This is a genomic window from Janthinobacterium aestuarii (genome assembly GCF_046113285.1).
In the GTDB taxonomy this organism is placed as follows: domain Bacteria; phylum Pseudomonadota; class Gammaproteobacteria; order Burkholderiales; family Burkholderiaceae_D; genus Janthinobacterium.
The window spans coordinates 2172114-2286192 of sequence record NZ_CP142524.1; the positions used below are offsets into that span (position 1 = coordinate 2172114).

Consider the following 114079-nt stretch of genomic DNA (forward strand, 5'->3'; position numbering starts at 1 on the left):
GGACGTTCAATTGCCGCAGGCGCGCGCCCAGCGCGATGCCGCCCTGGCCGCCGCCGATGATGACGCAGTAGGGCTGGCGCGCGTAGCCCAGTTCGGCCGCTTCCTGTTCGCGGTGCTCCAGCCAGCTGCTGCGGTTGGTGCGCGCCCCGTGTTCGGCGCCCATGGCCCGCCGGCGGCCCTTGGCTTCCTCAAAACCCTTCAATTCGCTCATGGTGGTGAGCAGGGTCCAGATCTTGCCGTCGCGGATGCGGATGAAGCCCACGCCGCGCGCCACGTTCGTTTCCACCGTGATCCAGCTTTGCACCACGCCGCCCGCTTCCACCGCATGTTCGCCGTCGGCGATGCGGATGGCAACCGGCTGCACGGCGCCCAGCTGGGCGGCCAGCATGGCGGCGATCTGCCCGCGGCCTTCCAGGGTTTTCAGGTTCCAGGTAAACAGCACCAGGTCGCGCCAGTAGCCATCCTGTTCGAACAGCTGTGCGGCGCCCGTGCCGTCGCTGGCGCGAAGACAGCCTTCGAGCTGCTCCAGGATGCCGGCCACGGCCAGGTCGTGCGGGTTGATTTCGGTTTGCATCGTGTCTCCTCCAAGTCTGCTGACTTTATGATGGGATGCGGCTGTGTTGCCGCTGACGATGTTGTAACACTGGCGTTCCAGCCCCGCATTCCGCAGCGCAGCATGGCGGAATGTGAGACGGAAATCTCAGCGTGCCGTATGCCTTACTGGCGGTGCGGCGGCACGATGTGCAGCTGCTTGATGCGCCGGTACAGGGTGGCGCGCGAGACGCCCAGCATGGCGGCCGCCTGCAGCGGGCGCCACTTGGCGGCGTTCATGGCGTTGACGATGCGCGTGCGCTCGGCCAGATCCGGCGGCGTGCAGGCCGGCGCGTCCTGCGTCACGGGAGCGGCATTCTTGATGCGTACCCGCGCGCTGGCCTGGCGCAGCGGCGCGCGCACGCGCGCGTGCAGCCAGGTGCTGCCGCCGGCCAGGCGCAGCGACAGCAGATTGTGTCCCGTACGCGCATCGAACAGCCGTTCGGCGCGCACTTCCAGCACCTCGGCGACGGGGCGGGGAAGGGCGTCCAGGCCCCCGATGACGTCGCGCGCGCAGCGGTTGGCGGCGACGATGTCGCCATGCTCGTCGATGGCGAGAAGCATCTCCGGCTGCACTTCCACGAAATGGCGGTTGCGGTGCGCCAGCAGGATGCAGCAATGGCCATAGGAGGTGAGAAAAAAGCCGTCCTCGATCAGGGTCGCGCCCTGGCGCACCAGCTGTTTGACCAGGCGCTGGCTGTCGCGCGCATCGGGCGAATTCAAGGCCGAGGCATCGAGCACGCCGATCAAGTCGCCGTGCGGTGAAAAGATCGGCGCGGCGCTGCAGGTCAGGCCCGTGAAGGCGGCGCGGAAGTGGTCGGTCTTGTGCACGGTGATGGCTTCCTGGTCGAGCAGCACGGAGGCGATGCCGCACGTGCCTTCTTCCTCCTCCGACCAGCACGAGCCCGGGTACAGGCCCGCCTTCTTGAATTCCTTGCGCTGGTCCGTGTCGGCCGCGTAGTCGATCGTCACGCCGCGCGCGTTGGCGAGGATGACGCAGTAGCCCGCTTCGCGCACCATGGCGTGCAGGCGCGGCAGGCACTGGCCCGTGGAGCGCAGAAAATTTTCCTCGGACTGCTGGATGGCGCGCAGTTCGGCGCCCGTCAGGATGCGCGGCCCCGTGGTGGACGCGGGATCGAGCCGGTAGTCGTCCAGCGAGCGCCGGTACGACGACGCCAGCCTGGCCGTATCGGCGCCAGGATTGACGACGCGGCCGGCGATCAGGTCGCGCACGCGCTCGATATGGCTGGTCTGGCGGACGTAGGGCATGGCGCTCTCCGGTATCTCGGTATCTGCTTTATGGTATTTCGTTTGTAGCACGAAGCCCCGGATGGCGCATCCTGCGCTGCAGCATGGCGCGTGCGTGAGACGTTCGTCTCAGCGCCTGGCGCCGCACAGTAGGATGCTTTACAACAATAAAAAAGAGCATCTCTGATAACATCCGTTCAAATCTGAGGTCAGCTATCGCAAGGGATACCTATGACAACGCAAGCGATGTTCCCCGTGCGCAGCTCACTCGTCCTGGCCCTGCTGGGCTGGAGCGCCGCCTGCGGCGCCGCCGGCCAGCTCGATCCCGATGGCCAGAGCAGCCTGGAAAAAGAGGTAGCCCGGCGCGCCGCCGTCGAACCGGCCATGGCCGCCGGCTGGCAAATGAGGCGTTCCGTGGAAGCGGGCGTGCAGGTGGCCGGCGAGAGCAATCTGTTCTGGAAGCTGTCGAATACGCCGGCGCGCAATCCCGGCTTCGATTTCAATCCCTACTGGTACGAGTTCTATGTCAAGCCGGCGCTCGGTTTCAAGCGCAACCTGGGCGACGGCAAGCAGCTGTATGCGCGCGTGTCCGCCGTCGGCTCGGGCACCTTGCGCCACGATCCTTTCGGCGCGGGCGACACGGGCCGCATCTCGATCGAGGAATTCGTCGCCGGCATCCGCATGCCGCTCGGCGGCACGCGCGCCATGGTCGATGTGTCGGCCGGCGCGCAGAATTTCACGCTGGGTACCGGCATGCTGATCGCCAATGGCGGCTCGAACGGCTTTGACCGCGGCGCGCTGAAACTGGGGCCGCGCAAGGCCTTCCAGAATTCCGTGGTGGCCAGAATAAGCCAGGACGCGTTCAGCGCCCAGGCGTTTTATCTCGACCCGAATGAAAATCCCGACAACGATAGCGGCACGCGCGTCGTCGGCGTTGACGTCAGCTACGCGCCCGCGAACGACCGCAAGGCCGGCGTCGCGTATGGCAAGGTGCCCCGTTCGCATGCGGCGTATCCGCAGGCGGCGCCAGGCGGCATCGGCGCACCGCTGGCCGTGCCTGACGGCCGCAAGGACTTGCAGTTCGTGTATGGCTACGCGCGCGTTCCCGTGCTGCCCACCGTGCTGTCGAAAGGCTGGTTCGGCGTCGATGCCGCGCGCGAGTGGAATACGCGCGAGCCGATGCGGGCCTGGGGCTGGCGCACGGAAGGGGGCTTTTCGCTGTCCGACGTGGCGTGGACGCCGAAGTTCACGCTTGGCTACCAGAGCTTTTCCGGTGACGATCCGCGCACGGCGCGCAATGAGCGCTTCGATCCGCTGTTCTTCGAAGGCACGCCGGGCGCCTGGGCTTCGGGCAGCAAGGCGACCTGGGTCTTCGTCAATGCCAACGTGAATGCGCTGCAGGCCACCATCGAGCTGCACCCGACGCCGAAGGACACCGTGACCGCCTACCTGGCCCAGGTGCGGGCCAACCAGATGGGCAGCCCGCTGCAGTTCGGCCAGGCCACGCGCCTCGACGTGCCGGGCGGCGCGCCCGTGGTGATCGCCGGCGTGCTGCGCCCGATGCTGGCCAACGACGTCTTCGTCAAATACGTGCGCGTGGTGAACCCGAATACCTACCTGACCCTGGGCTTCAGCGCCTCGTTCGCGCAGTCGGGCGTGAACCAGCTGGTGAACGGGCAGGCCAGGACCTGGACGGGATGGCTGGCGAACGTGGTATGGGTTTATTAAATATTCTGTCTATCAAGGAGAGCATCGCATGAACGATTTTCCCAGCATGAAACGCCTGGCCCTGGCCGCCGCCTGCCTGGCGCTGGCCGCCGGCGCCCACGCGGCAGAGACGACGGTGCCGCTGTCAGCGGCCGCCAGCGATCCGGCCGCATTGAAATGGATGGTGGGCGCGCCGCCGCCGGCCGATAAAATCATCCGCTTCGACGATGGCAGCTATTTCAATTTCCCGCAGCTGCGCTGGAGCGTGTCGCACTTCCGCCAGCTGATGCCGACGGTGGACGTATCGCGCGGCTTGAAGGCACCCGTGCCCCTGAAACGCGCGCTGCGCAACGATATCGACGGCCTGCGTTTCACCCCGCTGGGGGCGCAGGAAACGATGACCTGGGAACAGTCGCTGGGTGCCAACTACACGGACGGCATCGTGGTGCTGCACCGGGGCCGCATCGTGTATGAACGTTACCTCGGCGTGCTGAAGGAAAGCGGCCAGCATGGCGCCATGTCCGTGACGAAGTCCGTCATGGGCACCCTGGGCGCGGCGCTGGTGGCCGAAGGCAAGCTCGATCCGGACAAAAAAGTGGCCGATTACGTGCCGGAACTGGCCAAGTCCGCGTTTGGCGACGCCACCGTGCGCCAGGTGCTGGACATGACCACGGGCCTGCAATTCAGCGAAGATTATGCGGACCCGAAAGCGGAAGTGTGGCAGCACGCGGCGGCCGGCAGCCCGCTGCCCAAGCCCAAGGATTACACGGGGCCGCGCAGCTATTTCGAGTACCTGCAAACGGTGCGGCACGAGGGCCGGCATGGCGAGGCGTTCGGCTACCGCACGGTCAACTCCGACGTGCTGGGCTGGATCATCGCCCGTGTCACGGGCCAGAACGTCAACGACTACCTGTCCGAGCATGTCTGGCAAAAGCTGGGCGCCGAGCAGGATGCCTACATGACGGTCGATTCGACGGGCACGCCGTTTGCCGGCGGCGGCCTGAATGCGGGCTTGCGCGACCTGGCCCGCTTCGGCGAAATGCTGCGCAACGATGGCCGCTACAACGGCCAGCAGATTCTGCCCAAGGCAGCCGTCGACGATATCCGCCGCGGCGGCGACAAGCAGCTGTTCGCCAAGGGCGGCTACGATTTGCTCAAGGGCTGGAGCTACCGCGACATGTGGTGGGTCACGCATAACGACCATGGCGCCTACATGGCGCGCGGCGTGTACGGCCAGCGCATCTATGTCGATCCGAAGGCGGAAATGGTGATCGTGCGTTTCGCCTCGACGCCGACGGCGGCCAATGCGGCCAACGACCCGACCACCACGCCGGCCTTCGAAGCGCTGGGCAAGCTGCTGCTGGCCAAGCCGAAGTAGGCTGCCAGCCGTGCGGCTGAACGGGCACAACTGCAATATACTATCCTTTCGTCATCATTTATTGCTTGAATGATAATTCATGCAGCGCACGCAAGGGGAACGCACCGTGGAAACCAGCCAGCCGGACCAACCGCGCCCCCCGTTGTGGCGGCGCTTGCTGTGGCCGGTCGCCCAGCTGGGCTCGGCCTTCAAGCTGACGGGCACGCATCTGCTGCATCACGTGATCGGCGCCAGTCTGATCGCCGCGCTGATGCTGGTGCTGGAAGGTTTTCACGTGCTCGAATGGCTCGATGCGGCCATGCTGCGCGCCAGCGCGGAACAGGGGCAACTGCTGAACCGGGGCAAGGACCCGGGCGCCGCCTACCGGCCCGGCATCATCGAAATAGACCAGCCCGCGTTCGAACAGGTGTTCGACGAGCGCGAACCGCTGGAACGCACGCGCCTGGAACAAGTGATCGCCAGCGCCGCAGCGCGCGGCAGCAAGGTGCTGGCCATCGACCTGGACCTGGCGCCGGCCGTGTATGAACAACACAAGGATGGCGAGCGGCCGCTCGACCGCCTGCTCGACCGGCTGGCCGCCGAGGGCCGGAAACTGGTGCTGATCCTGCCCGAACAATCGGATCAGAATGCGAACCTGGCGTGGATACGCGCGCGCTGCGCGGCCGGCATCCACTTCGCCAGCCCGCGGATCCGCGAGCGCATGGGCGCCGTCACGCGTATCGAACTGAAAAGTCCCGTGCTGGCGGCAGTGGCCTTCGAGCTGGCGCACGGCGCCGACGAGCAGGAGCAACAGCAGCCCATGCCGGCCGTCCTGTCAGAGCAAAAGGAAGTGGTGGCGCTGGCCGGCCGCGTGTGCCAGCTGGCGCGGCGCACGGGCAGCGAAAAGGAATTGGCGCGCTGGGCGTTCGAACCCGTCATCCACGGCGACGCCAGGGCGGCGGCGGAACAGAACGCCGTCACCGCGCCGTTTCACCCGGCCGCCGTGGCGCCGGCCTTCCTGAATTCCACGCGCACGCGCGTACAACTGATCGATGGGCAGGCCGGCGTAGCGGCGAATGCACTACGCAAGAACGTCGTGTATATCGGCAGCACCTATGACGTGCGCGACCGCTATACGACGGCCGAAGGCGAGCAGGCCGGCCTGCACCTGCACGCGGCTGCCCACACGTCGCTGGGCATCGGCACGGCCGACGTGAATAAATACGTGGTGTTCGCGGCCGACATCGTCATCGGCGTGCTGCTGGGCTGCCTGTTCGGCGGCCTGTGGACCCTGTACGGCCGCGCCGAGCTGGCCATCGACAAGCGCATGGAAGACCACGATTTCAGCCGCCTGCACCGCGTGGGCACCCTGGCGGAATTCTATGGCATCCGCCTGATGCTGGCGCTGGTGTGGGCTTCGCCGTTCGCCATCGGCGCGCTGGCCATCTACCTGTCGCGCGGCTTGCTTGAGCAGGGTTGGTGGGTCAATCCCGGGCCCCTGATCGCCGGCATGTTCCTGCACGCGATGTCGCTGCGCGACGAAGCCCACCACCCGCACGAGGAAGTGCCGGGCCTGTCCGTATGGGCCCAGCTGCGCCGCACGCATCCGGGCATCGTGCTGGTGCAGGCGCCGCTGGCGCTGCTGCTGTTGATCGTCGCCGTGATCTAGCGCAAACCGTGGCGCCGCGGCGGCGCTAAACTGGGCGCCTTTTTCATATCGCAGGAGGATGCCATGCTGACGGGAGGATGTTTGTGCGGCGAGGTCCGCTATGACACTGGCGCGGACAGCTTTCATCAAAGCGCCTGCCACTGTTCCGTGTGCCGCCGCGCGTCGGGCGCGCCGTTTGTCGCCTGGTTCAGCGTGCCACGGGCGAACTTTCGCTGGCGGCAGGGGCAAGCCATGTCGTATGCGTCCAGCGTCCATGGCACGCGCAGCTTTTGTCCCCGCTGCGGCACGCAGCTGACCTTTGAAGACAGTGCCTATCCCGATGAAGTCGACGTGACTACCTGCAGCCTGGACAATCCCGAACAGCTGCCGCCGCACAGCCATATCTATACGGGCACGCAGCTGGAGTGGGTGAAGCTCGACGATGGCTTGCCGCGCTATCGGGGCTCGCGCAGCGAGGAGGAGGAGCCTGGAGGGAAGGCGAGCAGGTCGGATTAGCCCAGCGGGCGTAATCCGACGTGTCGTTGCCGCTCAAGGACGCGGCATTCTGTCGGCAAGCGCACTGCCGCGCCATTGCCTTATTTTTGGATGATAGTGGTATTGTCGGATTACGCTACGCTAATCCGACCTACGTGAGCCATGGTTTCAGCCGATCAGCTTCAAGCCCGGCGGCAGCGCCTCGCCCAGCATGCGCCGGGTAGCTGTTTCATCCAGCTGTGTCACTTCGCTGACCATCGTTTGCCACAGGGGCGGGGCGCCCACGGCTTTCAGGCGGGCGAGGATGGTGGCCCGCAGGTCGTCGCCGATGTCGCGCGAGCGGTCGCCCGTCATGCGCGCCAGGTGGGCGGCGGCAAACGCCGCCGGTTCCACTTTTTTCCAGTCCAGCGCCAGCAGCACGTGCAGCCAGTCCGCCACGATGGCGCTGTCGACCACTTCGTGCGCGCTGCCGTGGAAGGGCTGGCGCGCGCCGACCCTGGCCAGCGCCCACAGGGTATTTGTGTCCGCCGCTTCGCCCCTTTTATCAGCCTTTTGCAGGCGCTTGATCAGCCAGGCGCCCACTTCGGCCTTGTAGGCGCCGGGGATGCGCTCGAGCGATGCGCCCAGGCGCAGCATGTCGTCGTCGCTGCCGTTCACGAGGGTGACGGGGCGGCTGCCGCGCTGGGCCGCATCGGCTTGCAGGTTGAAGGCGAAGTCGTCGAGCAGGCGCAATTGCTGCTCCGTGCTCAAGCCGCCGGCGACCCTGCGCCACAGGGTCCACCATTCGGCGCACACCTGGTTGTCATTGTGATGCTGGACGCCTGCATCGAACAGGGCCCACAGCTGCTCGATACGCCACGGGTCGAGCGCATCGCCATAACCGGGCCGCAAACAGTAGCCGGCCAGATTCAGCCACACCCGCTCATGCTCGGCGGAGCGGCGCCGGCCACGGGCGCGCAGCATCAGGGCGTCGAACAGCTGGCGCAGCAGGGGCGTATCCCAGCTTTCGCGCCCGCCCAGTCCCCGTTCCAGGTGCTGGCGCAGCTGGCGCACTTCCTTGGTCTCGACCTTTTGCGCCTTGCCGCCGAAGATGCGCTCGATCTTCTCGATGGCTTCCTTCACGCGTGGCGGCACGCTGGACGTTTCGGCCTGCGTTTCCTCCTCGCCACGCAACTGGAATTCCAGCAGCCAGCGCTGGCCCGCATCGGCTTCGGCCACGCAGTGCACTTCCAGGGTGCCCACTTCCGTCATCACGGTGGCCAGCTGCACGGTGATCTCGCGCTTGTCATTGCCGTCGCTGGCGTGCAGCACGCTGGCCAGCGGCGGCAGGCGCAAGTATTCTCCGGCGTTCAGGTCGACGATCTCGCCCAGCTTGGGCGGCGTGCCCGACTCAAAGAGGGAAGTGGCCAGGTGGAAGCGCACGGGCCGGCCCAGGCGCAGCGCGAACAGGCGCTCCGTCAGGCGGATTTCCTCGCCGCTGGCACTGCCGCGGGGCAGGATGCAGACGGCGCGATGGTCCTTGCCCGCCTCGCCCAGCACGAGGAAATAGCTGCGCGGCGAGCCGCCGCCGATGCGCGGCGCCTGGCCCCGTCGCGCCAGCGCGTAGGCGACGGCGCCACGGGCCACGGCCACGTCGGGGTTATCGTTGTGCAGGATGGTGAGGGGCTGGCCCCGCCAGTGCGCCAGGGTCTCGGCCAGGCGGCGCGCCAGCGCGTCGGCGCGGAACACGCCGCCATTGAGCAGCAGGGTGTCGGGCAGTGCCCCTTGATGCTGCTGCAAAAAGCTGGCCAGGTGGCGCGTGATGGCCGCGTCCTGCGCATACGGCAGGCCGAATGCAACGATGCCGGCACGGCCTTTTTTCGCCGTGTCGCCCAGTTCCACCTTCGGAAAGAAGCCGTCGACCACCATGGCCGCAACTTCCTCGCGCGTGACGTCGGCGGAACGGCTGCCGCCGATCAAACGCGATCCCGCGCCCAGCAGGGTCACGGTGACGCTCTCGGGCGCGTCGCTCGACAGCAGCAATTCCTTGGCGGCGCGGCAGCGCTCCATCAGTTGTGACAAGCGTGCGGCAGACAGTTTCATGCCGCCTTCGCTGCCTGCGGCCATGCGCGTTTCCACCAGGTGGGCCAGCGCCAGGTCCATATTGTCGCCGCCGAGGATCAGGTGGTTGCCCACGCTGCTGCGCGTGAGCTGCGGTGTGCCGTCGGCAAAATCCACGTCGATCAGGCTGAAATCGGTGGTGCCGCCGCCCACGTCGCACACCAGAATGCGGCGCGTATTGGACAAGTCTTCGCGCAGGGTGGCGCGCCGGCGCTGCAGGAAGTCATAAAAGGCGGCCTGCGGCTCTTCCACCAGGCGCAGCGCGGGCAAGCCCGCCATGCGCGCCGCTGCCAATGTGAGTGCGCGCGCACCCTCGTCGAACGAGGCGGGGATGGTCAGCACCAGTTCCTGCTCTTCGAGGGGAGCGTGCGGAAAGCGGTGATTCCACGCGGCGCGCACGTAGGCGAGGTAGCTGGCACTGGCCGCCACGGGCGACACCTTGGCCACGTCGGCATCGGCGCCCCATGGCAAAATCGGCGCCTGGCGGTCCACGTTTGCATGCGACAGCCAGCTCTTTGCGCTGGTGACCAGCCGGCCCGGCACCTGGGCGCCGAGCTGACGCGCCAGTACGCCCAGCACGGCATGTTCCACCTCCTGCTGGGGCCACGGCAGCGGCAAGTCGCCCGCCGCAAGTTCGCCGGCGGCGGGGTGGTAGCGCAAGGAGGGCAGCAGGGGGCGTGCGCCCACTTCGCCGGGCGCGACCAGCTGCTCGATGGCGAACAGCTCGATGTCCGCCTGCCCATCTGCCGCTTTGGCCGCATTGGCGTACGCCACCACCGTGTTGGTGGTGCCCAGGTCGATGCCGACCAGGTAGGCCGGCTTGCCCGCAGCGCTGCCCATGTTTATTGCTGCGGCGTGCCGCGCACGTCGAATTCCACCTTCCAGCGCTCGGCGCCGTCAGGGGAAACGGCCAGCAGCTCCAGGGTGCCCGCTTCCGTCACTCTGGCGTGCAGCATGACTTGCACCACGTCGCCGGCCTGACGGCCTTCGGCGGACAGCGTCGCCTGGATTTCGCTCAGCTCCTGCAATTCATCGGGACCCCAGAAGTCGAGCAAGTCGCCGATCAGGTCGTTGCGGCGCGTGGACGAGGCGAAGAAGCGGAAATGCACGGGTTCGCCCACGACGAGGCCGAATTGCTGGCCCGGCAGTTCCAGCTCGCTGCCTTCTTCCATGCCGAACGGCGCCACGCACAGGGCCTGGATAGGCGGTTCCATGCCCGGAATGGCGGGCATGGCCGATTCGATGGCCACATAAAAGGCGCTGGCCGTGCCGCCGCGGATGCGCACGCCGTGGCCGCGCCGCACGTAGCTGTAGTAGGCGGCGCCACGGGCGACGGCCAGGTCCAGGTCGGCCCCGGCCAGCATGCGCGCCGGCTCCGCGCCTTCCATGTACAGCCAGTCGTTGACGGTCGCCATGATGCGTTGGACCAGCAGGTCGGACTTGAAGACGCCGCCGTTGAACAGCACGGCCGTCGGATGCAAGAAGCTGGCGCCTTCCGCCTGGCGGCCGGCGAAACCTTCCAGTTCGCTGGTCGCCATCACTTGGCGGCCCAGAAAGGCGGCCAGGTGGCGCGTGATGGCCGCGTCCTGCGCATACGGCAAGCCCAGTTGCGTCAGGCCGGCGCGCGTGCGCACGGCGGGGCGGCTCGATGCTTCCACCTGCGGGAAGAAGCCGTCGAGAATGAAGGTCGACACTTCCGCGCGCGTCAGTTCCGTGCGGATGGAGCCGCCGATCAGCTTCGAACCGCGGCTCGGCACGACGATCGGTGCCACATCGAGGCCGCTGTCGGCCAGCAGGCTTTCCTTGGCGCTGCGGCAGCCGTAGGTCAGCGCGCGCATTTGCCAGGCATCGAGTTGGGTGCCGTTGGCGGCCAGCTTGCGCGCCACCAGATGGGCCAGGGCCAGGTCCATATTGTCGCCGCCGAGCAGGATGTGCTCGCCGACGGCCACGCGGTGCGGTTCCAGCACGCCGTCGCGCTCGAGCACGGCGATCAGCGAAAAGTCGCTGGTGCCGCCGCCCACGTCGACCACTAAAATGATGTCGCCCGGCTTGACTTCCTTGCGCCAGCGGCCTTCGCTGGTCTGTATCCAGCTGTACAGGGCCGCCTGCGGCTCTTCCAGCAGGGTCAGCGAGGTGTAGCCGGCCGCCTGCGCCGCTTCCATCGTCAGCTCGCGCGCGGCCGGGTCGAACGAGGCGGGTATCGTCACCGTGATTTCCTGCTCGGCGAACGGCGCTTGCGGGTGGGCGTTGTCCCAGGCCTGGCGCAAATGCGTCAGGTAGCGCGTGGCGGCCGTGATCGGGGAGATGCGCGCCACTTCCGCTGGCGCGTCGTTCGGCAGGATAGCTGCGCGGCGGTCCACGCCCGGGTGGCACAGCCAGCTTTTCGCGCTCGACACTAAACGGATCGGCGTGGTGGCGCCGCGGCTGCGGGCCATTTCGCCCACGACAAACGGCGCTTCGGCTTCCTCGGTGACCCAGGGCAGGGCCAGGTCGCCCGCCGCCACTTCGTCGGCGTGCGGCAGGTAAACGAAGGACGGCAGCAGCGACAATTCTTCGACGGTGCCCGGTGCCGACAGTTGCGGCACTTTCAGCACGCCGTGGCTGGATTGCTCGCCGTCGCTCTCGACCAGGTTCACATATGACAGGGCGCTGTGGGTGGTGCCCAGGTCGATGCCGATGGCGTAGCGCGGGGTGTTGTTGGCTTGATCGCTCACAGTTCCACCTCGGCCGGTGCCAGGATGGCGGCGTCGTGCTGCTCGCTCAGCTTCGGCAGGCGCACGCTCGAGGCGCGCCAGCCGCGGTGGCTCAGGGTGCCCGTGAACGGCGCGGAACCGACCACGTTGCCCGTCAGGCGCACGCTGGCCGAATCAAAGCCTTCCTGCAGCACGATGCGGCTGCCCTCGACTTCCTGGCGCACGGCGTCGATGGTGAAGTATTCACGCATGACCTTGGCGCAGCCTTCATGCACGACGCGGGCGGCCGCGCCGATGTCGGCATCGGCATGGCTGCCCAGGTTTTCCTGGGTGAAGTCGATCAAGCGCGCTTCGCGTTGCAGCAGGGCCAGCAATTGCAGGGCCGCGTCCGGCGTCGCTTCTTTCAAAATGACGGGGGCGGCTGCCGGCACGGGGGCTGGCGCCGGAGCCGGGGCCACGGGTGCCACGGGGGCGGCCTCGGGCAGGGACAGCTTTTCCACGCGGGCCGCATAGGCGGCGTCCGACAGGGTGCTGAAGAAGGCGCCGAAAGCCAGCGGGACGCGGCGCCAGAGCGATGGGTGGGACGATGGTGTGCTCATAGGAACTCGTTTCTCTGATCTGTAGGGTGGCGTCGGCGGCGGGGGCCGCTTCGCAAGGTAGTGCCATGTGCGGGGCCAACAGGGCCGGCTGCGTTTGCCCGCATGATACCAGCTACGGGGCCGGCGCCAAAGCCGCCGCCCCCGTTCCCGCCTGCCTGTGGCGTGGATTTTCTTTGTTCCTGCGCAAGGAAACGTTCGATTTCGTGCCGCTTCGACTAGAATCGCGCATTATCTTTTTGCATGACCTGGATGCCATGTCTACCGACTTTTCCCTGTATTTAGCCAGCAGCACTTACATCGACAGCGACCATCCGGCCGTGCGCGCCAAGGCGGCCGAACTGGCGGCAGGCGCTGTGGGCGACGCCGCCATCGCGGCCCGCTGCTTTGCCTTCGTGCGCGACGAAGTCGCTCACAGCTGGGACTACCAGCGCAATCCCGTCACCTGCCGCGCGTCCGACGTCTTGCAGCATGGCACGGGATATTGTTATGCGAAGAGCCATCTGCTGGCCGCGCTGCTGCGCGCCAACGGCATCCCCGCTGGCCTGTGCTACCAGCGCCTGGCTGTGGGGGAAGCGGGCCCGCCGTTTTGCCTGCATGGCTTGAACGCCGTGTATCTGCAGGATGTTGGCTGGTATCGCATCGATGCGCGCGGCAACAAGCCTGGCGTCTCGGCCGCCTTCGCGCCGCCGCAGGAGCAACTGGCCTTTCCCGTGCTGGCGCCGGAAGAGCGCGATCTGCCGGAAATCTGGCCGGCACCGCTGCCGCAGGTGATCGCATCGCTGACCGGCCATGCGACCGTGCAGGATGTGGCGGCGCACTTGCCCGATATCGAATTGTTGCCGCTGCAAAAATAATCTCAAGAAAGAAATCATGAAAAAAGTGTATCTTGGTCTGTTCGGCCTGTTGCTGCTGGCCGGTTGCGGCGGCAAGGGCGAGAGCGGCGGGCAATCGAGCGCCGCGCGTCTCGACGGCAAGGAAAAAGGCAGCGAGTTTCTTGCCTATGAACACAATGTCAGCGTCGATACGAGCGAGGCGCAAGTGCGGCCCCTGTATGAAAAAGTCGTCGCCGCCTGCAAGGCCGATACGGAAAACGGCTGTTTGCTGCTCGATTCCAGCCTCGACAGCGGCCGCTACGTGCATGCGCGCATCAGCATGCGGGCCAAGCCGGCCGGCATCAAAAAGCTCGTCGCGCTGGTCGCGGCCGAAGGCGACGTCACCAGCCAGGGCACCAAGGTGGAAGACCTGGGCCGTCCTGTGCTCGACAGCAAGAAGCGCCTGGAGATGCTGAAACAGTACCAGGCGCAGTTGCAAGACCTGGAAAAGCGCTCTGGCGCGAACGTCGACGCCCTGATCAAGGTCACCAAGGAGCTGGCCACCGTGCAAGTGGAGCTGGAGCAGGCGACGGCGGCCAATGCGCTATTAATGCAGCGCATCGACACGGACTTGCTGAACGTAATGATCAGCGCTGAAGGCAAGCAATCGTTCTGGCGCCCCGTCAAGCGTGCGCTGGGCAATTTCACGGACAACCTGTCGGAAGGCGTGGCCAACGCCATCACGGCCATGGCTTACATCCTGCCGTGGCTGATCGCTTTCGTGCTGCTGTTCCCGCTGGGCCGCAAGGGCTGGCGCCGCTTGAGAGGCTTGCCGCGCAAGGATTAAAGCCTCCGGCGCACCGTTTTACGGCAATTTGAAACCTGGCTGCACAGTCCTTGTGCAGCCAGGTTTTTTTTCGTGCGGCGAGCGCCGCGTGCACCATGGCGGACAGCTGTAGGCGCTGGCACGCATTCTGCTTTAACAACATGGCAGGCCCAGCTCGACCCCACGAACCCATCACAGGAGTCCCCATGTCACGACGCATCATCCTGAAAGCGGCCGCCGCCGGCGCATTCGCCCTGGCCACGTCCACTTATATGCAGGCAGCCCTGGCCGCCGATACGATCAAGGTCGGCATCTTGCACTCCCTGTCGGGCACCATGGCCATTTCAGAAACGTCGCTCAAGGATGTGGCCCTGATGACGATCGCCGAGATCAATGCCAAAGGCGGCGTGCTGGGCAAGAAGCTGGAAGCCGTCGTCGTTGACCCCGCGTCGAACTGGCCTTTGTTCGCGGAAAAAGCGAGACAATTGGTGGCGCAGGATAAGGTGGCCGTGGTGTTCGGCTGCTGGACGTCCGTGTCGCGCAAGTCGGTTTTGCCCGTGTTCAAGGAACTCAACAGCCTGCTGTTTTACCCGGTGCAATACGAGGGCGAGGAGCTGGAAAAGAATGTGTTTTATACGGGCGCCGCGCCCAACCAGCAGGCGATCCCCGCCGTCGAATACCTGATGAGCACAGATGGCGGCGGGGCCAAGCGCTTCGTGCTGCTGGGCACGGATTATGTATACCCGCGCACCACCAACAAGATCCTGCGCGCCTTCCTGAAAAGCAAGGGAGTCAAGGATAGCGATATCAGCGAGGTCTACACGCCGTTCGGCCACGCCGACTATCAAACCATCGTCGCCAATATCAAGAAGTTTTCCACGGGCGGCAAGACTGCCGTCATTTCCACCATCAATGGCGATTCCAACGTGCCTTTCTACAAGGAGCTGGGCAATGCGGGCTTGAAAGCGACGGACGTGCCCGTCGTCGCGTTTTCCGTGGGCGAGGAAGAGCTGCGCGGCATCGATACCAAACCCTTGCTCGGCCATCTGGCGGCGTGGAATTACTTTGAATCCGTCAAGAACCCCGTGAATACCGCTTTCATCAAGCAGTGGAAGGCGTACGCCGTGGCGCAAAAGCTGCCGAACGCGGGTTCGGTGGTGACGAACGACCCGATGGAAGCGACCTATGTTGGCATCCACATGTGGGCGCAAGCCGTGGAAAAAGCGAAATCGACGGACACGGACAAGGTGATCGCCGCCATGGCGGGCCAGAGCGTCAAGGCGCCATCGGGCTTCACCCTGACCATGGATGCAACGAACCACCACTTGCACAAGCCCGTGATGGTCGGCGAGATCAAGGCCGATGGGCAATTCAATGTCGTGTGGAAAACCAAGGAACCGATACGCGCCCAGCCGTGGAGCCCGTATATCAAGGGCAATGAGGGCAAGCAGAAGCTGTAAAAAGCTTGCGCGTCGATTCGTCGCCGCAACCCCAGGCAAAGAGCTGGGGTCAGACCCGGCGGGTCTGACCCCTGTCCTTGTCTTGGGGGAAGGATACCTATCAAGACATCGGCTTTACTACATGGAATCCATGCACATGCAGCTTCTCCCCAAACTGCTGGTCCTCGCCTGCCTGTTGCTATCCTCGCTGGCGCAGGCCGCCATCCCTCCCGACCTGCTCAAGCCGCTGGCCGGCGACGATCCCGACGCCAGGGTCGCCGCCGTGGCGCAGATCGCCGCCCTGGCCACGCCCGAGGCTGCCAAGGTGCTGCAAGCGCTGCAGGACGACGCCTTGTACGCCGCGCCCGACGGCAAGGTGTACATCGTTGACGGCGAGCAGGCGGTTGACCCGGCAATCGGACGGAACGTGCCGATGCCCGACGGCATCGACGGCGTGATGGTCAACAACCGCTTGCGCGCGGCTGTGGCAGGCGCCTTGTCGGGTTTGCAGCTGCTGGCGCCGGAGCGCAGCGCCCGCCTGGCCGCCGCGCAAGCCTTGCAAAAGGCGGTCGACCCCGCGCAGCTCCCCCTGATCCGCACCGCGCTGGCGCGGGAAAGCGACGCTGAAATTCAACAACTATTGCAAGTGCTGATCGCCAGCGCCAACCTGCATGCACCCGACGCCGCCACGCGCAAGGCCGCCGTGCAGGCGCTGGCGGGCAGCAGCGATGCGCGCCTGCTGCCGGTGCTGCAAGCCATGCTGGAGCAGGGCGGCGAACCCGACGAAGCCGTGCAGCTGGCCGCCATCGACACCATGCGCCAGATCAAGGGACGAGTGTCGCGCATGGAATTGGCCGGCAATGTGTTTTACGGCATCTCGCTGGGCAGCGTGCTGCTGCTGGCCGCGCTGGGCCTGGCCATCACCTTCGGCCTGATGGGCATCATCAACATGGCGCATGGCGAATTGCTGATGATAGGCGCGTACACGACCTATCTGTGCCAGCTGTTTTTCCGCACCTATCTGCCTGGCCTGCAGGATGCGTATCTGCTGGCCGCCTTGCCGGCCGCCTTTCTCGTCGCGGGACTGGTGGGCGTGGCACTGGAACGCACGGTGATCCGCTGGTTGTACGGGCGGCCGCTGGAAACCCTGCTGGCCACCTGGGGCATCAGCCTGATCCTCATGCAGCTGGTCCGCACGATCTTCGGCGCGCAAAACGTGGAAGTGGCCAACCCGGCCTGGATGTCGGGCGGCGTCACCGTGCTGGGCGGTCTCGTGCTGCCGTACAACCGGCTGGCCATCATTGGCTTTGCCGTCGTCGTCGTCGTGGCCGTGTGGTTGATCCTGAACAAGACGCGGCTGGGACTGTTCGTGCGGGCCGTTACGCAAAACCGCCGCATGGCCGATTGCGTGGGCGTGGCCACGGGCAAGGTCGACATGCTGACTTTCGGCCTCGGTTCCGGCATCGCCGGGCTCGGCGGCGTGGCCCTGTCGCAGCTGGGCAATGTGGGTCCGGACCTGGGCCAAAGCTACATCGTCGATTCCTTCATGGTGGTGGTGCTCGGTGGCGTGGGCCAGCTGGCCGGCACCGTGATCGCCGCGCTGGGCCTGGGCGAAGTCAACAAATTCCTCGAACCGGTGGCGGGCGCCGTGCTGGCGAAGATCGCCATCCTGGTATTCATCATCATTTTCATCCAGCGCCGGCCGCAGGGCCTGTTTGCCATGAAGGGACGCAGCGTCGAATGACTACCTCCTACCCGATCAAACAGGGCCTGTTCACGCGGCCCGTCTGGCTGGTCATCGCCGCCTGCAGCGTGCTTGCGGCGCTGCTGCCGATCTTTAATCTGATGTTTGCCGAAGGCCATGCCTTGCATGTGTCCGCCTACACGGTGGCGCTGGTGGGCAAGTTCATGTGCTACGCGCTGGCCGCGCTGGCGCTGGACCTCGTCTGGGGCTATACGGGTATCTTGTCGCTGGGACACGGCGTGTTCTTTGCCCTGGGCGCGTATGCGCACGGCATGTATCTGATGCGCGCCATCGGCGACCAGGGCCAGTATCGCAGCAGCTTGCCCGACTTCATGGTCTTTCTCGACTGGAAAACCTACCCGTGGTACTGGGCCTTCACGGAACACTTCTGGTATTGCATGGCCCTCGTCGTGCTGGTGCCGGGCGTGCTGGCCTTCGTGTTTGGTTATTTCGCCTTTCGCTCGCGCATCAAGGGCGTGTATTTTTCCATCATCACGCAAGCGATGACGTATGCCTTCATGCTCTTGTTCTTCCGCAATGACACCGGCTTTGGCGGCAACAACGGTTTCACGGATTTCAAGACGATATTGGGCCATAACATCACGGCACCCGCCACCCGGGCCGTGCTGTTCCTGCTGACCCTGGCCTTCCTGCTGGCGGCCTTGATCGGCGCGCGCGCCATCGTCCGCTCGAAACTGGGCAGGGTGCTGCAGGGCGTGCGCGACAGCGAAGCGCGGCTGATGTTCCTCGGCTACAACCCGCTGTGGTTCAAGCTGTTCGTCTGGACCTTGTCGGCCGTGCTGTGCGGCATCGCCGGCGCCCTGTACGTGCCGCAGGTGGGCATCATCAATCCGTCCGAGATGTCGCCCGCGAACTCCATCGAGATGGTCGTGTGGGTGGCGGTGGGCGGGCGCGGTACCTTGCTCGGTCCGATTGTGGGCGCTTTTACCGTGAACGGCTTGAAAAGCTGGTTCACGGCCGTCCTGCCGGAACTGTGGCTGTTCGCGCTGGGTTTGCTGTTCATCGGCGTCACCCTGTTCATGCAGCAGGGCATGCTCGGTGTGTTGAACAAGCTCAAACGTAAAAAAGTCGCCATCGTGGCAGAGGAGGCCGCATGAGCATCCGCATGTTGCCCGGCATGGCCGGCACCGAGGCTGGCCCCACGTATGCGCGCGTAAAAGGCGAGGGCGTCGATACGACGCATGGCGCGATTCTGTATCTGGAAGACATCAGCGTGTCGTTCGACGGCTTCAAGGCCATTAATAAACTGAGCCTCGATATTTCCGTGGGCGAGCTGCGCTGCATTATCGGCCCGAATGGCGCGGGCAAGACGACGATGATGGATGTCATCACCGGCAAGACGCGGCCCACGTCCGGCACGGCCTGGTTTGGCCAGACCATGAATCTGGCCACCATGACGGAAGCGCAAATCGCCCACGCGGGTATCGGCCGCAAGTTCCAGCGCCCCACCGTATTCGAGCAGCACACGGTGTTCGACAACCTGGAACTGGCGATGAAAATGGACAAGCGCGTGGCGCCCACCCTGTTTGCGCGCCAGACGTCCGAGCAGGCGGGCAGGATCGAAGCGATCTTGCGCCTGATCCGCTTGAACGGCCACGAAGCGCGGCCGGCCGGTTTGCTGTCGCATGGGCAAAAGCAATGGCTGGAAATCGGCATGCTCCTGATGCAGGAGCCGCAGCTGATTTTATTGGATGAGCCCGTGGCCGGCATGTCGGACGCGGAAACGGCGCGCACGGCGGAACTCCTCAATGAATTGCGCGGCAAGCATTCGATCATGGTGGTCGAGCACGACATGGGTTTCGTTACGGAGATCGCGCAGCAAGGCATCGTTACCGTGCTGCATGAGGGTTCCGTGCTGGCACAGGGGCGCATGGACGAAGTGCAAGCGGACGAGCGGGTCATCGAAGTCTATCTGGGAAGATAATAAGGGGGGATCGCAGGCCATGCTCGAAGTGCAACAATTAAATCAATACTATGGCTCCTCGCACACCTTGCGCGGCATCGACCTGTCGGCGCGCAAGGGCGAATGCCTGGCCTTGCTAGGGCGTAATGGCGTGGGCAAGACGACCTTGCTAAAATGCCTGATGGGCGTGCTGCCCGTGGCGCAGGGCAAGGTGGTGTTCCAGGGGCGCGATATCACGAAGCTGGCGCCGCATGCGCGCGCCAGGCTGGGCATGGCCTACGTGCCGCAGGGGCGCGACATCTTTGCGCGCCTGACGGTCGAGGAAAACTTGCTGATGGGCATGGCGGTGAAGCGGGGCAGGCTGGCCTCGCGCATTGATCCCCACGTGTATGAGCTGTTTCCCGTGCTCAAGGAGATGCTGCAGCGGCGCGGCGGCGATTTGTCCGGCGGGCAACAGCAGCAACTGGCCATCGCCCGCGCCCTGCTGGCCGAGCCGCAATTGATCATCTTTGACTAGCCGACGGAGGGTATCCAGCCCTCCGTCATCAAGGATATCGGCAGGGTCATTTCCTTGTTGAAACAGCGGGGCGACATGGCCATCGTGCTGTGCGAACAGTATTTCGATTTCGCCCGCGAACTGGCCGACGAATTCATCGTGCTGTCGCGCGGCAGCGTGGTGGCCAGCGGCAAGGCGGAACAGATGGATGGCGATGAGGTGAAGCGGCACCTGGCCGTGTAAGGTCAGACGAGCTGCAACCAGCCCAGCACGGCGCCGGCCGCCAGCAGCCACAATAAATGGATCTTCGTGCGCCAGATGATCAGGCCGGCCACGATGGACAGGCTCCACAGGGGCCAGTCGGTGCGGATGTCATGGTTGGCGCCGCCCAGGATCATGCCCGTGGAAATCAGGAGGGCGACGACGATGGGCGCCATGCCTTGCTTGAAGGCGCGCACGGGGCGCAGGTCGCGGTTGCGGTAGCCCCACTGGGCCGCCACGTAGGTGAGGGTGGTGCTGGGCAGCATGATGCCCACCATCGTGATGAACACGCCGAGATAGGCGGCCGTGTAGCTGCCCGCATTCATGCCCACGTTCCAGCCCATCAGGGCGACGAACAGCACATTGGGGCCGGGAGCGGCCTGGGCGATGGCGATCGACTCGTTGAATTGCGCCTGCGTCAGCCAGCCATGCTGTTCGACGAGGAAGCGGTGCATTTCGGAAGTGGTGGAAATGGCGCCGCCGATCGACATCAGCGACAGCATCAGGTAGTGGCCGAACAGGTTCAGCCAGTCGCCCGCGCTTAACACCAGTTGCAGGGGCGGATTCATGTGGACAGCTTTCGATAGGTGAGCAGGCAGCCGATGCCGCCCAGACCCAGCAGGATGTACAGCAGGGGCCAGCGCAGCACGGCCACCATCAGCACGCCCAGCACGGTGATGGACAAGGTCAGCCACAGGGGCAGCGGATGCCTGGCCAGCGCCGTCGCCAGCTTCACACCCGTGGCGGCGATCATGCCGGCCGAGACGGCGGCCATGCCGCGCAGTGCGCCCGCCATCTGCGGATTGTCGCCAAAGCGCGTGTACAGCACGCCCAGCACGAGCACGATGACGAGCGGGGCGGTCAGCATGCCGGCCAGCGCCGTCAGCGCGCCTTTCAAACCGAAATAGCGCCCGCCCACCATCAGCGACAGGTTGACGACATTCGGCCCGGGCATGATCTGCGCCACGGCCCAGTCCTCGAGGAATTCCTCCTGCGTCAGCCAGCGCTTGCGCTCGACCATCTCGCGCTGGATCACGGCCAGCACGCCGCCAAAGCCTTGCAGGGCCAGCCAGGTGAACGAAAAGAACAGGTCGGCAAGCGAGGCCGGTTCCGGACGGGGCTGGTCGGGTTGGGGAGTGGATGAGGCGGCGGGCATGCACGATTATGGCCGTGCCTGCTCCGCCTTGTCCATGCCTATCTCCATGCCGTCTAGCCGCCGCCCACGCCGGCGATGACCACGCCCGTGCCGCCGCACATGACGCAAGGCTGGCCATTGTCCGTGTTGCCCCTGCCCATGCAATGCGTGCAGACGTTTTCTCCCGTGCCGGGCGTGCCGGGCGGGGCGATGTCGCCAGGATGTTGCTCAGAATCCGGTGTTGTATTCATGTCGTGTCTCCTTTGCATGCAGGGCGGGAGCTGCGCGATGGCGGCCAAATCCCATGGTAGGCCGGCGCCGCGTGAGGCGTTTGACCTGCCTTAAGGTGCGCGGCCTTGCATCCCCGAAAAAAACTGCATTGCAATAGCTGGCTGGCATTGACATCGCGCGTTTTTCAGCAATACTTTCGCTGTCGCCTTCCGCGCTGGCCATGCTGGTGCCGGTCCCCGCTGCTGCATCCCGCCACCGTCGCTTTCTTCAGGAGTCATCGATCATGCCTCATTCCACAGAAACGCTGCATATGCCCGCCAAAACCGTGGTGCTGCATGCCCGCGTCGACCAGAAGATGTCCGATATCGTCAATCTGGGCATCGCCGTGCAGGCAGCCTTCAGCACCTTGTGCGCGCTGGAATACCTGAAGTCATACAATGTCGCCCCCGACCTGATCGAGCGCGTGCTGCTGCATCCGGAGCAGCGCCGCCAGACCGTGCACTGAGTATCCTCGCGGCAACTGTATTGCCGGCAGCGTTGGCCCGGTGTTGTCGGATTGATCATTACGGCTCAGTTATGCACAAATGATGGGCTAACGAAATTGGCGAAATAATTTTCTTGTGATTATGTGTGACTTTCTAAGTGTTTGATTTTAATGGATTTTATTTTTGCTGTTTGATTGAGCAGTTTATTGAAAGCCGCACGGGCTGTGGCTTTGAAGGCTGTCAATAGGCCCTTATCCACAAAGATATCCACAGTCCGTGTGGATATCTGAAAAAGCGCTTAACAATCCGCCACTTAGGAAAAAGGGGCGGGCCAGCGCCTGCTATCGGCGCGCGAGATGGGCCAAAATGGGGCATGCCACAAGCCTGTATGCCTATCCAGTGCTCTTGTTTTTATGACTGAAAGTAGCGGCCCCGTTCAGGGCGTGCCGCCGGCCGGCGCCGCTGGGGTGTCGCCGCACTGGGCCAGGGCGGCAGCCAGTTCGGCGACTTGCTGCTCCGCTTCGCGCAAGGTGGCATAGGTGCGCAGTGAGGCGATCACAGTGGTAAACAACTTGCGCGTGGTCAGGTCCGTCTTGCACCAGAAATCGTTGATGTCGTAATCGATGATGATGCGGTGTTCCAGCGCCTGGCCGGGCTGGCCCGTGCGCAGGATGATGCGCACGGCGCTGTTGTGCAGCTCTTCGCGGATCTGGCGTGCCACTTGCAGTCCGGCATCCTGAGTTTCCATGATCACATCGAGCAGCACCACGGCGATATCGGAAGTGCCGCGCAGCAAGGTGAGCGCCTCGGCGCCCGAGTACGCGTGCAAAAAGCTCAGCCTGCGGCCCTGGAAGCTGGCTTGGCTGAGGGCGAACTTGGTCACCACGTGCACGTCGACATCGTCATCGACGATCAGCACGCGCCATGGCGCCGCAGTGGCAGGCTCTGCCGCCGCGTCTGCCCGTTCCAGCGGTTCGTCGACCAGCCAGTCCGGTTCGTCCGCTCCCTTGGCGGCGTTGTCGCTATCCATGTTCATGCGTTTATCCACCGTTGATCGTGCTTGCTACTCCACACTATGCCAGTCTACGGGGTTTGTCAAAACAATGCTGTTCAAGCAAGACGGCCTGGGCCAGGGTTGCTTATGCACAGCAAAATATATTTTCATTGTGGCCGAATAACTTTGCGCAAGCGCAAATTCGTGATTGCAAGTCATTGATTTTATTGGAGTAAAAAATTGCCTGTGAAATCAGCAAATTGTTGAAACCCGCATCAATACTGGTGTTGCGGCTTGTCAAGAGGGGCTTATCAACAACTTTATCCACAGTTGCTGTGGATATCTAAAAAAGCCGTGCAAAAACCGGGGCTTAGCGCCCATTCATGCGGCAAGGTCGCAGCATTTCATGCGGCCAGTCCAAGCCCGCTCAGCTGGGCAAAGGCATGCAGGAAGCGCTGCTTGGCTTCGGCCGGGCCCATGGCTTCGATTATACCGGGCAGAGGGGCGATGCCGTCAAGGTAAGCCCAGCGTTCGGCCGAGTGCGGCATCAGGTCGCGCTTTTCCGTGGCCAGCGCGATCAGGTCGGCCCGCTTGATGGGTGCGTAATCGGAAAAGTCCAACCCATACGTGGCGGCGATGATGGCGCTGACCTTGTCTTCCAGCACGGCAAACTCGGGCAGCAACACTTTCAAGGGCTTCACCATGTCGCCCAGGTAGGCTTCGGCCGCGTCGTGCAGCAGGGCGGCCAGGCGCAAATGGGGCGGCACCAGTTCGGCGACGATCAGGCTGTGCTGGGCGACCGAGTAAAACACTTGCGTCTGTCCATTGAAGCGGCACTGGTAGGCGAGGCCGTGGGCAATGTCCTCGATGGCTACCTTGTCGATATGCGGGCGCAAGGGATAAAAACGGTTGCCTGAATAAGTGGAAACGTAGTCGGTGGTAATCATTGCCATGGCATGGTGCTCGGAACGCTCAAGATGCTTCATCGTACACCCGATGGCATGGGCTTGCCCCGGCTGCGGTGCACAGGCGTCGGGCTGCTGAGCCTATGCATCTTGGCAAAGCCTTTAATTTATTTCATATCATTCATTGTTCTTTCTCAAATACACTATAGCAATCTTGTTTGTCTGAAACTTCATTTAGGGGCAGGGCAATGACGGCGATACCTTCGGCAAGACCTTCGTATATCTATCAGGGCGGTTCGGTGATGATGCACTCGCCGCTGCAATTGAAACAGTCGGAAATGTACGGCTATTTCGTCAGGGGCGACCTGGCCAAGCTGCAGGCCACCGTGAATACCACGCTGAACCAGGTGGCCGGCAGCAAGATGACCCTGAAAGCCCTGTCGCCGTATGTGATGCTAACGTTTACACGCGTCAACCATGCGGACTCGGCCAACCCCGTCGACCAGGCCAAGGGCTGGATCACGGAAGTCGACATCGTCACCTGGATCATGGTCGGCCAGATGGATGAACGCGGCAAGCTCGCGCATATCTACTGGTATCCGTGCCACATTTTTGTGGATGACGCCATGGCCCTGATCAACGGGCGCGAACTGTTCGGCTATCCGAAATACCTGTGCGACTACGAAATTCCCGCCGCCGGCAGCGAGCCGCTGCGCTGCTCCGTCGCCGCCAAGGGCTTCCAGCATTTTTCGCCGGAAACGAAGCTGGCCCTGCACCCGCTGCTGGAAGTCAATGCCACCGTGCAGACGGGGCCGCACAAACCCGTCAACAGTTTCCTGGAACTCATCGAGCAGGCATTCGAGATTTTCCTTTCCATTCCCGATTTCTTTGACATGGACCAGGCTGGCTGGGCCGATATTTTGTCCTTGCTGCGCAACCCGCGCATCGATCAGATTTTCCTCAAGCAATTCCCCGACAGCGCGGGCGTGAAAGCCGTGTACCAGGCTCTGGTGGCCGCGCCGGCCGAAATCAACCGCCTGCACAGCGCGCGCCTGCTCGGCTATGAATACGAATGCACGGTGCACGCCTTCGACAGCTTCCCGTTGGACCAGACCCTGGGTTTGCAGCTGGGACCGCAGGCGGCGATTTTGCCCTTCAATGTGAACTTCGATTTCACGGCCATGCCGGGCGAGGAACTGGTCGACAATTCCCGCATCGCGCCGGAAAAGATCGCCATCCTCGGCGGCGGCGTGGCGGCCATGACCGCCGCGTATTATCTGACGAACCAGCCGGGCTGGCAAAACCGGCATGCCATCACCGTCTACCAGCTGGGCTGGCGCCTGGGCGGCAAGGGCGCCAGCGGGCGCAATGCGCAGGCGGGCCAGCGCATCGAGGAGCACGGCCTGCACATCTGGTTCGGCTTCTACGCGAACGCCTTCAGGATGATCAAGGAAGCCTACGCCAGCCTGGAACGCCCGCCCGGCGCGCCGCTGGCCACCTGGCGCGACGCTTTTAAACAACACGATTACGTGGCCCTGTCGGAAGACGTCAAGGGACAATGGCGCAACTGGTCCATCGTCTTTCCCACCTTGCCGGGCGAACCGGGCGAGGGCGGCGAAGACGTCACCCTGTGGCAGATGGCCATCGCCATGGTGGGCTGGATCGAGCAGTGGCTGCGCCAGATCCGTCAGGTGGCGGACGCCGACGCGCGCATCGTGCGCGCCAGCGCGCAACCAGGTGACGGCGAAGGCGAGGGCGTGTGGCCGGGCTGGCTGCGCCGCCTGGCCGACGAAGTGGTGGGGCAGGCCGATGAACTGGGGCTGGACGTGGGCCTGTCCGTGGGCGCGCTGGTGGCCCTGGTGACCGACCTGGCGCCGGACTCCACGCGCCACGACCAGGCCCGCCACCAGCTGCTGGCCAGCACCCTGAACGGCATCCGCGCCTGGCTGCGCCTGCGCTACCGGGTGCTGATCGATGGCGACGACGAGTTGCGCCGCCTGTTCACCTGCCTGGACCTGGGCATCACGGTCATGAAGGGCATGTTCGAGGATGGTGTGTTCAAGAACGGCTTTGACGTCATCAACGACATCGATTTCCGCGCCTGGCTGCGCAAGCATGGCGGCGACGAGCAGTTCAGCGTCAATTCGGCGCCCGTGCGCGGCTTTTACGACCTGGTGTTTGCCTACGAGGGCGGCGATTTTTCCAAGCCGAACATCGAGGCGGGCACCTTGCTGCGTTCGATGGCGCGCATCGGCCTGGCCTACAAGGGCGGCATCATGTTCAAGATGCAGGCCGGCATGGGCGACACGATTTTCACACCGCTGTACGAGGTGCTGCGCAAGCGCGGCGTGGAATTCAAGTTCTTCCAGCGCGTGGAAGAACTGGTGCCGGGCGCGGGCGACATCGACAGCATCCGCATCACGCAGCAGGTGCAATTGAAGGACCCGGGCGCCGGTTACGCGCCGCTGGTGGACGTGAAAGGCTTGCCGTGCTGGCCCAGCGCGCCCGATTACGCGCAGATCGAACCGGCGCAAGCGGCGCTGCTGCAGGCGCAGGAAGTCAACCTGGAATCGTACTGGAGCGACTGGCCGCAGCAGTATGCGCAGGCGTTCGGCCGCGCGCTGCCCGCCACGGTATTGAAGAAGGGCGTCGATTTCGACAAGGTGGTGTTCGGCATTTCCATCGGCTCGCTGCAAGCCCTGTGCCCGCAACTGCTGGCGCAAAGTCCGGCCCTGCAACTGGCGGCCGACAAGGTGAAAACGGTGGCCACGCAGGCTTACCAGGTGTGGCTCAACAAGGATTTGTCTCAGATGGGCTGGACCACGCAGCCGAAGGGCCAGCAACCGGTGCTGTCGGCCTTCACGGAGCCGTACGACACGTGGGCGCCGATGGATCAATTATTGGCGCACGAGGATTGGCCGGTGGGGCTGGAACCGAAAAACGTTTCGTACTTTTGCAGCGCCTTCCCCGTCGATAGCTACCCGCCCGTCACCGACACGGGCTTTCCCGCCCGCTGCGCGGCCAAGGCGAAACAGGGCGCGCTGCATCAGCTGGAACGCGAGATCGGCGCGCTGTGGCCCGAGGCGGGCGCGCCCGGCGCGTTTCCGTGGCAATGGCTGGTCGATGCGAAGGCCGGCACGGGCCCGGCGCGCTTCGACAGCCAGTACTGGCGCGCTAACGTCGATCCGTCCGAGCGCTACGTGATGTCGGTGGTGGGCAGCACGCAGTACCGGCTGGCGACCGACCAGTCGGGCTTCAGCAACCTGTTCCTCGCGGGCGACTGGATCAGGACGGGCCTGAACGCGGGCTGCGTGGAGGCGGCCGTGATGGCCGGCATGCAGACCTCGCGCGCCATGACCGGCTATCCGGCCGTGATCCAGGGCGAGACGGATTTCTAGGCATGCGAGGCCTGATGCTGCCGTGCCTTGTCCTGATCCACCTGCACGCGGGCGCCGCGCCGCCGGGCGCCATTGTGCTGTGGCCCGGCGCGCCGCCCGGCGGCGCGGCGCCGGGTCCGCAGCGCGACAGCGCCAAGGGCTCCATCACGCAAGTGGAGCAGCCTTATCTGATCGCACACCGCCCGGCGCGGCCGGACGGCACGGCGGTCCTGCTGGTCAGCGGCGGCGGCTATGCGCATATCGAGGCGGGCAAGGAAAGCGGCCCCGCCGCCGCCTGGCTGCAAGCGCAGGGCGTCACGGCGTTTGAACTCGTGTACCGTCTGCCGCAGGAAGGCGGCGGGGTGGCCGCGCCGTTGCAGGACGGCCAGCGGGCCATGCGCGTGATCCGGGCGCGTGCGGCCGAGTGGGGCATCGACCCGGCGCGCATCGGCATGCTCGGTTTTTCCGCCGGCGCGCACCTGGCCGGCATGACGGCCGTCCAGCCGGACGCCGCCCTGTATGCGTCCGTCGATGCGATCGATGGCGTCTCCGCGCGGCCCGATTTCGTCGTGCTGCTATACCCCGTGCTCACCATGCAGCCGCCGTTCGACACGACGCATGCGAAGAAAGAGCTGCTGGGAAGCCACCCCACGCAGGCGGCGCGCGATGCGCTGTCGGTGGAACGCCACGTCGATGCGTGCACGCCGCCGATGTTCATCGCGCAGGCGCTGGACGACCCGATTTCACCGCCGGAAAACAGTACATTGATGGCGGCGGCCTTGCGCCGCGCGGGCGTGCCCGTGGCACTGCAGCAGTTCCGGCACGGCGGCCATGGCTGGGGCCTGGGCAAGCGGGGCAGCGAGCCGGCCGCCTGGCCGCCACTGCTGCTGGCGTGGCTGCAATCGCGTGGCTGGATGCCTCAGCCGGCGGGCTGAGCTTCCAGGTCGCGCCGCGCCGCGTCCAGCGCCGCCCGCAGCTGCGGCAGGAACTGTTCCACATTATCGAGCTGGCCGTTCGAGGCCAGGGTTTCCATCTGGTGGCACAGGCCGTGCAGGGTGGGGCGGCTCAGGTAGCCTGCGCTGCCTTTCAATGCGTGGAAAGCGGCCGCCGCGGCGCTGGCATTGCCGTCGCGCACGGCGTGGCAAGCCAGGTCCAGGCGCCGTGGCGCTTCCGTCAGGAACGCTTGCGCGATGCGCTGCAAGTGCTGCGGCGACAGGCCTGCCAGCGGCAGAATGTGCACGGGCGCCGTCATGGGATCGGCCGGCGCCGGCGTTTGCGCCTGCGCGTCGTCAGCATGGTCCAGGCCGAACTGGCGCGCCAGGGTGTCGTCGTCGATGGGTGCGGCCTGCGGCAGCGCGTGGCCGCGCGCCAGCAGCAGGTCGATGATGGCGTCGATTTTCTCGAACAGCAGCGCTTCGTCGACGGGCTTGCTGAGGAAGTCGTCCATGCCGGCGGCCAGGTAGCGTTGCCGGTCATGTTCGCTGGCGTTGGCCGTCAGCGCGAGGATGGGAATCTGCGCGTCGGGAATGGGGAACTGGGCATTGCCGCCGTCGCGGATCAGGCGCGCGGCCTGTTCGCCATCCATTTCCGGCATGCGGCCATCCATCAGCACGCAGTCGTAGGGGCCGGATCCCAGCGCGCGCAGCGCCTGTTCGCCGTTTTCCACGATGGTCACGTCATGGCCCATGCTTTCGAGCAGGGTGCCGATGATGATCTGGTTGGTGCGCACGTCTTCGGCGCACAGGATGCGCAGGCGGCAGGCGTGGCGCGTCTGGCGCACCGGCCGGCGCGCGTCGGCCGCCGGCGCGCTGCCGTCTTCCAGCGGCAAGGTGAAGTGGAAGCGCGAACCGATGCCGACCCGGCTTTCCACGCCGATCGTGCCACCCATCAGTTCGACCAGTTCCTTGCAAATGGCCAGGCCCAGGCCCGTGCCGCCGTAGCGGCGCGTGGTGGAATGGTCGGCCTGCTCGAATTTCTGGAACAGGCGCGGCAAGGTGTCCGCGTCGATGCCGGGACCCGTATCGCTGATGATGAATTCGATCTCGCTGCGGCCATCGCGGCGCGGCGGCGTGCGGGCGCGCCGCACTTCCAGCAGCACTTCGCCATTGGCCGTGAATTTCAGCGCGTTGCCCAGCAGGTTGATGAGGATCTGCCGCAGGCGCGTGGGGTCGGCGCGCACGTAGCGCGGCAGGTCCAGCGCCAGTTCGCGGCGCAGCAGCAGGCTCTTGGCGTCGGCCTGTCCCTGCACGATGCCGGCCGCGTCGCCGATCAGCGCCAGCAGGTCGAAGTCCACCGTTTCCAGCGTCAGCTTGCCCGCGTCGATCTTGGAAAAATCGAGGATGTCATTGAGGATGGTCAGGAGCGACACGCCATTGTGCAGGCCGATGCGCAGGTATTCCTGCGTACGGCCACGCACGGACTGGTCGCGCAGGGCGAATTTCAGCATGCCGATCACGCCGGCCAGCGGCGTGCGGATGTCGTGGCTCATGGCGGACAGAAAATCGATGCGGTGGCGGCTGACCACTTCCGCATGCTCCTTGGCCTTCAGCAGGGCGTCGTTGCTGAGGGTGAGGGCCAGGGTGCGTTCCTGCACCCGCTGTTCCAGGTTGTTGCGCAGCAGGCGGATCTGGTCGGCCAGGGCAAAAGCCAGCAGCAAGCCGTCGAAGGTGCCGCCGAGCAGAGTCACCAGCTGGGCGTTGGCCACCATGGCCGGCATCAGCCCCAGGTTGGCCGGCAGGATCAGAAAGCCGGGCAGCATCAGCGCGACGAAGGCCAGCACGAAGAAGCGCGCCGGCTGGTAGCCGCGGCGCCAGACGACGATGCCGCAGATGAGCGCGAGCAGCATCCAGATACTGATGGCGATGGTGGCCAGCGTGTGCGCATACGACAGGGCGAAAAAGCAGCTGGGCAGCAGCAGCAAGGGCAATGCCAGGTTGACCTTGCTGAGCCGGTACAGCAGCAGAGAGTAGTCGCGCAGGCGCAGGAAATGCATGTAGAACAGGGTGCTGAAGACGGGCAGCAGGAAAAACGGCACGTAATGCAGCTGCAGCTGGTGCCAGTCGAACAGGTCGGCAAAGACGTGGAAGGTCATGGCCCAGGCCAGGCCATACGTCAGCACGTACAGCGCGTAATACGCCGACGCCTTTTCCAGGGTGATGGAAAAGATGAAGAAATTGAACAGGCCCAGCGCCAGCAGGGCGCCGATGGAGGCCACCATCAGGAAGTTTTCCTTGCCCACCAGCTTGCGGTAGTCGTGCTGCGTCTTCACGCCGAACAGGGGCGCGCGCGCGTAGTAGGGGCTGGAAAAGCGGATCAGGATGTCGTACGTGGCGCCCGGCGCCAGCTGCACATTCATGCCATAGTGCAGCAAATAGTCGTGCGGCCGCTGGTAGCCCGTGAGCAAGGTACGCGGCGCCGCGTGCGGCCCCGGGCCATACACGTAGACGTCGACCAGGTCGATCAGGGTGTCGTTCGGGTCGATGACCCAGGCCGCTTCGCTGCTGTCGTTGCGCACCTGCGCATGCAGCCAGTAGGCGCCGCCGAACAGGTCGACCTGGTCGGCCGGGCGCTGGCGCGCCAGCCAGGCGGGCAGGGCGGCGGCATCGGCAGGCGCGGCTTCATTTTCGGCAAGAAATAGTTGTCCGCCCTTGCCCAGGTGAGCGATGCCTTGTTTGCTCAGAGGCAAGGGCGTCGCCTGCGCCGCGCCCGCCAGACCCAGCAGGCCGAACAGCAGGCTGAGCACGAGCGGCCAGCCGCATAGCCAGGCGCTGACGCGGGAGCTGGAAGCGCGGTGGCAGGGAGGGGGCGAGTGGGCTGACATCGATGGAGTGGGTGATGGTCGCGCGGGAATTGGCGGCAACGCCGTTTGCTGTGGAGTGTCCATTTTAATCGACTCTCGGTGACACACGGGCAAATTCATGTCCTGTCCGCCTGGCGCCCGCTCCGGTATCATGGCGCTTTTGCCCGCGAGATATTCATGCTCAGTCCCGACCAGTTCCTGGCCTTCCTGGCCGCCGCCGTCTTGATCACCGCCAGTCCCGGCCCCGACAACCTGATGGTGCTGGGCGTGGGCATGTCGCGCGGGCGCCGCCAGGGCATGGCGTTCGGCCTGGGCTGCGCCCTTGGCTGCCTCACGCACACCGTGCTGGCGACCATTGGCGTGTCGGCCCTGCTGGCCGCCTCGCCCACGACCTTTACGGCGCTGAAAGTGGCCGGCGGGCTCTATCTGGTGTGGCTGGGCATCGGCGCCCTGCGCAGCCGTGGCGGCGCCAGAGTCGATGGCGCGGCCGCCTTGCCCGACGAATCCTTGCTGCGTCTGTTCGGCAAGGGACTGTTTGCCAACAGTATCAATCCGAAAGTCGTATTGTTTTTCCTGTCGTTCCTGCCGCAGTTCATCGTCGCGGGCCAGGGCAATGCCAGCTGGCAGACGGCGCAGCTGGGCCTGGTCTTCACGGCGCAGGCGTGCGTGCTGTTCGGCCTGCTCGGCTATTTTTCCGGCGCCGTCGGCCTGTGGCTGAACCGCCGCCCGCGCGCCGGCCTGTGGCTCGACCGCGTGGCCGGCACCATCTTCATCGGCCTGGGCTTGCGCCTGATCCTGGCGCGCTGACCTTTTGCCGGGCGGTGATGCGGAAGGCCAGTTCCATCTGGTCCTGCACGGCCATGGCGCCGCCCAGGATGGCGAACGGCACGATGCCGAAGTCGCTTTGTTTCAGCAGCAGGCTGCCGCTGGCCTGCAGGCTGCGCCCGTCGGTCGCTTGCTCGATCCGCACGGGCAACTGCACCGTGCGCGTCACGCCATGCAGGGTGATGTCCGCATCAAACACCTGCTGGTCGCCCGTGCGGCGCGCCTCGATGCTGACCCACGGATAGCGTTCCGCCTCGAGCACGCGCACCAGCATGTTGTGGCGCGTGCCGGCGATGGCATCGGCCGACGGCGTCGTCGTCAAGCCGGCCTCCCGCCGCAAGCTTTCTTCATCCACAGTCATCTCGTCGAGCCGGAAGCGCAACTGCGCGCGCCCCGGCGCGGGCGCCACCACGCCCTGCAGGGTATGGCTGGCCACCACGTGATCATGCCCGAGCCGCGCCAGCGCGCCGCCACGGCGCACGGTGATGGTCAGCAGGGACTCGTCGGGCGCGATGTGCAGCAGCTGCATGTCTTGCCGCTGCCACGCGGGCGCCGGCACGGCGGCAGGGGCGGCCGGCGCGGGCGGCAAGGGCGTGCAGGATAGCAGCACGGCGCAGGCGCCGGCCAGCAGCATGCGGCGGTGAACAGTGTGCATCGATGAAAACTCCTGGCTGGACATGGACAGCGCGTGCAGAGGCGCAAGGCGCGATGGGGCGATGGGGCGATAGTACGCGATCCAGCCTGCCCGGCGCTAGCCCCTTCGCAGGCGGCCGCGCAAGGACGGAGTACAGGGATAGCGTTTACCGCGCCTGTCCGTCGACAAACAGGAGGATGGCGCTGGCGACCACCTGCGGCGCCTCGCGCTGCGGGAAGTGGCCGATGCCTTCGAGCAGCACGCGCTGGTAGGCGCCGCTGAAATGGCGTTCGCGTCCGGCCGAGCTGTCCGGGTGGTTGCAGGTGTCGGCCGCGCCATGCAGCACCAGGGTCGGCACCGGCAAGACGGGCGCCGGGTGCAGCCGTGCTTCGTCGGCCGCGTACGCGGGGTCGCCCTCGGCAAACGCCCAGCGGTGACGGTAGGAATGCAGCACCACCTCGGCCCAGTCGGGACCGTCGAAAGCGCGGCTGGCCTGCGCGAAATCGGCTTCGCCATACCAGCCGGCGGGCGACCAGCTGTCCCACATCATGCGGGCAAACGCGTGGCGGTCATGCTCGACGGCATGCTGGCCCCGCGGCGTGGCCATGAACCAGTGGTACCAGTAGTTGCGCGCCTGCTGGTAAGACAGTTCTTGCCGTGGGTCATTCGTGCCATAGCCTACCGACAGCATGACGAGGCCGGATGCCGCATCGTGGCGCAAGCCGCAGGCATTGGCGACGGCGCGCGCGCCCCAGTCATGGCCCACCAGCAAGGGCCGATCCAGTTGCATCGCATCGATAAAGTCGAGCAAGTCGCGTCCCAGCGCGGCCAGCTGGCCGCTGCGCGGCGTGTCCGCATGGCGAAAGCGCGTGGGCGCGAAGCCGCGCAGGGCGGGCGCCAGCACGCGGTAGCCAGCGGCGGCCAGCGCCGCCGCCGTTTTGGCCCAGCTTTCCGGGCTGTCGGGCCAGCCGTGTACCAGCACGGCGCAGCGGCTGCCGGCGGCGTTCCATTCCAGGTAGGCCACGTCCAGCAGCGGGGTGGCGATGTAGTGATAGTCTTGCATGGCATTCCTGACGAAGGTGAGGGGAGAACGTCATGGTAGCGCCGGCAATGCATTTGATTCGTGAGCAATTCATCGATATTATGATCATATCTTGATGAATTGGAGCGTACCATGCACGCCTTGCCGGCAATGACCCTGGACATCGTCCTCCTGCGCAGCCTGCTGGAAGTGGTCGATACGGGCGGCTTCGCGCTGGCCGCGCAAAACCTGGCGCTGACGCCGTCGGCTGTCAGCGGGCATATCAAGCGCCTGGAACACAGCGCCGGCAAACAGTTGCTGGCGCGCACGACGCGCAGCCTGGAGTTGACGGCGGCCGGCGAACTGCTGTACATGTATGCGCGCAATATCGTCGACCTGGAACGCGAGGCGCGGGCCAGGCTCAGCGGTGCATCGGTGCAGGGGCGGCTGGTCCTCGGTGCGTCGGAAGATTTCGCGGGCACGTGGCTGCCGCAAGTGCTGCAGACGTTCCAGCGCTGGCATCCGCAAGCGTCGATCGAGTTGAAGGTGGGCATCACGGCCGACCTGCTGCGGCGTCAGGCGCACGAGCAGATCGATGTCATTTTCGGCAAGCAATGCAGCCGCACGGAAGGGGCGGGCGAATTGCTGTGGGCCGAACCGCTGGTATGGGCGTATGCGGCCGGCCGCCTGCCCGATCCGCAACTGCCCGTGCCGCTGGCGCTGTTTCCCTCGCCGTGCGTGTACCGCGAAGCGGCGCTGGCCGCTTTGGCGCAGGCGGGCCGTGCCTGGCGGCTGGCGTTTGACAGCGGCAGCATGGCCGGCTGCGTGGCGGCGGCGCTGGCCGGCTTTGCCGTGACGCCCGTGGCGCGCAGCCAGTTGCGCGACGGCTTGCGCATCCTGGGAGCGGAAGAGGGCTTGCCGCCATTACCCGATGCCCGTTTTTATGCCTTTCCACGCAATAATACGCCGGCCGTGCTGGCGCTGGTGGACGCCGTGCGCGGCGCGGGACAGCGGCACCAGTTTCGCGCATGATGCCGGCGGCGCTGGAAATGCCGATGAAAGCGTGAAAGTTTAGCCTGCGTCATAAGGCGGTCATATGCCGCTGTTATGATGCTTTCGTTGGCACACAGCATGCATTGCGCAGATCACTACGCTCCGGGAGCGATAGGATGCAGGCATGACTCAACAGCTTAGCCGGTGAGCTCAACCATCGGCACCAGACATGTAAAAATTGTTTTATGGCAGTATTTGCAGGGTGGGGCAGGGGAAATGCAGGAATCGGGCGGGGCTTTAATGAAGTCCTAAGCCTGCCCGAGGGAAGGACTGGCATAGTGGATACATGGCGCACGGAGACCCCGGGCGCAAGGTTGCCGGACACCTCAATGACCGGCACGATTTCCACGTTTTCATGTGTTTCCCGTTTTATCCCTGCGCTCGAAACAGCGTTTCAACCGGCTACCGCACCTTGCGAAGCCGGTTTTTTTTTGCCTGCGTTTTCATCCGTTCCCGGCGCCGCGGCGCCGGGAAAACCAATCAGCCCGCCTGTTTCGCCAGCCATGCATCGACGGCCGGCAGCCGTTCGGCGCGCAGCTTGATGCGGTACTTGATGCCGGCCACGGAACTGTCGGCGTCGCCGCGCGCGCCGGCCGGCAGGTGCGCCTGCGCGTACGCTTCCAGCTTGGCGATCATGTCCGGCTGCGCCGAACCGGCGGCCAGGCGCGGGAAGTAGCGGCTGCGCGAGCTGGCGTCGATGCGCGCATTGACTTGCTCCAGGTGCGCCAGCGCAAAGTCGAAGGCCAGTTCCGGATGCGTGCGCGACACGCGCGAGATCATGGCCGGGCTGTTGGTCACGCCCGGTTCATCCGTCAGCGCCAGTGCCAGCGCGCGCTGCGCCAGCGCGGGATCGTCGCTCGAGGCCAGCAGGTCATACAGCTGGTTTTTCACCAGCGGCGTCTTTTCCTGCTGCGCGCGGGCGTGCAGCTGCTCCCAGGTGGTGGCGTCCGCATGCTGGGCCACCACGCCCAGGATGGTGCGGCGCAGCGGTGCGGGCATGGCGGCGGGATCTTGCTCGCTGGCCGCATGGCGGCGGCGCGCCTCGGCGATCACGCCCGGTTCGCCCATGTCGCCGAGGATGGCGATCAGCTGTCCGCGCAGGGTCGCCACGCTCGACGCTTCGCCCGCGCGCGCTTCCCAGCCCGTCTGCGCCATCATCGGCGCCAGGCGCGCCACGGCAAAGCGGCCGAAGGCCTGCTGGCGCGCTTTGCTTTCCGCGCTATCGCCCGCATATTGTTCGTACAGGCTGCCCAGGGAGGCGGCCACCTTGCCCAGTACCTGCGGATCGGCCGACAGCGGCGTCGCTTTCACCAGTTCCAGGAAGTCGGCCAGGTTTTGCGCGCCGGCCAGGCCCAGCGACTGGCTGTCCGCCAGCAAGCCCAATTGGTCGATCGGCGCCAGGCGCGCGAAGCTGCGCGCCAGCGCGCGCGTGTTGGCGGGCGCGTACACGGTGCGGTAGTAGCCGCTCTGGCCCGCGTTCACCAGCAGGGCGCCGCAGCCGGGCACGTTCAAGGTCGCCTTGCCATTCCTGACCAGCACCGTGGCCAGCTTGCCGTTGCCGACCGTAGAGGCGATGACGGGCACTTTCCACGACAGCGGTTTCTTGTTCGGCTGGTCCTTGGAAAATTCCGTCTGCGTCAGGCGCACGCGCGTATTGCCGTTCCGGCACACGGCGTTGTCCACCGTGATCATCGGCACGCCCGGCTGCAACGTGAAATCATGGGCGATGGCGCTGACCGGCTTGCCGGCGGCCGCATCGACTTCGCGCCACAGGTCGTCGGACACCGTATTGCCATACGCATGCTTGCGCATGTAGCTGCGCACGGCCGTGCGCCACGTGTCGGCGCCGACATACGCTTCGAGCATGCGGATCACCGCCTCACCCTTTTGATACGTGATGCCGTCGAAGGCCTGGCTGGCCTGCTCCACGGTGGCGATGCGCTGTACCACCGGATGCGTGGTGCGCAGCGCGTCCTGGCTCATGGCCGACTCGCGCCCGCCCACGCTGGACAGGGCAGTGTTCCACTCGGGGTGCAGACGCTCCGTGGTGCGGCTTTCCATCCACGACGCAAAACCTTCGTTGAGCCACAGGTCATCCCACCAGCGCATGGTGACCAGGTCGCCGAACCACTGGTGCGCCATTTCATGCGACAGGGTGGTGTAGATGTTTTCCTTGTCGGCCTGGGTCGAGATGGCCGGGTCAAGCAGCAGGCCATATTCGAAGGTGAAGACGGCGCCCCAGTTTTCCATGGCGCCGAAGAACTGGCTGCGGCCCGGCGCGGCGATGTTGTCGAGCTTGGGCAGCGGATAGCGCACGCCGAAATAATCGTTGTATTCGCGCAGCAGGGCGCTTGACTCGTCGAGCGCGAAGCGGCTTTGCGCCAGCGCTCCTTTCTTCGTGATGACGCCGATCTCCGTACCGTCGGCCATCGTTGTCGCACGCTCGAAGTCGCCCAGGCCGAAGAACAGCAGATACGTCGACATGCGCGGCGTGGTGGCGAAGTACACGTGCTTCATGCCATTGCCCAGTTCCTCGCTGCTGGCGATCGGCATGTTGCCGACGGCCATCTGGTTGCTCGGCACGACCACGTTGAGATCGAAGGTGGCCTTGTAGTCCGGTTCATCCCACGATGGCACCATGCTGCGCGCGTCCGAATTTTCGAACTGCGTGTACAGCGCGCGCTGGCGGCCTTGCGGCGTGTCGTAGTCGAGCGAGAACAGGCCCGTGGCCTGCGTGCCGATCTTGCCGCTGTAATCGATGCGCAGCAGGTACTCGCCCTTCGCCACGGGTTCGGCGAAATGCACGGTGGCCGTCTGCTTGTCCGCGTCGAACTCGATCTTGCGCGTCACCTGTTTGCTGCCGCCCGCGCCTTCGATAGCGGCTGCCGCAAACGTCAGGTTCAAGGCATTGAAGGTGATGCTGGCGGTCGGCGCGTCGACCGCCACCTTGATGGCCACCTCGCCCTTGAAGGTAGAGGCGGCGGCGTCCGGCGTGATCGACACAATATAGTGCAGGGGCGTGACGCCGCGCGGCAGCTGCGTGGTGGTGCCGGGCGCATGGCTGGCCGAGACGTACCTGGCGGCGGGAGCGGCATTGTCCGCATGGGCTGCGGTGATGGAAGCCAGTGCCAGGACGGCGGCGGCCAGTTGGCTGCGCCGGAAGCGCGGAGTCGGTGTGCGATGCATGGTATGCCCTTGGTTCATGGATAAAACGCCCGCCAGCCGGATAGGCTGCGGGCGTTGATGACGTGTGGGGGACATCGCTGGAACTGGCGGCCAGCGTTCCCGTACAGCAATCTAAGGCGAAACGGAGGCAAAGTCAACGCGCCAGGGGCGCCGCACCATGCCGGTGCGCTGGTATGATGGGCGTCTGACTGCATTGCCACAGGCTGGTGCCGCGCCTGATTGGCCACCACCATAACGAGACGAGACCTGCACATGAAACTCACTATCAGCCCCCGCACGCCCAATCCGCGCCGCGTCACCATGTTCATCGCCGAGAAGGGCATCACCGGCATCGAAGAAGTGGCGCTCGACCTGATGGCCGGCCATCACCGCGATCCCGCCTTCCTGGCGAAAAACCCGCTGGGCCGCGTGCCCGTGCTGGAACTGGACGACGGACGCGTGCTGACCGAGACGCGCGCCATCTGCACCTACCTGGAAGGCTTGCAGCCGCAGCCGAACCTGATGGGTGAGGGATTCGAGGAGCGCGCATTTATCGAAATGGCCGACCGCCGCGTGGAACTGCACCTGTTCAGCGCCGCCGCCAACTGGGTGCGTCACGGTCATCCGGCCCTGGTGGCGCTGGAAAACCCGCAGTTTCCCGATTTCGCCACGGCGCAGGCGGGCAAGCTGCGCGAGACGGCGCAATGGCTGGACCAGGTGCTGGCCCACCAGCCCTACATCGCCGGCGAACGCTTTACGATTGCCGACATCACGGCCTTCTGCGCGCTGGAATTTGTGCGCGGGCTGATGAAGTACCGGCCGGGAGCGGAAGGGTTGCCGAACCTGCAGGCTTACCGCGACCGCATCGCCGAACGTCCCAGCGCGCAGGCGAAGTAGGCCATGCGTGCGGGCCGCTTCAACTATGTTGTCGGCTTACGCCCGTTGGGCTAAGCCGACCTACGCCGGCCTACGCCGGCCTGCGTCTACCGACAGCCCGGTAGGTCGGATTAGCGGGACGCGTCATCCGACATCACCACTTACTTCAGCTGCTCGTGCAGGAAGGTGTAGGTCAGCGCCCACATCAGCGCCTGCTGGTCGTTGTTGGCGGCGCCCGCGTGGCCGCCTTCCGTGTTTTCCCAGTACAGCACGTCGTGGCCTTGCTCTTCCATCTTCGCCACCATCTTGCGCGCATGGCCTGGGTGGACGCGGTCGTCGCGTGTCGAGGTGGTAAACAGCACGCGCGGATATTTCTTGTCCTTGAAGACGTTCTGATACGGCGAGTACTTGCTGATGTAGGCCCATTGTTCCGGCACGTCCGGATCGCCGTACTCTCCCATCCACGAAGCGCCCGCCAGCATCTTGTTATAGCGGCGCATGTCGAGCAGCGGCACCTGGCTGACGACGGCGTTGAACAAATCGGGACGCTGCACCAGCACGGCGCCCGTCAGCAGGCCGCCATTGCTGCCGCCCATGATGCCCAGGTGGCGCGGACTGGTGACCTTGCGCTTGATCAGATCCTGCGCCACCGAGATGAAATCGTCATACGCGCGCTGGCGGTTTTCCTTCAGCGCCGCCTGGTGCCAGCGGGGGCCGAATTCGCCGCCGCCGCGGATATTCGCCAGCACATACACGCCGCCCTTTTCCAGCCACGCCACGCCCGTGGTGCCGCTGTAGCTCGGTTTGAGCGACACTTCAAAGCCGCCATAGCCATACAGCACGGTGGGGTTGCTGCCGTCGAACTTCGTCTTCTTGTTCATGATGGCGAAGTAGGGCACCTTTGTGCCGTCCTTCGACGTCGATTCGAACTGCTCCACCTTGTACGGCGCCGCATCGTAGTAGGCGGGCAGCGACTTGATTTTCGTGCGCTGGTCGCTTTGCGCCGTGGCCAGATACAGGGTGGTCGGATTGAGGAAGTCGGTCACCGTCAGGAAGTACTGGTCCGAATCGACCGGGTCGAGCGCGCTGACGGCCAGAGTGCCCAGCTTCGGCGCGTCGACGGCGCGGCGCTGCCACTTGCCGTTCACGTGGCGCAGTTCCGTCAGGCGGTTCTTGACCTTGTCCAGGGTGGTGACGAGGATGGTCGATTTCGTCGCCGTGACATTGTCCAGCGACGAGGTGGCCGTGGGCGCGTACAGCAATTCCAGCTCCTGCTTGCCCTGCATGAAGGCCTTGAAGTCGGACGCCAGCAGCGAGCCTTGCACGTAGGTCTTGCCGTTCACTTTCCAGTCCGAGCGCAGGGTGATGATCAATTGATCGCGTACGGTGAAGGCCGTCGCGTCGTCCGGCTTCGGCACTTTTTTCAGATCGGCGCCTTCGCGCAGGAACATTTCGCCGCTGTAGAAATCGATTTGCCGCTCGATGAACTGGTGTTCGTGGCCGGGCGTGAAGTCCTTGTAGGCGCCCGCGCTCAAGTCGTCGGGTTTGGCTTCATACAAGGTGTGCGCCTGCGCCAGCGGCGTGCCGCGCTGCCACTCTTTGATGATGCGCGGGTAGCCCGAGCTGGTCATCGAGCCGGGGCCGAAATCGGTGGACACGAACAAGGTGTCCTGGTCGATCCAGCTGGCGCTGCCCTTCGCTTCGGGCAGGGTGAAGCCGCCGTCGACAAAGGCGCGCTTGGCCACGTCATATTCGCGCACCACCTTGGCGTCGCCGCCGCCGCGCGACAGGGAAATGAGGCAGCGTTCGCCCTTCGGATACAGGCAGGAGGCGCCGCCCCAGACCCAGTTTTCGTTCTCGCCGGCGGCCAGCTGGTCGAGGTCGATCACGGTTTCCCACGCGGGTTCGGCCAGCTGGTACTGCGCCAGGGTGGTGCGGCGCCAGATGCCGCGCACGTGCTGGGCGTCGCGCCAGAAATTGTAGTAAAACGCGCCTTCCTTGCTGACGTAGGGGATGCGCTCCTTCGAGTTGAGGATGGTTTTCAGGCGCGCCTGCAGGGCCGCGAAGCCGGGCTGCGCTTCCAGCTCTTTGGTGGTGACGGCATTGTGCTGCTTGACCCAGGCCAGCGGCTTGTCGCCGAGGACTTCTTCCAGCCACAAATTGGGATCGGTGTTGGCGGCGGCAGGGGCGGGGGCTTGCGCGTGGGCGAGGCCCGCTGCGGCCATGCCGAGCAGCATGCTGCCGGCGAGAGTGCGATATGACGACATGTAAGGTTCCTGGTTGGTCCGGTGGAGGCCGCGTTGCAGGCAAAACGGCGCAGCCATGGTGCCATGGATTGCTGTGAGGAACCAGTGTCTATGGACGCTACCTGAAAAAATAGTTACTTTTCCAATATTGTTTGCTGGAAAAGAGCAGGGCCGTAGAATCTGCGGCACTTGGTGTACCAGTCCGTGCCGTTGCCGTGCCCTGATGCGCGGCGTTCACGGCAGCTGATTGACCCACACGGGCGCCGACCAGACGATGTTGCCGTCGTCCTGCGTCAGGCGCGCGTAATAAACATGGGGGCCGGGCGCGGGCGTGACGGTGAGCTCGGCCTGGTCCGACAGTTGCGTGACGGAGCCGTTGCCGCCCGGTACGCCGTGGAAAATGGCGACGGCCGCCGCTTGCCGGCCCGCGCTGTTGCTGAAATGGGTGGATAGTTGCAAAGGCCCGTGGTTGTCGAAACGTTCGCCCATCAGCTTGCCATTGGCCGTGAACAGCAGCTGCGCGTGCTTGTCCATGGTGGCAAACACGCGGCGCGCGCGCAGCGCGTCGAGGAAGCTGTCGCGTGACACGGGCATGCCGGCGGCCGGGCTGGCCACCAGCACGGCCGTGCGGTTGCCGTACGATGCGCCCCAGTTGGCGCAGTGGTTGTCCTGGTTGCTGCTGAAGGCCACGTGGTAGCCGGCCGCCAGGGCACGGTTGCAGGCCGCCTCGTAATTGCTGCGCCGCGTTTCCGTTTCCTGGTCGTTGGTGGAAAACGCGGACGTATTCATCACTTCGCACAGCACCATGGCCGCATCGCCGTCCGGCGTGTAGCCGAGCGGCTGGCCATCGACGAGAAACTGGCCCGCATAGGCAGGGTGGTTGAACTGGCCTATCCAGCCCCGTTCGCGCATCAGCGCATACAGGGCGGCGTAGTCGTTTTTCGGCGTTTCCAGGTCGGCCAGCAATTCGCCCCGAGCATTCCTTTCCCAGCCCAGCAATTGTTCGCTATTGAAGATGTTCAGGTGGCCGCCCTTGTTGATGACGCCCCATTCCATGCCGTACAGGGCCAGGAAACCGGGGTGGGCGTTTGTATAGGCGGCCGCTTCGGCCAGCCCCGTCTGGTACAAGGCCTTCGCTTCGGCAGGCGTGGCTGCGGGATTGGTTCCGTCCGAACCGTCATACATATGGTTGTGCTCGGATGTCAGCAGGGCGTCCAGGCCGTGATCCTGCGCATATTTATAGGCGTCGATGGGGCCGAACGGCGCCGTTTGCGGCTCCTGCGCGCCATGGCAGGCGTCGAGCGCCGCGCCGCCGTCGCTGTGGCGCGTCTGGCTGTGCAGGTTGGCGTAGACGATGCGGTAGCCGGGCTCCTCATCCAGGCGGGGCAGTTGTTGCAGGCCGGCCTGGAAGGCGGGCACCCGGGGCGCCGTGCTGGCGCCCCGCTGCACCGCGATTTGCCATTGCTGTTCCACCTGCGCTTCGCGCGGCGAGCCGGCATCGGCCACGGCCAGCAGGCGCAGTTCGTACAAGCCGTCCGGCGCCAGCATGCGCCGTTCGCGCGCATCGGCATCGGCGCGGCCATCCCAGGGCAAGTTCACGCGCTTGCCGCCGGCGCCCACCTGTTCCGTGCCCGACCAGCGCCGCAGCACGGCGCCTTGCGGACCTGGACCGGACAAGGTCAGGGTCCAGCGCACGGCATGCGGGCGGCCTTCGTCCGGATACGTGAGGCGCACGACGAATGTGCGCGCCTGCGTGACCCGCTCGCCGCGCGCCGCGTGGAACGGTGCGAACACGGTCGCGTCCAGCTCGCTGTGCTCCCTGGGTTCGGGAGAGCCATCTTGCGCTGCGGCAGTGTTACTCCAGGCGATCAGGAGCGCACCCACGCAGACGCATGCCAGCGCGCGCGCCAAGCCGCGCCGTGGCTGCCATTGCCGCAGTTGCCCGAACATGCCGGCCTCCGCTTCATGAACTCAATATCAATTAGACAAACATTGCACTTTCGAGTTCCCCGACGCACCAAGAAGAGGCGTGCCTGCACCGCCAGATGCCATGACCTGGCGCAAAGTCCGTACAAATAGGCACCCTGCCCCTGGGACGGGCCTGGCACGGCGCTTGCTAAACAGAAGGTACGGATCAACGGCGATCCCCTGAATAAACGCACAACGGTCCAACGACGGACCACCTGGACAACGGCGTCCGCTCTGGCTGATTTTTTCATCGGCGGGGGCGGGCGCCGTTTTTGTTTGCATCTTTGTTATTTTCGGGATACTTCGGGAAACCATCATGGCCAGCCAAAAAGCAACGCGCATCGCGCTCTTCTCCCTCGCCACGCCGCCCATGCGGGCATTCCACCTCACGTGGATGGCATTTTTCGTGTGTTTCTTCGCCTGGTTCGCCTGCGCCCCGCTGATGCCTGTCATCAAGGGCGAGTTCGGCCTTTCTTTGGCGCAAGTGGCGAACATCAATATCGCGGCCGTCGCCATCACCATCCTCGTGCGCCTGATCGTCGGGCCCTTGTGCGACCGCTACGGCCCCCGCAAGACGTACACGGGCTTGCTGCTGCTCGGCGCCATTCCCGTGCTGGGCGTGGCCGCGTCGCAAAGCTATGAAAGCTTTCTGTTCTTCCGCCTGGGCATCGGCGCCGTCGGCGCCAGCTTTGTCATCACGCAATATCACACCTCCGTGATGTTCGCCCCGCGTGTTGTCGGCACGGCAAACGCGGCCGCCGCCGGCTGGGGCAATGCGGGCGGCGGCGCGGCGCAGGCGCTGATGCCGCTGCTGCTCGGCGCCGTGCTGATGCTGGGCGTGTCCGAATCGCTGGGCTGGCGCGTGGCCCTGCTGGTGCCGGGCGTGCTGATGCTGGTGATGGCCGTGCTGTACTGGCGTTATACGCAGGATTGCCCTGAAGGTAATTATTCGGACTTGCGCGCCGCCGGCACCGCCATCGAAGGCGGTAAAGGTGGTGGTAAAAGCGGTGGCTGGGACAGCTTCAAGGCCGCCAGCAGCAATTATCGCGTCTGGCTGCTGTTCGTCACCTACGGCGCCTGCTTCGGCATAGAAATCTTCATCCACAACATCGCCGCCGTCTACTACGTCGACCATTTCGGCCTGTCCTTGAAATCGGCGGGCCTGGCCGCCGGCAGCTTCGGCCTGCTGGCGCTGTTTGCCCGCGCTTTGGGCGGCTGGCTGTCCGACAAACTGGCCCTGCGCGGCAACCTGAACAGCCGCGTGACCCTGCTGTTCATGCTGATGATAGGCGAAGGCGTGGGCTTGCTGTGGTTTGCCAAGGTCGACAGCGTCACCTGGGCCGTCATCGCCATGCTGGTCTTCGGCCTGTTCACCCACATGGCGTGCGGCGCCACCTACGCGCTGGTGCCCTTCATCGACAGCAAGGCTCTCGGCGGCGTGGCCGGCATCATCGGCGCGGGCGGCAACGTGGGCGCCGTGGCGGCCGGTTTCCTGATGAAAGGCACGGGCGACATCCGCCAGACCCTGATCATCCTCTGCGCGCTGGTGGTGATTTCGGCCCTGTGCGCCATCGCCGCCCGTTTCACGGGCTTGGCGGCCGAACCGAACATGGCCGCGGCCTGAGGAGAGCGCAATGAACCACCCCTTGAACATCGTCGTCCTTGGCCATGGCATGGTCGGGCATAAATTCCTCGAACGGCTGGCCCTGGACAACGCGCCGCACCTGTCCGTGACGGTCTTGTGCGAAGAGCCGCGCCCCGCCTACGACCGGGTGCACCTGTCCGAATTTTTCAGCGGCAAGTCGGCTGAGGATCTGTCGCTGGTGGCGCCCGGCTTCTTCGACAAGGGCAACGTCGTGTTGAAGCTCAATGCGCGCGCCGTGTCCATCGACCGCGCGGCGAAAACCGTCACTGCCAGCACGGGCGAGGTCTTGAGCTACGACAAACTCGTATTCGCCACCGGCTCGACGCCGTTCGTGCCGCCGCTGCCGGGCAAGGAGCGCGATGGCTGCTTCGTCTACCGCACCATCGAAGACCTGGAAGCCATGCTGGCCTGGGGTGCCAAGTCGAAAACGGGCGTGGTTATCGGCGGCGGCTTGCTGGGCCTCGAATGCGCGAAAGCCTTGCGCGACCTGAAGCTCGACACCCACGTGGTGGAATTCGCGCCGCGCCTGATGGCCGTGCAGGTGGACGAGGGCGGCGCGCGTGTCTTGCGCCGCAAGATCGAGGAGCTGGGCGTGACCGTGCACACGCAAAAGAACACGCTGGCCATCGTCGACGGCGAATCAGCCACGCACCGCATGCAGTTCGCCGACGGCAGCCACCTGGAAGCGGACATGATCGTCTTCTCGGCCGGCATCCGCCCGCGCGATGAGCTGGCGCGCGCCTGCGGCCTGGACGTGGGGCCGCGCGGCGGCATCGCCATCGACGACAGCTGCGTCACCTCCGACCCGGACATCTACGCTATCGGCGAATGCGCGCTGTGGGGTGGCCTGGTCTTTGGCCTGGTGGCGCCCGGCTACGAGATGGCGCGCATCGCTGCCCGCCACCTGCTGCAGGAGGAGGGCGAAGCGTCGTTCAATGGCGCCGACATGAGCACCAAGCTCAAACTGATGGGCGTGGACGTGGCCAGCCTGGGCGACCCGCACGGCAATGCGCCGGGCAGCCGCTCCTACCAGTTCATGGACGAGCGCAAGCAGATCTACAAGAAGATCGTCGTTTCCGACTGCGGCAAGTACCTGCTGGGCGGTGTGATGGTGGGCGACGCCAGCGAGTACGGCACGCTCTTGCAGATGATGCTCAACAAGATCGAGCTGCCCGAGTTCCCTGAATTCCTCATCCTGCCGCAGGCGGACGGCCAGCAAAAGACGGGACTCGGTGTGGACGCCTTGCCCGAGTCGGCGCAAATCTGCTCGTGCAACGACGTGTCGAAAGGCGCGCTGTGCGCGGCCGTCGCCGATGGCGCCACCACCATCGGTGCCCTCAAAAGTGCTACGTGCGCCGGCACGGCCTGCGGCGGCTGCGTGCCGCTGGTGACGCAGATCATGAAGGCGGAAATGCAGAAGCAGGGTCTGGCCGTGAACAACCACGTGTGCGAACACTTTGCGTACTCGCGCCAGGAATTGCACCATCTGGTGCGCGTGGGAAAAATCCGCAGCTTCGGCGCGCTGCTGTCCGCGCATGGAAAGGGTCTCGGCTGCGACGTGTGCAAGCCTGTGGCGGCGAATATCCTGGCGTCTTGCTGGAACGATTTCGTGCTGTCGCCCGTGCACGCCAGCCTGCAGGACAGTAACGATTATTTTCTCGGTAATATCCAGAAGGATGGCACGTATTCCGTCGTGCCGCGCATGCCGGGCGGCGAAGTGACGGCCGACGGCTTGATCGCCGTGGGAATGGTGGCGAAAAAATACGGTCTCTATACGAAGATCACGGGCGGACAGCGGGTCGACCTGTTCGGCGCGCGCGTGGACCAGTTGCCGGCCATCTGGGAAGAGCTGATCGCGGCCGGCTTCGAGTCGGGCCACGCCTACGGCAAGTCGCTGCGCACGGTGAAATCGTGCGTCGGCTCCACCTGGTGCCGCTATGGCGTGGCCGACAGCGTGGGCTTCGCGATTCAACTGGAAAACCGCTACAAGGGCTTGCGCACGCCGCACAAGATCAAGTTCGGCGTCTCCGGCTGCACGCGCGAATGCGCCGAGGCGCAAGGCAAGGACATCGGCCTGATCGCCACGGAAAAGGGCTGGAATTTGTACGTGTGCGGCAACGGCGGCATGAAGCCGCGCCACGCGGAACTGCTGGCATCCGATCTCGATGAAGCGACCCTGGTGCGCTATGTCGACCGCTTTTTGATGTTTTACGTGCGCACGGCCGACCGCCTGCAGCGCACCAGCGTGTGGCGCGACAACCTGGAAGGAGGCCTCGACTACCTGAAAGCCGTCGTCGTGGCCGACCGTCTGGGCATCGCCCACGAGCTGGAAGCGGACATGCAGCACGTGGTCGACACCTATGCCTGCGAGTGGAAGGAAGCCGTCTCGAATCCCGCCGTGCGCCAGCGTTTCCGCCATTTCGTCAACAGCGGGAAGAACGATGAAAACGTGGTGTTCGTCGAAGAGCGGGGCCAGATCCGGCCCGCCACGCCCCTTGAACGCCGCAACACCGTGATCCCCATCCTTGCCGTGGAGGCGTGAGCCATGAATGCGATGAATGAATTGAACAGCGCCAGCGCCGACAACTGGGTGGCCATCTGCCCCTTGACGGACATCGTGCCCGACACGGGCGTGTGCGCGCTGCTGGGCGGCCGGCACGTGGCCGTGTTCCGCGTCGGCGATGCCGCGCCGCGCGTGTACGCCATCGACAATGTCGACCCGAACGCGGGCGCTTCCGTGCTGTCGCGCGGCCTGGTGGGCAGCATCGGCGAGCGCGTCGTGGTGGCGTCGCCGATTTACAAGCAGCACTTCGACCTGGCCAGCGGCGAGTGCATCGAAGCGCCTGAACACTCGGTGGCCGCCTGGCCGGCGCGCGTGTTCGGCGGCATGGTGTGGGTGGCCATATGAACACCGCCGCACGGCCGTCTTTAGTCGTGGTCGGCAACGGCATGGCCGGCATGCGCACGGTCGAGGAATTGCTGAAACTCGCGCCGGACCTGTACGACATCACCGTCTTCGGCGCCGAACCGCACGGCAATTACAACCGCATCCTGCTGTCTCCCGTGCTGGCCGGCGAAAAGACGGTGGACGACATCATGCTGCACACGCGCGACTGGTATGCCCAAAACGGCATCACCCTGCACGCGGGCGACCCCGTGGTGCACATCGACCGCCAGGCGCGCACCGTGCAGGCGCTGTCGGGCATCGAGGTGCGCTATGACCGCCTGCTGCTGGCCACCGGTTCCACGCCCTTCATCGTGCCCGTGCCGGGCCACGAGCTGCCCGGCGTGATCGGTTTTCGCGACATCGACGATGTCGACACCATGCTGCGGGCGGCGCGCCAGCACCGCCACGCGGTCGTCATCGGCGGCGGCTTGCTGGGACTGGAAGCGGCCAACGGCCTGCAGCGCCAGGGCATGGATGTGACCGTGGTGCACATGAGCGGCGCGCTGATGAACCAGCAGCTCGACGCGCCCGCATCGATGCTGCTGAAATCGGCGCTGGAAGCGCGCGGCCTGCGGTTTTTGATGCAGGCGCAAACCTCCGCCATCATGGGCAGGACCCGCGTGGAAGGCGTGCAGTTTGCGGACGGCAGCAGCATTCCCGCCGACCTGGTGGTGATGACGGCCGGCGTGCGCCCCAACATCGCGCTGGCGCAAGCGGCCGGCCTGCACTGCGAACGGGCCATCGTCGTCGACGACTGCCTGCAAAGCTACGACCCGCGCGTGTACGCCGTGGGCGAATGCGTGCAGCACCGGCGCGCCACCTTCGGTCTGGTCGCGCCCATCTGGGAACAGGCGCGCGTGTGCGGCGCGCATCTGGCCGGCGCCGGGCACCGCCGCTACGTGCAGCAAGCCAGCGCCACCAAATTGAAAGTGACAGGCATCGACCTGTATTCGGCCGGCGACATCATCGGCGGCGAGGGCAGCGAAGACCTGGTGCTGCGCGATCCGAGGCGTGGCGTCTACAAACGGCTCGTGGTGCAGGGCAGCCGCCTGGCCGGCGCCGTGCTGTATGGCGACGTGCAGGACGGTCCGTGGTATTTCGACCTGATCCAGCAGCGCCGCGACATCAGCAAGCTGCGCGCCCATTTATTGTTTGGCCAGGCGCTGTGCGCCCAGGCCGCCTGACAGCGACCAACAGGATACGCCCATGACCAGCTGCACGCCCGTGAAAACCACTTGCCCGTACTGCGGCGTCGGCTGCGGCGTGGAAGCGACACGCCTGCCAGACGGCGCCATCCGCATCGCCGGCGATACAACGCACCCGGCCAACCTGGGCCGCCTGTGCGTGAAAGGTTCGGCCCTGGGCGACACCCTGGACCTCGGCCAGCGCCTGCTCTACCCGCAGGTACGCACCGACGGCGTGCTGCGGCGCGCTTCCTGGGATGCCGCGCTGGACCAGGTGGCCGGCGGCCTGCGCGCCATCATCGATGAGCACGGCCCCGACGCCGTCGCCCTGTATGTCTCGGGCCAGCTGCTGACGGAAGACTATTACATCGCCAACAAATTCATGAAGGGCTATGTGGGCAGCGCGAACATCGACACCAATTCGCGCCTGTGCATGTCCTCGGCCGTCGCCGGCCACAAGCGCGCGTTCGGCGAAGACATCGTGCCCGGCTGCTATGAAGACCTGGAGCTGGCCGACATGGTCGTGCTGGTGGGCTCGAACACGGCCTGGTGCCACCCGATTTTGTTCCAGCGCATCGCCCGCATCCGCGAAACCCGGCCGGAGATGAAACTGGTGGTGATCGATCCGCGCCGCACGGCCACCTGCGAACTGGCCGACCTGCATTTGCCCGTGAAACCGGGCACCGACGTGTGGCTGTTCAACGGCTTGCTGTGCTATCTGGCGAAGGAGGGCGTGATCGCCGGCGAGTTCGTCACGCGGCACAGCCGCGGCCTCGACGCAGCGCTGGCGGCCGCGCATGTGGACTGCGGCGACCCGCTGCAGGTGGCGAAAGTGTGCAAGGTCGACCCGCAAGCCCTGCTGGCGTTTTACCAGGCGTTTGCGGCCACGCGCAAGGTCGTCACGGCCTTTTCGCAGGGCGTGAACCAGTCGTCCTCCGGCACGGACAAGGTCAACAGCATCATCAACTGCCACCTGGCGACGGGGCGCATCGGCCAGCCCGGCATGGGGCCGTTTTCGCTCACGGGCCAGCCGAACGCCATGGGCGGGCGCGAAGTGGGCGGGCTGGCCAACATGCTGGCGGCGCACCTTGAACTGGACAATCCGCTGCACCGCGACACCGTGCAAACCTTCTGGGACTCTCCGCGCATCGCCGCCAAACCGGGCTTGAAGGCGGTGGACCTGTTCCACGCGATCGAGGCGGGCAAGGTCAAAGCCGTGTGGATCATCGCCACCAATCCCCTGGTCAGCATGCCGGACGCCGACCAGGTGCGCCGCGCGCTGGCCAGGTGCGAGCTGGTGGTGGTGTCGGACATCAGCGCGCAGTCGGACACGAACGTCCATGCCGACGTGCTGCTGCCGGCCCTGGGCTGGGGCGAGAAGGACGGCACGGTGACCAATTCCGAGCGCCGCATCTCGCGCCAGCGCGCGTTCTTGCCGGCGCCGGGCGAGGCGCGTGCCGACTGGGACGTGCTGTGCGACGTGGCGCGCCGCATGGGTTATGACGGCTTCGATTTCGCGGCGCCGCAAGCCATTTTTGCCGAACACGCACGGCTGTCGACCTTCCGCAACGGGGCGGAAACGGCGCGGCTGTTCAATCTGGCGGGCCTGGACAAGCTGGATGCGGCGCAGTACGACGCCCTGGCGCCACAGCAGTGGCCGCAGGGCCGGGCGCGCCTGTTCGGCGACGGCCGCTTCGCCCATGCGGACGGGCGCGCGCGCTTCGTGCCGACGGCGCCGCGCGCGCCGCACAACATGCCCGGCGAGGACTATCCGCTGATCCTGAACACGGGCCGGGTGCGCGACCAGTGGCATACGATGACGCGCACGGGCAAGGCGGCCAAACTGTCGGGCCATGTCGCCGAAGCGTTCATCGATATCCACCCGCAGGATGCGCTGCTGTACGGCGTGCGCGAAGGCGAACTGGCGCGCATCACCAGCGCCTGGGGCGCGATGGTGGCGCGCGTCGTGCATGGCGGCGGCATCGCGCGCGGCCAGGTCTTCGTGCCCATCCACTGGAGCGACGCGAATGCGTCCGACGCGCGCGTGGGTGCCGTCGTCAATCCGGTCGTCGATCCCGTCTCGGGCGAACCGGAATTCAAGCACACGCCCGTGCGCATCGAACAATTCCGCGTGCACTGGCATGCGTTTGTCCTGAGCCGCACGCCCTTGGCCCTGGACGGCGTGGCGCACTGGACGCGCATCCAGGGCGAGCAGTTCCTGCGCTACGAACTGGCGGGCCGCCAGCGCATCGAGGATCTCGGCGCCTGGGCGCGCGCGCTGCTCGGCGTCACGGACGACAACGCCGACTGGCTCGATTACGCGGATGCCAGCGCCGGCGTGTACCGCGCCGTGCACCTGGACGAGGGACGCATCGCGCAATGCGTGTATGTCTCGCCCCGTCCCGACCTGCCGTCGCGCAGCTGGCTGGCCGGCCTGTTTGCGCATGCGCAAATGGATGCGCTTGATCGCGCCGGCGTGCTGCTGGGCCAGCCCATCGGCAAGGGCGTGGACGCCGGTCCCATCGTGTGCTCGTGCTTTGGCGTGGGGCGCAACACCATTTGCGCGGCCATCGCCGGGCAAAAACTGGAGACGACGGCTCAGGTGACGGCCTGCGTCAAGGCGGGCGGCAATTGCGGCTCCTGCGTGCCGGAGATACGACAGTTGCTGCTTGAAGCGCGCAGCGCGGCCTGATCATCTGTCCTTTCCCGCGCGGCTTTGCTATATTGCCAGCTCTACAAGGGGAAAGGCAATGTGATGACGGCAGGACAATACGACACGGTCTGGCTGACGGGCTTGAGCGGCGCCGGCAAGTCCAGCATCGCCGACGCGCTGGCGCGCCAGCTCAAGGCGCAGGGGTGCGCCGTGGCAGTACTCGATGGCGACCAGCTGCGCCATGGCTTGAATCGCGACCTGGGTTTTACGCCCCAAGACCGGCATGAAAACATCCGCCGCACGGCCGAAGTGGCGCGCCTGATGAACGGGGCGGGCTTGACCGTCATCGCCGCCTTCATTTCTCCCTACCGCGCAGACCGGGCCATGGCCGCCGCCATCATCGGCGCGCCGCATTTCATTGAAGTCCACGTCAGCACGCCGCTGGCCGTGTGCGAGGCGCGCGACCCGAAGGGCCTGTATGAAAAGGCGCGGGCAGGGCAGCTGGCGCAATTCACGGGCGTTTCCGCACCCTATGAAGCGCCGCTGGCCGCCGCGCTGACCCTGGACACGGGCACCCTGGCGCTGGACGAGTCGGTCGAGCGCATTTGCCGCTACCTGCGGCAGCGGCCGTGACGACCTGGCGCAAACGATTGCGCCGGCGCCTGCCCGCCAGCCTGAAGGCGCGCATGAGCGTGGTCGTCTTCCTGCTCGTGCTCGCTGCCGTGGCTTCGCTGGCGCTGGCCACCCTGTCCGTGGCCGAGCGCGGCATGCGCGACGTGACGGGGCGCCAGCAGTACGTATCGCTGTCCAGCGCCGCCGTCTTCATCGATGAGGAACTCGACGCGAAGCGCAACGTGCTGCGCGCCATTGCCGACAGCCTGCCTGCCGGCGGCGCGCACGACGGCGCCAGCCTGCAGCGTTTCCTGGCTGCGCAAACGGTGCTGCGCAAGGAATTTTATTCGGCCGGCGTGGTCGGTATCGACGGGGCCGTGCTGGCCAGCGTGAGTCCCTTCAAGCCGCAGGCGGGGCTGAATGTGAAGGGCCGTCCTTACTTTGAACAGACGCTGGCGACCCGGCGCTCGGTGATTTCCGCACCCCTCAACGGCAGCATTTCCGGCATGCCCATCGTCGTGGTCACGCAACCCGTGTTCGACGCGCGGGGCGCCGTGCGTTATGTGCTGGCGGCCAGCGTCAACCTGCGCCAGCCCGATTTCCTGGGCCGCCTGGGCGCGCTCAAGCCGGGCACGGGCGGCTACCTGTACATCATGACCGGCGAAGGCATCATCGTCGAGCATCCCGACAAGTCGCGCATCATGCAGCATATCGAGGCGCATGGTCCCATCAGCATGTCCGCGCGGCGCGCCTTGCAGGGTTTCGAGGGCTGGCTGACGGGCACCACCACGCAAGGTGTCGATGCCCTGTTTGCCTACCACCGCATCGCGTCGACGGGCTGGATACTGGCATCCGTGTATCCCATGCGCGACGCGTTCGCGCCGCTGCACGCCATCCGCAGCAAGATATTGCTGGCCGCCGTGCTGCTGGCGGCGCTGGCGGGGCTGGCCGGCTGGCGCGTGGTGCTGCGCCTGCTGCTGCCTTTGGCGCGGCTGCGCCACCATGTACATGAAATCCGCCGCCAGCGCCTGGGCATCGAGGCGCTGCAAATCGAGCGGCGCGACGAGATCGGCGACTTGAGCCGCGATTTCTACTCGCTGATGGCCGAGCGCGAAATTGCCGTGGCGCAGACGCGCGACAGCGAGCGGCGTTTGAAACTGCTGACGGACCACGTACCCGTGGTGATCGTCTACATCGACCGCGAGCACCGCTACCAGTTCATCAACGCGACGTTTGAAAAATGGTTCGGCAGATCGCAGCAGGAAAGCATGATGCAGTCGATCCGCGAGGTGCTGGGCGAGGAAGCCTACCAGTTGCGCGAACAATACCTGCGGCGCGCCTTCTCGGGCGAGGAGGTTGAATATGAGTTCACCATCGGCGGCGACGGAGACGCCGGCCAGCGCGCCTTCCAGACCAGCTACGTGCCCGACGTGGGCGAGAGCGGCGCGGTGGAAGGCGTGTATGGCCTGATCCACGAAATCACCAAGACCAGGGCCGTGCATACGGCGCTGCAGTTCGCCGCCGCCACGGATATCCTGACGGGCATCGCCAACCGGCGCCGTTTCGACGAACAGCTGGAATTGAGCATGCAGCGCACGCGGGCCGCGCGCGCGCCGATGGCGCTGGCCTATCTCGATATCGACCGTTTCAAGGCCATCAACGACAGCCTGGGACACAAGGCGGGCGACGAGGTGCTCAAGGAGTTCGCCGCGCGCCTGGTGCGCAGCGTGCGCGCCAGCGACCTGGTGGCGCGCCTGGCCGGCGATGAATTCGTGATCATTCTCGAAGGGGTGAACGGCGCGGCCGAAGTGCGCCAGGTCGGCGCCAAGATCGTCGAGGCCATCCGTCAGCCGTTTGCGCTGGCCGGCGGTCCGCTGCCGGTGACGACCAGCGTCGGCATGGCCATTTTCCGCGAAGGCGCGCTGACGCCGGCGCAGTTGCTGGATCTGGCCGACCAGGCCCTGTACGCCGCCAAGGGGCAGGGCCGCGACGGCGTGGCGCTGCGCGAGGCGGCGCCGTAGCCACTACAGGGTGGCGCTCCAGTGATCGAGCTGCTGCGTGGTGGCCGTCACGCCGCCGCACACGATGACGAGCACATTGCGGTAGGGCGCCAGTTCCGGCGCCTTGCCGTAGACGGCCGCCAGCGCCGCGCCGCAGGCCGGTTCCACCACCAGGCGCTGGTCGGCGACAAAGCGCTGGCAGGCGTCGACGGCGGCGCGGTCCGACACCACCACGCTGTGCAGCAGACGGGTCTGGCTGATGGCGTATGCCTGCGCGCACACCTGGCGCGCGGCCAGCGACGTGGCGATGCTGCTCACGGCCGGCAGGGCCACGTGTTCGCGCGCGGACACGGCCGCCGCCAGCGAAGCGGCGCCTTGCGTTTCGACGGCCACGATGGCCACGTCATCCCAGCCGTTGCGCTGCAAGCCTTCGGCCACGCCGGCCAGCAGGCCGCCGCCGCCCACCGACAGCACCACCGCGTCCGGTTTCAGGCCCGCGCGCGCTACTTCATCGATCATGCCGGCATGGCCCTGCCACAGCAGCGGGTCGTCGAACGGGTGCAAAAAAGCGTCTTGCGGCGTGAGCATCGATTGGGCCAGCGCGTTCGCTTCCTGCCAGGCGGCGCCGTGCACGATGACTTCGGCGCCTTCCTGGGCGATCAGGGCCTTGGCCCGTTCGCTCGTCGTTTCCGGCACGACGACGATGACGGGAATGCCGAGCTGGCGTCCCGCATAGGCGACGGCGATGCCGGCATTGCCGCCGGAAGAGGAAATGAAGCGGCTGGCGCCGCGCCGCGCGTATTCTTCGCAGGCGAGGCCGATGCCGCGGATCTTGAAGGAGCCGGGCGGCTGCAAGGCTTCGAGTTTGAGCCAGATGGCGCGTTCGCTGAGCAGGCTCAGGGCGCGCGAGTTGAGCAAGGGAGTTTCGATGTGCAGGGCCATGCGTGTTCCTGGTAAACAGTCAGGCCAGCATCATAGCCGAAGCGCCCGCGCCACCGTGTCATCCTTGCCGGCAGTGCGCTGGCTGTCAGTTCAGCGGGACGCTTTTGAGGTGGTGCGTGCGCGCCACTTCCTTCATCGCTTCGAGCAGATCGTCGCGCAGCTGGCGCGGCAGCTTGCCGAAGAATTCCTCGTCGTTCTGGTCGGCCATTTCGGCCAGCACCGGCACCAGCGCCTCGCCTTCCGTGGTCAGTTCGATCGAGTGCTGGCGGCGGTCGGCCAGCAGGATGGATTTGCTGACCATGCCCTTGCTTTCCAGGCGGTCGATCAGTTTCGACACGGCGCCCTTGCTCATGCCGGACACCTGCGCCAGCACCGTGGGCGAGGTGCAGCCCAGGCGGAACATTTCGCGCAGCACCACCCATTCGGACACCGTCACGCCATTGGCTTCGGCTTTCTTCTGGAAGCTGTGGGACACATGGTTGGAAACGAAACGCAGCCAGTAACCGAGATGGGCTTCCAGTTCGCTGACGGGAACGCTGTTGGGATGGGCGGCTTGCGTGGCGGCCGATTCAAAATTATGACTCATTTCTCTTCCTTCACTGGGCGGCGTTGCCGGCATGGTTAAGGCCTTCACGCTTGCTGTCGAGTGGTTTGTTTGGGAACAATCGTCGTGCTTGAGGTATTTCTAACACTGTTTTCACAGGAAATCATTCAGCGGCAAAAAGTTTTTCCTTTTTCTCTTGCTCTAAATATATAAAAAGCAATATCAAGCAAATAATCGTATTGCTAGAGAGGAAGATTAAAAAAATAACTCATGTTGTATCAATGGTAACATGAATTTTGCCGAATTGATAAATATTTCAAGCGCGATCACTGTCGCATGGCACAGGTGTGTTGCCGGCGCTACTTAGAGCCTATCCCAGTAGATGAATACATCTCTTGCAAGCGCCCCTCAGAAGCGGGGAGTCGTCGCGTGGTTCGCCACGCGTCCTCCTCGCGCCTTGTCCGCGCTCCTGATGTGCTGCTTGCAAAAAGACGCTCCCTACTGGGATAGGCTCTTAGCTGAACCGTTCCACGAGAAAATCGACGAAGCTGCGCAGCTTGGGCGAGCGATAGCGGTCCGGCAGGTAGACTACGTTCAAGGGGCGGCTGGGCAGCGCATGCGCGGGAAACAGCTGGACCAGGCGGCCCGCCCGCACGTCCGTTTCCAGCAGGAAGGCCGGTTGCAGCACGATGCCCATGCCATGCAGTGCGGCAACGCGCAGCGCCTGGCCGTGGTTGACTTGCAGGCGGCCCGAGATGGGCACGCTGCAGACGCCGTCCTCGCCTGTCAGGCGCCAATGCGCCAGGGCGGCGGGCGAGAAGGACAGGCATTCGTGCCGGCTCAGCTCGGCCGGGTGGCGCGGCGTTCCCCTGCGCGCCAGATAGTCGGGAGCGGCGCAGATCATCAGCCGGTAGGGCGCCAGCGGTCTGGCGATCAGCAAGGAATCGGGCAACTGGCCGATGCGGATGGCGGCCTCGAAACCTTCCTCCACCAGGTCGGCCACGCGGTCGCTCAGCGACACATCGATGCTCACGTCGGGATAGCGCTCCAGGTATGCGGCCATGGCGGGCATCAGCGCTTCCGCGCCGAAGGTGAGGGGCGCCGTGATGCGCAGCTTGCCGGCGGGCGCCAGTTGCAGGTTTTGCGCCTGGACATCGGTTTCGGCCACCAGCCTGAGGATTTCCTTGCAGCGCGCATAGTAATCCTCACCGAAGGCCGTCAGGTGCTGGCGCCGGGTGGTGCGCTGGAGCAACTGCATGCCCAGGCGCTTTTCCAGCGTCCGCAGGTGGTTGCCGGCCATCGTCGCGGAGATCCCGCAGGCGGCCGCGGCGGCGCTCAAGCTGCCTTTTTCCACGGCCAGTACATACACCTTCATGCTGTCGAGCAAATCCATTGGCAATCCCTGCTGTCAAATCATTGAATCAAACCATAGTTTATCTATTAATGATTTTAAATGACACTGCTGTTTGTCCCGCCAGCGCGCGGCCACCCTGACCCATTGCCCGAGAACAGACCATGCAAGCCATCCAACTGACCGCTCCTTCCCTCACCGCGTTTCGCCAGACCGAGCTGCCCGAGCCGCAGGCCGGCCGGGGCGAGGTGCTGCTGCGCCTGCGCGCCGCCACGCTGAACTTTCTCGACGTGGCCATTGCGACCGGCAACTTTGCCGGCGCGGCCTTTCCGCTGATTCCCGTCGCCGACGGCGCGGGCGAAGTGGCGGCGCTGGGCGAGGGCGTCAGCGGGCTGGCCGTCGGCGACCGCGTCATCCCGCACTTCATGCCGCGCTGGCAGGGCGGCGCCATCACGCCGCACAACGTGGGCGCGATGCGCGGCGTCACCTTGCCGGGTTCGCTGGCCGAATACGTGGCCGTCCCCGCCGCCAGCCTGGTCGCCTTGCCGGCCCACCTCGATTTTATCCAGGGTGCGGCCCTGCCGATTGCAGCCACGACGGCGTGGAATGCCGTGCGTTCGGCGCAAGTGCGCCCCGGATCGGTGGTGTTGCTGTTGGGAACGGGCGGCGTCAGCCTGTTTGCCTTGCAGTTCGCCAAGGCGTCGGGCGCCACGGTGATCCTCGCGTCTTCCAGCGATGACAAGCTGGAGCGGGCGCGCCAGCTGGGCGCCGATCACCTGATCAACTACCGGGCCACGCCGGCCTGGGATGCGGAAGTGCTGAAACTGACCGGCGGGCGGGGCGCCGATCTGGTGGTCGAGACGGTGGGCGGCGCCACCATCGTGCGCTCGCTCAACGCGGCAGCGGTGGGCGGCACGGTCTTCACGGTGGGTTTTGTCGGCGGCACGGCGGCCAGCATCGATTTGCTTCCCGTCATCGTCAAGGCCTTGCGCATCGTCGGCAACAACACCGGTTCCGTGGCGGACCTGGCGCAGGCGGCCCAGGCCATCGCCGCGCATGGCATCGTGCCCGTCATCGACCGCGTGTTCGGCCTCGGCGACACGGCCGAAGCGTATGCGCAGCTGGCTGCCGGCGGCCGCCATTTCGGCAAGCTTGCCATCGCGCACTGAGCCGGCCGCAACACTGTCGCCGTCAGGCGGCGACGTGCACTTTCACGTTCGCGTCGCGCAGCACCTCGGCAAAGCGGGGCGGCGGCGGCGCGTCCGTAAACAGGATGTCCACTTGCGCCAGGTCGGCCAGGCGCACCAGCGCCTTGCGGCCGAATTTATGCTGGTCGGCCACCAGCCACACTTCGCGCGACTGCTCGATGATCGCTTGCGCCACCTTCACTTCGCGCGCGTCGAAGTCGCGCAGGCTGCCATCTTCGTCGATGCTGGAAATGCCGATGATGCCGATGTCGACCTTGAACTGGCGGATGAAGTCGATGGTGGCTTCACCGACGATGCCGCGGTCGCGCCCGCGCACCACGCCGCCGGCCACGATGACTTCGCAGGCGGCGTTGTCGGCCAGGATGGCGGCCACGTTGAGGTTGTTCGTCACCACGTGCAAGCCCGTATGGCGGCTCAGCGCGCGCGCCACTTCCTCGGTGGTCGTGCCGATATTGATCAAGAGCGAACAGCCGTGCGGCACCTGCGCGGCGACGGCGGCGGCGATGCGCCGCTTGGCGTCGCTGTTGAACACTTGCCGCTGGCTGTAATCGATGTTTTCCACGGACGAGGGCAAGCCGACTCCGCCGTGGTAGCGGGCCAGCAGGCGCGCTTCTTCCATCTGCTTGACGTCGCGGCGCACGGTCTGTGGCGTCACGTCCAGCTGCTGGGCCAGCTCCTCGACGGACATGGTGACCTTCTGGCGCACCACTTCGAGCAAGCGGCGCTGGCGGGGATTCAAAATCATGGGCTTGTCTCTTTAAAAAACACAAACGAACAAAAACGAACAAATAGTGATAAAAATATGTTGCTATCGATTCGCAATCTGGCGTATCTTATCCATATTGCATTCGAATTACAGCTGTATTGATCTTAACGACAGTCGCCGGCGATGCCTAGTCTTTCCTCGCCGGCCTTTCCCGACAGACACGGAGTCCCGATGGCGGCAGCACAGCAAGGTGTGGAGACAACGATGGCATGCGACGTGCTGGTGGTGGGCGGCGGCATCAATGGCGCCGGCATCGCGCGCGACGCGGCCGGGCGGGGCTTGTCCGTGGTGCTGTGCGAAAAGGACGACCTCGCTGCCCACACCTCGTCCGCTTCCACCAAGCTGATACACGGCGGCCTGCGCTACCTCGAATACTATGAATTCGGCCTCGTGCGCAAGGCGCTGATCGAGCGCGAAGTGCTGCTGCGCTCGGCGCCGCACATCATGTGGCCCTTGCGCTTCGTCATGCCGCACGCCCAGGGCCAGCGCCCCGCCTGGCTGATACGCGCCGGCCTGTTTCTGTACGACATGCTGGCCAAGCGGGAAATCCTACCTGGCTCGCAGGGCATCGACCTGACGCGCCACGCGGCCGGCAAACCGTTAAAACCCGAATTCAAGCGCGGCTTCGTGTATTCCGACGGCTGGGTCGACGATGCGCGCCTGGTGGTCTTGAACGCCATCGACGCGGCGGACAAGGGGGCGACCATCCTCACGCAGACGCGCTGCACGGCCCTGCGGCGCGACGGCGCGGGTGCGGACGCCTCCTGGCTGGCGACCCTGCTGCAAGGCGACGGACGTGAGCTGTCCGTGCGTGCGCGCAGCGTCGTCAATGCGGCCGGGCCGTGGACGGCCGAATTCCTGCAGCAGGCGGCGCCGGGCGGACAGGGCCGGCATTTGCGCCTGATCAAGGGCAGCCACATCGTCGTCAAGCGATTGTTCGAGCACGATCACGCGTATATCTTCCAGCATCCGGACGGGCGCATCGTGTTTGCCATTCCGTATGAGCACGATTTCACCCTGATCGGCACCACCGATCTCGACTACCACGGCGACAGCGGCAAGGTGGAAATCGACGACGAGGAAATTCGTTACTTGTGCGAGCTTTCCAGTTACTATTTCAGCAAGCCCATTGTGCCGGCCGACGTGGTGTGGACGTATGCGGGCGTGCGCCCGCTGGTGGAAGACGCGGCGGCCGACGCCAAGGCCGTCACGCGCGATTACCGCTTCGAGCTGGACCGGGAAGGGGCGCCGCTGCTCAGTATTTTCGGCGGCAAGATCACCACGTTCCGCAAGCTGGCGGAGGAAGCGCTCGATGTGCTCGCGCCGTTGTTGGCGCCGGTGCCGGGCAATGCGCGGCCGGCCTGGACGGCCAACGCCTGCCTGCCCGGCGGCGATGTGTTCGGCAGCACGCCGCAGAACCGGTCCGTGCGCGAGTTCGGCCAGTTCGTGCAGGGCTTGCAGCGCGACTATGCGTGGCTGCCGGCGGCGCTGGTGGCGCGCTATGCACGCGCCTACGGCACGCGCATCCACGTGCTGCTCGCCGGGCGGACGGATGTGGCGGCCATGGGCGAGGAAATCGCCGCCGGCCTGTACGCGGCGGAAGTGGACTATTTGCGGCGCCACGAATGGGCCGTCAGCGCGGCCGACATGCTGTGGCGGCGCTCCAAGCTGGGCCTGCACCTGCCGCGCGAAACGGCGGACACGCTCGACGCCTGGCTGTTGCAGCACCCGTTGTCGTTGTAGGCAGCACACGTTGGCGACCGCACCCCGCAGAGGGCGCGGCGAAGAATAAGAAACCATCACTGGAGGAGAAGCGCGTGCAACTGGTACTGGACAAGATCAGCAGGAAGCAGGGGGCTGACGATTTTTTATATCCGATGTCGCTGGCATTGGTGCCGGGCGCCATCAACGTCTTGCTGGGCACCACGCGTGCCGGCAAGACGACCCTGATGCGCGTGATGGCGGGGCTGGACAAGCCCAGCGGGGGCACGGTGACGGCCGACGGCGTCGACGTGACGGGCGTGCCCGTCAGCAAACGTAACCTGGCCATGGTGTACCAGCAATTCATCAACTATCCGGCCTTTACCGTCTACGACAATATCGCTTCGCCCTTGCGTTTGCGCAAGGTGCCCGAAGAGCAGATCCGCGCGAAAGTGCTGGCGCTGGCCGAGCGCCTGCACATCACGCCCTACCTGCAGCGCACGCCCGGAGAATTGTCGGGCGGGCAGCAGCAACGCACGGCGCTGGGACGCGCGCTGATCAAGGACGCATCGTTGCTGCTGCTCGACGAGCCCCTGGTCAACCTCGATTACAAACTGCGCGAGGAATTGCGCCGCGAATTGACGGAACTGTTTTCCAGCGGCAGCACGACGGTCGTGTACGCGACCACGGAACCGCTGGAAGCGCTGCAACTGGGCGGCCACGTGGCCGTGCTGCACGAGGGACGGCTGCTGCAGCAGGGACCGACCCTGGACGTCTTCAACGCCCCCAATTCCATCGATGTGGCGCGCACCTTCAGCGACCCGCCGATCAACCTGATTCCCGCCCGCGTGAGCGCCGATGGCGTGGCGCAGGCAGCCGACGGCCTGGCCATCCACCTGAGCGGCGCACAGCGCGCCCGCCTCGGCGAGCGGCGCGACGTGATCCTCGGCGTGCGCGCGCACAGTCTGCATTTATCGCCCCAGTCCGAAGGCGACGTGGCCATCGCAGCTACGGTGGACCTGGCGGAAATCAGCGGCTCGGAAACCTATGTGCATGCGCGCCGCGGCGAGCTGGCGCTGGTGGCCCAGCTCGGCGGCGTGCACAATCTGGAGATCGGCAGCGCCTGCACCGTGTATTGCCAGCCGCATGCCTTGCTGATCTTCGCCGACGATGGCGGGCTATTGTTCGCTCCTGTGCAAGGAGGGGTGTGACATGGCGCGCATCGAACTGGTGGACCTGGCTCACGCCTACAAACCGAACCCGACGGCACCCGCCGACTATGCGCTGCGGCCCATGAGCATGGAATGGCATGACGGCGGCGCCTATGCCTTGCTGGGGCCGTCCGGCTGCGGCAAGACGACCTTGCTCAATATTATCTCCGGTCTCGTGAAACCGTCGCATGGCAAGGTGCTGTTCGACGGCAAGGATGTGACGCAGCTGCCGACGGAAGCACGCAATATCGCGCAAGTGTTCCAGTTTCCCGTCATCTACGACACCATGACCGTGCACGACAACCTGGCGTTTCCGCTGCGTAATCGCGGCTGGAAAGAGAGCGAGGTGAAAAAGCGCGTGCAGCAGGTGGCGCAGATGCTGGAGCTGACGGGCGACTTGAAACTGCGCGCCAGCGGCTTGTCCGTGGACGCCAAGCAAAAAATTTCGCTGGGACGGGGGCTCGTGCGTCCCGACGTGGCGGCCGTGCTGTTCGACGAACCGCTGACGGTGATCGATCCGCATTTGAAATGGCTGTTGCGCAGAAAGTTGAAGGAAATCCACCACGAACTGAAATTGTCGTTGATCTACGTCACGCACGACCAGGTGGAAGCCTTGACCTTTGCCGACCAGGTGGTCGTCATGACGCAGGGCGAAGTGGTGCAGACGGGCAGCGCGCAGGCGCTGTTCGAGGAACCCGAGCACACCTTTGTCGGCTATTTCATCGGCAACCCGGGCATGAACTTGCTCGATTGCACCCTGGACGATGGCGGCGTGCGCGTGGCGGGGCAGGCGCTGGCCGTGTCCGCTTCCGCCCGCGCGGCCCTGGCTGGCGCGCAAGGGAAAATCACGCTGGGCGTGCGGCCGGAATTCGTCGCATGCCTGAAGGCGGGCGAGGGCGGTGCGGGCAGCGATCATTGCCTGGACGCCACGGTGACGGCCGTGCGCAATATGGGCACGCATTACCTGGCGGAATTCCAGCTGGGCGGCACGACGGTGGCGGCCAAGCTGCGCGCCATCAATGCGGTGGTGGGCGATGCCGTGCGGCTGCATTTTCCGCCGCAACGCACCTTGTTCTATGTCAACGATAAGCGGGTGGCCTGATGATACATAACGGTAAAACCGATAATAACCGCCGCGCCTGGCTGCTGATCCTGCCCGTGCTGCTGTGCGTGGCCTTTTCCGCCATCCTGCCCCTGATGACGGTGGTCAATTATTCCGTGCAGGATATTCTGAGCCCCACGCAAAAGGTCTTCGTGGGCACCGAGTGGTTCCGCATGGTCATGCTCGACGGCGACTTGCACAGCGCCTTGCTGCGCCAGCTGCTGTTTTCCGGCTCCGTGCTGGCCATCCAGATTCCGCTCGGCATCTTGATTGCCCTGTGCATGCCGGCCGATGGCTGGAAGGCATCGCTGGCGCTGGTGCTGATCGCGCTGCCCTTGCTCATTCCCTGGAACGTGGTGGGCACCATCTGGCAAATCTTCGGCCGCGGCGACATCGGCCTGATGGGCTATACCCTGAATCAGCTGGGATTCGACTACAACTACAACGGCAATTCGCTCGACGCCTGGCTGACCGTGATGGTGATGGATATCTGGCACTGGACGCCGCTGGTGGTGCTGCTGTGCTATGCGGGTTTGCGCGCCATTCCTGACGCGTATTACCAGGCGGCACGCATCGACGGCGCCTCGCGCCTGGCCGTGTTCCGCTACATCCAGCTGCCGAAACTGCGCAATGTGCTGATGATCGCCGTCTTGCTGCGCTTCATGGACAGTTTCATGATCTACACGGAACCGTTCGTGCTGACGGGCGGCGGACCGGGCAATGCCACCACGTTCCTGTCGCAATACCTGACGCAAAAGGCCGTGGGCCAGTTCGACCTGGGGCCGGCCTCGGCCTTCTCACTGATCTATTTCCTCATCATCCTGCTGTTCTGCTTTGTGCTGTACACGTGGATGCAGAGAGTCGGCACGGGAGACCAGAAATGATGCACAAGAAAATGAGCAGCACCATCCTGATCGTCTTTTTGCTGGGCTCGCTGTTGCCCATCTACTGGATGCTCAATATGTCGCTCAAGACCAACGAGGAAATCGTGGGCGTGCTGAGCCTGTGGCCGCAGCAATGGACGTTCGCCAACTACCACACGATTTTTACCGACCGTTCCTGGTACAGCGGCTACATCAATTCCATGATTTACGTGGCCTTGAATATGGTCATGTCCGTCACCGTCGCCTTGCCGGCAGCCTACGCTTTTTCCCGCTATAACTTTGTCGGCGACAAGCATTTGTTCTTCTGGCTCTTGACCAACCGCATGACGCCGCCCGCCGTCTTCCTCGTGCCCTTCTTCCAGCTGTACTCGACGGTGGGCCTGATGGATACGCATCTGGCCGTGGCGCTGGCGCACATGGTGTTCAACGTGCCGCTGGCCGTGTGGATTTTGGAAGGTTTCATGTCCGGCGTGCCGAAGGAAATCGACGAAACGGCGTATATCGACGGCTACAGCTTTCCCCGTTTCTTCATCCGCATCTTCTTGCCGATGATCAAGTCGGGCGTGGGCGTGACGGCGTTCTTCTGCTTCATGTTCAGCTGGGTGGAACTGCTGTTGGCGCGCACCTTGACCTCCGTCAATGCCAAGCCCATTGCCGCCACCATGACTCGCACGGTGTCGGCGGCCGGCATGGACTGGGGCGTGCTGGCGGCGGCCGGCGTGCTGACCATCGTGCCCGGCGCGCTGGTGATCTGGTTCGTGCGGCATTACATTGCCAAGGGTTTCGCGATGGGGAGGGTGTGATATGGAAAATAATACCGATAGCACAGCCAGCCTGTTCGGCTGGATGGCGTGGACGCCGGAAGTGGCCATCTTCTTCATCTGCATCGGCTTGATGCTGGCTGGCATGACGGTGTGGCAAATCCGCTCGCCCAGCATAGCACGCAAGGGCTTTTTGCCCATGCCGACGACGCGCGGCGACCGCCTGTTCATCGGCTTGCTCACGGCGGCCTACGTGAATCTGGCCTGGGCGGGGTTCACGGAAATGCAGCAGGCGATAGGCGCCGCCATCAGTTTTGTCATTTTATTAGTGGTAATGCGTTGGGGATGACCGGCTTGCCGGTGTTGATGGAGGCCGGACCGTCAGCAGGCGGCCGGCAATAAAATAAAAGGAGATTCACGATGAAATTGAAGTTCACGGTCTTCGCGGCTGCGGCCATGCTCGTGTCGAACGCGGCCCTGGCCGACGCCAAGCAGGCGCAAACCTGGATCGACAAGGAATTCCAGCCATCCAGCCTGAGCAAGCAGCAACAGCTTGCTGAAATGAAATGGTTCATCGATGCGGCGGCCAAGCTCAAAGCCAAGGGCATCAAGGAAATTTCCGTGGTCTCGGAAACCATCGACACCCACGTCTACGAATCGAAGACCCTGGCCAAGGCCTTCGAGGAAATCACGGGCATCAAGGTGCGCCACGACATCATCCAGGAAGGCGACGTGGTGGAAAAGCTGCAGACGTCGATGCAGTCGGGCAAGAGCATCTATGACGGCTGGATTTCCGATTCCGACCTGATCGGCACGCATTACCGCTATGGCGCCGTGGAACCGCTGTCCGACTACATGGCCGCCAAGGGCAAGGAATTCACGAATCCGGGCCTGGACCTGAAAGATTTCATCGGCATCAGCTTTACCACGGCGCCGGACGGCAAGGTGTACCAGTTGCCCGACCAGCAATTCGCCAACCTGTACTGGTTCCGCGCCGACTGGTTCGCGCGCAAGGATTTGCAGGCCAAGTTCAAGGCCAAGTATGGCTACGAACTGGGCGTGCCGCAGAACTGGTCCGCCTATGAAGACATCGCCGATTTCTTCACGAATGACGTGAAGGAACTGGACGGCAAGAAAGTCTATGGCCACATGGATTACGGCAAGAAAGATCCGTCCCTGGGCTGGCGCTTCACCGATGCGTGGCTGTCGATGGCTGGCGCGGCCGACAAGGGCATTCCGAACGGCATGCCGGTCGACGAGTGGGGCATCAAGGTGGCGGCCGACAAGTGCACGCCCGTGGGCGCGTCGATGTCGCGCGGCGGCGCCACCAATTCGCCGGCGGCCGTGTTTGCGCTGACGAAATATATCGACTGGATGAAGAAATACGCGCCGCCGCAGGCGAACGGCATGAATTTCTCGGAATCGGGCCCCGTGCCGGCCCAGGGCGAAATCGCCCAGCAAATCTTCTGGTACACGGCATTTACGGCCGGCATGACGAAACCGGGCTTGCCAGTGGTCAACAAGGACGGCACACCGAAATGGCGCATGGCGCCGTCGCCGCACGGCCCGTACTGGAAAGAGGGCATGCAGAACGGCTATCAGGACGTGGGTTCCTGGTTCCTGTTCAAGTCCACGCCCGATGACCGCAAGGCCGCCGCCTGGCTGTACGCGCAATTCGTTACGTCGAAAACCGTGTCGCTGAAGAAATCCATCGTCGGCCTGACCTTCATCCGCGATTCCGACATCCGCCACGATTATTTTACGAAGCACGCGAACGAGTACGGCGGCTTGATCGAGTTCTACCGCAGCCCCGCCCGCGTGGCGTGGACGCCGACCGGCAACAACGTGCCCGACTATCCGAAGCTGGCCCAGCTGTGGTGGAAGAACGTGGCCACGGCCATCACGGCGGAAAAAACGCCGCAGGCCGCCATGGATAACCTGGCCGAGGAAATGGACCAGGTCATGGCGCGCCTGCAGCGGGCCGGCATGAAGGCGTGCGCGCCCAAGCTCAATCCCAAGGTCGATCCGAACCAGTATCTGTCGGACCAGCACGCGCCATGGAAAAAGCTGGCGAATGAAAAGCCGAAGGGTGAAACAATTGCCTACGATAAATTATTGCAGGCCTGGAAAGAAGGCAAGGTAAGGTAGTCGTGTAAACTTCTGCCGCCGCTTTCCCGGGGCACGGGCGCTTGTCCGTGCCCTTTTTTCACTGTATAGCCGTAGTAGCGACCATGACCAAATACATACTTGCTTTAGACCAGGGCACCACCAGTTCGCGCGCCATCCTGTTCGACCATGCGGGCCGGCCGCACGCCAGCGCGCAGCGCGAATTTCGCCAGATATTCCCCCAGCCGGGCTGGGTCGAGCATGACGCGGGCGACATCTGGGCCTCGCAAGAGGGCGTGCTGCAGCAGGTGCTGCGCGACAGCGGCGTGGCGGCAAGCGACGTGGCCGCCATCGGCGTGACCAACCAGCGCGAAACGACGGTGCTGTGGGACCGCGCCACGGGCGAACCCGTCGCTAACGCCATCGTCTGGCAAGACCGCCGCAATGCCGCGTTCTGCGAGCTGCTGGTGGAGCAGGGCAAGGCGGACGTGATCCAGCAAAAAACGGGCCTCGTGCTGGACGCCTATTTTTCCGCAACTAAATTGAAATGGCTGCTTGACAACGTGCCGGGTGCCCGCGCCCGCGCCGAACGGGGCGAGCTGGCCTTCGGCACCGTCGACAGCTGGCTGATCTACAAGATGAGCGGCGCCCACTTGACGGACACGAGCAACGCGGCGCGCACCATGCTGTTCAACATTCATACTTTGCAGTGGGACACGGATTTGCTGGCGCTGCTGGACATTCCCGCCTCCCTGCTGCCCGACGTCGTGCCATCGAGCGGCGTGGCCGCGCACACGCATGCGGCATTGTTGGGCGTGTCCGTGCCCATCGCCGGCATCGCGGGCGACCAGCAGGCGGCCACGTTCGGCCAGGCCTGTTTGAAACCGGGCATGGCGAAAAATACCTACGGCACGGGCTGCTTCATGCTGATGAACGTGGGCAAGCGCCCGCTGCCATCGAAAAACCGGCTGCTGACGACGGTGGGCTGGAGCCTGGGCGCCGGCAGCGACAAGACTGATTACTTGCTCGAAGGCAGCGCCTTTATCGCGGGCGCGGCCGTGCAATGGATGCGCGACGGCATCGGCATCATCCGCGACTCGTCCGAAGTGGAAGCGCTGGCCACCAGCGTGCCCGATTCGGGCGGCCTCGTCTTCGTGCCCGCCTTCGCGGGGCTCGGCGCACCGTACTGGGACCCGTATGCACGGGGCACCCTGATCGGCATCACGCGCGGCACGGGCAAGGCCCACATCGCGCGCGCCGCATTGGAGGGCGTGGCCTACCAGAACGTCGATGTGTTGTCCGCCATGCAGGACGACGCGGGCATTGCGCTATCCGAGTTGCGCGTGGATGGCGGCGCGGCCCGCAACGACATGCTGATGCAGTTCCAGGCCGACATACTCAATGTCCCTGTGGTGCGCCCCGTGGTGACGGAAACGACGGCCCTGGGCGCCGCCTACCTGGCGGGCCTGGCCGTCGGTTTCTGGACGTCGCAGGAAGAAATCGCCGCCCAGTGGCAGGTGGGACGCCGATTCGAGCCGAAGATGGCGGCCGACGAACGGCTGACGCGCTTGCATAAATGGCAGCGCGCGGTGGAGCGCTCGCGCGACTGGAGCGAGTGACTGCTCACAGGCCTGGCCTTGCCATAAGCCTTGCCACGCGCTTTAGCAGGCCCGGCAGCAACAGGGCCGCGCTTGCGGCACACAGGGCGCTGGCGGCATAGGCAACGCTCGCCGTGATCGATTGCGTTGCAAATGCCAGCGCGAAACTGCCATACAGCACCGCGCTGCACAGCGCGCCCACGCAGGCCGACAGCCAGTGGCCATGCGCCACGTCCACACGCCGCGCCAGCGCGCCAAAGGCGGTGATGCACACCCCCAGCATCAGCGCGCCAAACAGGTACAGGCTTGCAGCGGCGCCGATTGGCTCCGCATCGGCGGCGGCCATCGACGGCACGGTGCATGCGGCCACCAGGCCAAAACTGGCGGCAAAGGCAAGTATCTTCATGTTCAGGATTTCACGTAATACACAAGGTAGCCCACGGTTTCCCTGGGTACGGAATACAGGTCGCGCAATTCGAAATAGGGCGCATGCACCTGGCCGCTGACGGCGATGCCGGCCCGCTCCAAAGCCAGCCGGAAGCGGGGCACGTGAAAGTATTGCGTGGCCACCATGGCCGTGTGCCAGCCGTGTTGGCGCATCAGGGCCGCAGCGTTGCGGGCCGTGGCGTCCGTGGTCCAGCCTTGATTATCCTCAATGATGGCGTCGGCCGGCACGCCGCGCTTGAGCAGGTAGCGGGCCATAGCCGCGGCCTCGTCAAAACCTTCCTTGCCCGTCGCCCCGCTGACGAGGATGCGCGGCGCCCTGCGTTCCTGGAACTGTGTGAGCGCCGCGTCGAGCCGCGCCTGCAGGCGGGGGCTGGGCGTGCCGTCGGGCAGGATCGTGTTGCCGGGCACGACGATCACGTCGGCCGGGGCCAGCTTGTCGTTCAGGCCCGCCAGCACCAGGGCGGCCGTGGCCAGCAGGAAAGCACCGGCAGTACTTAAGCCCAGCACAGTTATTTTTCGCATCGTTCATCATCAAGTTGGGAATGGACGCATGATACCCGTCCATTCCCGCCGGCGTCAGTTCGCCTGCGCCTTGCGTGCGCGCTGGTTCGACAGATAAATATTGTCCTTGTCCAGCGGCTTGCCTGCGCGCACGGCATCGAGCCAGTCCTGCGTGCTGACGACGGCGGCGAAATTCGAGTGGAACACCGTGCTGAAGACGCGGTGGATTTCCTCGGCGCTGGCCGTGCCGCCCGCATTGGCGTAGGGCAGGGTGCCGGTGGCGTCCTGAAGGAACTCGACTTGCAAGCCGTCGTGCGCGGCCTGGTAGATGGTGGCGGCGTCGCAGTTGTGCGTCATGTAGCCGATCACCGTCAGGGTGTCGATGCCGCGGCTCTCCAGCCAGGCGCGCAAGTCCGTGCCCGCAAACGCGCTGCCCATGCTCTTGTTGATGCGGTGGTCGGCGGCAAAGGCGGCCACTTGCGGGTGCAGCTGCCAGCCGTCGCTGCCTTTTGCAAAGATGGGAGAAGCTTCCGGCGCATCGTGCTGGACGACGATGACGGGCACGCCGGCGGCGCGGGCGGCGGCCATGGCGGTGACGATGTTGGGCAGGGAAATATCGACGGACGGATATTCGATCGGCATGTCGCCCGTGAAGTATTCATTTTGCACGTCGATGACGAGCAGGGCGCGGCGCGGTGCGGTAGTGGTGGACATGCTTGACTCCTGAATGTTTGAAAGAGGAAGGACTTCCCCGATACAGCCATTTTCAAGCCGCACGGCATAAACAAAAAGTGGCCCGAAGGCCTATCTGCGATAAAATCGGGCCATGCCTGCCATTTCTTCTTCTTCGCCTTTGAGCGTGGCCGTGATCGCCTTCGACGGCATGACGCCTTTCCACTTGTCCGTGCCTTGTCTCGTGTTTGGCGCCCAGACGGACGAGGCCGATCTGCCGCCTTTCCACGTGCGCGTCTGTGCCGCCGACCCCGCGCCCTTGCGCACGGCGGCCGGCTTCGCCATTACGCCCGAGTTCGGCCTGGAAGGCCTGGAGGGCGCCGATATCGTCATCATGCCGGCCTGGCACGACGATTGCCGCGACGCGGCGGCGTCACTGGTCGCGGCACTGCAGGCGGCCAGCGGGCGCGGCGCGCGCATGGTGGGCCTGTGCCTGGGCGCGTTTCCCCTGGCGCAGGCGGGCTTGTTGGATGGCAAGAGCGCGGCCACGCACTGGGGCATGGCGGACCGGCTGGCGGCCCGCTATCCCAGGGTCAGGGTAGACCGGGAAGTGCTGTACGTGGACGATGGCGCCGTGCTGACGTCGGCGGGCGTGGCGGCCGGCCTCGATTGCTGCCTGTATCTGCTGCGCCAGCTGGCGGGCGCCGAGGTGGCCAACCGCGTGGCGCGCCGGCTGCTGGTGGCGCCGCACCGCCAGGGCGGGCAGGCCCAGTTCATCGAACGCCCGCTGCCCGTGTCCGGCAGCGAAGGGCGCTTTGCCGACGTGCTCGCCTGCGTGACGGCCAGCCTGGGCCAGGCGCACAGCATCGATGCGCTGGCCGAGCGGGCCGCCATGAGCCGGCGCAATTTTACGCGCCACTTCCGCCAGGCGACGGGCACCTCGTTCAAGCAATGGCTGCTGAACCAGCGTCTGGCGCATGCGCAAAGCCTGCTGGAAAAAAGCGCGGCCTCGATCGATATCGTGGCGCAAGAAGCCGGCTTCGGCACGGCCCTGTCGCTGCGCCAGCATTTCCGGGCCAGCTTGCAGACGTCGCCGTCGGCGTATCGCAAGCTGTTCCGGCAGAAATCAGGCCAGATCAGGCAGCCATAGCGTGGATGTGTCCCGGCTGCCATTGGGCAGCTGCGCGCTGACGGCGATTTGCCGCGCGATGAAGGCGGCCGGTTCGAAGGCGTAGCGTTCCTGGAACGAGACGGTTTCTGCGCTCATCAGTTCGGCATACGTCTGCATCAGGGTCGAGGCGGAAAGATGCTTGCCTTGTTCCACATAGGTGTCGATGGCGGCCAGCAGCACGGGGTAATCGGCATTTTCCTTGCTGCCGCCGAAGTTGAACGACAATTGCCCGCAGGCGCGCCAGATGGGGTCTGGTTCCCCGTCCGGCACCGGCTGCGTGCGCAGCCATTGCAAGGCCTTCAATGGCGGGCCGCCAAACGATGGTGGCGATATGATGGCCTGGATGGCCACCTTGACGGCTGCGTCGATTCTTCCCGCGCGCACATACTGGCCATGCAGCAGCAACAGCGCGTCCGTATATTCGGGAACGATGGCCAGCGCCGCTTCCAGCAGCGCGATGGCCGCTGCGGGATTGCGCTGCGCAATCAATTCCTTGGCTTCCAGGAACGCGGCGCGCGGCGAAGCGGGGTCGTCGGCCAGCGATGGCGTGGCGACGTACTCGTCTTCCGCCGTTGCGTAGGCTGACAGAAACGCCGCCAGGCTGGAAAAGTGCGGCTGCAATCGCCATTCGTCGTGCCACGTTTCGACGACGATCGGTTCGTACGCTTCGCGGCCGATGGGCCAGTACAGGCCGAACGTATCGCCATTGCCCAGCGCCCCTTCGGCGAACGGGGTGAAGCCGAGCGGTGGATACGCAGTCGTGTGTTGCCAGTCTTGTTCGACAGAGATGTGGGCGAGGTTTGCAGGTAGTTGCATGGAGGTTGCAGAGGATAAAACGCCAGTGTAGAGCAAGAGCGCATCCGCCGGCGTTTCCCATCGCAGGGGGCAAGTGAGGGGGCAGGCCCTTCAGTCGCGTTCCGGCACCGGCACGTTGAAGCCGTTCAAGGTGGTCGAGACCAGCGCGTACAGGCCCACCAGGTAGATCAGTTCGTTGGTGCCGTGCTGGCCAAAGGTGGCCAGCGCCAGGCGGTACAGCGGCTCCGGCAGCGTGCCGCCGCCGCTGAGCGCGTAGGCCAGATCGTAGGCGATGCTCTCATGCTGGTCCAGGTCGACGGGCTTGACGTCGGCCACCAGCGTGGCCAGGCGCTCGTCCGACATGCCTTCGCGCTCCGCGACGGCGATGTGGGCATAGATTTCATAGGCAGCGTTGTAGCGCGCGCCGACCACCAGGATGGCAATCTGGCGCACGTTATCGGGCAGCGTGGCGTTGGCCGTCATGGCCAGGGTCAGGTCCCAGATGGCCTTGCCGATGGCCGGTTCGTGCAGCCACGGATTCCATGGCCCCATCAGGGCGCCGTCTTCGCGCACGGCGATGAAATCGTTGAAATTGCTGGTGATGCCTTTGCGCATATCGTCGTACAGCGGCTGCTGTTCGGGCGTCAGGTCTTGCGGAGCGATCAGGGGCAGGCGCATGGGAACTCCTTGCTGGGTAGGTGAGCGGTGGGCGGCGATAGCCAGCAGCCAGTATAGCCAGCCTGGCTGGCGGCACCCGTTCGCTGTGCGCCTACTTGCGCGGCTCGTGAATGCGGAATTTCTTCACGACGCCCGCCTGGTCGAACATGACGGCCACTTCGCGCGTGCCTTTTTCGCCCAGCAGGGGGATCAGCCGCGTCACCTTGGGCGCTTGCAGCTGGTTCTTGTAGACCCAGACTTCATAGCCGGGATCGAAGCTGACGACGGTGGCGTTGCCCAGAGCCGCGTCGAGGTCGAGGCGGGTGGTCTTGCCGACCTTGATGTTTTGATAGATGGCGCCGTTGTCGGGCGCGCGGTTGACCTTGTATTCACTGGCGGTGCACATGGCCACGGCCAGGCCCGCGAGGCAGGAAGCTGCCAGTTTGATCAATGTGTTCATAGGGACTCCCGGTGTGCATCACTGCTTCCAATCTCAGAGGGGACGGGCGTGATGTCATGCCGGGAGTGTGCTTGCGTCGCCGCGAATGTGCTACAAGATTATACAAAGGCGCAAAAAATGATGCCGGTGGTGCCGGCTGACGGTACTTTTACCGGTTCTGCAGCACGTCGGTCGACAGTGCCAGGGTTTCCTTGATTTCTTCCATCACCACATAGCTTTTCGATTGCGCGGCGCCCGGCAGCTGCAGCAGCATGTCGCCCAGCAGCTTGCGGTACTCGGCCATTTCATGGATGCGCGCCTTGATCAGGTAATCGAAGTCGCCCGACACCAAGTGGCATTCCTGCACTTCGGGAATCTGCAGCACTTCGCGGCGGAATTGCTCGAAGGCGGACGCTGACTTTTGATTGAGAGTAATCTCTACAAAGACGAGCAGCTTCGCGCCCAGCGCGGCCGGGTTCACCTTGGCGTGGTAGCCCGTGATGACACCGTCGCGTTCCATGCGCTTGACCCGCTCGATGCAGGGCGTGATCGACAAGCCCACCTGTTCGCCGAGGTCTTTCATCGAGATGCGGCCATCCTGCTGCAGGATGCGCAGGATGTGGCGGTCCAGCTTGTCGAGGCCACGTGCCGATTCTTTAAGGATTCTCATGATTTATTTCTGAATATCTCGATTTATACGTGAACAAATACTGGCTCTTTCCCAATATGATAGCGGTTAATCTGGCGTCAGCCTAAAAAAATATAATGAGGAAACTATGCGTATCGTGATTCTGGGTAGCGGCGTCATCGGCGTCACCAGTGCTTACTATCTGGCCAAGGCAGGACATGAGGTGACCGTCATCGACCGCCAGCCGGGCCCCGCACTGGAAACCAGCTTTGCGAATGCGGGGCAAATCTCGCCCGGCTACGCTTCGCCATGGGCCGCGCCCGGCATTCCCCTGAAAGCCGTGAAATGGATGATGCAGCGCCACGCGCCGCTGGCCATCTCGCTCGACGGCAGCGCCGCCCAGCTCAAATGGATGTGGCAGATGTTGCGTAATTGCACGCCGGAAGCGTATGCCGTGAACAAGGAACGCATGGTGCGCCTGGCCGAGTACAGCCGCGACTGCTTCAAGGTGTTGCGCGCCGAGGCCGGCATCACGTATGAAGGCCGCCAGCAAGGCACGATGCAATTGTTCCGCACGGAAAAGCAATACAACGACGCCGCCAAGGATATCGAAGTGTTGAAAGACGCGGGCGTGCCGTACGAAGTGCTGCAGCGCAATGAGTTGTCGCGCGCCGAGCCGGCCCTCGAAGCTGTCAAGGACAAGCTGTTTGGCGGTTTGCGCCTGCCCAACGATGAAACGGGCGATTGCCAGCTGTTTACCACGCGCCTGTCCGAGATGGCCGAGGCACTGGGCGTGAAGTTCCGCTATGGCGTCTCCATCGATGCATTGCTGACGCAGGGCGATGAAATCGCCGGCGTGCAATGCGGCGCGGAAATCGTCAAGGCCGATTCCTATGTCGTGGCGCTCGGTTCCTACTCGACGGGCTTCATGAAACCGCTGCTCGACATTCCCGTGTATCCATTGAAGGGCTATTCGATCACCGTGCCCATCGTCAACGCGGCCAAGGCACCCGTGTCGACCATCCTCGATGAAACCTATAAAATCGCCGTCACGCGTTTCGACGACCGCATCCGCGTGGGCGGCATGGCGGAAATCGCCGGCTACAACCTGAACCTGAATCCGCGCCGCCGCGAAACCCTGGAAATGGTCGTCAACGACCTGTTCCCCGGCGGCGGCAACACGGCCGAGGCGACGTTCTGGACGGGCTTGCGCCCGATGACGCCGGACGGCACGCCCATCGTCGGCCGCACGCCGCTGCGCAACCTGTTCCTGAACACGGGCCACGGTACCCTGGGCTGGACCATGTCCTGCGGTTCGGCGCAATTGCTGGCCGACCTGATGTCGTCGAAAAAGCCGGCCATTCTGGCCGACGACCTGTCCGTCAGCCGCTACAGCGGCGCGCAGCGCGGCGGCAAGTTGCAATACGCGGGAGCCTGAGATGGCGGGAAGCATGCCTCCAAAGGAACGTAGCGGCGCCATCCTGACGGTGGACCTCGATGCCGTGCGCGCCAACTACCGCTTGCTGCGCGACAAGGCGCACCCGGCCGCCTGCTCGGCCGTCGTGAAATCCGATGCGTATGGCCTGGGCGCCGCGCAAGTGGGCGCGGCCCTGTATGAAGAAGGGTGCCGCCATTTCTTCGTGGCCCACCTGGAAGAGGGCATCAGCCTGCGCCCGCACGTGGCGCCGGACGCGGCCATCTTCGTGCTGCACGGCCCGCCCGTCGACACGGAAGGCGAATTCACGGCCCATGGCCTGACGCCCGTGCTCAACAGCGAGCCGCAGGTGGCGGGCTGGCGCCGGCACGCAGCAGCGCTGGGCACCACCCTGGACGCGATCGTGCAGGTAGACACGGGCATGTCGCGCATGGGCTTGTCGCCGCAGGAAATCGACGGCTGGCTGCTGGACCCGCACTTTCTCGACGGCATCAATGTGCGTTATGTCATGAGCCACCTGGCTTGCGCCGACGAGCGCGCCAACCCGATGAATGGCGAGCAACTGGCCCGTTTCATCGCCATTCGCGCCCGTTTGCCGCAATACCGCGCCAGCCTGGCCAATTCCTCGGGCATCTTTTTGTCGCCCGATTACCACTTCGACCTGGTGCGCCCCGGCGCGGCCCTGTACGGCATCGGACCGCAGGGCGGCGAACCGAATCCGCTGCGCTCCGTGGTGCGGCTGCAAGGTAAGGTCTTGCAGACACGCACGATTGCCGCCGGCGACCACGTGGGCTACAGCCGCCGCTACACGGCCAGCGAGCCGCGCCAGGTGGCCACGGTTTCCGTCGGCTACGCCGATGGCTGGCTGCGCAGCATGAGCAACCAGGGCCTGGCCATCGTCGATGGCGTGAAAGTGCCGCAGATCGGCGCCATCTCGATGGATTCCATCACCCTGGACGTGAGCGCCATCGCCGAGGAACGCGTCGCGCCGGGCAGCCTGGTCGACCTGATCTGCGCCGAACATCCGGTCGATGCCGTGGCGGCCATGGCCAATACCATCGGCTACGAGGTATTGACGAACCTGGGCGGGCGCTACTACCGCGAGTACCGGGGCCTGGCACGTTAGCGCACCTGCCAAAACGCCCATGGCGTTGTTGCCTTGCCTTGCCGTACATTCGTACTGTCTTCGGCAAGGCGCCTAGCCCTGAGCATTTTTTCAGGTGCGCTGGTTTCGCACGCTAAGCAGCGCGAAACCGATGATTGTGTGGCAAGATAGCCCTGACGTGCATCGCACCTCAGGGCATTTTTTTAACCATCATCGGGGATTTCTATGAGTCAATATAACGTTGCTATCGTCGTCGGCAGCCTGCGCAAGGATTCCTTCAACCGCAAGCTGGCCGACGCCATCATCAAGCTGGCGCCGCCCGAGTTTTCCTTCAAGCACATTGAAATCGGCGATTTGCCGCTGTACAACCAGGACGACGATGGCGCGCAGGCCGAGCAGGTGCTGCGCCTCAAATCCGACATTTCCGCATCGCAAGCCTTGCTCTTCCTCACCCCCGAATACAACCGCTCTATCCCCGGCGTGCTGAAAAACGCCCTCGACCACGGCTCGCGTCCGTATGGCCAGAGCGTGTGGGGCGGCAAGCCCGGTGCCGTGCTCGGCGTATCCGTGGGCGCCACCGGTACGGCGCTGGCGCAGCAGCATTTGCGCAATGTGCTCGCCTACCTGGACGTGCCGCTGCTGGGGCAGCCTGAAATGTTTATCCAGGCCAAGGACGGCCTGTTTGACGAGCACGGCGGCATCGGTCCGGCCAGCCTCGGTTTCTTCCAGGGCTGGATGCAGCGCTACGTGGACTGGGTCCGCAAGCATGCGATTCACGCTTGATGCAAGTCAAGGCGGCAGCGCTCAGCGTTGCCGCTTGTTCACATTCTTTGACCAACGATGCCAGGATTTCAATATTGGCACGGCTGTCTCGGTATAATGCGCCCTTTCTGTAGCGCAATACTTTCCAATTTCCTGCCGACTCCATGTGGACTAAACCTGTTCCGCGCATGAACTTGCGCCGTTTGATCGTGCTCGTGGCCTTTGCCAGCGCCCTGGTGTCCCTGGCCAACACCTTCTATGCCAGCTACAGCGTGCAGCGCCAGCTGCTGATCGATACCACCCTGGAAGCGAACCACGCCTACGCGAGCAAGCTGGCCAGCACGGCCGAGGATTTCCTGCAGTCGGCGCGCCAGCAGCTGGCCTACAGCGCCGGCAGCCTGCCGTCGCGCATGGACGACGAGCAATGGCTGACGGAAGAAGCACAGCGCCTGCGCCTGCAGACGAACAGCTTCAATTCCGTGCTCATCGTCGATGCCCAGGGCAAGGTGCTGGGCGTGTCGCCGGAAACCCTGGCCCTGAAAAACCGCACGCTCGACTCGGCCGGCGCCGCGCAGGCGCTGCGCGAACGGCGCCCGCTGGTCACGCAGCCGTACATATCTTCGGTCGGCAATCTGGTGGTGTTCATCTCGCATCCCATCCTTGGCAAGGATGGCCGCTACCTCGGCTACGTGGGCGGCAGCATCTACCTGAAACAGAAAAACATCCTGTACACCATGCTGGGCCAGCATTATTACCGCGACGGCTCCTACCTGTACGTGGTCGACCAGAACCGGCGCCTGCTTTATCACCCTGATCCTGAGCGCCTGGGCCACGTGGCCGGCCGCAATGACGTTATCGACACCATCATCGCGCAGCGGGGCGGCGGCAACCGGCGCATGCATAACAGCCTGGGCGTGGACATGCTGGCCGGCTACGCCGTCATGCCGTCGACGGGCTGGGGCATCGTGGCGCAGCGGCCCACGGCCATGACCCTGGCGCCGCTGAACCAGCTGATGGCCAATACCGTATGGCATTCCCTGCCAATCGCCTTGCTGAGTTTGCCATTCATCTGGTGGCTGGCCAGCCTGATTTCGCGGCCCCTGATGCAACTGGCCGAGGGGGCGCGGCGCATGGATGTGCCTGGTACGAGCGAGCACATCGCCTCCATCCGTGCCTGGTATGTGGAGGCGGCGCAGATCAAGAAAGCCTTGCTGAAGGGCCTGGCGTTGTTGCAGAACAGGATCGGCAAGTTGAAGACCGACGTGGAGACGGACCCGCTGACGGGCCTGTCGAACCGGCGCGGCATGGCGGCGGCGCTCGACGTCTGGCAGGCGCAGGCGCGGCCGTTTTCTGTCATCGCCATCGATATCGACCATTTCAAGCAAGTCAACGATAAATGGGGCCATGCCGTGGGCGATGAAGTCATCCTGCGACTGGCGCAGCTGATGCGCGCCTGTTCGCGCGATGCCGACGTGCTGTGCCGCAATGGCGGCGACGAGTTCATCATGCTGCTGCCCGATGCCGACCTGGACGTGGCCATGCAGGTGGCCGAGCGCCTGCGCGCCAAGGTGGCCGCCGCCGTGATTCCCGGCGCGGGCGCCATCACGGTCTCGCTGGGCGTGGTGGCATCGTCGCACGGGGAGCGCAGCACGGACGCCGTGCTGCTGGCCGCCGACGCGGCCCTGTACGTGGCCAAGGAAAACGGGCGCAATTGCGTGGGCATCACGGAACCCGCCTGACAGGCGTGCCGTGCGGGATGAACTGATCCGTTGTTTTCTGTTGCATCTGAGCCTGTCCCGTTTGCCCGACAGCGCTTACCATATGGCCCTGATGGTGTACAACGGGGACAATGTGCATGGCAACGGTGAATATTGATGACGTTTGAGCAAGAACTTGGCATCCGCTGCGAGGTGGGTGATCAGCCCCACCCGCTGGCCTTGCTCGACTGCCGCGAACTCAATTACGGCCAGCACAGCGTGCTGCCGCTGCACCCGTTCCGCCTGAGCGTGCCGGAAGCGGCGCTGGCGGGACTGCTCGACGAACCGTTCAACAGTTTCGTGCAGGATTGCCGCGAAGACGATCTGCAATACGAGGAAAGCGACTTGCCCGAGCTCAGGGACGCCGGTTACCCCGACATCACGGCCATGCTGGCGGGTCACCGGCCGCTGCTGGCCGAAATGATTGACGACTTCATGATCGGCGACCTGATGTGGGCCATCGGGCGCGCCAGCGGCTACCGCCGGCCCCGCGCCCGTTGCTTGGGCGACGTGGAGGCGGCCGATGGCCGCGCGTATTTTACCGTCAATAAAGTGGAGAAAATCCATTTTGCCGATGGCAAGGTCATCCTGGAAGGGCAGGGCTATTACGGCACCTACATCATCTGGCTGACGCAGGGCCGGCGAGATCAAATAGGCACTTGACCTTCCTCATGTGGGAAGGTTTATAGTCGTGCCATGAACCGTGCCTTTTTCCGCTTTCTCGCCCGCTCGCTGCTCTGGCTGCTGGCCGTCACCTTGCCCCTGCAGGGCTTTGCGTCGGCCATGCGCAGCTGCTGCGTGGACGAGCGGGCGGCAGCGGTCACCGTCACCGCCGTAGCGATGGAGGCGCCCCAGTGCCACGACATGGGCGACATGGCCGGCATGTCCCACATGCAGGACCAGCCGCTAAAAATGGCCATGGACGATGGCGGCGCCGGCCACCCTGGCCACGATTGCAGCAACCACGGCGCCTGCACGGTGGGCGCCACTGCCCCCCCGGGCATGCCTGCCTTGCACGCCTTGACCCTGCGCGCGCCGCCTCCGGCGCTGGCACCCGATTCCCTGTTCGCCGGGCATATCCCGCCTGGCCCTGAACGTCCCCCGAGAAGCACGCGCTCCGCCTGACCGCCCGTTGAACCTGGCGGTGCCGCCGTCGCACGTCCCTGCATCTTGATTTTGCAGCTTGTACCGGTCGCGCCAGCGTTCCAGTCGCGCGCCCGCCGCGCCATACCCCGTCATTCAAGGAATACCATGAAGCAATTATTCAGCCTCGCGCTGGCCGCCGGCGTTGCGCTTGCCTCGCTGCCGCTGGCCGCCGCCCAATCGCGGCCCCCATCCGCCCCGCAAGAGGCGCAAGCGCCCGTGCCGGCCGCCGCCTACCGCTCCGCCTTCGCCGGCTACCGTCCCGCCGCCGAGGACGACGCCACGCCCGATCAGACCTGGCGCGCCGTCAACGAGAAAGTCGGCAAGGCCGGCGGCCACATGGGCATGATGAAGATGGATGGCCACAAGATGGAAGGGCACAAGATGGAAGGCCACAAGATGCCGATGGAGAAGCCCGGCCCCAAGCCGGCCGCCCAGCCCGCCCCGCAACACCAGCATGAGGGACACTGAGATGGCACGTTTTACAAAATCAACTTGCCTCACGCCGCTGGCCCTGGCGGCCGCCTTGCTGCTCAGCGGCTGCGCCAGCTTCAGCCCCGATGGCGGCATGCAGGCCGTGTCCGCGCTGGCAGACGCCCGCACGGGCGCCCCTGCGGCATTGACGGACAAGGGCGGCGAGGAAAAGCTGGCTTCCCTGCTGGCCCAGCCCCTGGACGCCGACAGCGCCGTGCGCATTGCCCTGATGAACAACCACGGCATGAAAGTGGCGCTGGCCGAACTGGGCGCCTCCGAATCGGACCTGGTGCAGGCGGGGCGCTTGCGCAACCCGGGCCTGTCGTTCGGCCGTTCGCACGGCAGCCACGGCAATGAAATCGACCGCGGCGTCAGCTTCGACCTGGCGGGCTTGCTGACCATGCCGATGCGCGTGAACATCGAGCGGGGCCGCTTCGAGCAAGCCAAGCTGCAGGCCGCCGGCAGCGCCGTGCAGCTGGCGCTTGAGACGCGCCGCTCTTACTTCAATGCCGTGGCCGCCGTGCAGACGGAAGCGTTCATGCAGCGGGCGCTGCTGTCGGCCGAGGCGGGCGCCGAACTGGCCACGCGCTTGCGGCAGGCGGGCAACTGGAGCCGCCTCGACCAGGCGCGCCAGCAAGTGTTTTATGCGGACGCCGTCGGCGACCTGGCCCGCGCCCGCCACCAGGCATTGGTGACGCGCGAACACCTGACGCGCTTGCTGGGCCTGTGGGGCAAGCAGACCAGCTTTACTTTGCCGTCGCGCCTGCCCGACTTGCCGGCCCAGGCGGCGGAGGCGGGCAATATCGAGGCGCAGGCGATGGAGCAGCGCCTCGACGTGCAGATGAGCAAACTTGACGCCCATGCCACGGCCAGTGCACTGGGCCTGTCCAAGGTCACGGGTTTCATCAATGTGCTCGACGTGGCTTATACCAACAAGAGCACGAGCGAGGCGCCGCGCGAAAACGGCTATGAGGTATCGCTGGAACTGCCGCTGTTCGACTGGGGCGCGGCGCGCAACACCAAGGCGCAAGCGCTGTACGAGCAGTCGCTGCAGCGCACGGCGGGCACGGCGGTGAAGGCCCGCTCGGAAGTGCGCGAAGCGTATTCGAGCTACCGCACGGCCTACGACCTGGCGCGCCATTACCGCGATGAAGTCGTACCGCTGCGCAAGACGATCTCGCATGAAGTATTGCTGCGCTACAACGGCATGCTGGCCAGCGTGTTCGAACTGCTGGCCGATGCGCGTGAGCAAGTCGCCAGCGTCAACAGCGCCATCGAAACCCAGCGCGATTTCTGGATCGCGCAAACCGAACTGCAAGGCGCCATCAACGGCAGCGGCCCAGCCAACAAGGAATAATGATGATTACACGTAGAAATTTTTTCATGAATGCGGGCGCCGTCGCCCTCAGTGCGGCAGCGGTGAGCAGAGTCGGTGCGGCCTCCCTGCCGGAAGCCGTCAGCATGGCCGGCGCAGACACGAAAGCGCCGCCACCGCCGCCGAACGGGCGTCCGTACAACCCCGTCGTCACCCTGAATGGCTGGTCCTTGCCCTGGCGCATGAACAACAACGTCAAGGAATTCCATCTCGTGGCCGAGCCCGTCGTGCGCGAACTGGCGCCCGGCATGCAAGCGAACCTGTGGGGCTACAACGGCCAGTCGCCCGGTCCCACCATCGAAGTCGTGGAGGGCGACCGCGTGCGCATCTTCGTCACCAACAAGTTGCCGGAACACACGAGCGTGCACTGGCATGGCCAGCGCTTGCCCAACGGCATGGATGGCGTCACGGGCCTGACCCAGCCGGGTATTCCTCCCGGCAAAACCTTCGTCTATGAATTCGTCGCCAGGCGGCCCGGCACCTTTATGTACCACCCGCATGCGGATGAAATGACGCAGATGGCCATGGGCATGATGGGTTTCTGGGTCACGCACCCGAAAGACCCGAATGTCATGAAGGTGGACCGCGATTTCGTCTTCTTGCTCAGCAACTACGACATCGACCCGGGCAGCTACACGCCGAAGATCATGACCATGACAGATTTCAACTTGTTTACCTTCAACAGCCGCGTCTTCCCCGGCATCGACCCCATGGTCGTGCGCCAGGGCGACAAGGTGCGCGTGCGCGTGGGCAACCTGACCATGACGAACCACCCGATCCACATGCATGGCCATGAATTCGAGGTGACGGGCACGGATGGCGGCTGGACGCGCCCCGAATCGCGCTGGCCCGAAGTGACGACCGATATCGCCGTGGGCCAGATGCGCGCCGTCGAGTTCACGGCAACGGACATCGGCGACTGGGCTTTCCACTGCCACAAGTCGCACCACACGATGAATGCCATGGGGCATGACGTACCGACCATGATCGGCGTCGACCATCAGGGCGTGGCGGCGAAGATCAACCAGCTCGTGCCCGGCTACATGGTGATGGGCGAGCGGGGCATGGCCGACATGGGCGAGATGCAGATGCCGATCCCCGACAATACCTTGCCGATGATGGCGGGCGACGGCCCCTTCGGTGCCATCGGCATGGGCGGCATGTTTACCACGGTCAAGGTGCGCAAGGATCAGAAACCGGGCGATTACCGCGACCCGGGCTGGTACAAGCACCCGGCCGGCAGCGTGGCCTATGAATGGACGGGCGCCTTGCCGGAACCGGTGCGGGGCCAGGGCGCGGGCAAGCCGGCGGCAAAAAGCGGCGTGGAAATGACGGTGCGCAAGCCAGGCGGGCACAGCGGCCATTGACGCTCTCCCGGGGATTGCTAACATGGCACGCCCCGGGGCATGTTGCTTTGTATCAAGGAATTGTTGGTTAGTGACAATCCGAGCATTTTAGTGACAGTTTTTTCCTTATATTCAAGTCATAGCTTAAATTATTGGCTACCGTCTTGTCTGGGAGGAAACATGTTGAGTAAAATGAAAGTGGGGACGCGCCTGCTCGCTGCCTTCTTTTGCGTCGCGCTGATGGGGGCCATCGTGGCCGGCATCGGCATCTTCAACATGGGCAAGATCGATACCATGGCGGGGCAGATGTACAACCATGAATTGCTGGGGCTGTCGTACATCAAAGAGGCCAATATTGCCCTGATCAAGGTGGGTCGCGCGCGCAGCAATTTCTTGCTGGCCACGACCGCCGAGGAGCGCGCCACGCGCCAGGCCGACATCGGCAAATTCCTCGAGCTAAATAAAAGCTATCTGGCCAAGGCCCAGCCGCTGTTCGTCACGTCGGCCGCCAAGGAATTGTTTGCCCGCTTCGCCGCTGTCGAAGCGGAGTACATTGCCACCATGCAGCAAGCCCTGGCGCTGGCGGCGGCCGAGCCGCTGGCGCAGCGCAGCGCGCAACTGGTCGAACTGCTCAACAAGACGCGCCAGCATGCCGATGAACTCGACGGTATGCTGGATAAACTGTCGCTGCAGAAGGAAGAGCGCGCCAAGGCGGCTTCCGAACAGGCCTCGGGCGTGTACCAGGCCAGCCGCAGCTTCATGATCGCGCTCGTGCTGGGCAGCATGGCGGCCGGCCTGGCGCTGGGGGCGCTGATCACGCGCGGACTGACGCGCCAGCTCGGCGGCGAACCGGCGTACGCCGTCAGGATCGCCGGCGCCATCGCCGAGGGCGACCTCACCATCGATATCCGCACGGCCACCCATGACAATGCCAGCCTGCTGTTCGCCATGAAAGCCATGCGCGACAAGCTGGTGGGCATCGTCAGCCAGGTGCGCTCGGGTACGGACACCATCAACACGGCCTCGAGCGAAATCGCCCAGGGCAACCTCGACTTGTCGTCGCGCACGGAAGAGCAGGCCAGTTCGCTGGAAGAAACGGCGTCCTCGATGGAACAGCTGACCTCGGCCGTGCGGCAGAACGCGGACAATGCGCGCCAGGCCAATGCGCTGGCCGGCGCCGCGTCCGATGTGGCCGGCAAGGGCGGCGCCGTGGTGGGGCAGGTGGTGCAGACCATGGAATCGATCAATGCGTCGTCGCGCAAGATCGTCGACATCATCAGCGTCATCGACGGCATCGCCTTCCAGACGAATATCCTGGCCTTGAACGCGGCCGTGGAAGCGGCCCGGGCGGGCGAGGAAGGGCGGGGATTTGCCGTCGTGGCATCCGAAGTGCGCAGCCTGGCCCAGCGTTCTGCCAGTGCCGCCAAGGAAATCAAGACCCTGATCGGCGACTCCGTCGAACAGGTGGAAATCGGCTCCAAACTCGTGCATGACGCGGGCAGGACGATGGATGAGGTGGTGACCAGCGTGCGCCAGGTGGCCGATATCATGCAGGAAATCACGGCCGCCAGCGCCGAGCAAAGCGCCGGCATCGAGCAAGTCAACCAGGCCGTGCTGCAGATGGACCAGGTGACGCAGCAGAATGCGGCCCTGGTGGAAGAGGCGGCAGCCGCCGCCGAATCGCTGCAGGACCAGGCGCAGACCCTGACGGAACTGGTGGGCGTGTTCCGCCTGCATGCCCAGGCCGAACGCATCGCCGTGCCGGCGGCCAGCAATGTCACGCCGCTGCGCCGGCCAGTGCCGCCCGCCCGGCAGGATGTGCGGCGCCTGGCCTGACAGCGGCTGGCTCGGGCGCAATGGGCGCGGCGGTGGTAGGCTGTCGCTATTGCGCGTTTGCCACTTCCGGGTCCCCCATGCCATCTTCTTTCCTGTCCTCCTTCAGTTTTTTCCTGTTGCTGCTGTCGCTGGCGCCCCTGGCGCAGGCGCAGGAGGGCGATCCCGTCCTGCCTTATCGTCCATCGGTGGCCAGTCCCGCCCAGCTGCCCGTGCCGGGTCAGCTGGAATTCGAGGCGGGCGGCCTGCTGTCGAAAACGGACGACACGCGCCGCGCCAGCTTGCCGTACACGTTCAAGCTGGCGTTCACGCCCGAATGGGGCGTGCTGCTCGAAGGTGAGGGCTTCGTGCGCGCGCGCGATGACACGGGCCGGCGCGAGACGGGCGTGGGCGACACGACGGTCGTGCTCAAACGCGCCTTTTTGCTCGACAGCGCCACGGCGCTGGGCCTGGAACTGGGCTGGAAGTTGCCCACTGCCAAGGACAGCATCGGCAGCGGCAAGAGCGACGTCTCGTTGAACGGTATTTTCAGCCGCGACCTGGGCGCCGTGCACATGGACGCCAACCTGAACGCCACGCGCCTGGGGGCTTCCGACCCTGGCACGGGCAGGGTGCAAACGGGCTGGGCGGCCTCCTTTTCCACGCCCGTCAGCGACCGCTGGGGCGCCACGGCGGAAGTGTCGGGCACGCGCCTGCGCGGCGCGCCAGCCACGGCGCAGCTGCTGCTGGCTGCCACCTACAGCCCCACGCCGCGGTTGGCCATCGATATCGGCATGGCGCGTGGCTTGACGGCGGCGTCGCCGGACTGGTCGCTGTTCAGCGGCTTGGTAGTGCCTTTGGGCAAACTGTGGTGAGATTGCGACGGGATTCCTTATGTGTCCTTGCGAACAAACAGTTAGTCACACAAGGTCTACAATTGCGGCATAACTGATAAAAGGAGTGTCCTCATGAAAACCCTCATTCTCGCCGCCGTCCTGCTGTCGGCAGGTACCGCCGCCGTTGCCCAGGTTTCCGTCACCGTCGGCCAGCCAGGCTTTTACGGCCGCATCGACATAGGCGACTATCCCGCGCCGCAATTGATCTACGCCCAACCCGTCATCGTGCAGCGCCCGCAATACTATTCGGCCGCCCCGATCTACCTGCGCGTACCGCCCGGCCATGCGAAACACTGGTCCAAGCACTGCCGCAAGTATAATGCCTGTAACCAAGAGGTATATTTCGTCCAAGATGGTTGGTATAACAACCAATATGTGCCCCGCTACCGCCAGCAGCATGGCGACCATGGCCGTCCCGATTACGGCGACCGCGACCGTCATGACGACAAGCATGACAAGCACTATGACAAGCGCGACAAGCATGATGACAAGCCGGGCAAAGGCCATGGCAATGGCAATGGCAATGGTCGTGGCAACGGCAACGGGCACAGGGATTAACAAGCAGGAGGATCTTTGCATAGTAAAATCGTTATCGTAGGAGGAGGTGCAGGCGGCCTGGAGCTGGCTTGCAAACTCAGCCGCAAGCTCGGCCCAGGCCAGGTCACCCTGGTCGACAGCCGCCTGTACCATATCTGGAAGCCGTCACTGCATGAAGTGGCGGCCGGCACCCTGGACATTCATCAAGAGGGCCTGTCGTACCAGATGCTGGCGCATGACAATGGTTTTACCTATGTCTATGGTCCCCTGATCGGGCTCGACGCAGCGTCGAACAGCCTCACCGTGGGCGCCATCGCCACGGACAAGGATGAGCAGCTCTTGCCGCAGCGCCAGGTCAGCTACGACCAGCTGGTGCTCGCCGTGGGCAGCACCTCGAATTACTTCGGCGTACCCGGCGCCCAGGAAAACACGATTTCCCTCAATGCCACGGAAGACGCCGAACGTTTCCGTCTGACCCTGCTGAAACTGCTGGCCATGGCCGAACAGCGCCAGGGCGACGCGGGCCATCCCGGCGTCGACATCGTCATCATCGGCGGCGGCGCGACGGGCGTGGAACTGGCGGCCGAATTGCGCGAAGCGAGCGGCGTGTATGCCGCGTATGGTTTCCAGAATCTCAACGCCATCAAGGATGTGCGCATCACCCTGCTCGAAGGGGCGCCGCGCATCTTGGCGCCGCTGCCCGAGCGCGTCTCCCTTGCCGCCTCGAAACTGCTGCACCAGCATGGCATCACGGTGGTGACCGATACGCGCGTCACCACGATCGAAGCCGACAAGGTGACGGTGGCCAGCGGCACCAGCTATGCGGCCGACATCTGCGTGTGGGCCGCCGGCATCCGCGCGCCGGAATTCCTGTCCACTTTGGGCTTGCCTACCAACCGCGCCGGCCAGCTGGAAGTGACGGGCATGCTCAATGTGCAGGGCCATGCGAATATCTTCGCGCTGGGCGATTGCGCCGCCTGTACGGGTCCCGACGGCAAGCTGGTGCCGCCGCGCGCCCAGGCTGCCCACCAGCAAGCCGATTACCTGCTGAAAACGTTCCTGCTGCAGGCGAAGGGCAAGCCGCCGCAAACCAGGCCGTACGAATATCTGGACTACGGTTCGCTGGTGTCGTTTGGCCGCACCACCTCGGTCGGCACCCTGATGGGGTCGCTGAAGGGCCTGAGCTGGTTCGTCGAAGGCTTTGTCGCGCGGATGATGTATGTGAGCCTGCACCTGATGCACCACAACGCCGTGCTGGGCACCGTGCGCACGGCCGTCATGGCCATGGGCCGTTTCCTGATCAAGCGCAGCTCGCCGCAGGTCAAGCTGCATTAAGCAGTTTGCGCCGTAACAAAACAAGGGGCCTTGCGGCCCCTTTTTATTTGCCGCGCGCGAGGGGCGCCGCGTCGCAGCGGGCCCGCGTCATGGGGAAGGCGATGGTGGTGAGCTTGCCCTTCAAGGTGCCGGTGATGCTGGCGTGTAAGATGCGCTCGCTGTCATGGCGGTAGGTGATGCGGCTCGGAAAGTCATTGTCCAGGTTGGCGAAGATGAATTCATTCGGCTTGTCCTGACGCAGCAGGTTGAAAATCACGGGCGGCTCGCCCGACGGCTGCACGATGTAGGCCAGCTGGCCCGGTTCGGTGAGGCGGATCTGCACGAATTCGAAGGCCGTCGTCTTGCCGCCCTTGACGGTGCGGCTGGTGCCGAGGATGGTACCGCCGGCGGCCGTACTCCATTGTTCCCCGGAACCGGGTTCGGCGCCGTCGACGTTCCAGCAGCCGGCCAGCCAGGCCAGCTTGTCCACGGTTTCCGGCGGCGGCACGGTCTTGTCGGCGGCCTGGGCGGCTCCCATGGCCAGCAGCGCTGCCAGCAGGGTGGGGATCAGTCGTTGCATGCGGTTTCCTCGTCGTATCGTTGAGCGGGGCAGGGCGCCCGGCGATGTTCCGGCCCGATGCTGTCTGGCAGGGATTATTCTTTCGGGCTAATGCGCGGCAAGACGGCAGTCAGGGCCATGCCGCCTTGCGGATTCGCCGTCAGGCTCAGGCTGCCGCCGAGGTAATGCACGCGCTCGCGCACGGCGCGCAGGCCGTGCTTGCTCATTTCGACGGGCTCGCTGGCCGGCAAGCCGCTGCCGTTATCCTTGACGGTCATCATCAGCGCCTCGTCGTTGTCGTCGATGATGATATCCACTTCGCTTGCCTGCGCGTGCGCGGCGATATTGCTGAGCGCCTCTTCCAGGGTGCGCAGCAGGGCCACGCCCACGTTGCGCGGACAAATCAGTTCATCTTCGGGCAGGCTGCAGCGCACGGTGATCTTGTGCTGTTCCGCAAATTGCGCAGCCAGCTCGCCCAGCGCCACATTCACCCCGAGAAACTCCAGCTTGTCGTTCCACAGCTTCATCTGCATTTGCCGGTTGGTCTCGATGACATTCAGCAGCAATTGCTTCATGGTCGCGGCGCGGTCGAGCAAGGCCGCTTCCTGCGGCATTTTTTGCGTCAGCAGCGACAGGTGCATGGTCAGCGCCGTCAGCGACGAGCCGAGGCTGTCGTGCAGCTGGCGCGACAGGGCGCGCCGTTCATTGTCCCAGCTGGTGTTGACATGACCGAGCAACTCGCTGAGATCGGCGGCGCGTTCCGCATCGGCCTGGGCCGCTTCCTTGTTCGGATCTGTTTGTGCGGACATAGCGCCCCGTGAATGGTGAAAGGTGGACCAAATTCAAGTTGTGGATCATACATGAGGATTTCATCGCGGGGCGCATGGATGGAAAATTTCTGTCTTTTCGGCAATTTTAATCTCCTCCCATCATTTTTATATGATAGGCAATATTTGTGTTTGCGCCAGCAGGAAGTTGTTCCCGTCTTTACGTACGGCTGCGCACATACCGGGACGCCACACGCTGCCATAGTGGGGTTGTGCATTTTTCCATGCAGCATAGCCGCCCCGCGGCGCAGGGTGCAGTACAGGCCCGTTTACCGAAACGAAAGGACATGCCATGAATATCGAAACCATCGTCGACAAGGAATACCTCGACAAAAGCTTCCGCGACATCGTCAATGCCCCGATCAGCGCCTTGCGCGGCGTCAGCGCGAAGGATGCGAAGGCCTTGCAGCAAGCGTTTGGCGTGACCACCGTACGCGAATTGTCCAACCTTAATTTCGTGAAATGGGCCAGCGCGCTGGCCATCCTGGCCGATGAAGAAGGCATGAGCGGCGAAGAGCGGGCCAAGGAAGAGTTGCTTGACGACGCCGTGGAAATGACCTTCCCCGCCAGCGACCCGATCTCCGTCGATGCCGGCATCACGCGCATCGAAGTACCGCCGGAAACCGTCGATGCGCAAACGGACCACCAGCATGCGGGCCAGCATGAAGTGACGGCTGGCAAGAAATAAAACATTGTGCTCATGAAAAAAACCGGCAAGCCATCAACGTGGCTTGCCGGTTTTTTTCATGTGCGGTGCGGCGTAAAAACTCAGGCGATCGACGGAATGTTGTTTTTTTGCATATTTACCTGCGAGGCGATCACCTCGTGCGGAATGCAGCAAAAGCGGTTTTTGCCGGCGCGTTTGGCTTCGTACAGGGCCGTGTCGGCCGCGCCCAGCAGGGATTCGACGGTGCTGGCGTCGTCCGGGTAGATGGCGATGCCGATGCTGGTCGACAGGCGCAGGGTCAGGTCGTTGATGAAATACGGCTCGGAAATGACTTCGATCAGCTTGGCGGCCGGTTCGCGCGCGTCGCCCTTGCCGGCCAGGTTGCCCAGCACGATGACGAATTCGTCGCCGCCGATGCGCGCCACCGTGTCTTCCTTGCGCGATGCGCTCACCAGGCGGGCCGCCACCATTTTCAGGATTTCATCGCCATAGCCGTGGCCGTAACTGTCGTTGATGGCCTTGAAGCCGTCCAGGTCCAGGTACAGGATGGCCGACTTGCCGCGGCTGCGGGCCGATTGCTGCAAGGTATGCTCGATACGGTCTTCCAGCAGGCGCCGGTTCGGCAAGCCCGTCAGCGGATCGTGCAGCGCCAGTTCCTGCTGCTGCTTGCTGTATTGCGCCAGTTCCTTGTACAGCAGGCGCACTTCCAGCATGTTGTGGATGCGCTTGTGCACTTCCATCAGGTCGAAGGGCTTGCTGATGAAGTCGCGCGCGCCCGCTTCCAGGGCGGCGATCTTGAAACTCGGCTGTGCCGTCAGGGCCAGCACGGGCAGGTAGCCGCCATGCTCGATTTCCTTCAAGCCTTTCATGACCTGGAAACCATTGAGTTCCGGCATTTGCAGATCCAGCAAGATCAGGTCGTAGCAATGCTCCCGGTGCAGGGGGCAAACCTGGGCCGGACGCATGGTGGCCGTCACATTGGTGTAGCCGGCATCGCGCAGGATTTCCAGCATCAGGTCAACATTGTCGGGTGAATCGTCGACGACCAAAATTTTGGCTTTCAAAATCTCATCTTGGCTGGGCATGTAAGGTCTCGGTTATACGGTCTATGCAACGCTGGCTTCCACCGCAGATGATGGGCTGACGGCGGTGGGGAAGATAGTAGCGCCTTGCAACAAGTTAGGGCGCACAACAGCGCTTGAGCTCGCTTCTGACGTTCTCGCCGGCCCAGGCCGCCATCTCCAGCCTGCCGTGCAGGTGCGTTTCTGCATTTCAGTGTAGCAAACTTTAGCTTAGTTGCTTGTAGGACAGAGCCGCGTCTGAAAGTAGGAAGGCTAGCCCATGAAAATAGTCATTTTGTACTGCATCATGTATTTCTTTGCATCATCTTTTTAGGGCGGCGTATTGCTGCCCTCTTCAGGACGCTGCGCGAGGGAGCGCGTTGCGGCCAGTTGCGCCACGGCCGCCAGCAGTTCGGCCGGGTCGAGCGGTTTCGAGACCCAGGCCTGGAAGCCGCTGGCCAGTGCCCGCTGGCGGTCCTGCGGTTGCGCGAACGCCGTCAGTGCCAGCGCGGGCAGCCGGGCCGCATCAGGGGAGGCGTGCGCGCGGATTTGCGCCAGCAGGTCGAAACCGTCGGCGTCAGGCATGCCGATGTCGCTGACCAGCACATGCGGGTGTACCTGGTCCAGCAGTTGCAGCGCTTGCGCCACGTTGCCGGCGCCATGCACTTCGGCGTTGCTGTCACGCAGGATGCGCGCCGTCAGTTCGCGCGCATCGGCCTCGTCATCGACCAGCAGGACGGTGACGCCGCGCAAGTCATGGCTGGCGGGCAAGTCGCCGCCCGTTGGCCGCGCCGGCGCGGTTCGCGTCCCCAGGGGCAGGCGCACGGTAAAGCTGGCGCCCTGCATGTCGCCGGCGCTGCTGACCGTGACCGTGCCGCCATGCTGCTCCACCAGGTGCTTGACGATCGCCAGTCCCAGCCCCAGGCCGCCATGCCGGCGCGTGGTGGAGGCGTCGGCCTGGCGGAAACGGTCGAACACGTGGGGCAGGAAGTCTTTCTTGATGCCGACGCCGTTGTCGCTCACCGTGATGGCCAGGCGACTTGCCTCGCGGCGCACGCCGATCTCGACCCGGCCGCCTTGCGGCGTGAACTTCAGGGCATTCGACAACAGGTTCCAGATCACTTGCTGGATACGGCTGGGGTCGCCCGTGATCCTGCCCGCATCGCTGGCGATGTTGCTGTGGATGGCGATGTGCTTGGCGTCGGCCGCCGGGCGCAGGGTTTCGATGGCCGAGGCGATGATGCTGGCGGGCACGATGGTTTGCAGATCCAGCAGCACCTTGCCGGAAGTGATGCGGCTCATGTCGAGCAAGTCTTCGATCAGTTGCGCCTGCGCGCGCGCATTGCGTTCGATGCTTTGCAGGCCGCGGTGCAGGTCGGCCTGGTCGCGCGTGCCGCGCCGCAGCACCTGCGCCCAGCCCAGGATGGCCGACAGCGGCGTGCGCAGTTCGTGCGACAGCGTGGCGAGAAAATCGTCTTTCAGCTGGTTCGTGCGCTCGGCGTCGGCGCGTGCCTCGCGTTCGCTGTCGAGCAGCACCTTGCGCTCTTCGGCGGCGCGCGTGGCGGCCGCGTACAGGCGCGTATTGTCGAGCGCGACGGCGGCCTGGGCCGCGATGGCCGAGACGATGCGTTCGCTGCGCGCGCTGAACATGCCCGCTTGCGGATGGCCGAGCAGCAAGCGCCCCAGCAGCAGGCCCGAGCGCGAGCTGACGGGCAGGCTCAGGCAGCTGCGCAGCGGCGGCGCGCCGCCGGCGCTGGCGTCGGGCGCGGCCAGCAAGTCGTTCTGGCGCATGGCCGCTCCCTGGCGCAGTTCCGTGGCGATGGCATCTGCCTGGCGCAGGCTGATGCCGTTGACGGCGCGTGCCGCGGGCAGAGCGTCGGGATCGTCGTGGATATCGCCCGCATCATCATAGTAAAAGGCGCCGAAGCGCGCGCCGCTGATGCGCGTGGCCGCATCGACGGTTTCCTGCAGCAGGGCCGGCAAGTCGAGGGTGCTGGCCAGGGCCGCGCCCGTATTGTTGAGCAGCTCCAGTACGCGCGTTTCATCGCGCAAGGCTTCCTGCGCCCGCTTGACCTGGTCGACGTCGGTGCTCGTGCCAAACCAGCGCAGCAGCTGGCCGCCCCGGTCGCGCACGGGATTGGCGCGCGTCAGGAACCAGCGGTACTGGCCGTCGGCACCGCGGATGGGGAACTCCATTTCGAAGGGCGTGCCCTCGCGCAAGGCGGCCTTCCAGGCTTGCAGCATGGAAGGCAGGTGCTGCGCGTCATAGGCGATGCTCCAGCCGTCGCCCGCCATCTGTTCGGCAGTGGTGCCCGTGTAGTCGTGCCAGCGCTGGTTGTACCAGGCAATGGTGCCATCGAAGCTGGCGATCCAGGCCAGTTGCGGGATGGAATTGGCCAACGCGCGCAAGTCTTCCTCGCTGTGGCGCAAGTTTTCCTCGGCCGCCTTGCGCTGGCTGATGTCCTGGATATACGTGGTCAAGCCTTCGCTGGAAGGGAAGATGCGCACTTCCAGCCAGCGCCCCAGCGGCGGATACGGCAGTTCGAAACTGCAGCTGAGCTGCTGCGCCATGGCGCGCCGGTACTGGGTTTCCAGTTCCGTGCCATGCAGGGCGGGGCAGGCATGCCACAGGTTCTTGCCCGCCAGGCCGGTGCCAGGCGCGTGTTGTGGCGCGAGCATGGCGGCGCCGCGCGTATTGAGGTAGCGGATGGTCCAGTCGCGGTCGAGCAGGCAAAAGCCGTCGGTAATACCTTCCAGCAAGTTGGACAGGCGCTCGTCCGATAGGCTCAGCGGCGCTGATGGGGGAAGCAGATCTTGCTCGCGGTCATGCTTGGCCATCGGAAATCCTGCAACAATGAATCTGCCGCACGGGCGCTTGTCCCGCCGGGCCGCCGTCGCTAAGCTCAGTTAAATAGGTCATGATGCTCAATGTCCGCCGTCATGCATCAGGGAAGGCAAAAGCTCCCCTGTCTGGCTGGTATTGTAGCCCCAAGCGGGGCACCGCCACCGCACGCTTGCGCGCCGCCTGCAGATAGCACTGGACAGGCTGGAAAGCAGTCCCTATAATCCCGCTTCTTTCGAGGCAGCAACTCCTCGATTCGCTGGACCCGACTGTGGAAGCAGAAGTGCCCTGCGATAAAAAGGCGTCAGCTTTTTGGCAGTGAAAAGGTAGTCGATCATGCGGGGCGGTATTCTGCAAAATCAGCTAAGCGATTGAAAAATCGAACTTTTCAAAGCGAAATGAATACGCTATAATGTTTGCCTGCGCGGCTGTAGCTCAGCTGGATAGAGTACTTGGCTACGAACCAAGGGGTCGTGGGTTCAATTCCTGCCAGCCGCACCAGAATACTGAAAATCAGACTTTGCCTGGTTTTGTTGTGACAAGTTTCACCTCCACGTTGTCAGTGGAATGTTGTAGAAGTTTTGCGGCTGTAGCTCAGCTGGATAGAGTACTTGGCTACGAACCAAGGGGTCGTGGGTTCAATTCCTGCCAGCCGCACCAGTATTGATTAGTATCGTTGCCGGAATGAAGTTCGCTTCGTTCTGATGAAAGTTTCAAGCTTCGCGCCGTTCGGCGAAGTGTGTCAGAGTTTGCGGCTGTAGCTCAGCTGGATAGAGTACTTGGCTACGAACCAAGGGGTCGTGGGTTCAATTCCTGCCAGCCGCACCAGTATCAGCAGTAGTGAAGAAAACCCGGAAAGTTCGCTTTCCGGGTTTTTTTTCGTCCAGCGAAAGGCAGGCCTGCAGCGCGCCGCCCCCATCGCGGCGCGCTGCAGTGGCCGGGCCCCGTCAATTCGGGTAAGGCTGGCCCGACGACGCCTGGTTGCCCAGGACGATGGTGGTCACCCACAGTCCGCCGCTTGTCACGGGACCGGTGAACTTGAACAGCGAGGCGCCGGACTGCGCCGGGTCCGCCACGTTCGACGCCAGCGCATTGAGCCCCGAGGTCGTGAACGTGCACGAGGTTTCCTGTCCAACCGCATTTTGCTCCGCGTTCAGCACCGGCGTGGCGCCATTGAACAAGTACAGGCCGCAATTATCCATTTTCGATCCGTAGGTGGCCGACTGCGTGTAATTGAAGGTCACCGCGCCATCGAGCAGGGCGGCGGACGGGATGGACGACAGTTTCGCCGGCGTGATGCTGGTGAGCGTGGCGAACAGGCTGGCCTGGTTGGCCTTGGCAAACGCTTTCGACAGGGGCACGGCATTGATCTGGAACGGGAAGGCGCTGACGGCGCCATTCGGCGTTTTCAGGGTCCACACGTAGATTTTTCCAGGCGCCACTTTCGTTTCGTCGATGCAAGCCGTACCCGCGCCCAGGCCCGGCGTATTGACGGGCAGGCTGGCCAGGTCCTGGCAGCTCTGGATGGCTTCCGCGTTATTGTAGAAAGTGCTGGCGGCGCCATTGCTGTCGGCCACCCGCATGTGGGTGTAGCCGGTGGCCGGCAGGATCAGCTGCAGTTTGCTGCCGGCCGAGCCCGGTATCTGGAAGTCACCGAACGTCGTCAGGCCCGGTCCCCGCACGTCGATCTTGTTGACGGCCGGATTTTCCTGCAGCACGGTGTCGAGCTCGACGTGGGCTGCCCATTCGCGCGCAAAGCTGGCCGTGCCTGCAGCATCGAAGTTGCGCTGGATGCGCGCATTCATGTGCATGTCCAGGTGGCCGCTGCCGGCCAGTTTCCAGCCGCCGGCGCAGCCGCTGGTGTCGCCCGTCTTGACCAGCTTCCAGTTGAGCATGCCCGCATCTGTTCCTATGCGTAACTGTACCCATGCGCTGCTGGGCTTGCCTGAAGTAAAGGCGATGGCCGTCGCCCCGGCACCGAGGCGATTGCCGATGAAGTCGGCGACGCGCGTCGTCGAAGTGCTGCTCGCGGACGTCAGCGTGGCGATTTCATCGGCGCTCAAGGGCTGCATGCTGACGCTGGCCAGGCCCAGCGCCTCGATCGTCAGGCCCGCATGGGCAGCCTGGTCCGCGCTGCTCAGGGCGGACACAATGTCGGCCTTGCCCACCGCCGCGCCCATATTGAAGCTGCTGTCGATGAACGGCGACACGGCCGCCGCCGACGGCACGACGAAGCCCGTCTTCGGATACAGGGCGCTGAGCGAGGCCATGCAGGCGCGGATTTCCGGCAAGACACTGGCCGCGGCCGTCGCTCTGGCCAGGTCGGCGTCCGATGGCGGCGTCGCTGCCGGTATCGTCGGCGCGCCGCCGGCGGCGGCCGGCAGGGTTACGCTGCCCAGCGCGCTGTTGGTGGCGATCAGGGTGACGGTGGCCATGGCGCCCTGCGCTTCCGCGGGCGCGACGAGGATCTGGTCCAGCACGGCGTCCATGCCCGTGCCGTTGGCAACAAAGGCGCCCGTCAGCGGATTGGTATTGCCGGTATTAATCGGTTTGATCATGGCGACGACGGCGGCCACGGCCGCATCGAGCCGTTGCTGCGTCGCGGCATTGGCCAGGGCCGCAGTGCAGGCGGCCGATACCGTATTGGCGACGGGAGCGCAGACGGCGGCCAGGGCCGTGCCGCCGGGCTGGCCCGACGCCGTGGAGACGATCAGGTCGGTCAGCGGCGTGATGTTGACGGTTTGTCCAGCCGCGGTGGCGATGGAATTGAGCGTCACCTGCTTGCCGCCGGACGAGCCGGTGATGCTGAGGAAAAACGGCGCCGTCATGCCGGCCACGTCGACCGTAAATGCCCCGCCGGCGCCGGTATTGACCGCCGTGGACACTTTGCCCTTGCTGTCGATGGCCACCACGCTGCCCGAGATGGGCGCGCCGACGGCGGCAGTGCCGCTGAGCGTCGTTGCCGGCGGCGGCACGACGGGCGGAACCGGGTCGGCGGGGCTGCTGCTACTGCCGCCGCCACAGGCGGCAAGAAGGAGGGTGGCCGCGCAGGCGGCGGCCAGAGGCAATTTATGCAAGTTTATTTTCATGACATCCCCTTGGTATTTTTTTTGGAATTACTGCTAGTAAACATTCTCAAAGTTTTCCATGAATTGCAATTTATTTTTCTTGAATGCATTAATAATGGCCAATCAGTCATCAGCGTGTCGGTTTTGCGCCGCAATCAGAAAATAAATGTGATTAAAAATGCAAGTTGCGGGGCGGCCGGTGAAAAACCGGGGAGGGCGTCAATTGTGAAATATCGCCGCCACGCCCTTTGCCATTCTGCAAAGCCCTGCTATAATCTTGTCTTAGGCGGCTGTAGCTCAGCTGGATAGAGTACTTGGCTACGAACCAAGGGGTCGTGGGTTCAATTCCTGCCAGCCGCACCAGAATATCGGGGATCAGATTGTAAAATCTGATCCCCTTTTTCGTGTCCGAATGGATTTACGCCGCGTTGTTGGCGCCGCGCCGGTATTGCAGGCGAAACGCGCGCGGCGTGACGTGCCTGGCGGCGCGGAACTGGCGGTTGAAATGCGCGAGGTTGCGGTAGCCCGCCTCTTGCGCGATGACGGCGATGGCGAGATTGCTCTCGATCAGCTGTTGGCAGGCGCGGCCGATGCGCAGCCGCGCCAGGTATTCGCCCGGCGTGCAATGCGCGTGGCGCTTGAAACAGCGGTGAAAGGCGCCCAGCGACAGGGCCGCCCGCTGCGCCAGGGTTTCCAGCGCGATTTCTTCCCGGAAATGTGCGTGCATGAAATCGAACACGCCGGCCATGCGTTTTTGCTGCCCATCGGGCAGCGGCGCCTGCGCCGTCGAGGCCAGCGGCTGCGCGCCAGTATCGCCCGCCAGTTCCAGCAGCACGTCGAGCAGCAGCGGCAGGCGCTGCGGCACGGGCAGGGCGTTCAGCCGCAGCAGCTGACCGGCGCAGCGCGCGCTCGTCCGCGGCGAAAAATGCAGGGCAGGCCCGGCGCGGGCCGCCAGTTGCCGCAAGCTGTGCAATTCCGGAAAACAGGCCGCCAGCTGCTCCAGCCACTCGAGCGAAAACCACACGACGACGGCCAGCATCGGCTGTGCGCTGTCGATGCGCTCGCTGGCCGACCACGTGTGCGGCAAATTCGGCCCCAGCAGCACCAGGTCGCCCGGTTCGAAATCGCCCAGGTGGTCGCCGATGTAGCGCTGCCCCCGTGCATTCACCGTCAGGGTCAGTTCGAACTGCGGATGGTAGTGCCAGATGAAGGGAATGGCATCGAGTTCGCGCCACAGCAAGCCCCAGGAGTGGCCCGCCGGGATCGTGACTTGTTCGAATAAAGGCGTCATTGTGACGTTTTATGGATATGAATGGTCAGGATAGTATCAGTATTGGCCGCTTGGCGCGCATTTCAACTGGCCGCGCCAGCGCACAATCTGTCTCACACCCACACAGGAGACAGCGATGCAGAACCCATACCAATACGGCGAAGACCGTCCCGGCAACCCGTCCGTGGCCTACACGGAACAGACCCAGTTGCGCGATATCCGCAAACAGCTGCCCCTGCGCGTGCTGTCCGACAGCGATTTCCTGCACTGGCAAACCTATGGCTACGTCATCGTCAAGGATGCGGTGTCGCCCGAGCAAGTGCGGCGCACGACAGATTTCCTGTGGGAATTCCAGGGACTCGACCAGCATGACCCCGCCACCTGGAACCGGGAGCAATTGCGCGACCACGCGATGAAGGAACTCAACGGCTCCGGCATGGTCGAGGCCTATCACAACCAGACGCTGTGGGATAACCGCCAGACCCAGCGCGTGTACGACGCCTTCGTCGACATATGGGACCGTCAGGATCTGTGGGTAACGATCGACCGCGCCAACCTGAACACGCCGAACCATGGCAAGCGCAAGTTTGGCGGCTTCATCCACTGGGATGCCGACACCACGCTCGACCCGCTGCCCGTCAACGTGCAGGGCGTGCTGGCCCTGTCCGACACCTCGCCCGAGAGCGGCGGTTTCCAATGCTATCCGGAACTGTTCAACAACTTGCTCGCATGGCGCAAGACCGTGCCGGCGGATCGCAACCCGTGGCAGCCGGACCTGGCGACGGTGCCGTACCCGATGGAATTCATCGCCATGAAGAAGGGAGAACTGCTGATCTTCAACAGCCTGCTGGCGCATGGCATCCGCCCGAACACCTCGACGGACCAGGTGCGGCTGGCGCAATATATTTCCTTTACGCCCGCCCAGCAAGACAACCAGGCCTTGCGCGACTGGAGGGTGCAAAGCTGGCGCGAACGCAGCGCGCCGCAGGGCTACGCGTTTCCCGGCGACCCCGAGGACAAGGAAAAGCTGCGCTACCCGCAGGCGCGCCTGACTGCGCTGGGCGAGCAGATCCTCGGCGCGCGCGACTGGTAAGCCACGCTGCATCCGGCAGGCTTGCCTGCCGGATAGACAATTGCCGGCAAATGCACGATCATGGTCCGACTAGCCATCGACCGAGGAAACGCATGAGTATCATCACCTGCATCGAAGACTTGCGCGTGCTGGCCCAGAAACGGGTGCCGCGCATGTTTTACGACTACGCCGATTCCGGCTCCTGGACGGAATCGACGTACCGCGCCAACAACAGCGATTTCGCCAAGATCAAGTTCCGCCAGCGCGTGGCCGTCAACCTGGAAAACCGCAGCCTCGCCTCGACCATGGTGGGGCAGGCCGTCTCGATGCCGGTGGCCCTGTCGCCCACGGGCTTGACGGGCATGCAGCATGCGGATGGCGAAATCCTCGCGGCCCAGGCGGCCGAGAAGTTTGGCGTGCCGTTCACCCTGTCGACGATGAGCATTTGCTCGATCGAGGACGTGGCGGCGAACACGACAAAACCGTTCTGGTTCCAGCTGTACGTGATGAAGGACCGCGAATTCATCAACCGCCTGATCGACCGCGCCAAGGCGGCCAAATGCGGCGCGCTCGTGCTGACGCTGGACTTGCAGGTGCTGGGCCAGCGCCACAAGGACTTGCGCAACGGCCTGTCGGCGCCGCCGAAACTGACCATCCCGAATATCCTCAACATGGCCACCAAGCCGCGCTGGGTGGCGGGCATGCTGGGCACGAAACGCCGCGGTTTCGGCAACATCGTCGGCCACGCCACGTCCGTGTCCGACATGTCGTCGCTGTCGGCCTGGACGCAGCAGCAGTTCGACCTGAGCCTGTCGTGGGCGGACGTGGAATGGATCAAGCAGCGCTGGGGCGGCAAACTCATCATCAAGGGCATCATGGACCCGGAAGACGCGCGCCTGGCCGTCAACAGCGGTGCCGACGCGCTGATCGTCTCGAACCATGGCGGGCGCCAGCTCGATGGCGCGCAATCGTCGATCGAAGCCTTGCCCGCCATCGTCGACGCCGTCGGCAGCCAGATCGAAGTGCACATGGACGGCGGCATCCGCTCGGGCCAGGACGTGATCAAGGCCGTGGCCTTGGGCGCGAAAGGCGTGTACATCGGCCGCCCATTCTTATATGGCCTGGGTGCCATGGGCGGCCCGGGCGTCACCAAATGCCTGGATATCATCCGCAATGAACTCGATCTGACGATGGCGTTTTGCGGCTTGCGCGACCTGCAGCAGGTGGACAAGAAAATCCTGCTGCCGGGGACGTTTTAAGGCGTCACGCGCACGACGTGAAAACCTTCCGACGTGTCGGGCGGCACGAAGTGGCGCGTGATTTCATCAAATTGCGCGTCGCTGGTGGAGAACGGGTGCAGTCCGCTGTCATTGCGCCGGCGCAAGCGCGCCTTGCATTCCTCATCCGGCACGTCGAGGTAGTGCAGCACGTGCGGCACGCGCGCTTGCTGGAACAGCTCGCGCATCCAGGCGCGGCTGGCGGGCGTATTCGCGGGGAAATCGAGCACGACGGACACGCCCGCCCGCAGCATCTGCAGGGCCAGAGGCGCGATGGCCGCGCGCAGCCGCGCCGCGCAGGCGACATAGTCGGCCAGGCTGGCGATCTGGCCCGGATACAGCTGCGCCAGCAGGGTGTCTTCGCTGATGCGCACGGTATGCGGCGCTTGCGCAAGCTGGCTGGTCAAGGTGGATTTGCCCGAGGCAATCTTGCCGCACACGAGGTGCAAGGTGGGGCTAACGGGGGTGCTGGAAGTGGTGTGCATGGTCGCTCGCTGAAAGTGAAAACAAAGCCTGCGAGACGTCTTGATTGTTTGTTGCCGATCAAAGCCGCCTTGCAGGCGGCTTGGTCAATGTCATTCCTGTCCAGCCACCATGCTTGAAATGGCAGCAATAATCGATGGCAGGGGCGGGAATGACGATGGCATGGCGCAACGATGCCATGCGACGGTTGGCGTTGTCAATTGTCCTTTTCGAATAACTGCCGGTACTGCGCATACGGTTCCATGCCCATGCTGGCGCGGCGCTGCTCCAGGCGCTGCGGATCGTCGATGGGGAAGGGCACCGTCTTGCCGGTGCTATCCGTGCGGAACTGGCTGCCGTACAGCTGCGGCAGCTTGTCATTGCTCAAGTCGCGGTCGATCGCCAGTGCCAGCTTCGAGGGCGTGATCTCTCCCCGTGCCGCTGCTGCGCGCATCAGGACCAGGCTGCTTTTGAGGAAGGCATTGGATCCATGCTGGGCGATCAGCCAGGCGCTGCCCGCCGCCTTGTAGCCGACCATCGTTTGCGTGGGCCAGCCTTTGCTGGCGATGATTTGCCGTAAGCGTTGCTCGCGTGCTTCATCCGTGGCCAGCATGCGCTGGCGCGTGGCCAGGTCCGGCCCCGTAGGCGGGAATCCCGCGCGCAGGGCCTGGTCTTCCTGTTCCATGGTCCGCAATTCGGCTGCCAGCGCCGCCTCGGGCACCGCGGCCGGATACAGCAGGAAGTCCAGCGCGCCCGCCGTGGCCACGCTGAAGATGAGCTTGGGTTCCGCTTCCCAGCCGGGCGATTGCAAAAGCAGTGCCAGTGTGCCGCCTTCCGGTACATCAATGCGGTAGCGGCCATTTTCGACCGTGCCATGTATCTGCGGCTCGCCGTGCATGCGCTCGGCAACGATGCTGATGGCTTGCGGCAGCGGCGGGCCGTTGCTGCGGATGGTGCCGCTCAGTTCGAAGGCGCCCGCATGGACGCTCCAGCACAGCAGGATGGCAAAGCTCAGGCGTGGCATGGGAGTCCGTTCATGCATGGTGGATGTCGAGTTTGCTCCATACATCTTGGAACGCGGTGTCATCGAGCGGTCGGGCATGCGGGTCGTCCTGCCGGAACAGGCCGCCGATCAGCATGTCCTGGATGGCACCCGTGAAACCGCCATACGACGAGGCGCGGCCCCACTGGCGGTGCGTATGGGCGAAGACGACGGCGTCTTGCTGCGCGGCCAGTTGCGCCAGCGCTTGCCGCAAGGTGGCGGCCGCTTCCGGGCCCATGTCCGTGGCGATGGCGCACACCAGGCGCTGGCCAAATTGCAGGGATTTGCCTGCCAGTCCCAGCAGCGATTCATTGGCCAGGGCCAGGAACACATCGGGCGCCCGGTTGTCCTTTTCGCAGACGGTCCAGGTGGGCGCCCATGCTTCCAGGCTCATGAAGCGCGCTTGCGTCGTGGCCGGCGTGTGCGCCCACTTCGCGTGCGATGTGGCGTCCCAGCCCAGGCGGCCAAAGGGAATCGGCTTGCCCTTGGGATTGTACTGATGGCTGCGCACGCCGGCCTTGCCCCGCGCCTGCGCCATCAGGCCGTCGAGGCTGGCGGCAAACGGCGTCCATTGCGCCGCATCCCATAGCGGTATGGCATCGGGCGCGGCCAGCAACAGGAATACCTCGTAATCACGTGAAAAAAACGCCATGCACAGTCCTTATCGTTGCAGTTGAGATATGGCGGCCCGCTGGCTGGGGCGCAGCAGGTAGACGCCGTACAGGCACAGGGGCAGCACGGCCAGCAGGGCGATATACGGCAGGATCGATGCGCCATCCTCGGCCGGGTGCGGCAAGGTGGCCGTCACCAGCGCGTAATCCCACAGTCCATGCACGAGCACCATGGGCCAGATGGAGCGGGTGCGCAGGCGGATGGCCGCATAGCCGACGCCTTGCAAGGTGGCGGCCACGGCTTGCCACAGGGCGCCGCTGACGTCGCCCGTGGCCAGGCCGTTGGCCGTATGGGCCAGGCCGAACAGCGCCGAGGACATCAGGACGGCGGGCCAGACGGCGTAGCGGTCCAGCATTCCTTGCAGCAAGATGGCGCGGAACATCAGCTCTTCCGAGACGGCCACCAGCGCCGCATTGCACGCGACGATCAGCAGCACGCGCGGTTGCGGCCAGCCGCCGGCCCAGGCCAGCAACAGCATCAGCAGCGCATACAGCAGGGGCGGCGAGGCGAGCCACACCGTTTTCCATGGCTGCGGCGTGCTCAGGCCCGCTTCGCGGGGCCGGCTTGACGCCAACAGCAGCGCCAGCGCGAATACGGCGGCCAGCGCCCACGACAGGCCGATACGGCCGGTGACGGCGGCGCCCGGCAAGGCGTAGCCGGCCGATTCCAGCCAGCGCCCGCCCATGCTCAAGCCCAGCCAGACGGCCAGTGCTCCCAGGGCAAGCGGCATGGTGAGGTGGATTTTAGGGATGGGCATGGTCGGCTTCGGTGTTGGCTGCGTGTTTTACTGCGTGCATGAGCGGATCATGAAGTTGCATCAATGATATGGTCGAAATATTGCCATATTACATTAAAAGCACCGTCACAAAATTGCCACTTCGTTATAGTTGCATGGAATAATAAGCATTCGTCCGTTTGCCGCCAGACTGGAGCGCCATGACCTACAGCAAGACCATCACCACCGAACGCCTGATCCTGCGCAAGCCGCAGCCATCCGATGAGGCGGCCCTGTTCGCCATGCATGCCGATCCCGAAGTGATGCGCTATTTCAGCGAGCCGCCCTGGGACGATGCCGGCCGCGCCGCGCGCCAGATCGCCGAGGACAGCGCCGCCTTCGAGAACGAAGAGTTCTTCCGCTTCGCCATCGAACTGCAGCAGACGGGCGAATATGTGGGCAGCTGCACGCTGTTTTCCGTGCACCGCCAGAACCGCCGCGCCGAGATCGGCTATGCGCTGGCGCGTCCGTACTGGGGCCGTGGCTATATGCACGAGGCGCTGTCGGCGCTGATCGAGTACGCCTTCGTCGAGCGCGACCTGAACCGTCTGGAAGCCGATATCGACCCGCTCAACGCCGGTTCGGCCAGCGCCCTCGAGCGCCAGGGTTTTAACAGGGAAGGCTTCTTGCCGGAGCGCTGGATCGTCGGCGGCCACGTCAGCGATTCGGCACTGTACGGCTTGCTGCGGCGCGAGTGGGAAGCGCGGCGCAAGGATGCCGCGTGAGCGGGCAAGCGATCGACGCGCTTGAACGCTGGCTGGGTGCCCCCTTGCCGGCGCATTACCTGCGTTTTCTGCAGGATGGGCAAGAGAGCATGCGGGGCGAACAGGTATTGCTGTACGGCGTGGACAGCTTACGGGAACGCAATGAAACGTATGAGACGCAGCAATTTTGCCCCGGCTACATGACCATCGGCGACGACAGCGGCGGGCGCGCCGTCATGCTGGCCCTCGATGGGAGCGACCGCGCCGTGTACCTGGTGGGCCATGGCTCGATGCAGCGCGGCGATTTCGAGCGGGCCGCCGATGATTTCGCCGCCTGGCTGGCCGCTGATTGCCCCGTCGATTGACTATTCCATGAGCAAACGATGAAACCGGCTGACTTGCCCTGTTCCACCCATCCCCTCGTGACCTTGCGCCCGCTGGAACGCAGCGACGCGCCCGCCTGGTATGCTTACCTGGCCGACCCTGTCGTCGTCGAGCACACGAGCTGGTATTTGCATTCCATCGATGACTTGCAGGCCAATTTCGCTGATTATGCATCGGCCCAGCCGGCGTCGTCCATGCGCCTGGCCGTGGTGCTGCGCGAGGGCGGCCAGCTGGTGGGTACCATCGGCTTGAATGCCATTTCTCGGCAGCACCGCACAGCCGAGATTGCCTACGATCTTTCTCCTGTCGTGTGGGGGCAGGGCGTGGCCACGTCCATCGTCCAGTCCATGCTGGACTGGGGTTTTCAACGCCTGGGCTTGCTGCGTATCCAGGCGACCGTGCTGGAAAGCAATGCACGTTCGCTGCGCGTGCTCGAACGCTGCGCTTTCGAGCGGGAAGGCTATCTGCGCTGCTACCGGCAAATCCGCGGAAGATCGGGTAACTTCTGGCTGTATGCGCGCCTTGCCGGTATTCCATGAGCAAAGCGCCCTTGAGCATCCTGCTGGTGGAAGACCACCTGGCCATCGCGCGCCAGGTATTGGATTTCCTCGACGGTCTGGGCTGGCAGACCGACCATGCGGGAACGGGCGCGCTCGGTGTCGCGCTGGCCACGCTCAACACTTATGACGTGGTGCTGCTGGACCTGAACCTGCCCGATATCGATGGCTTGCAGGTGTGCCGCGCCATCAAGGCCAGTGCGCCCAGCAATGTGCCGATTCTGATGCTGACGGCGCGCGACTCTTATGAAGATAAGGCACGCGGCTTTCGCGACGGCGCCGACGACTATCTGACCAAGCCCTTCGACTTGCGCGAAGTGGCCTTGCGCTGCGAAGCGCTGGCGCGACGGCAGCAGCTGCACGTGCATCAGGAAATGCGCGTGGGCCCATTCACCTTGCAGACGCGCGCAGGGCGCGCCTTGGTCGGCGACGTACCGCTGCCGTTGACGCAGACGGGTTTTAAAATTTTGCTGCTGCTGTGCCGCGAGCATCCGCACGCCGTGTCGCGCTCGGCCTTGCTGCAAGCCCTGTGGGGCAGCCAGCCGCCCGACAGTGACGCGCTCAAATCGCACATCTACGCGTTGCGCAAGCAACTGGAGTTGCTTGGCGCGGCGGGTGTACTCGTGACCATCCCGCAGCTGGGCTACCGCCTGGCCTTCGAGGCGGCGGCCAGCGATGGTTAGGTCGATCCGGCAGCGCCTGTTTGCGGCCCTGGCCGGTTTCACCGTCCTGCTGTGCCTGTGCTACACGGGCCTGGCGCTGGTGATCGCCTACGTGACGGAAGACATGCTGGTGCAGCGCCTGCTCGAGCGCGAAGCGGCGGTGGTCAGCCAGCGTTTGCGTCAGCACGGTGAGCTTACGCCGTCTGGCAGCGACCTCATCACGGTTTATGGCCGCTACCTTGACTTGCCTCAAGCCGTGCGCGCACACGTGCCACCGTCTGCCCCGCGCGGCGAAGTGTTTACGACGACGGGCCAGCATTATCACGTGCTGGCGCTGGACCTCGCTGCCGCCGGCCAGCCGCAGCGCGCGTATCTGCTGGCCGACGTGGCGCCCGTGCTGGTAGTGCAGCGCCTGGTGCGGGAGGTGGGCGGTGTCGTCGCTGGCGTGGCGCTGGCGCTGATCGCCCTGGCCTTGCTGCTGGCATACTGGCTGGCGCGGCGCCTCGTGCTGCCCTTGCAGAGATTGGCGCAGGAAGCGCGCCAGCTGGCGCCCGGCGGCGCCGTCCATTTCAGCGAGCGCGATCGTCCCGACGAGATCGGTTTCCTGGCGCGCCGCCTGGAAACCACGTTTGCCGAACTGCAAACGGTGTTGCGGCGCGAACAGGCATTCGCCCGCGACGTCAGCCACGAACTGCGCACGCCGCTGACCTTGATGCACAACAGCCTGGCGCTGGCCGGCGCGCAGCCCCTGGCGGCAGATGGGCAGGCGCAGCTGCGCCAGGGTGTCGACGACATGCGCGCCACCATCGAGGTGCTGTTCGCGCTGGCGCGCGCAGAGCAGCTGCCTGGCCAGGTGGTCGAGTTGCGCGCCTGCATCGAGCAATGCCTGCTGCGCCTGCTCGACGAACATCCGTGGGACGCCAGCCTGCTGACGCTGGACTTGCCCGAGCGCCTGGAGGTCGTCGGCAATCCGCAGTTGACGATGTTGCTCATCAATAACTGCCTGGCAAATGCCCTGTTCCATGGCGGCCCCGCTTGCCGCATCCGCATCGCGTATGCGCAAGGTTGCCTGAGCATCGGCAATACCGTGTCGGCGGGGCAGCCGCGGCGCGTCCAGGGATTTGCGCATGGACAAAGCTTGCTGGGGCGCGTGGCGCAGGCCATGCGCTGGGAAATCCGTTTCCATCCGGGCGAGGGGCACTACCGCGTCGACATCATTCTCCTCCAGATACGATAAAAAGCAGGAAGATTTCACCGCGATTTCACCGGCGCTTGCATAAGCTGCAAGCTTTTGATGAATGGAGAAAACCGCATGAAACTTCTTATCAGCCTGCTGGTGCTGGCGTGCACCAGCCTCCCGGTTCTGGCGCAAGTGAGCAGCCTAGTCCACAAGGAGGAAAAGCGCCGCTACATCGTCTATACGCCGGAGGCGTATCAAAGCCAGCCCCAGCAGAACTTTCCCGTCGTCTTCAATTTCCATGGCGGCGGCATGAGCATGGCGGAACAGATGCTGTATACGCAGATGAACAAGGCGGCCGAGCGGTACCGGTTCATCGTCGTCTATCCGCAAGGCATCAGGCAGGACTGGAACGTGGGCTTCGGCATGGATTACCTGGCCGGCACCGATGACGTCGGCTTTACGCAAGCGATATTGAGCAAACTCAAACAGGATTACCGCATTGATGACAAGCGCGTGTATGCGACGGGCCTGTCGCGCGGCGGCTTCTTTGCCTTGCGCCTGGCGGCCGAGCTGCCCCAGCAGTTCGCCGCCGTCGCCTCGGTGGGCGCGCCCATGCCGGAACCGGTGCTGCAGCACCACAAGCAGAAGGACAAGGTGGGCATGCTGCTGATACAGGGCATGGCCGACAAGGTGGTGCTGTTTGAGGGCAAGGCTGCCAGCTACCTGTCGGCAGAAGGCACCTTCGATTACTGGCGCAGGCACAACGGCATCGAAGGCGCCACGCCGCAGCCGCGCCTGATTCCCGGTGCCGCCGGCGACGCCACGCAAGTAAGCTGGCTGGAGCAGGGTGCGGGCGGCGCCAAGGTGGCCTTGCTTACCGTCAAGGAAGGCGGCCACACGTGGCCCGGTGCCGACGCTTTCAATGTTGGCCTGCCCATCGGCAAGACCACGCGCGCCATCGATGCAAATGAGGTGATGTGGGAATTTTTCAGCAAGCACCGGCGATAACGCTGCGGCGACGCGGGTGCCTGTGGCACACTCTTGTCATCGTGAATCTTGCACAAGGAAATGATGAACAGCCACCCCGTCGCCATCTTTTGCCGCTCGCTGGGCCAGTTGTCGGCCATGCTGGACAAGCTCGAGGCCCAGCCGCAGATCCTGGCCACGCGGCTGCACCCGGACATGCTGCCGTTTGCCCAGCAGGTGCGCGCAGCCGTAAGCTTTTCGCTGCGCGGCTGCTGCCCGCTGGCGGGGCTGGAGGTGGCCGATTTCAGCGCCGCCGCCAGCCTGCAGGAACAGATCGCGCAGACCATGCGTTATCTCAAGGCGATTCCCGCAGAGCGCTTCGACGGGCCGCCAGACCGCATCTGCCGCGACCGCGCCGGCTTTGCCGACATCGCGCTGCCGGCCGGCGAGTATTTGAATTTGTACATCCTGCCGAATTTCTACTTTCACTTCAGCATGGCGTATGCGATCGCCCGCAGCCAAGGTGCCGCCATTGGCAAGGGCGATTTCGACGGCTATCATGCGTATGCGCCGGGTTTCAGTTTTGAGCGTCCCGCCGCGCCGTAAGGCCTACAGCCCCGCTTCCTTCCAGGCAGACAGCCCCAGCCGCTTCAGCAGTCGGCCCGACAGCCCGCAGCTCCAGCAGCTGATCTGGATTTGCCGGTGCCGCCCCTGGTCCGCATGCCAGGCTTGCTCGGCGTAGTCGAGCAGCGCGTCGCTGAGCGCAGAGGCGTCGGCTGTCGCAGGCAGGCGCGACATCAGTTCGAACACGCCGTGCGTCGTCTCCCTGATCTGCAGCAAACCGGCCAGCAGCGCGCGCAGCACGGCGCCGTCGATGGAAGCGCTCGCTTGCGTGAAACGCTGCTGCCAGCATAGCTCGCGCTGCGGCCACAGTTGCAGCAGCGCGGGCACGTCGGCGGTCCGCAATTGCCCGATCAGTTCGTCCGCCTCGTGAAACAGGTCGAGGCGGTCGTATTCCTCGTCGTCGCCGCACAGCAGTTCATCGAGCTCGTGCAAGACGCTCATGCCACCACGTTCACGGGAGCGCCGCGTTCGAACGCTTCGATATTGCCGATCAATATGTCGGCCAGCTTTTGCATGGCCTCGCCGCTGGCCCAGGCCGTGTGCGGGGTGAGGATGAAGTTGGGTAGGCGCAAGTTCAACAGCGGATTGTCTGGCGGCGGCGGTTCCTTCGATAGCACGTCGAAGCCGGCGCCGGCGATCACGCCACGGGTCAATGCGTCGGCCAGCGCCGCTTCATCGACGAGGCCGCCCCGCGCCGTGTTGATCAGCAGGGACGTGGGCTGCATGCGCGCCAGCTCTTGCTCTCCGATGATGTTGCGCGTCTTGTCCGTCAAGGGCAGGTGCAGACTGAGCACGTCGGAGGTGGCCAGCAGTTCATCAAAACTCACTTCCTGCACGCCGTCTTCCTCGATCGGGGAACGGTTGTGGACGATCACCTGCATGCCGAAGGCGCGTCCCAGCTGGGCCACGGACTTGCCCAGCGCGCCGTAGCCGAGCAAACCCAGGCGGCTGCCGGCCAGGTCGCGGATCGGGTGGCCGAACAGGCAGAAGCGGTCGGACTTCTGCCACAGGCCCGCTTCCACGTCCGCGCGGTAGGCGATGAGCTGGCGGCGCAGGGCCAGCATCAGGGCCAGCGTGTGTTCGGGCACGGTGGCGCGCGCATAGTCGCGGATATTCGCGACGATAATGCCCCGCGCGCGGCAGGCGGCCAGGTCGAGGATATCCGTGCCCGTGGCGGCCACGGCGATCATTTTCAGGTGGGGCAGCTGCGCCAGTTCGGCCGCGCGCAGCGGCACCTTGTTCGTGATGGCGATGGTGGCGCCTTGCAGGCGGGCTACCGTCTGCTCGCTGCCCTTGGTATGCGGATATTCTTCCCAGCTGTGGGCGAAGGCGGGCGGGCGCACGGTGGCGATCAGGCTGTCACGGTCGAGAAAGACGATGCGGTGCGGGTGCAGGTGCAGGTGCGGTGATGTGCTTGCTGCGGTCATGGCTGGGCCTCGGTCAGGGCGGCACGCGCGGGCAGGGTGCTCTTGCCCTTCAGCTGCGTGGCCGGGTGGTTGGTAAACATGTCGGCGACCCATTCGACGAATACGCGCACCTTGGCGGACAGGTGGCGGTTGGGCGGATAGATCACGTGGATGGGCAGGGGGTCGGATTCCCAATCGCCCAGCAATTCCACCATTTTGCCCTGTTCCATCAGGGGCGCAAGCATGAAATGCGTCATTTGCACGATGCCCAGGCCCGCCAGGCCGGCCGCCGCGTAGGCGTTCGAGTCGTTCAAGGCAATATGGCTGGGCATGGACATCTGGATGCGTTCGCCGGCGCGCGTGAAATCCCATTCGAAGGTCTTGCCCGTCTTGGCGGAGAAGAAATTCACGCCCCGGTGCTGCGCCAGGTCGTTCGGGTGCAGCGGCGTGCCATGGCGCGCCAGGTAGCCGGGTGCGGCACAGGTGATGAAATGCAGCACGCCGACCCGGCGCGCGATCAGGTTCAAATCGCCCAGTTCGCCGCCGCGCACGGCGCAGTCGACGCCTTCCTCGATCAGGTCGACGGGACGGTCGCTGCAGCCGAGTTCCAGCGAGATATCGGGGTAGCGGGCGAAGAAGTCGGGCAGGGCAGGGATGATCAGTTCGCTGGCCAGGGCCGTGGGCGCGTCCACGCGCAGCCGTCCGCTGGGACTCAGGCGCGTGCGCGACAGCGATTCCTCGGCTTCGCGCACGTCCGACAGGATGCGCACGCAGCGTTCGTAATACGCGGCGCCGTCGGAGGTGATGCTGACGTGGCGCGTGGTGCGGTTGAGCAACTTGACCGACAGGCTCGCTTCCAGCGACTGGATCAAGGTCGACACGGTGGCTTTGGGCAACTGCATGTTTTCCGCCGCGCGCGTAAAACCGCCCGCATCGACGACTTGGATGAAAACTTCCATGGCTTGCAGCTTGTTCACTTGATTTCCTATCACTTTCTTCGCGATTATTCAGAATCCTGAACAATCAATTCGGCATTGCACTCTTTATCAGATTGTAGATCAAGTCTATAGTTGTTGTACTGCAGCATAAATGTGATGCCGCAGGAAGTACAACAGGAGAAACATCATGGGTCATCGGAATGGAAACTTTGCAGTATTCGCCTTGGCGGCGAGCCTGCTGGCTCTGGCCGCGATGGTATCGACGGATGCCTACTCGCTGGCGGCGCAAAGCGAAGCCAGCGCTTATAGCGCCCTGACCCATGAAGTGGGCGGCATCGCCCTGTTGTGCCTGAACGACGCGGTACGCGATGTGGCGGTGCAGCCGGTGGTGGCGCAATGAGCATTGCCGACACCACGGCCGAACTGGCACCTGGCCAGGCGCTGAAGATACGCGACATCCAGGTGCAGGGCGCGCAGGATGCGCTCGGCGCGCGCGTCTATACAGCCGGCGTGCCGGGCGCCAAGCAGCCGAACCTGATGGTCTTCTTCCATGGCGGCGGCTTTGTGGCCGGCGACCTGGACGACGCGGACGACTTCCTGCGCTGCCTCGTGCTGAGCAATCCCGACCACGTGGTGCTGGCCGCGAACTACACGCTGGCGAAGGTGCGGCCATTCCCCGCCGCCGTGGAAGACGCGCATGCCGTGCTGCTGTGGGCGAAAAAGAACAAGTCCAAGCTGGGCTGGACGGGCAAGCAGATGGTGGTGTCGGGCATCGAAGCGGGCGCCAACCTGGCTGCCGTGTGCGCCATGATGTCGCGCGACCGGGGCGGCCCGCCCCTCGCGGGCCAGGTGCTGATCATGCCCATGCTCGACCCCGGCCTGTCGACCTGTTCGATGCGCCACTTGCCGACCTGTCCGGACCTGGCCGAAGTGGCCGATCAATGCGCCGCCGCCTACCGCGGCTACCTGCCGAATGCCGCTGACCGCACCCACCCGTACGCGTCGCCATTGCAGTCGAGCCGCCTGAAGAACCTGCCGCCAGCCTTGATCTTGTCCAGCGAAGATGACCCATTGCGCGACGAGGCTGAACAATACGGCAGCAAATTGATCGCCTGCGGCATCAAGACCACCGTGCGGCGCATGGCCGCCGCGCCGCTGCAAGACGCGACCGCCCGTAATGAATGCGCCTGCAAGGTGCAGGTATTGAGCGAAATTAGCAGTTTCGTCGCCGGACTGGGGCAGGAGCCCGAGTCATAAAGCCGCCATCTGCGGCACTGCAAAAAAACTTACACTAATCAGTTTACTTTTTGAGTTTCGGTTGCTACACTACGCAGTGTAGTTCTCTTCCTGTCTGCGTTGTGCGTTCGCACAGCCAGCTTCGTCGTCCCCGTCCGCTTTCAAGCAGCAGGCGGCCTGTTTACCTTTGATCGAGCGCCGTCGGGCGCCATGGCACCACCATTCACTTTTTCAGCTGGGTTGCTTTCTGCCGCCCATATCATTAGAAATTTTCATAAAACAGGGAAATAAAATGAAAAACGTTCAACAATTTTCCACTCTGCTCAAGCCCCTGGCGGCCTCGCTCGCGCTGGCGGGACTGGTGGCCGTGAGCCTGGCCGGCTGCGATTCGGCCAATAGCAAGGTGCCCGACGCGCCAGCGGCCGGCGGCCCGCCCATCTCGGCCGCCGCCGTCGTTGAAAAACAGATCACGGAAACGCAGGAATTCTCGGGCCGCCTGGAAGCGATCGAGCGCGTGGAAATCCGCTCGAGAGTCGGGGGCTTCATCACGGCCGTCAACTTCAAGCCGGGCAGCGAAGTGAAGAAGGGCGATGTGTTGTTCGTCATCGATCCGCGTCCATTTCAGGCCGAAGTATCGCGCGCCGAAGGCACGGCCGCCTCGGCCCGCGCCAAGGCGGAACTGGCCAAGCTGGAACTGTCGCGCGCTGAAAAGCTGCTGGCCGAAAAGGCCATCGCCCAGCGCGAATTCGATGAAAAGGCGTCGGGTCTGAAAGAGCTGGACGCGAATGTCCGTTCGGCGCAAGCCGCGTATGAAGCGGCCAGGCTGAACCTGTCGTACACGCAGGTGCAGGCACCGATCAGCGGCCGCGTCAGCAAGGCGGAAATCACCGTCGGCAACCTGATCGACGCTTCCGCCATTTTGACGTCGGTGGTGTCGACGGACCGCATCTACGCCAGCTTCGACGGCGATGAAGATACCTACCTGCGCGTGGCCGGCACGGCGCAAAAGGGCACGCCCGTCACCGTCAAGGTGGGCCTGGCCAATGAAACGGGCTTCCCGCACGAAGGCAAGCTGGAATTCGTCGACAACCAGCTCGACCCGGCCACGGGCAGCGTGCGCATGCGCGCCACCTTCGCCAACGCCGAGCGCCAGCTGGTACCGGGCCTGTTCGCACGCATCCAGCTCGATGGCGGCAACGGCCCGCACGCGCAAAGCACGGCGCTGTTGATCTCCGACCGCGCGGTCGGCACGGATCAAAGCCGTAAATATGTCTACGTGGTGGGCGCCGATAACAAGGCCGAATACCGCGCCGTCAAGCTGGGCCCGACCTCGGACGGCTTGCGCGTGGTGCGCGAAGGCTTGAAGGCGGGCGAAAAAATCGTCGTCAACGGCTTGCAGCGCGTGCGCCCCGGCGCGCCCGTGACGCCGCAGATGGTGGCGATGGATTTCGACCCGACCGCGCCCGTCGCTCCCGCAAAACCTGAAGCAAAAGACGCCAAGATCGCCGCGAAAGCAGCATCGACTTCCAAGGAATAAACATGAATTTTTCCCGCTTTTTCATCGACAAGCCGATTTTCGCGGCGGTGCTGTCGATCGTCATATTCGTGGCCGGGCTGCTGTCGATATTCGGCCTGCCCATCTCCGAATATCCCGACGTCGTGCCGCCATCGGTGGTGGTGCGCGCGCAATACCCGGGCGCCAACCCGAAAGTGATCGCCGAAACCGTGGCCGCGCCGCTCGAAGAGCAGATCAACGGCGTCGAGAACATGCTCTACATGTCCTCGCAAAACACGTCCGACGGCGCGATGATGCTGACCGTGACCTTCAAGATCGGCACCAACGTCGAGCAGGCCGAGACGCAGGTGCAGAACCGCGTGCAGCGCGCCTTGCCGCGCCTGCCCGAGGAAGTGCGCCAGATCGGCGTGACGACCGTCAAGTCCTCGCCCAACCTGACCATGGTCGTGCACCTGGTGTCGCCGAACAAGCGCTATGACGATATGTACCTGCGTAACTACGCGGTGCTGAACGTCAAGGACCAATTGGCCCGTTTGCCCGGCATGGGCGACATCCAGATCTTCGGCGCCGGCGACTATGCGATGCGCATCTGGCTCGACCCGCAAAAGGTGGCGGCGCGCGGCATGACGGCCAATGACGTCGTCGACGCGATCCGCGAGCAGAACGTGCAGGTGGCTGCCGGCGTGATCGGCGCCTCGCCAGCGAAGAACTCGGACTTCCAGCTGACCGTCAACACGCAGGGTCGTCTGCAGACGCCCGAGGAATTCGGCGCCATCATCGTGCGCACCAATGCCGACGGCGCCGTGACGCACCTGAAGGACGTGGCGCGCGTGGAAATGGGCGCAAACAGCTACTCGCTGCGTTCGCTGCTGAACAACAATCCTGCCGTCGGCATGGGTATTTTCGAAGCGCCGAACGCCAACGCGCTGCAATTGTCTTCCGACGTGCGCGCCAAGATGGACGAACTGAAAAAAGACTTCCCGCAAGGCGTGGAATACCGCATCGAGTACGACCCCACGCAGTTCGTGCGTTCGTCCATCGAAGCCGTAATCCACACACTGCTGGAAGCCATCGCCCTGGTGGTGCTGGTGGTGATCATCTTCCTGCAAACCTGGCGCGCATCGATCATCCCGCTGCTGGCCGTTCCCGTCTCGATCGTCGGCACCTTTGCCGTGAT

General features: G+C 64.6%; 100 protein-coding genes, 4 tRNA genes and 1 pseudogene (2 of these 105 only partly in view). 65 read left to right on the top strand and 40 right to left on the bottom strand.

Annotated elements, in window-relative coordinates:
* Both OX462_RS09830 and OX462_RS09835 read right to left on the bottom strand, forming a co-directional pair.
* Positions 1-574 carry the start of an NAD(P)-binding domain-containing protein gene (locus OX462_RS09830; protein WP_409028283.1) on the bottom strand. It extends 1235 nt beyond the left edge of the window, so only the first 574 of its 1809 coding nucleotides appear in the window; its start codon is at positions 572-574; its stop codon lies beyond the left edge, outside the window.
* Between the two features lie 143 nt (positions 575-717).
* Positions 718-1860 (bottom strand): sigma-54-dependent Fis family transcriptional regulator, encoded by a 1143-nt coding sequence (locus OX462_RS09835; RefSeq protein ID WP_409028284.1) that lies wholly within the window; start codon positions 1858-1860, stop codon positions 718-720.
* A 210-nt stretch (positions 1861-2070) separates the two neighbouring features.
* On the opposite strand from OX462_RS09835, the gene OX462_RS09840 reads away from it, so the two are divergent.
* From OX462_RS09840 to OX462_RS09855, 4 genes are all read left to right on the top strand, one after another.
* On the top strand, positions 2071-3567 hold the full coding sequence (locus tag OX462_RS09840) for an alginate export family protein (RefSeq protein ID WP_409028285.1): 1497 nt from the start codon (positions 2071-2073) through the stop codon (positions 3565-3567).
* A 28-nt stretch (positions 3568-3595) separates the two neighbouring features.
* On the top strand, positions 3596-4924 hold the full coding sequence (locus tag OX462_RS09845; protein ID WP_070290730.1) for a serine hydrolase domain-containing protein: 1329 nt from the start codon (positions 3596-3598) through the stop codon (positions 4922-4924).
* Positions 4925-5003: 79 nt separating this feature from the next.
* Entirely contained in the window at positions 5004-6572 is a 1569-nt protein-coding gene (locus OX462_RS09850; protein ID WP_409028286.1) for a CHASE2 domain-containing protein, read from the top strand.
* 63 nt (positions 6573-6635) lie between these two features.
* On the top strand, positions 6636-7067 hold the full coding sequence (locus OX462_RS09855) for a GFA family protein (protein ID WP_409028287.1): 432 nt from the start codon (positions 6636-6638) through the stop codon (positions 7065-7067).
* Positions 7068-7214: 147 nt separating this feature from the next.
* Here the strand turns inward: OX462_RS09855 and OX462_RS09860 are convergent, their stop codons facing one another.
* The 3 genes from OX462_RS09860 to OX462_RS09870 are packed head-to-tail and all read right to left on the bottom strand — an operon-like array spanning position 7215 to position 12438.
* Positions 7215-9986, bottom strand: coding sequence for an Hsp70 family protein (locus tag OX462_RS09860; RefSeq protein ID WP_409028288.1), 2772 nt, complete (start codon positions 9984-9986; stop codon positions 7215-7217).
* A gap of 2 nt (positions 9987-9988) precedes the next feature.
* Positions 9989-11860, bottom strand: coding sequence for an Hsp70 family protein (locus tag OX462_RS09865; RefSeq protein WP_409028289.1), 1872 nt, complete (start codon positions 11858-11860; stop codon positions 9989-9991).
* Positions 11857-12438 (bottom strand): DUF2760 domain-containing protein, encoded by a 582-nt coding sequence (locus OX462_RS09870; protein ID WP_409028290.1) that lies wholly within the window; start codon positions 12436-12438, stop codon positions 11857-11859. The genes OX462_RS09865 and OX462_RS09870 overlap by 4 nt, the downstream gene beginning before the upstream one ends.
* A 254-nt stretch (positions 12439-12692) precedes the next feature.
* On the opposite strand from OX462_RS09870, the gene OX462_RS09875 reads away from it, so the two are divergent.
* From OX462_RS09875 to urtE, 7 genes and pseudogenes are all read left to right on the top strand, one after another.
* The gene (locus OX462_RS09875; protein ID WP_409028291.1) at positions 12693-13292 is read left to right on the top strand and encodes a transglutaminase-like domain-containing protein; all 600 of its coding nucleotides are present in this window, start codon (positions 12693-12695) and stop codon (positions 13290-13292) included.
* Between the two features lie 16 nt (positions 13293-13308).
* Positions 13309-14097 carry a DUF4349 domain-containing protein gene (locus OX462_RS09880; RefSeq protein WP_070222269.1) on the top strand — a complete coding sequence of 263 codons (789 nt, stop codon included), beginning with the start codon at positions 13309-13311 and terminating at the stop codon, positions 14095-14097.
* A 185-nt stretch (positions 14098-14282) separates the two neighbouring features.
* On the top strand, positions 14283-15536 hold the full coding sequence (gene urtA / locus OX462_RS09885; RefSeq protein WP_409028292.1) for an urea ABC transporter substrate-binding protein: 1254 nt from the start codon (positions 14283-14285) through the stop codon (positions 15534-15536).
* A 136-nt stretch (positions 15537-15672) separates the two neighbouring features.
* Positions 15673-17259, top strand: coding sequence for an urea ABC transporter permease subunit UrtB (gene urtB, locus OX462_RS09890; RefSeq protein WP_409028293.1), 1587 nt, complete (start codon positions 15673-15675; stop codon positions 17257-17259).
* Positions 17256-18377: an urea ABC transporter permease subunit UrtC gene (gene urtC, locus OX462_RS09895; protein ID WP_409028294.1), complete on the top strand. Its 1122-nt coding sequence runs from the start codon at positions 17256-17258 to the stop codon at positions 18375-18377. The genes urtB and urtC overlap by 4 nt, the downstream gene beginning before the upstream one ends.
* Positions 18374-19204 carry an urea ABC transporter ATP-binding protein UrtD gene (urtD, locus tag OX462_RS09900; RefSeq protein ID WP_409028295.1) on the top strand — a complete coding sequence of 277 codons (831 nt, stop codon included), beginning with the start codon at positions 18374-18376 and terminating at the stop codon, positions 19202-19204. Before urtC ends, urtD begins: the two co-directional genes overlap by 4 nt.
* A 19-nt stretch (positions 19205-19223) precedes the next feature.
* Positions 19224-19922 (top strand): annotated as a pseudogene (gene urtE, locus OX462_RS09905) (urea ABC transporter ATP-binding subunit UrtE).
* 2 nt (positions 19923-19924) lie between these two features.
* Here the strand turns inward: urtE and OX462_RS09910 are convergent.
* Genes OX462_RS09910 through OX462_RS09920 form a run of 3 tightly spaced genes read right to left on the bottom strand, consistent with a single transcriptional unit; the run spans position 19925 to position 21326 of the window.
* Entirely contained in the window at positions 19925-20509 is a 585-nt protein-coding gene (locus OX462_RS09910; RefSeq protein WP_070313196.1) for a chromate transporter, read from the bottom strand.
* Complete coding sequence (locus OX462_RS09915; protein ID WP_409028296.1) at positions 20506-21096, bottom strand: chromate transporter; 591 nt, start codon at positions 21094-21096, stop codon at positions 20506-20508. The genes OX462_RS09910 and OX462_RS09915 overlap by 4 nt, the downstream gene beginning before the upstream one ends.
* 53 nt (positions 21097-21149) lie before the next feature.
* Complete coding sequence (locus tag OX462_RS09920; RefSeq protein ID WP_175444697.1) at positions 21150-21326, bottom strand: hypothetical protein; 177 nt, start codon at positions 21324-21326, stop codon at positions 21150-21152.
* Positions 21327-21589: 263 nt separating this feature from the next.
* On the opposite strand from OX462_RS09920, the gene OX462_RS09925 reads away from it, so the two are divergent.
* Positions 21590-21811: a hypothetical protein gene (locus OX462_RS09925; protein ID WP_070222254.1), complete on the top strand. Its 222-nt coding sequence runs from the start codon at positions 21590-21592 to the stop codon at positions 21809-21811.
* Between the two features lie 416 nt (positions 21812-22227).
* Here the strand turns inward: OX462_RS09925 and OX462_RS09930 are convergent, their stop codons facing one another.
* Positions 22228-22827, bottom strand: coding sequence for a response regulator (locus OX462_RS09930; RefSeq protein ID WP_227742005.1), 600 nt, complete (start codon positions 22825-22827; stop codon positions 22228-22230).
* A 362-nt stretch (positions 22828-23189) separates the two neighbouring features.
* A complete protein-coding gene (locus OX462_RS09935) occupies positions 23190-23738 on the bottom strand; it encodes a phosphohydrolase (protein WP_166448106.1) in 549 nt (182 codons plus the stop codon).
* 200 nt (positions 23739-23938) lie between these two features.
* Here OX462_RS09935 and OX462_RS09940 point away from each other — a divergent pair, with 200 nt between their 5' ends.
* Positions 23939-27088 carry an NAD(P)-binding protein gene (locus OX462_RS09940; RefSeq protein WP_409028297.1) on the top strand — a complete coding sequence of 1050 codons (3150 nt, stop codon included), beginning with the start codon at positions 23939-23941 and terminating at the stop codon, positions 27086-27088.
* Between the two features lie 2 nt (positions 27089-27090).
* Positions 27091-28002: an alpha/beta hydrolase gene (locus OX462_RS09945; protein WP_409028298.1), complete on the top strand. Its 912-nt coding sequence runs from the start codon at positions 27091-27093 to the stop codon at positions 28000-28002.
* Here OX462_RS09945 and OX462_RS09950 read toward each other — a convergent pair.
* Positions 27987-30887 carry a hybrid sensor histidine kinase/response regulator gene (locus OX462_RS09950; RefSeq protein WP_409028299.1) on the bottom strand — a complete coding sequence of 967 codons (2901 nt, stop codon included), beginning with the start codon at positions 30885-30887 and terminating at the stop codon, positions 27987-27989. The two genes, OX462_RS09945 and OX462_RS09950, sit on opposite strands and share 16 nt — an antisense overlap.
* A 156-nt stretch (positions 30888-31043) precedes the next feature.
* Between OX462_RS09950 and OX462_RS09955 the strand changes: the two genes are divergently transcribed.
* Positions 31044-31673: a LysE family translocator gene (locus OX462_RS09955; protein WP_409028300.1), complete on the top strand. Its 630-nt coding sequence runs from the start codon at positions 31044-31046 to the stop codon at positions 31671-31673.
* Here the strand turns inward: OX462_RS09955 and OX462_RS09960 are convergent.
* On the bottom strand, positions 31636-32346 hold the full coding sequence (locus OX462_RS09960) for a YceI family protein (RefSeq protein WP_409028301.1): 711 nt from the start codon (positions 32344-32346) through the stop codon (positions 31636-31638). The genes OX462_RS09955 and OX462_RS09960 overlap by 38 nt on opposite strands.
* Positions 32347-32491: 145 nt before the next feature.
* Entirely contained in the window at positions 32492-33388 is an 897-nt protein-coding gene (locus tag OX462_RS09965) for an alpha/beta fold hydrolase (protein WP_409028302.1), read from the bottom strand.
* A 111-nt stretch (positions 33389-33499) separates the two neighbouring features.
* Between OX462_RS09965 and OX462_RS09970 the strand changes: the two genes are divergently transcribed.
* Entirely contained in the window at positions 33500-34378 is an 879-nt protein-coding gene (locus tag OX462_RS09970; RefSeq protein ID WP_121669969.1) for a LysR substrate-binding domain-containing protein, read from the top strand.
* Between the two features lie 501 nt (positions 34379-34879).
* On the opposite strand, the gene OX462_RS09975 is transcribed toward OX462_RS09970, so the two are convergent.
* Positions 34880-37585, bottom strand: a complete 2706-nt coding sequence (locus OX462_RS09975) for a M1 family metallopeptidase (protein WP_409028303.1) — start codon at positions 37583-37585, stop codon at positions 34880-34882.
* A gap of 252 nt (positions 37586-37837) precedes the next feature.
* Between OX462_RS09975 and OX462_RS09980 the strand changes: the two genes are divergently transcribed.
* Complete coding sequence (locus tag OX462_RS09980) at positions 37838-38461, top strand: glutathione S-transferase family protein (protein WP_070290709.1); 624 nt, start codon at positions 37838-37840, stop codon at positions 38459-38461.
* Positions 38462-38601: 140 nt separating this feature from the next.
* Here OX462_RS09980 and OX462_RS09985 read toward each other — a convergent pair whose 3' ends face one another.
* Together OX462_RS09985 and OX462_RS09990 are read right to left on the bottom strand one after the other, a co-directional pair.
* Positions 38602-40707 carry a prolyl oligopeptidase family serine peptidase gene (locus OX462_RS09985; protein ID WP_409028304.1) on the bottom strand — a complete coding sequence of 702 codons (2106 nt, stop codon included), beginning with the start codon at positions 40705-40707 and terminating at the stop codon, positions 38602-38604.
* A gap of 213 nt (positions 40708-40920) precedes the next feature.
* Positions 40921-42636, bottom strand: a complete 1716-nt coding sequence (locus OX462_RS09990; RefSeq protein WP_409028305.1) for a CehA/McbA family metallohydrolase — start codon at positions 42634-42636, stop codon at positions 40921-40923.
* A 334-nt stretch (positions 42637-42970) separates the two neighbouring features.
* On the opposite strand from OX462_RS09990, the gene OX462_RS09995 reads away from it, so the two are divergent.
* The 7 genes from OX462_RS09995 (at position 42971) to OX462_RS10025 (ending at position 53716) form a co-directional block, all read left to right on the top strand.
* A complete protein-coding gene (locus tag OX462_RS09995; RefSeq protein ID WP_409028306.1) occupies positions 42971-44278 on the top strand; it encodes an MFS transporter in 1308 nt (435 codons plus the stop codon).
* A 10-nt stretch (positions 44279-44288) separates the two neighbouring features.
* A complete protein-coding gene (nirB, locus tag OX462_RS10000) occupies positions 44289-46841 on the top strand; it encodes a nitrite reductase large subunit NirB (protein ID WP_409028307.1) in 2553 nt (850 codons plus the stop codon).
* Positions 46842-46844: 3 nt separating this feature from the next.
* Positions 46845-47207 carry a nitrite reductase small subunit NirD gene (nirD, locus tag OX462_RS10005; protein ID WP_409028308.1) on the top strand — a complete coding sequence of 121 codons (363 nt, stop codon included), beginning with the start codon at positions 46845-46847 and terminating at the stop codon, positions 47205-47207.
* Positions 47204-48430 (top strand): NAD(P)/FAD-dependent oxidoreductase, encoded by a 1227-nt coding sequence (locus tag OX462_RS10010; RefSeq protein WP_409028309.1) that lies wholly within the window; start codon positions 47204-47206, stop codon positions 48428-48430. The genes nirD and OX462_RS10010 overlap by 4 nt, the downstream gene beginning before the upstream one ends.
* 22 nt (positions 48431-48452) lie before the next feature.
* Positions 48453-51122 carry a molybdopterin-dependent oxidoreductase gene (locus OX462_RS10015; protein ID WP_409028310.1) on the top strand — a complete coding sequence of 890 codons (2670 nt, stop codon included), beginning with the start codon at positions 48453-48455 and terminating at the stop codon, positions 51120-51122.
* A gap of 63 nt (positions 51123-51185) precedes the next feature.
* Complete coding sequence (gene cysC, locus OX462_RS10020) at positions 51186-51716, top strand: adenylyl-sulfate kinase (RefSeq protein WP_409028311.1); 531 nt, start codon at positions 51186-51188, stop codon at positions 51714-51716.
* Positions 51713-53716 (top strand): diguanylate cyclase domain-containing protein, encoded by a 2004-nt coding sequence (locus tag OX462_RS10025; protein ID WP_139143075.1) that lies wholly within the window; start codon positions 51713-51715, stop codon positions 53714-53716. Before cysC ends, OX462_RS10025 begins: the two co-directional genes overlap by 4 nt.
* A gap of 3 nt (positions 53717-53719) precedes the next feature.
* Here the strand turns inward: OX462_RS10025 and OX462_RS10030 are convergent, their stop codons facing one another.
* From OX462_RS10030 to OX462_RS10040, 3 genes are all read right to left on the bottom strand, one after another.
* Complete coding sequence (locus tag OX462_RS10030) at positions 53720-54637, bottom strand: pyridoxal-phosphate dependent enzyme (protein ID WP_409028312.1); 918 nt, start codon at positions 54635-54637, stop codon at positions 53720-53722.
* Between the two features lie 85 nt (positions 54638-54722).
* Positions 54723-55223, bottom strand: coding sequence for a MarR family winged helix-turn-helix transcriptional regulator (locus OX462_RS10035; RefSeq protein ID WP_070222220.1), 501 nt, complete (start codon positions 55221-55223; stop codon positions 54723-54725).
* Between the two features lie 472 nt (positions 55224-55695).
* A complete protein-coding gene (locus OX462_RS10040; RefSeq protein WP_409028313.1) occupies positions 55696-56574 on the bottom strand; it encodes a LysR family transcriptional regulator in 879 nt (292 codons plus the stop codon).
* A gap of 122 nt (positions 56575-56696) precedes the next feature.
* On the opposite strand from OX462_RS10040, the gene OX462_RS10045 reads away from it, so the two are divergent.
* A complete protein-coding gene (locus OX462_RS10045; RefSeq protein ID WP_409028314.1) occupies positions 56697-57701 on the top strand; it encodes a zinc-dependent alcohol dehydrogenase family protein in 1005 nt (334 codons plus the stop codon).
* A gap of 22 nt (positions 57702-57723) precedes the next feature.
* Here the strand turns inward: OX462_RS10045 and OX462_RS10050 are convergent, their stop codons facing one another.
* On the bottom strand, positions 57724-58485 hold the full coding sequence (locus OX462_RS10050) for a DeoR/GlpR family DNA-binding transcription regulator (RefSeq protein WP_175445210.1): 762 nt from the start codon (positions 58483-58485) through the stop codon (positions 57724-57726).
* 225 nt (positions 58486-58710) lie between these two features.
* Here OX462_RS10050 and glpD point away from each other — a divergent pair, with 225 nt between their 5' ends.
* The 8 genes from glpD (at position 58711) to glpK (ending at position 67890) form a co-directional block, all read left to right on the top strand.
* The gene (gene glpD / locus OX462_RS10055; protein WP_409028315.1) at positions 58711-60249 is read left to right on the top strand and encodes a glycerol-3-phosphate dehydrogenase; all 1539 of its coding nucleotides are present in this window, start codon (positions 58711-58713) and stop codon (positions 60247-60249) included.
* Between the two features lie 74 nt (positions 60250-60323).
* Entirely contained in the window at positions 60324-61418 is a 1095-nt protein-coding gene (locus OX462_RS10060; protein WP_121669955.1) for an ABC transporter ATP-binding protein, read from the top strand.
* 1 nt (position 61419) lies between these two features.
* Positions 61420-62520 carry an ABC transporter ATP-binding protein gene (locus tag OX462_RS10065; RefSeq protein ID WP_409028316.1) on the top strand — a complete coding sequence of 367 codons (1101 nt, stop codon included), beginning with the start codon at positions 61420-61422 and terminating at the stop codon, positions 62518-62520.
* A complete protein-coding gene (locus OX462_RS10070; protein ID WP_034754965.1) occupies positions 62520-63404 on the top strand; it encodes a carbohydrate ABC transporter permease in 885 nt (294 codons plus the stop codon). The genes OX462_RS10065 and OX462_RS10070 overlap by 1 nt, the downstream gene beginning before the upstream one ends.
* Entirely contained in the window at positions 63401-64207 is an 807-nt protein-coding gene (locus OX462_RS10075) for a carbohydrate ABC transporter permease (protein ID WP_070222208.1), read from the top strand. The genes OX462_RS10070 and OX462_RS10075 overlap by 4 nt, the downstream gene beginning before the upstream one ends.
* A 31-nt stretch (positions 64208-64238) precedes the next feature.
* Positions 64239-64514, top strand: a complete 276-nt coding sequence (locus OX462_RS10080; RefSeq protein WP_076567124.1) for a DUF2160 domain-containing protein — start codon at positions 64239-64241, stop codon at positions 64512-64514.
* Between the two features lie 71 nt (positions 64515-64585).
* Positions 64586-66313 carry an ABC transporter substrate-binding protein gene (locus OX462_RS10085; RefSeq protein WP_034779106.1) on the top strand — a complete coding sequence of 576 codons (1728 nt, stop codon included), beginning with the start codon at positions 64586-64588 and terminating at the stop codon, positions 66311-66313.
* Positions 66314-66396: 83 nt separating this feature from the next.
* Positions 66397-67890 (top strand): glycerol kinase GlpK, encoded by a 1494-nt coding sequence (gene glpK / locus OX462_RS10090; RefSeq protein ID WP_409028317.1) that lies wholly within the window; start codon positions 66397-66399, stop codon positions 67888-67890.
* Between the two features lie 4 nt (positions 67891-67894).
* On the opposite strand, the gene OX462_RS10095 is transcribed toward glpK, so the two are convergent.
* From OX462_RS10095 to OX462_RS10105, 3 genes are read right to left on the bottom strand one after another with little or no spacing between them, the layout of a single operon-like run.
* Positions 67895-68275 carry a hypothetical protein gene (locus OX462_RS10095; protein ID WP_230504590.1) on the bottom strand — a complete coding sequence of 127 codons (381 nt, stop codon included), beginning with the start codon at positions 68273-68275 and terminating at the stop codon, positions 67895-67897.
* Between the two features lie 2 nt (positions 68276-68277).
* Positions 68278-68838 carry a YdcF family protein gene (locus tag OX462_RS10100; RefSeq protein ID WP_409028318.1) on the bottom strand — a complete coding sequence of 187 codons (561 nt, stop codon included), beginning with the start codon at positions 68836-68838 and terminating at the stop codon, positions 68278-68280.
* 54 nt (positions 68839-68892) lie between these two features.
* The gene (locus tag OX462_RS10105; protein ID WP_121669952.1) at positions 68893-69531 is read right to left on the bottom strand and encodes a cysteine hydrolase family protein; all 639 of its coding nucleotides are present in this window, start codon (positions 69529-69531) and stop codon (positions 68893-68895) included.
* Between the two features lie 139 nt (positions 69532-69670).
* On the opposite strand from OX462_RS10105, the gene OX462_RS10110 reads away from it, so the two are divergent.
* Positions 69671-70639, top strand: a complete 969-nt coding sequence (locus OX462_RS10110) for a GlxA family transcriptional regulator (protein ID WP_409028737.1) — start codon at positions 69671-69673, stop codon at positions 70637-70639.
* Here the strand turns inward: OX462_RS10110 and OX462_RS10115 are convergent.
* The 4 genes from OX462_RS10115 to OX462_RS10130 all read right to left on the bottom strand — a co-directional run bounded on the left by OX462_RS10115 (position 70616) and on the right by OX462_RS10130 (position 73221).
* Positions 70616-71476, bottom strand: coding sequence for a tetratricopeptide repeat protein (locus OX462_RS10115; protein ID WP_409028319.1), 861 nt, complete (start codon positions 71474-71476; stop codon positions 70616-70618). The genes OX462_RS10110 and OX462_RS10115 overlap by 24 nt on opposite strands.
* Positions 71477-71566: 90 nt before the next feature.
* Positions 71567-72133: a carboxymuconolactone decarboxylase family protein gene (locus OX462_RS10120; RefSeq protein WP_409028320.1), complete on the bottom strand. Its 567-nt coding sequence runs from the start codon at positions 72131-72133 to the stop codon at positions 71567-71569.
* A 91-nt stretch (positions 72134-72224) separates the two neighbouring features.
* Entirely contained in the window at positions 72225-72572 is a 348-nt protein-coding gene (locus OX462_RS10125; protein ID WP_070222194.1) for a hypothetical protein, read from the bottom strand.
* A gap of 148 nt (positions 72573-72720) precedes the next feature.
* Positions 72721-73221: an Lrp/AsnC ligand binding domain-containing protein gene (locus OX462_RS10130; RefSeq protein WP_070222192.1), complete on the bottom strand. Its 501-nt coding sequence runs from the start codon at positions 73219-73221 to the stop codon at positions 72721-72723.
* A gap of 106 nt (positions 73222-73327) precedes the next feature.
* On the opposite strand from OX462_RS10130, the gene OX462_RS10135 reads away from it, so the two are divergent.
* The 13 genes from OX462_RS10135 (at position 73328) to OX462_RS10195 (ending at position 87156) form a co-directional block, all read left to right on the top strand.
* On the top strand, positions 73328-74617 hold the full coding sequence (locus OX462_RS10135; RefSeq protein WP_070222191.1) for a D-amino acid dehydrogenase: 1290 nt from the start codon (positions 73328-73330) through the stop codon (positions 74615-74617).
* Between the two features lie 13 nt (positions 74618-74630).
* Positions 74631-75740: an alanine racemase gene (gene alr / locus OX462_RS10140; protein ID WP_227742002.1), complete on the top strand. Its 1110-nt coding sequence runs from the start codon at positions 74631-74633 to the stop codon at positions 75738-75740.
* Positions 75741-75944: 204 nt separating this feature from the next.
* Positions 75945-76502 (top strand): NADPH-dependent FMN reductase, encoded by a 558-nt coding sequence (locus OX462_RS10145; protein ID WP_409028321.1) that lies wholly within the window; start codon positions 75945-75947, stop codon positions 76500-76502.
* A 143-nt stretch (positions 76503-76645) separates the two neighbouring features.
* Entirely contained in the window at positions 76646-78220 is a 1575-nt protein-coding gene (locus tag OX462_RS10150; RefSeq protein ID WP_121669948.1) for a sensor domain-containing diguanylate cyclase, read from the top strand.
* Positions 78221-78355: 135 nt separating this feature from the next.
* The gene (locus OX462_RS10155) at positions 78356-78901 is read left to right on the top strand and encodes a hypothetical protein (protein ID WP_121669947.1); all 546 of its coding nucleotides are present in this window, start codon (positions 78356-78358) and stop codon (positions 78899-78901) included.
* Positions 78902-78934: 33 nt separating this feature from the next.
* A complete protein-coding gene (locus OX462_RS10160; RefSeq protein ID WP_409028322.1) occupies positions 78935-79363 on the top strand; it encodes a hypothetical protein in 429 nt (142 codons plus the stop codon).
* A gap of 126 nt (positions 79364-79489) precedes the next feature.
* Entirely contained in the window at positions 79490-79852 is a 363-nt protein-coding gene (locus OX462_RS10165) for a hypothetical protein (protein ID WP_121669945.1), read from the top strand.
* Position 79853: 1 nt separating this feature from the next.
* On the top strand, positions 79854-81212 hold the full coding sequence (locus OX462_RS10170) for a TolC family protein (protein ID WP_409028323.1): 1359 nt from the start codon (positions 79854-79856) through the stop codon (positions 81210-81212).
* Positions 81213-81214: 2 nt separating this feature from the next.
* Positions 81215-82597, top strand: coding sequence for a multicopper oxidase family protein (locus OX462_RS10175; RefSeq protein ID WP_409028324.1), 1383 nt, complete (start codon positions 81215-81217; stop codon positions 82595-82597).
* Positions 82598-82756: 159 nt separating this feature from the next.
* Positions 82757-84412 carry a methyl-accepting chemotaxis protein gene (locus tag OX462_RS10180; RefSeq protein ID WP_409028325.1) on the top strand — a complete coding sequence of 552 codons (1656 nt, stop codon included), beginning with the start codon at positions 82757-82759 and terminating at the stop codon, positions 84410-84412.
* Positions 84413-84489: 77 nt separating this feature from the next.
* The gene (locus OX462_RS10185; RefSeq protein ID WP_409028326.1) at positions 84490-85263 is read left to right on the top strand and encodes a transporter; all 774 of its coding nucleotides are present in this window, start codon (positions 84490-84492) and stop codon (positions 85261-85263) included.
* Positions 85264-85356: 93 nt separating this feature from the next.
* Complete coding sequence (locus OX462_RS10190) at positions 85357-85842, top strand: hypothetical protein (RefSeq protein ID WP_070313361.1); 486 nt, start codon at positions 85357-85359, stop codon at positions 85840-85842.
* A gap of 15 nt (positions 85843-85857) precedes the next feature.
* Entirely contained in the window at positions 85858-87156 is a 1299-nt protein-coding gene (locus OX462_RS10195) for an NAD(P)/FAD-dependent oxidoreductase (protein ID WP_070313360.1), read from the top strand.
* Positions 87157-87199: 43 nt separating this feature from the next.
* Here the strand turns inward: OX462_RS10195 and OX462_RS10200 are convergent, their stop codons facing one another.
* Positions 87200-87715, bottom strand: coding sequence for a DUF6265 family protein (locus tag OX462_RS10200; protein WP_409028327.1), 516 nt, complete (start codon positions 87713-87715; stop codon positions 87200-87202).
* 74 nt (positions 87716-87789) lie between these two features.
* Positions 87790-88503: a sensor histidine kinase gene (locus OX462_RS10205; RefSeq protein WP_099411482.1), complete on the bottom strand. Its 714-nt coding sequence runs from the start codon at positions 88501-88503 to the stop codon at positions 87790-87792.
* Positions 88504-88813: 310 nt separating this feature from the next.
* On the opposite strand from OX462_RS10205, the gene OX462_RS10210 reads away from it, so the two are divergent.
* Positions 88814-89209, top strand: coding sequence for a hypothetical protein (locus OX462_RS10210; RefSeq protein ID WP_070219229.1), 396 nt, complete (start codon positions 88814-88816; stop codon positions 89207-89209).
* An 80-nt stretch (positions 89210-89289) separates the two neighbouring features.
* Here the strand turns inward: OX462_RS10210 and OX462_RS10215 are convergent, their stop codons facing one another.
* On the bottom strand, positions 89290-90273 hold the full coding sequence (locus OX462_RS10215; protein WP_070219228.1) for a GGDEF domain-containing response regulator: 984 nt from the start codon (positions 90271-90273) through the stop codon (positions 89290-89292).
* A 306-nt stretch (positions 90274-90579) separates the two neighbouring features.
* Positions 90580-93087, bottom strand: coding sequence for a hybrid sensor histidine kinase/response regulator (locus OX462_RS10220; RefSeq protein WP_409028328.1), 2508 nt, complete (start codon positions 93085-93087; stop codon positions 90580-90582).
* Between the two features lie 428 nt (positions 93088-93515).
* On the opposite strand from OX462_RS10220, the gene OX462_RS10225 reads away from it, so the two are divergent.
* The 3 genes from OX462_RS10225 (at position 93516) to OX462_RS10235 (ending at position 93919) form a co-directional block, all read left to right on the top strand.
* Positions 93516-93592: transfer RNA gene (locus OX462_RS10225), tRNA-Arg, on the top strand.
* Positions 93593-93674: 82 nt separating this feature from the next.
* Positions 93675-93751: transfer RNA gene (locus OX462_RS10230), tRNA-Arg, on the top strand.
* 91 nt (positions 93752-93842) lie between these two features.
* Positions 93843-93919, top strand: a tRNA-Arg gene (locus OX462_RS10235).
* Between the two features lie 119 nt (positions 93920-94038).
* Here the strand turns inward: OX462_RS10235 and OX462_RS10240 are convergent.
* Positions 94039-96168, bottom strand: a complete 2130-nt coding sequence (locus tag OX462_RS10240; RefSeq protein ID WP_409028329.1) for a hypothetical protein — start codon at positions 96166-96168, stop codon at positions 94039-94041.
* A 277-nt stretch (positions 96169-96445) separates the two neighbouring features.
* Between OX462_RS10240 and OX462_RS10245 the strand changes: the two genes are divergently transcribed.
* A tRNA-Arg gene (locus OX462_RS10245) sits at positions 96446-96522 on the top strand.
* Positions 96523-96577: 55 nt separating this feature from the next.
* On the opposite strand, the gene OX462_RS10250 is transcribed toward OX462_RS10245, so the two are convergent.
* Positions 96578-97450: a helix-turn-helix domain-containing protein gene (locus OX462_RS10250; RefSeq protein WP_409028330.1), complete on the bottom strand. Its 873-nt coding sequence runs from the start codon at positions 97448-97450 to the stop codon at positions 96578-96580.
* A 115-nt stretch (positions 97451-97565) separates the two neighbouring features.
* Between OX462_RS10250 and OX462_RS10255 the strand changes: the two genes are divergently transcribed.
* Together OX462_RS10255 and OX462_RS10260 are read left to right on the top strand one after the other, a co-directional pair.
* Positions 97566-98522, top strand: coding sequence for a phytanoyl-CoA dioxygenase family protein (locus OX462_RS10255; RefSeq protein WP_070313428.1), 957 nt, complete (start codon positions 97566-97568; stop codon positions 98520-98522).
* 92 nt (positions 98523-98614) lie between these two features.
* Complete coding sequence (locus OX462_RS10260; RefSeq protein WP_409028331.1) at positions 98615-99760, top strand: alpha-hydroxy acid oxidase; 1146 nt, start codon at positions 98615-98617, stop codon at positions 99758-99760.
* Here OX462_RS10260 and OX462_RS10265 read toward each other — a convergent pair.
* From OX462_RS10265 to OX462_RS10280, 4 genes are all read right to left on the bottom strand, one after another.
* Complete coding sequence (locus tag OX462_RS10265) at positions 99757-100263, bottom strand: P-loop nucleotide/nucleoside kinase family protein (protein ID WP_409028332.1); 507 nt, start codon at positions 100261-100263, stop codon at positions 99757-99759. The two genes, OX462_RS10260 and OX462_RS10265, sit on opposite strands and share 4 nt — an antisense overlap.
* Positions 100264-100457: 194 nt before the next feature.
* Positions 100458-101264, bottom strand: a complete 807-nt coding sequence (locus OX462_RS10270) for a DUF6624 domain-containing protein (RefSeq protein WP_409028333.1) — start codon at positions 101262-101264, stop codon at positions 100458-100460.
* A 10-nt stretch (positions 101265-101274) separates the two neighbouring features.
* Positions 101275-101934: a hypothetical protein gene (locus OX462_RS10275; protein ID WP_409028334.1), complete on the bottom strand. Its 660-nt coding sequence runs from the start codon at positions 101932-101934 to the stop codon at positions 101275-101277.
* 9 nt (positions 101935-101943) lie between these two features.
* A complete protein-coding gene (locus OX462_RS10280; protein ID WP_409028335.1) occupies positions 101944-102711 on the bottom strand; it encodes a CPBP family intramembrane glutamic endopeptidase in 768 nt (255 codons plus the stop codon).
* Positions 102712-102890: 179 nt separating this feature from the next.
* On the opposite strand from OX462_RS10280, the gene OX462_RS10285 reads away from it, so the two are divergent.
* From OX462_RS10285 to OX462_RS10315, 7 genes are all read left to right on the top strand, one after another.
* Positions 102891-103454 carry a GNAT family N-acetyltransferase gene (locus tag OX462_RS10285; protein ID WP_409028336.1) on the top strand — a complete coding sequence of 188 codons (564 nt, stop codon included), beginning with the start codon at positions 102891-102893 and terminating at the stop codon, positions 103452-103454.
* A complete protein-coding gene (locus tag OX462_RS10290; RefSeq protein ID WP_180279159.1) occupies positions 103451-103798 on the top strand; it encodes an SMI1/KNR4 family protein in 348 nt (115 codons plus the stop codon). Before OX462_RS10285 ends, OX462_RS10290 begins: the two co-directional genes overlap by 4 nt.
* A gap of 18 nt (positions 103799-103816) precedes the next feature.
* A complete protein-coding gene (locus OX462_RS10295; RefSeq protein ID WP_409028337.1) occupies positions 103817-104356 on the top strand; it encodes a GNAT family N-acetyltransferase in 540 nt (179 codons plus the stop codon).
* Positions 104353-105057: a response regulator transcription factor gene (locus OX462_RS10300; RefSeq protein WP_409028338.1), complete on the top strand. Its 705-nt coding sequence runs from the start codon at positions 104353-104355 to the stop codon at positions 105055-105057. Before OX462_RS10295 ends, OX462_RS10300 begins: the two co-directional genes overlap by 4 nt.
* Complete coding sequence (locus tag OX462_RS10305; protein ID WP_409028339.1) at positions 105050-106273, top strand: sensor histidine kinase; 1224 nt, start codon at positions 105050-105052, stop codon at positions 106271-106273. The genes OX462_RS10300 and OX462_RS10305 overlap by 8 nt, the downstream gene beginning before the upstream one ends.
* A gap of 75 nt (positions 106274-106348) precedes the next feature.
* On the top strand, positions 106349-107224 hold the full coding sequence (locus OX462_RS10310) for a CE1 family esterase (protein ID WP_409028340.1): 876 nt from the start codon (positions 106349-106351) through the stop codon (positions 107222-107224).
* Between the two features lie 60 nt (positions 107225-107284).
* Positions 107285-107788, top strand: coding sequence for a DUF1993 family protein (locus tag OX462_RS10315; protein WP_240453400.1), 504 nt, complete (start codon positions 107285-107287; stop codon positions 107786-107788).
* 3 nt (positions 107789-107791) lie between these two features.
* Here the strand turns inward: OX462_RS10315 and OX462_RS10320 are convergent, their stop codons facing one another.
* The 3 genes from OX462_RS10320 to OX462_RS10330 are packed head-to-tail and all read right to left on the bottom strand — an operon-like array spanning position 107792 to position 110189.
* On the bottom strand, positions 107792-108247 hold the full coding sequence (locus OX462_RS10320) for a hypothetical protein (RefSeq protein WP_409028341.1): 456 nt from the start codon (positions 108245-108247) through the stop codon (positions 107792-107794).
* On the bottom strand, positions 108244-109233 hold the full coding sequence (locus tag OX462_RS10325; RefSeq protein WP_409028342.1) for a D-2-hydroxyacid dehydrogenase: 990 nt from the start codon (positions 109231-109233) through the stop codon (positions 108244-108246). The genes OX462_RS10320 and OX462_RS10325 overlap by 4 nt, the downstream gene beginning before the upstream one ends.
* On the bottom strand, positions 109230-110189 hold the full coding sequence (locus tag OX462_RS10330; RefSeq protein ID WP_409028343.1) for a LysR family transcriptional regulator: 960 nt from the start codon (positions 110187-110189) through the stop codon (positions 109230-109232). The genes OX462_RS10325 and OX462_RS10330 overlap by 4 nt, the downstream gene beginning before the upstream one ends.
* 148 nt (positions 110190-110337) lie before the next feature.
* Here OX462_RS10330 and OX462_RS10335 point away from each other — a divergent pair, with 148 nt between their 5' ends.
* From OX462_RS10335 to OX462_RS10350, 4 genes are all read left to right on the top strand, one after another.
* Entirely contained in the window at positions 110338-110550 is a 213-nt protein-coding gene (locus OX462_RS10335; RefSeq protein ID WP_139142989.1) for a hypothetical protein, read from the top strand.
* Positions 110547-111407, top strand: a complete 861-nt coding sequence (locus tag OX462_RS10340) for an alpha/beta hydrolase (RefSeq protein WP_121669928.1) — start codon at positions 110547-110549, stop codon at positions 111405-111407. Before OX462_RS10335 ends, OX462_RS10340 begins: the two co-directional genes overlap by 4 nt.
* A gap of 271 nt (positions 111408-111678) precedes the next feature.
* Positions 111679-112923, top strand: a complete 1245-nt coding sequence (locus OX462_RS10345; protein WP_070289289.1) for an efflux RND transporter periplasmic adaptor subunit — start codon at positions 111679-111681, stop codon at positions 112921-112923.
* A 2-nt stretch (positions 112924-112925) separates the two neighbouring features.
* A protein-coding gene (locus OX462_RS10350; RefSeq protein WP_070219500.1) for an efflux RND transporter permease subunit crosses the window boundary here: on the top strand, positions 112926-114079 show its beginning. It continues 2047 nt past the right edge of the window; only the first 1154 of its 3201 coding nucleotides appear in the window; its start codon is at positions 112926-112928; its stop codon lies off the right edge, out of view.

What these genes read in the sequence shown, in the direction of transcription:
- OX462_RS09835 (WP_409028284.1), bottom strand. Translation starts at nt 1,860, where the DNA reads ATGCCCTACGTCCGCCAGACCAGCCATATCGAGCGCGTGCGCGACCTG.
- OX462_RS09840 (WP_409028285.1), top strand. Translation starts at nt 2,071, where the DNA reads ATGACAACGCAAGCGATGTTCCCCGTGCGCAGCTCACTCGTCCTGGCC.
- OX462_RS09845 (WP_070290730.1), top strand. Translation starts at nt 3,596, where the DNA reads ATGAACGATTTTCCCAGCATGAAACGCCTGGCCCTGGCCGCCGCCTGC.
- OX462_RS09850 (WP_409028286.1), top strand. Translation starts at nt 5,004, where the DNA reads ATGCAGCGCACGCAAGGGGAACGCACCGTGGAAACCAGCCAGCCGGAC.
- OX462_RS09855 (WP_409028287.1), top strand. Translation starts at nt 6,636, where the DNA reads ATGCTGACGGGAGGATGTTTGTGCGGCGAGGTCCGCTATGACACTGGC.
- OX462_RS09860 (WP_409028288.1), bottom strand. Translation starts at nt 9,986, where the DNA reads ATGGGCAGCGCTGCGGGCAAGCCGGCCTACCTGGTCGGCATCGACCTG.
- OX462_RS09870 (WP_409028290.1), bottom strand. Translation starts at nt 12,438, where the DNA reads ATGAGCACACCATCGTCCCACCCATCGCTCTGGCGCCGCGTCCCGCTG.
- OX462_RS09875 (WP_409028291.1), top strand. Translation starts at nt 12,693, where the DNA reads ATGTCTACCGACTTTTCCCTGTATTTAGCCAGCAGCACTTACATCGAC.
- OX462_RS09880 (WP_070222269.1), top strand. Translation starts at nt 13,309, where the DNA reads ATGAAAAAAGTGTATCTTGGTCTGTTCGGCCTGTTGCTGCTGGCCGGT.
- urtA (WP_409028292.1), top strand. Translation starts at nt 14,283, where the DNA reads ATGTCACGACGCATCATCCTGAAAGCGGCCGCCGCCGGCGCATTCGCC.
- urtB (WP_409028293.1), top strand. Translation starts at nt 15,673, where the DNA reads ATGCAGCTTCTCCCCAAACTGCTGGTCCTCGCCTGCCTGTTGCTATCC.
- urtC (WP_409028294.1), top strand. Translation starts at nt 17,256, where the DNA reads ATGACTACCTCCTACCCGATCAAACAGGGCCTGTTCACGCGGCCCGTC.
- urtD (WP_409028295.1), top strand. Translation starts at nt 18,374, where the DNA reads ATGAGCATCCGCATGTTGCCCGGCATGGCCGGCACCGAGGCTGGCCCC.
- OX462_RS09910 (WP_070313196.1), bottom strand. Translation starts at nt 20,509, where the DNA reads ATGAATCCGCCCCTGCAACTGGTGTTAAGCGCGGGCGACTGGCTGAAC.
- OX462_RS09915 (WP_409028296.1), bottom strand. Translation starts at nt 21,096, where the DNA reads ATGCCCGCCGCCTCATCCACTCCCCAACCCGACCAGCCCCGTCCGGAA.
- OX462_RS09920 (WP_175444697.1), bottom strand. Translation starts at nt 21,326, where the DNA reads ATGAATACAACACCGGATTCTGAGCAACATCCTGGCGACATCGCCCCG.
- OX462_RS09925 (WP_070222254.1), top strand. Translation starts at nt 21,590, where the DNA reads ATGCCTCATTCCACAGAAACGCTGCATATGCCCGCCAAAACCGTGGTG.
- OX462_RS09930 (WP_227742005.1), bottom strand. Translation starts at nt 22,827, where the DNA reads ATGAACATGGATAGCGACAACGCCGCCAAGGGAGCGGACGAACCGGAC.
- OX462_RS09935 (WP_166448106.1), bottom strand. Translation starts at nt 23,738, where the DNA reads ATGGCAATGATTACCACCGACTACGTTTCCACTTATTCAGGCAACCGT.
- OX462_RS09940 (WP_409028297.1), top strand. Translation starts at nt 23,939, where the DNA reads ATGACGGCGATACCTTCGGCAAGACCTTCGTATATCTATCAGGGCGGT.
- OX462_RS09945 (WP_409028298.1), top strand. Translation starts at nt 27,091, where the DNA reads ATGCGAGGCCTGATGCTGCCGTGCCTTGTCCTGATCCACCTGCACGCG.
- OX462_RS09950 (WP_409028299.1), bottom strand. Translation starts at nt 30,887, where the DNA reads ATGTCAGCCCACTCGCCCCCTCCCTGCCACCGCGCTTCCAGCTCCCGC.
- OX462_RS09955 (WP_409028300.1), top strand. Translation starts at nt 31,044, where the DNA reads ATGCTCAGTCCCGACCAGTTCCTGGCCTTCCTGGCCGCCGCCGTCTTG.
- OX462_RS09960 (WP_409028301.1), bottom strand. Translation starts at nt 32,346, where the DNA reads ATGCACACTGTTCACCGCCGCATGCTGCTGGCCGGCGCCTGCGCCGTG.
- OX462_RS09965 (WP_409028302.1), bottom strand. Translation starts at nt 33,388, where the DNA reads ATGCAAGACTATCACTACATCGCCACCCCGCTGCTGGACGTGGCCTAC.
- OX462_RS09970 (WP_121669969.1), top strand. Translation starts at nt 33,500, where the DNA reads ATGCACGCCTTGCCGGCAATGACCCTGGACATCGTCCTCCTGCGCAGC.
- OX462_RS09975 (WP_409028303.1), bottom strand. Translation starts at nt 37,585, where the DNA reads ATGCATCGCACACCGACTCCGCGCTTCCGGCGCAGCCAACTGGCCGCC.
- OX462_RS09980 (WP_070290709.1), top strand. Translation starts at nt 37,838, where the DNA reads ATGAAACTCACTATCAGCCCCCGCACGCCCAATCCGCGCCGCGTCACC.
- OX462_RS09985 (WP_409028304.1), bottom strand. Translation starts at nt 40,707, where the DNA reads ATGTCGTCATATCGCACTCTCGCCGGCAGCATGCTGCTCGGCATGGCC.
- OX462_RS09990 (WP_409028305.1), bottom strand. Translation starts at nt 42,636, where the DNA reads ATGTTCGGGCAACTGCGGCAATGGCAGCCACGGCGCGGCTTGGCGCGC.
- OX462_RS09995 (WP_409028306.1), top strand. Translation starts at nt 42,971, where the DNA reads ATGGCCAGCCAAAAAGCAACGCGCATCGCGCTCTTCTCCCTCGCCACG.
- nirB (WP_409028307.1), top strand. Translation starts at nt 44,289, where the DNA reads ATGAACCACCCCTTGAACATCGTCGTCCTTGGCCATGGCATGGTCGGG.
- nirD (WP_409028308.1), top strand. Translation starts at nt 46,845, where the DNA reads ATGAATGCGATGAATGAATTGAACAGCGCCAGCGCCGACAACTGGGTG.
- OX462_RS10010 (WP_409028309.1), top strand. Translation starts at nt 47,204, where the DNA reads ATGAACACCGCCGCACGGCCGTCTTTAGTCGTGGTCGGCAACGGCATG.
- OX462_RS10015 (WP_409028310.1), top strand. Translation starts at nt 48,453, where the DNA reads ATGACCAGCTGCACGCCCGTGAAAACCACTTGCCCGTACTGCGGCGTC.
- cysC (WP_409028311.1), top strand. Translation starts at nt 51,186, where the DNA reads ATGACGGCAGGACAATACGACACGGTCTGGCTGACGGGCTTGAGCGGC.
- OX462_RS10030 (WP_409028312.1), bottom strand. Translation starts at nt 54,637, where the DNA reads ATGGCCCTGCACATCGAAACTCCCTTGCTCAACTCGCGCGCCCTGAGC.
- OX462_RS10035 (WP_070222220.1), bottom strand. Translation starts at nt 55,223, where the DNA reads ATGAGTCATAATTTTGAATCGGCCGCCACGCAAGCCGCCCATCCCAAC.
- OX462_RS10040 (WP_409028313.1), bottom strand. Translation starts at nt 56,574, where the DNA reads ATGGATTTGCTCGACAGCATGAAGGTGTATGTACTGGCCGTGGAAAAA.
- OX462_RS10045 (WP_409028314.1), top strand. Translation starts at nt 56,697, where the DNA reads ATGCAAGCCATCCAACTGACCGCTCCTTCCCTCACCGCGTTTCGCCAG.
- OX462_RS10050 (WP_175445210.1), bottom strand. Translation starts at nt 58,485, where the DNA reads ATGATTTTGAATCCCCGCCAGCGCCGCTTGCTCGAAGTGGTGCGCCAG.
- glpD (WP_409028315.1), top strand. Translation starts at nt 58,711, where the DNA reads ATGGCATGCGACGTGCTGGTGGTGGGCGGCGGCATCAATGGCGCCGGC.
- OX462_RS10065 (WP_409028316.1), top strand. Translation starts at nt 61,420, where the DNA reads ATGGCGCGCATCGAACTGGTGGACCTGGCTCACGCCTACAAACCGAAC.
- OX462_RS10070 (WP_034754965.1), top strand. Translation starts at nt 62,520, where the DNA reads ATGATACATAACGGTAAAACCGATAATAACCGCCGCGCCTGGCTGCTG.
- OX462_RS10075 (WP_070222208.1), top strand. Translation starts at nt 63,401, where the DNA reads ATGATGCACAAGAAAATGAGCAGCACCATCCTGATCGTCTTTTTGCTG.
- OX462_RS10085 (WP_034779106.1), top strand. Translation starts at nt 64,586, where the DNA reads ATGAAATTGAAGTTCACGGTCTTCGCGGCTGCGGCCATGCTCGTGTCG.
- glpK (WP_409028317.1), top strand. Translation starts at nt 66,397, where the DNA reads ATGACCAAATACATACTTGCTTTAGACCAGGGCACCACCAGTTCGCGC.
- OX462_RS10095 (WP_230504590.1), bottom strand. Translation starts at nt 68,275, where the DNA reads ATGAAGATACTTGCCTTTGCCGCCAGTTTTGGCCTGGTGGCCGCATGC.
- OX462_RS10100 (WP_409028318.1), bottom strand. Translation starts at nt 68,838, where the DNA reads ATGCGAAAAATAACTGTGCTGGGCTTAAGTACTGCCGGTGCTTTCCTG.
- OX462_RS10105 (WP_121669952.1), bottom strand. Translation starts at nt 69,531, where the DNA reads ATGTCCACCACTACCGCACCGCGCCGCGCCCTGCTCGTCATCGACGTG.
- OX462_RS10115 (WP_409028319.1), bottom strand. Translation starts at nt 71,476, where the DNA reads ATGCAACTACCTGCAAACCTCGCCCACATCTCTGTCGAACAAGACTGG.
- OX462_RS10120 (WP_409028320.1), bottom strand. Translation starts at nt 72,133, where the DNA reads ATGCGCCTGCCCCTGATCGCTCCGCAAGACCTGACGCCCGAACAGCAG.
- OX462_RS10125 (WP_070222194.1), bottom strand. Translation starts at nt 72,572, where the DNA reads ATGAACACATTGATCAAACTGGCAGCTTCCTGCCTCGCGGGCCTGGCC.
- OX462_RS10130 (WP_070222192.1), bottom strand. Translation starts at nt 73,221, where the DNA reads ATGAGAATCCTTAAAGAATCGGCACGTGGCCTCGACAAGCTGGACCGC.
- OX462_RS10135 (WP_070222191.1), top strand. Translation starts at nt 73,328, where the DNA reads ATGCGTATCGTGATTCTGGGTAGCGGCGTCATCGGCGTCACCAGTGCT.
- alr (WP_227742002.1), top strand. Translation starts at nt 74,631, where the DNA reads ATGCCTCCAAAGGAACGTAGCGGCGCCATCCTGACGGTGGACCTCGAT.
- OX462_RS10145 (WP_409028321.1), top strand. Translation starts at nt 75,945, where the DNA reads ATGAGTCAATATAACGTTGCTATCGTCGTCGGCAGCCTGCGCAAGGAT.
- OX462_RS10150 (WP_121669948.1), top strand. Translation starts at nt 76,646, where the DNA reads ATGTGGACTAAACCTGTTCCGCGCATGAACTTGCGCCGTTTGATCGTG.
- OX462_RS10155 (WP_121669947.1), top strand. Translation starts at nt 78,356, where the DNA reads ATGACGTTTGAGCAAGAACTTGGCATCCGCTGCGAGGTGGGTGATCAG.
- OX462_RS10160 (WP_409028322.1), top strand. Translation starts at nt 78,935, where the DNA reads ATGAACCGTGCCTTTTTCCGCTTTCTCGCCCGCTCGCTGCTCTGGCTG.
- OX462_RS10165 (WP_121669945.1), top strand. Translation starts at nt 79,490, where the DNA reads ATGAAGCAATTATTCAGCCTCGCGCTGGCCGCCGGCGTTGCGCTTGCC.
- OX462_RS10170 (WP_409028323.1), top strand. Translation starts at nt 79,854, where the DNA reads ATGGCACGTTTTACAAAATCAACTTGCCTCACGCCGCTGGCCCTGGCG.
- OX462_RS10175 (WP_409028324.1), top strand. Translation starts at nt 81,215, where the DNA reads ATGATTACACGTAGAAATTTTTTCATGAATGCGGGCGCCGTCGCCCTC.
- OX462_RS10180 (WP_409028325.1), top strand. Translation starts at nt 82,757, where the DNA reads ATGTTGAGTAAAATGAAAGTGGGGACGCGCCTGCTCGCTGCCTTCTTT.
- OX462_RS10185 (WP_409028326.1), top strand. Translation starts at nt 84,490, where the DNA reads ATGCCATCTTCTTTCCTGTCCTCCTTCAGTTTTTTCCTGTTGCTGCTG.
- OX462_RS10190 (WP_070313361.1), top strand. Translation starts at nt 85,357, where the DNA reads ATGAAAACCCTCATTCTCGCCGCCGTCCTGCTGTCGGCAGGTACCGCC.
- OX462_RS10200 (WP_409028327.1), bottom strand. Translation starts at nt 87,715, where the DNA reads ATGCAACGACTGATCCCCACCCTGCTGGCAGCGCTGCTGGCCATGGGA.
- OX462_RS10205 (WP_099411482.1), bottom strand. Translation starts at nt 88,503, where the DNA reads ATGTCCGCACAAACAGATCCGAACAAGGAAGCGGCCCAGGCCGATGCG.
- OX462_RS10210 (WP_070219229.1), top strand. Translation starts at nt 88,814, where the DNA reads ATGAATATCGAAACCATCGTCGACAAGGAATACCTCGACAAAAGCTTC.
- OX462_RS10215 (WP_070219228.1), bottom strand. Translation starts at nt 90,273, where the DNA reads ATGCCCAGCCAAGATGAGATTTTGAAAGCCAAAATTTTGGTCGTCGAC.
- OX462_RS10220 (WP_409028328.1), bottom strand. Translation starts at nt 93,087, where the DNA reads ATGGCCAAGCATGACCGCGAGCAAGATCTGCTTCCCCCATCAGCGCCG.
- OX462_RS10250 (WP_409028330.1), bottom strand. Translation starts at nt 97,450, where the DNA reads ATGACGCCTTTATTCGAACAAGTCACGATCCCGGCGGGCCACTCCTGG.
- OX462_RS10255 (WP_070313428.1), top strand. Translation starts at nt 97,566, where the DNA reads ATGCAGAACCCATACCAATACGGCGAAGACCGTCCCGGCAACCCGTCC.
- OX462_RS10260 (WP_409028331.1), top strand. Translation starts at nt 98,615, where the DNA reads ATGAGTATCATCACCTGCATCGAAGACTTGCGCGTGCTGGCCCAGAAA.
- OX462_RS10265 (WP_409028332.1), bottom strand. Translation starts at nt 100,263, where the DNA reads ATGCACACCACTTCCAGCACCCCCGTTAGCCCCACCTTGCACCTCGTG.
- OX462_RS10270 (WP_409028333.1), bottom strand. Translation starts at nt 101,264, where the DNA reads ATGCCACGCCTGAGCTTTGCCATCCTGCTGTGCTGGAGCGTCCATGCG.
- OX462_RS10275 (WP_409028334.1), bottom strand. Translation starts at nt 101,934, where the DNA reads ATGGCGTTTTTTTCACGTGATTACGAGGTATTCCTGTTGCTGGCCGCG.
- OX462_RS10280 (WP_409028335.1), bottom strand. Translation starts at nt 102,711, where the DNA reads ATGCCCATCCCTAAAATCCACCTCACCATGCCGCTTGCCCTGGGAGCA.
- OX462_RS10285 (WP_409028336.1), top strand. Translation starts at nt 102,891, where the DNA reads ATGACCTACAGCAAGACCATCACCACCGAACGCCTGATCCTGCGCAAG.
- OX462_RS10295 (WP_409028337.1), top strand. Translation starts at nt 103,817, where the DNA reads ATGAAACCGGCTGACTTGCCCTGTTCCACCCATCCCCTCGTGACCTTG.
- OX462_RS10300 (WP_409028338.1), top strand. Translation starts at nt 104,353, where the DNA reads ATGAGCAAAGCGCCCTTGAGCATCCTGCTGGTGGAAGACCACCTGGCC.
- OX462_RS10305 (WP_409028339.1), top strand. Translation starts at nt 105,050, where the DNA reads ATGGTTAGGTCGATCCGGCAGCGCCTGTTTGCGGCCCTGGCCGGTTTC.
- OX462_RS10310 (WP_409028340.1), top strand. Translation starts at nt 106,349, where the DNA reads ATGAAACTTCTTATCAGCCTGCTGGTGCTGGCGTGCACCAGCCTCCCG.
- OX462_RS10315 (WP_240453400.1), top strand. Translation starts at nt 107,285, where the DNA reads ATGATGAACAGCCACCCCGTCGCCATCTTTTGCCGCTCGCTGGGCCAG.
- OX462_RS10320 (WP_409028341.1), bottom strand. Translation starts at nt 108,247, where the DNA reads ATGAGCGTCTTGCACGAGCTCGATGAACTGCTGTGCGGCGACGACGAG.
- OX462_RS10325 (WP_409028342.1), bottom strand. Translation starts at nt 109,233, where the DNA reads ATGACCGCAGCAAGCACATCACCGCACCTGCACCTGCACCCGCACCGC.
- OX462_RS10335 (WP_139142989.1), top strand. Translation starts at nt 110,338, where the DNA reads ATGGGTCATCGGAATGGAAACTTTGCAGTATTCGCCTTGGCGGCGAGC.
- OX462_RS10340 (WP_121669928.1), top strand. Translation starts at nt 110,547, where the DNA reads ATGAGCATTGCCGACACCACGGCCGAACTGGCACCTGGCCAGGCGCTG.
- OX462_RS10345 (WP_070289289.1), top strand. Translation starts at nt 111,679, where the DNA reads ATGAAAAACGTTCAACAATTTTCCACTCTGCTCAAGCCCCTGGCGGCC.